Source organism: Candidatus Krumholzibacteriia bacterium, from assembly GCA_035649275.1.
GTDB lineage: Bacteria > Krumholzibacteriota > Krumholzibacteriia.
The window spans coordinates 1-115,343 of sequence record DASRJW010000131.1; the positions used below are offsets into that span (position 1 = coordinate 1).

Sequence of the window (115,343 nt, forward strand, 5' to 3'; positions counted from 1 at the left end):
GGGCGCTTCGAGGTCTATCTCATCCCGCACACCTGGGAACACACGACGTTGCAGGAACGCCGTCCTGGCGACGAAGTCAACCTCGAGGCCGACGTGCTCGCCCGTTACGTCCTGCACTTGGCGCGAGGCGGCGAGAGCGTGGGTCAGGACCTGAGCTGGGAGAGTGTGGTGCAGCTGCTCGGCGGGGCGACGAGTCGCGGCGGCAGCGGGCGAGCCGGAGCGGAGGAGGTGTAGCATGAGCGACTTCGACAGTGTCGAGAAGGCCATCGAGGAAATCCGCGCCGGGCGCTTCGTCCTGGTCGTCGACGACGAGGATCGGGAAAACGAAGGCGACATGGTGCTCGGGGCGCAGTCGGTGACGCCGGAGCACATCAACTTCCTGAGCAAGCACGCCCGCGGCCTCATCTGCGTGGCCTGCGTGGCTTCGCGCCTCGACGAGCTGCACCTCGGACCCATGGCACCGGAGAACACCTCGCTCCACAACACCTCCTTCACCGTCTCCGTCGACTACCGCCACGGCACCAGCACGGGGATCTCGGCGTACGACCGCGCCGAGACCATCCGCGCCTTCGCCCGCGCCGAGATACGCGCCGAAGACTTCGCCCGCCCGGGCCACGTCTTCCCGCTCCGCGCCGTGGAGGGGGGCGTGCTGCGCCGGGCCGGCCACACCGAGGCCGCCGTGGACCTGGCGCGCCTCGCCGGTCTCTACCCCGCCGGCATCGTCTGCGAGGTGATGGACGAGGACGGCAGCATGGCGCGCGTGCCGCGCCTGCGCGAGATCGCCGCGCAGTTCAAAATGACCATGATCTCGGTGAAGGACCTCATCGCCTACCGGCGCGGGCGGGAGAAGCTGGTGCAGCGCGTCGCTTCTGCGGCGCTGCCGACGCGCTATGGTGAGTTCACCATCCACATCTATCAGGCCGCTTACGAGGAGGCCATGCACGCCGCCGTGGTGCGCGGTCTGCCGCATCTCGACGCGGCACCGCTGGTGCGGGTGCACTCGCAGTGTCTCACCGGCGACATTCTGGGCTCGGAGCGCTGCGACTGCGGCCTGCAACGGGAGCACGCGCTGCAGCAGATCGCCGACTACGGCCATGGCGTCTTCCTCTACATGAGCCAGGAAGGCCGCGGCATCGGGCTCGCGAACAAGATTCGCGCCTATCACCTGCAGGACGTGCAGGGCCTGGACACGGTGGAGGCCAATCGCAAGCTCGGCTTGCCGGCGGACAAACGGGATTACGGCATCGGCGCGCAGATCCTCGTCGACTTAGGGTTACGGCGCATCCGCCTGCTCACCAACAATCCGAAGAAGCTGGTGGGCTTGGCGGCCTATGGGCTCGAGGTGATCGAGCGGGTGCCGATCCAGATGCCCGCCGGCCCGGCCAGCCGCGCCTACCTGCGGGCGAAGCGCGACAAGCTTGGGCACATTCTGGAAGACCTCTAAAGCGGAGAAAAGCGGAGGATGATCATGCCGCGGACGTACGAAGGCGCGCTGGACGCGCGCGGACTGCGGGTGGCGCTGGTGCTCGGGCGGTTCAACGAGATCATCGGCGAGCGCCTGCTCGCCGGCGCGTTGGATTGCCTGCGCCGCCACGGCGCCGCGGAGGACGACCTGCACGTCGTGCGTGTCCCCGGGGCCTTCGAGCTGCCACTTGCGGCCAAGACGCTCGCCTCGAGCGGCCAGTACGACGCCGTCGTCTGTCTCGGCGCCGTCATCCGCGGCCAGACGCCGCACTTCGACCTCGTGGCCGGCGAAGCCGCCCGGGGCGTGGCGCGGGCCGCTTTCGACACCGGTGTGCCGGTCAGCTTCGGCGTCCTCACCACGGACACGTTGGAGCAGGCGGTGGAGCGGGCCGGTGCCAAGTCGGGGAACAAGGGCTGGGACGCGGCGCTGGCGGCCATCGAAATGGTGCACGTGCTCCGGAGCTTGAAGCGCGAGAGGTGAAGCATGCGGGAGCGGCGGCTCGCCCGCGAGGTCGCGGTGCAAGCGCTCTACGAGATCGCCCAGAGCGGGATTCCCTGGGCCGAGGCGCTCCGTGCCAACGTGGAGCGGCGCGAAGCCGGCGCTGACGTGGCGGCCTACGCCGAGCGTTTGGTTCAGGCCGTCACCATGCACCGCGACGAGATCACGGCGCTGCTGCGCGGCGTTCTCCTGCACTGGGATCTGGAGCGCCTGGCACTGGTGGACCGCTGTGTCCTCGAGGTGGGCACGGCGGAGATCCTGCACTTCCCGGACGTTCCGGTGCGCGTCATCATCGACGAGGCCCTGGAAGTGGTGCGGAAGTTCAGCACCGACGAGAGCGCCCCCTTCGTGAACGGCATCCTCGACCGCATTGCCCGCGAGGCGGTGCGCCGCGCCGCGGGCACCGACCAGGCCGCCCGTGGCTAGGACTTCCGAGCCGGGTCACTGGGAGCGCTTCTGGGCCAGCGCGCCGGAGCTCGCCGACGTCTACGACACCGACGGGCGCGTCGTCGAAGCGTTGCTACGCCTCGTCGAGCCGCGTGGCGCCCACATCCTCGAAGTCGGTGCCGGCACCGGACGGGACAGCCTGGAATTGCTGCGCCGCGGCGCCCACGTCTGGGTGATCGACTACAGCCCCGGAGCCCTCGGCCTCATCGGCAAGCAGCCGGGGGCGGCGGCGCTGCATCGCGTGCGCGGCGACGCCTTCCGCTTGCCCTGCCGCGACGGCTCTTTCGACGTCGTCTTCCATCAGGGATTGCTGGAGCATTTCCGCAACCCCGAGGCGATCCTGCAGGAGAATGCTCGGGTGCTCCGACCTGGAGGCATCCTGGCGGTGGATGTGCCGCAGCGCTGGCACTACTACACGCCCCTCAAGCACGTGGCGATCGCTCTCGACCGCTGGTTCGCCGGCTGGGAAACGGAGTTCGGCATCAGCGAGCTACGGCAGTTGCTCCGCGACGCCGGCCTCGAGCCGGTGCACGTCTACGGCGCCTGGTGCGTGCCGAACCTCTTCTATCGCGTGCTGCGCCGCTCGGCGCTCCGGGCCGGTGTGCGGCTGCCACTGCAGCCGCCGCTGCCGTTGCTCGGGCCGCTGCTGCAGCGGGCGCGCCAGCGACTCGCGACCACGCAGCTGCCGCTGTACACCGGGATGAACATCGGCTGTCTGGCGCGGAAGGAGGCGGCCTGCGGGTCCTCGTCCTGAACTGGCGCGATCTCGAGAGCCCCTGGGCAGGGGGCGCCGAGGTGCAGCTGCACGCCGTCCTCGAGCGCCTCGTCGCCCGCGGCCACGAGGTGCAGCTGCTCGTCTCGCGCTTTCCGGGCTGCGCCACGGAGCAGCAGCTTCGCGGCGTTCCGGTGCGCCGGCAAGGCGCGTGGTGGAACGCCAACTTCGCCCTCCTGGCGGCGGCGAAGCGCGAGCTGCGCCGCCAGGCTTACGATGTGGTGCTGGAGGACGTGAACAAGATCCCCTTCTACACGCCCCTCGTCACCCGCTTGCCTTTGGTCGTCCTGGTGCCGCATCTCTTCGGCGCCACCATCTTCCGCGAGACGAACCCGCTCTTCGGCAGCTACCTCTGGCTCATGGAGCGACCTTTGCCATGGTTGTTCCGGCGCGCCTGGTGGATCGCCATTTCCGCCAGCACGCGAGCGGATCTGGAACGGCGTGGCGTCGACCCGCAGCGGCTGCAGGTGGTGCACTGCGGCCTCGACTTCGCGAGCTACGATCTCGCCGCGCCGCCGCCGCGCGACCCCCGGCCGACGCTGGTGCACGTCGGGCGCTTGATGCGCTACAAGCGCGCCGATGTGGCGGTGCGGGCCCTGGCCGCCGTGCGGCGCGAGCTTCCCGAGGCGCGACTCCTCATCCTGGGGGACGGGCCGGAGCGCTCCCGCCTGGAAAAACTCGTGCGCCGCCTCGACCTCGCAAGCGCCGTCGAGTTCCATGGGCACGTGCCGCATCGCGACAAGGTGCGTTTGCTCTGGACGAGCCACCTGCTCTTGAACCCCAGCCCGAAGGAGGGCTGGGGGCTCACCGTGGTGGAAGCGAACGCGTGCGGCGTACCCGTCGTCGCCAGCCGCCGGCCTGGTCTGGTGGACTCGGTGCGCCACGGCGAGACCGGACTTCTCGTGCCCTTCGGTGACGCCGACGCTTTCGCCGTCGCGGCTCTCTCCTTGCTGCGCGACCCGGAGCGCTGGCGGCGGATGGGAGAGAACGCCCGTGCCTGGGCGCGGCGCTTCACCTGGGAGGAGGCGGCTCTCCAGACAGAGGCGGTCCTCGAGCGGGCCATCGAGGCGCACACCGCAGCGTCCCCCGGTGCTGCCGTGAAGCGAGCGTAACCCTCGCTTCGGAGCGCACTTGCCAAAGACTTGGGGGGTTCCTAGAATGCCCCAATGCCAGCCGACGCAAGGACGCGCACCGCAACCGGTAGCCCTTCGCGGTGGCGCACCTGGAGTGCGGGGGCAGCCAAACTCACGATTTCCCTCCTCCTCCTCTGGCTCGTGCTGCAGCGGTTCTCCTACCAGGAGCTCGCGGCCCAAGTGGCCCGGACCCGGCTCGAAGCCCTCGTGCTGCCTCTCCTCATGATCTTGGCCAGCAACCTGCTCGGCGCGTTACAGTGGGGCACCCTGGTGCGGGCGTCGGGACTGACCGTCGCTCGCGGGAGGTTGCTCAGGCTCTACTTCGCCAGCCTTTTCTTCAGCAACCTCGGGGTGGGGAATCTCGGCGGTGACGCCTACAAGATCTTCAAACTCGGAAGGAGCGAGGGAGCATTGGGTCGCGTCGCGGGAGCGACGATCGTGGATCGTGTTGTGGGAGCCTCGGCGCTTTGCGCCCTGGCGCTGATCGTCGCCGCGGGCTCGCTCGGACGCGAGCACGTCCCCGGATTCCTTTCGCTCCTCGTCCTGGCATGCAGCTTCGTCATCTTGGGTCTGTCCGCCGTGGTGCTGCATCCGGCGAGCGCCGCTCGGTTCGAACGGCTGCTTCGCAGCTTGCCGTGGCCCTCCATCAACACGCGTTTGGCGCGGCTGCTCGGCTACTTGCGGGAGTACGGCGAGCGCGTGCCGGTGCTGCGCGCAGTGTTCCTGCTCTCGCTGGTCATCCAGTCGGCTCGAGTGGGGGCACATTACTGCGTGGGCTTGGCCATGGGCCTCGACTTGCACGCCTCCGACCTGAGCAAGTTCTTCCTGGTCATCCCCATCCTGGGTCTGCTCGTCGCCCTGCCGCTCTCCATCGGGGGCTGGGGCGTGCGCGAGTGGGCTGGGGCGGTGCTCTTCGTGCCCCTCGGACGCTCGGGGGAAGAAGCGGTGACGCTGCTGGCCCTGACGGCGACGCTCACCTTTCTCGTCAACTTGGTCGGGGGTCTCGTCGTTTGGCTCTGGAACCTGCCGCGGCCAGAGCGGTTAGTCTAAAGACGCGCTAGCGTGGGGAGTGCTTGGTGAGCGAACGCAAGCTGCGGCTCTGCATCGGCCTCGGGCTCTTCGTCGTGGTCCTCGCGGCCTACATCGAGACCATGGCGGGAAGCGCCAGCTTCTGGGACTGCGGCGAGTTCATCACCTGCGCCTACAGCCTCGGCATCCCACACCCGCCGGCGACGCCCCTGTACGTGGTGATGGGACGCGTGTTCACCCTGCTGCCCATTCCGGGACTGAGCATCGCTCAGAAGGTGAACTTCATCTCGGCGCTCTTCGGCGCCCTCGGCATCTTCATGCTCTACCTCATCGTCACCATGGTGTTGCGCCAACTGCGGGGGGAGCCGCGCACCTGGATGGACCGAGGCGTGGTCTACGGCGCCGCGCTGGTGGGGGCATTGTTCACGGCGTGGAGCAACACCTACTGGTCGAACGCCGTGGAGGCCGAGGTCTACGCCATCGCCTCCTTCGTCATGGGACTGACGACCTGGCTGGCCCTGCGCTGGTCCCGCGAGCCGGCGGTGCCGCAGAGCACCCGCAACATCTATCTCATCATTTATCTCTTGTCGTTGTGCGTGGGCTTTCACCTGGGCACCGTGCTCGTCTACCCAGCCATGGCGCTCTTCTTCCTGCTTTTCCGCAAGAAGAGCGTGGGCGATGCCGACGTCGTGATCTTTTCCTTCGGCTTCCTGCTTTTCCTGTTCTACGTGACTTCGATTCTCAAGGGCGGAGCGGCGGCAGCGGCATTCTTCCTCTTCGTGCTCCTGCTCATGCTCCGCCTGGCGAAGGGGCACCGCTTCGTCACCGTGGCGGCCCTGCTCTTCTTCCTGGGGATCACGATCCACATCTTCCTGCTCATTCGCTCCGCCCAGAATCCGTCCATCGACGAGGCCGATCCTCAAACCTTGGGCAACCTCATGGCGGTGCTGCGACGGGAGCAGTACCCACCGAGCAACCCCTTGATCCGCAAGGGGAGCTGGCATTTCCAGATCATCGATCATTTCTGGCGCTACTTCACCGAGCAGTACCAGCTGGTGCGGCCACCCCGCGGGACGAACCTGGCGCTCGTGCCCATCCTGATGGGGGCGATCGGCATGGCGGCGATGGCGATGCGTGGCTTCCGCAACTTCGTTCTCCTCGCCGGCACCTTCCTCATCACCAGTCTCGGGATGATCCTCTTCCTGAACTTCTCCGACGGCCACCACGGCGTGCTCGCGGAGGTGCGAGAGAGGGACTACTTCTACTCGCCAGCCTTCTATTTCTTCGGTGTCTTCATCGGTGTCGGCCTGGCGGCATTGCTCGACTGGTGCTTCGGGCCCCGCCAGGAGAAAGGACGAGCCAAGGGGTCAGGGCGCTGGGATCGCCTCGGCTACGCCGGCGGCCTCGGGCTTTTCCTGGCCTTCACCGTCATGCTCTATGGGCGCTACCACTTCGAGCACGACCGCACTCACGAACGCGTCCCCTGGGGCTACGGCTACAACCTGCTGGTGGGGCTCGAGCCGAACGCGCTCATCTTCACCAACGGGGACAACGACACCTTCCCGCTCTGGTACCAGCAGGAGGTGGAGAGCTTCCGCAAGGATGTGCGCGTCCTCAATCTGAGCCTGCTCAACACCACCTGGTATCCGAAGCAATTGCGAGACAACGAGCCCAAGGTGGCCCTCACGCTCAACGACGCGCAGATCGACAACCTGGTTTACGACGCCAGCTTGCTTTACCAGCAGACCGGGAAGGAGTACCAGCCCCGCGACTTGGCGGTGATCCAGTTGTTGAAGGACAACTTCAGCAAGCGCCCCATCTACTTCGCCGTCACCGTCCCGCAGGAGACCCTGGAACCCTTCGAGCCGAACCTGGTCCTGGAGGGACTGGCCTTCCGCTTCACCAACAGCAAGGGGCGCGACCGGGTGGATTACGCCCGGATGGAGAAGAACGTCGACCACGACTATCGTTTCGACGGGATTCTCGGGCCCGACGGCAAGCTCGACCGCAGCGTCTACCGCGACCGCAACCAGGAGATCCTGATCCAGAACTACGCCGGTTCCTTCATCCGACTGGGGCGGTATGCGGAGGAAGAGGCGGCGGCCGCCGCGGACGATTCGGCCCGCCGGTCCTGGCTCGGCGTGGCGCGCCGCCGCTACGAGACCGCCTACGAGATCGCGCCGCAGCACGAGGCCGCGGTGCTGCTCCTGGCGGGGCTAGCCATGCGTTCCGGCGATTCGTCCCGGGCGGTGTCGTTGCTCGAGTCCCTGGTGGCGAAGGACCCGACGAACGACAACGCTCTCTTCGAGCTGGCGCGGTTGCACCTGCTGGAAGGCCGCTTCACCGCGGCTCTCCCGGCGCTGCGCCGGCTCGACCAGCGCAACCCCAACGACGAGTTCCTGCAGCAGATGCTCCTCGAAGCCTACTGGGGCGCGGGCCAGCAGGGCGAGTCGGAGCGCCTGGTGGCGGACTGGGAAGCGCGGCATCCCGGCGAGCCCGGCCGGCGGTTGCGCCAGTACTTCGAGCGCATGCAGCGGGACACGCTGCCGGGAGCCGGGCGCGGTGCGCCTTCGGGCCGGGCGGAGAGCTTGCTCGCGCCGGAGCCGGAGCCGCGGCGCTAGGCCGCCGGCGGCGAGAAACGGGAGGGGGGCATGGCGAAAGACGTGTTGGTGGTGACCGGCGCGGCGGGTTTCATCGGCTCCAGCCTCTGCGACCGGCTGTTGCGCGACGGTCATCGCGTCCTGGGCATCGACGAGTTCACCGATTACTACGACCCGGCGCTCAAGCGGCGCAATCTGCGCTATGCCCTCGGCCAGCCGCGTTTCCAGCTCGTCGAGGCTGATCTCACCCGAACCGACCTGCAGGCCCTGCTCGCCGACGCCGCCTGCTGCTTCCACCTGGCAGCGCAAGCGGGGGTGCGCGCGAGCTGGGGCCAGGACTTCGACATCTACATCCGCTGCAACATCGAAGCGACGCAGAAGCTGCTGGAGGCGGCCCGGACGGTGCAGCTGCCTCGTCTGGTGTACTCGAGCTCGAGCTCGGTGTACGGCAATGCCCGGCAGCTGCCCATGAGCGAGGAGGCCAAACCGTCGCCGGTATCGCCGTACGGCGTCACCAAGCTCTCCTCCGAACAGCTCTGCGATCTCTATTTCTTCAACTACCGCCTTTCCAGCGTCAGCCTGCGCTATTTCACTGTCTACGGCCCGCGGCAGCGCCCGGACATGGCTTTCCACCGCTTCATCCGCGCCGGCATCGAAGGCAGGCCCATCGAGATCTACGGTGACGGCGAGCAGACCCGCGACTTCACCTACATCGACGATGCGGTGGAGGCGAACGTCGCCGCCTGGCGTTACGCCAAGCCGCACGGCGTGTTCAATGTCGGCGGCGGCGCCACGGTGACGCTCCGACACGTCATCGCCTTGATCGAGGCGGCCCTCGGCAAGAAGCTCGAGGCCCGCTTCCTGCCCAAGGCGCTGGGCGACGTCGACCATACCCACGCCGACACGCGGCGCGCCGCCGCCGAGCTCGGCTTCCGTGCCCGCACGCCCACGGAGACCGGCATCCCCCGCGAAGTCGCCTGGGCGCAGGAACTCTACGAGGGCCGCGGCTGATGCGGCTGTCCTTCGTCATCCCGCTCTACAACGAGGCCGAGAGCCTGCCGGAGCTCAAGGCGGATCTGGATGGGGCGCTCGCCCAGCTCGGCGACGCAGGGGAGATGATCTTCGTCGACGACGGCTCCAGCGACGGCAGCCTGGAGATCCTGCGGCGCTTCCACGCCGCGGCGCCGGAGCGGGTGAAGGTGCTGTCGTTCCGGCGCAATCAGGGGAAGTCGGCGGCGCTCGCCGCCGGTTTTCAAGTGGTGCGCGGCGATTTTGTCGTCACCCTCGACGCGGATTTGCAGGACGACCCGGCGGAGGTGCCCCAGCTCCTGGCCGCGCTCGAAGGGGGCGCCGACGTCGTCTGCGGCTGGAAGCGCGCACGGCGCGACCCATGGACGAAGCGCCTGCCCTCGCGGCTGTTCAATCGCGTCACCGCCGGACTCTCGGGCCTGCGCCTGCACGATTTCAACACCGGCCTCAAGGCCTACCGCGCCGAAGTGGTGCGCGCCATCGCCGTCTACGGCGAGCTGCACCGCTTCATCCCGGTGCTCGCCGCCTGGGAAGGGTTCCGCGTCGCCGAGGTCCCGGTGCGGCACCGGCCGCGCAAATACGGGAGCTCCAAGTTCGGGGCCCGGCGCTTCCTGCACGGTTTCTTCGACCTGATCACCGTCATGTTCCTGACCCGCCGCGGCAGGTCACCGCTCTATTTCTTCGGCGGTTTGGCCCTCCTCTTCCTGATTCTCGGGCTCACCATCGACATCTACTTCCTGGTGCGCTACCTGCAAGGCTTCGGTCTGCGCGTGCGACCCCTCATGCTCCTCGGGATCGGCTTCATCATCGTCGGCATCCAGATCGGCAGCATGGGCCTCCTGGCGGAGATGCTCTCGGCGGGGCGAGCGGAGCGGCAGACCTGGAGCTTCCGCGAGCGCCTGCTGTGAATGCCTCTCTCCCCCCGGCGGGCGCAGCCCACTGGCCGCTGGCGGTGCTCGGCCCTTTCCATCCGTATCGCGGCGGGATCGCGCACCACACCACCTTGCTCGCTCGCGCGCTGGCGAGCCAGCACCCGGTCTTGGGCATCAACTTCACCCGGCTGTATCCGGGATTCCTCTTTCCCGGCCAGACGCAGTTCGATGCCAGCGCCGAGCCGCTGGCGCCCGAGGGCTTTCGGGTGGAACGGCTCCTCGACAGCATCGGCCCGCACACCTGGCCGCGGGCGGCGCGGGCGGTGACGCATTCCGGTTGCAAACTGCTCCTCCTGCAGTGGTGGCATCCGTTCTTCGCTCCGGCCTACGCCAGCGTGGCGCGCCTGGTGCGGCGGCGGCACGTGCGCGTCGTCGCGCTCTGTCACAACGTGCTGCCGCACGAGGCCTCGCGCTTGGACACGGTGCTCGTCCGTCTCGGTCTCGGGGCCGCCGACGCCTTCATCCTGCAGAGCGAAACCGATCGAGAGCGGCTGGCGCGACTTTTCCCCGGCCGGCCGCACGCGGTGACGCCGCACCCGGCCTACACCTTCTTCGCCCGCGGCCGGGTCGGGCGCGACGAAGCCCGGCAGCGACTCGGGGTCCAGGGTCCGGTGGTGCTCTTCTTCGGCCTGGTGCGCCCGTACAAAGGTCTCGACGTCCTGCTGCACGCGGTGGCACGAGCGCGAGCGCAGGTGCCGCTCACGCTGCTCGTGGCAGGCGAGTTCTACGCGGAGAAGGAACCCTACGAGCGGCTGCGCGCGCAGCTGGGGCTGGAAGAGGCGGTACGGTTCGTCGATCGGTACGTGCCGAACGAAGAGGTGGAGGTCTATTTCCGCGCCGCTGATGTCGTCGTGCTGCCCTACAAGAGCGCGACGCAGAGCGGCATCGTGCAGATCGCGCTGGCCTTCGAGCGTCCCGCCATCGTGACGCGCGTCGGCGGCCTTCCCGAGGCGGTGCGTCCCGGAGAAACCGGGGAAGTGGTGCCGCCGGAGAATCCGGAAGCCCTCGGCGAAGCGCTGGTGCGCTTCTTCACCACCGGCGGGGCGCAGCGCATGGAACCGCACTTGCGAGACGCGGTGGCGGCCTTCTCCTGGGACGCCATGGCAGAAACGGTGCACAGCCTCGCCTCCCGGATCGGCTTGCCGACTTCCTGAGCCTCACGTTTCAACCAGCCGCGTCGCTGTGCTAGCATCCGCGCCGTCGGCCCGGGTGGTCGTCCACCGTGCTTCGGGGGGTCCTCGTTCGTGGGACGCAGCCGCTCGCGGGTCGCGGGTCGCCGCGCCACCTCCGCCGCCGTCACCGCCTCCGCCGGTCGCCGCTGGCCCGCCTGGGCCGAGCATGTCGCCGCCCTCGCGCTCCTCGCCCTCGTCCTCGGTTGCGTCTTTCCCGAAATCGCCTGGCAAAGGCTCGTCTTCCACGCCGCCGATTACGACACGCCCTCGTCCTTCGCCGCGGCGGGACGACGCGCTCTCGCCGCCGGCGAGTACCCGCTGTGGAATCCTTACTTGTTCCTGGGGATGCCGAGCTTCGCCAGCCTCTCGTTCACGCCATGGGTCTTCCCGCCGGCGGAGCTGCTCTCGCTCCTCGGGCGCCTGCCCTTCATGCCGCCGCTCGGCTGGTTGCTGGTGTACTTCGCTGCCGCCGGTTACGGCGTCTTCGTCCTGCTGCGGAGCCTGCACTGCAGCTTCTGGCCGGCGCTCGTGGGCGGCATTCTCTTCATGCTCACACCCCATGTCGTCTCCATGGGCGTGTTCGGTCACGGGAGCAAGCTGGCCTGCGTGGCCTTCTTGCCCTGGTTGCTCTGGGCCGCGCTGCAGCTCCGGCATGCCTCGCGCCGCCTGGGGTGGACGGCGCTCTCGGCGTTGCTTCTCGGTCTGCTCGTCTTGCGCGGCCACCCGCAGATCGCGTTCTACGCTTTGCTGCTGCTCGCTTTCTACGGCGCGGTGGAGATCCTGGGGAGCTGGCGACAGCGCACCGAACGCCCGGCGCTCCGCGCCTTCGCCGGCTGTCTCGCTCTCGCCATCGTCCTTGGGTTGGCCCTCGGTGCCGTCCTCCTCCTGCCGGTGCGCGGCTACGCCCCGGAGTCGATTCGCGGTCGTGCCGAAGGCGGGGGCGCCAGCTATGAATTCGCCACCGGCTGGTCCTTGTCGCTGGCGGAAACGACCACCTTCGTCCTGCCCTCGGCCATGGGTTACGGCGAGGGCACCTATGTCGGCGACATGCCCTTCACCAATTTCCCGAACTACCTGGGGCAAGCCGCGCTCCTCGGCACCATCGCTGCCTTCGTCTTCCTGCGTGGGCGCTTCCTTCTCTATCTCGCCGTGCTCCTCGTTTTCGCCCTCCTCACGAGCTTCGGCAAGAACATGCCGGTGCTCTTCGATCTGCTCTACGCGCACCTGCCGTATTTCAACAAGTTCCGGGTCCCGGTCATGATCCTGGTGCTCTTCCAGCTGGCGACGAGCATCGCCGCAGGCCTCGGCCTCGCGGCGCTCCTCGGGGAAACCCCGTGGCTCACGGCGCGACGCCGGCCCACGAGCGCGAAGACGCTGCGCACCTTGCTCCTCGCCGCGGGCGCAGGCGCCGCCTTTCTCCTCCTCGTCGCCCTCGTGCGGGGCGGAACGCTGGCGTCGCGGCTTGCCACCTCGCCCCGGCTCCCGGAGCCATTGCGGGCGGCCTACGCGCCCGTGGCCCGCGATCTCGTCCGCGGCGATGGCCTCCGGGTGGCGTTGTTCCTGTTTCTCGAGGCCGGCCTGGTCGCGGCGGCAGCGTCGCGACGCCTGCCACTGGCGGCGGCCGGTGCGGGGTTGGCGCTCGTGGCCAGCCTCGATCTTGCCTGGGTGGACCGGCGCATGGTGCGACCCGATCACACCTGGCCCGGGGTGGAGAGCCGCGTCGGACCGCGACGGGCGGTGACGCCGCTCGATGCTGGGCTCGTGCGCTTCCTGCTCGACCACAACCCCGACGCTCCGGCGCCACCGCGCATCCTGCCGCTCGGCGATCTCTTCCGGAGCAATGCCTGGATGGAGCAGGGCATCTCGAGTGTCGGCGGCTATCACCCGGCGAAGCCGACGCGGGTGCAGCTGCTTCTCGAAGCCGCAGATCACATCACGCGTTCTCCCGTGGTCGACATGCTGTCGGTGCAGCACATCGTGACGCCGGAGCCGCTGTCGGGCGGACCGGAAGCGTCGTACTCCGGCCCCGGAGGCGCGGTGTACACCAATCTGAAGGCTCTGCCCCGGGCCTGGGTGGTGGGGCGCTGGCGGCTCCCGGCGGGGGGGACTTGCGTGGCGGCGTTGCCGCAACTCGATCCACAGCATGAGGTCTTCCTGGAAACCGAGCCGGTTCCGGCACCGGAGGCGAACGCCACCGGCAGCGCGCGGGTGCTGGCCTTCGCGTCGAACCGCGTCGAGCTGGAAGTGCAAGCGAGCGCGCCGGCGCTCCTCGTCCTCGCCGAGGCCTATCACTCGCACTGGCGGGCACGGGTGAACGGCGAGGCGCGCCCGGTGCTGGCGGCGAACTGCGTGCTGCGCGCCGTGGCGGTGCCGGCGGGAACCTCGCGGGTGGAGTTCGTCTTCGTCGATCCAGCGCTGCGCGCCGGACTGACGATGACCGGCGCCGCTGCGCTGGGCATCGCCGGCCTGGCTCTCGGCGCCTGGCGCCGCCGGGTGGCGGCGCCACCGCCTGCAGCGGCCGGCCCGGAGGCACACGCATGAGCACCGATGCGGCCCGCAGCAGCGGAGCGCCCCAGGGTGCGGCGCGGCGCGGTGTCATCATCGTTCCCACCTACAACGAGAACGAGAACATCACGCCCCTCGTGGCGGAGATCCTGGCCGTCGATCCCGGCCTCGACGTGCTGGTGGTGGACGACAACTCGCCGGACGGCACCGCCCGCACGGTGCGCGGCTTGCCGGCCTTCTGCAGCCGCCTTTTCCTCCTGGAGCGCCCGCGCAAGATGGGCCTGGGCTCCGCTTACATCGCCGGCTTCCAGTGGGCTCTGGCCGCTGGTTACCCCCTGGTCTTCGAGATGGACGCGGACTTTTCCCACAGCCCGCGGAGCCTGGCCGAGTTCCTTCGCGCCATCGAAACAGCCGACCTCGTCCTCGGCTCGCGCTACCTGAAGGGCGTCACCGTGGTGAACTGGCCCTTGCGGCGTCTCATCCTCTCCATGACTGCCAACCTCTATGCCCGTGTCGTCACCGGATTGCCGGTGAAGGACTGCACCGGCGGCTTCAAGTGCTTCCGCCGCGAGGTGCTGGAGGCGCTGCCGCTCTCCCGCATCCGCAGCGACGGCTACTCCTTCCAGATCGAGGTCAACTGGTACTGCTGGCAGCTCGGCTTCCGCCTGCGGGAGATCCCCATCGTCTTCGAAGACCGGCGCATCGGCGTTTCCAAGATGAGCCGGCGCATCATCTGGGAGGCTGTCTGGCTGGTGTGGAAGCTGCGCTTCACTCGGGCGCCGCGCGCATGAGCACGCTCCCCGGCAGCCGGGAGGCGCTGCAGGCGCCGCGGGCCCCGGGCGGGGCGCCGCGCCTGGCTGTGGTGATCGTCAGCTACAACACGCGGCGGATGATCCGGCGCTGTCTGCAGTCGCTGCAGGCTTTCCCGCCGCACTGCAGCCACGCGTTCTGGGTGGTGGACAACGCCTCCCGGGACGGCACCGTGGCCATGCTGCGCCAGGAATTCCCCGCCGTGCGCTTGCACGCCAACCGTCGCAATCTCGGCTACGCCGCCGCGGTGAATCAAGGTCTCGAAGCGGCCGGCGCCGAGTACACCCTGGTGCTCAACCCCGACATCGTTGTGCGCGACGGGGCCGTGGATCAGCTGGTGGCGTTCATGGACGCCCATGCCGATGCGGGGCTGGCTGCGGCCAAGCTGCTCAACACCGACGGTAGCTTGCAGTACACCTGCCGCTCTTTCTACACGCCGCAGACACTGCTCTTCCGCCGCACCTTCCTGGGCAAGCTCTTCCCGCGCAGTCGCGTCATCCGCCGCCACCTCATGCTCGACTACGACCACGCCACGCCCCGGGCGGTGGACTGGGTGATCGGCGCCTGCATGCTGGTGCGGCGCAGCGCGGTGGAAGACGTGGGCGGCATGGACGAGCGCTTCTTCCTCTATTTCGAGGACGTGGACTGGTGCTTCCGCCTCGGGCGCCAGGGCTGGAAGGTGTACTACGTCCCGCAAGCCGAAATGGTGCACGAGCACCGGCGGGAGAGCGCGAAGCCGAAGCTGTCCCGCAGCTTCTGGGCGCACTTGGGATCGCTGCTGCGCTTCTACGAGAAGTGGAACCGCTATGCCTATGGACTCAAGCGCTACCGCGAGGTGAGCAAGCGCGTGCTGTTCGCTCTCTCCGACCTCGTGGCGGTGAACCTGGCTTTCTTGGGCGCCTACGGCCTGCGGGTTCTCTGGGCGGAGCGTTTCCACAATCCTCTGTACACCCTGGAGAACTACTTCAACTACTGGGTGTTCACCAACATCGTGGCGCTGCTCGCGCTCTACTTCTCCGGCCAGTACCGGATCAACCGCGGCCGCGCGGCGGCGGACGAGCTCTTCGGTTTGGCGCGGGCGCTGTTCGTGGCGGTCGTGGTCATGGCGGCAGCGACCTACATCGCCCGGGAACGCTTGATCTCCCGGGCGGTCGTCGTCTTTTTCTTCCTCCTGGCGCCGCTCGTCGTCTGGGCCTTCCGTCGCGTGCTCCGGGCGCTGCACCAGAAGGTGCTGGAGATGCGGCTCGACCTGCGCCGGCTCGCCATCGTGGGCAGCGAGGAAGAAGCGCGGGAGCTGCGTTCGCGCCTCGCCGCCCGGCCCGAGCTAGGGCTCGACGTGGTGGGCCACGTGGATGTGGAAGGCAGCAGCACCCACGCCCTCGGGTCGCTCGCGGCGCTGAGCGAAGTCGTGCGCGAGCATCGCATCCAGGAGGTCGTGGTGGCGCCCTCGGCGGCGCAGGTCGAGGCGGTGGCGCGCATGGTGCTCCGCCTGCGCCGGCACGCCGTGGACGTCACCGTGGTGTCCGGTTTCGCCGACATCCTGAGCCATCGGGCGCGGGTCGATCGCCTCGCCGACGTGCCGGTGCTGCACTTCGAGCGCGACACCCTGTACACGGTGAACGCCGGCGCCAAGCGGGCCGTCGACCTCCTGGCGGCGACCGTGTTCCTGGTGCTCGGAACGCCGCTCTGCGTGCTATACTGGCTCGCCGCCCGAGCGCGAGGCCGGCCGCTCTTCCAGAGCAGCACCCGCCTCGGGCGCGACGCCTGCCCTCTCGCCTTCCCGCGGGTCAACGATGCCCTGGGCTTGCCGCCTTCGGATTTCGTCAATCTGCCGGCATGGATCGCCGTCTGGCGTGGTCGTCTGGCGCTGGTGGGCACTTACCCTCTGGAACCGGAAGCCGCTGCGGGGCTCGACGAGTGGCAGCGCGTGCGCTTCGACGTCAGGCCCGGGCTGGTGGGTTTCTGGCGCGCCTTGCGTCCCGACGAAGTGGACCTGGAGAGTCTGTTGCGCCTCGATTTGCACTACGTCCAGAACTGGTCGATGGGACTGGACTTTCGGTTGATTCTCCAGTCCCTGGGCAGCATGCTGCGAGGTCGCGCCGTCCACTTGGACGTGCGTGGCGAGAACTAGAGTACGAGGAGAACCTGGTGCGCTGTTCCCGGTTCCTGCCGCCCGTCACGCTCGCTGCACTCGGCGCGCTCGCCGCGCTCGGGGTGCTCGAGGCGCCCGTGCGGGCCGATGTGCCCTTCGGCTGGAGGGTGGAAACCTTTGCCGGCCGCATCGTGGAGTTCGCCCCCGGAGGCGGCGTCCTCGCTGGTGCCACCGACGGTGGCTTGCTCCTCTTCGACCTGCAGACCCGGGAGTTCCAGCAGATCGCCGATGCGGGCTGCAAGGAAGGCCGCTGCTTGCGTTCCAACCTGCTCACCAGCGTGGCGCGGGACGATCGCGGCCGCTACTGGGTGGGAACGCGCGGCGCGGGGCTGTCGCTGCTGCGCCCCGAAACCGGAGGCTTCGGGTACGAGCACTTCTTCGGCGCCAACTTCCGTCCCGGCGGCGGCTTGCTCTCGGACTCGGTGACCGCCATCGCGCCCTGGGGCGAGGACGTGGTGTACGTCGGCACGCGGGCCGGTGTCGCCCAGATCGATGTGGCCGGCGAGGTCGGTGAGTACAACGAAGAATCCAGCCGGCGTCGCGGCGTCGATCTCCCCGATGGCGACATCCTCGACCTCGCGGTGGATTCGCTCTATGTCTGGGTGGCGCAGTCGAACGGCATCGTCCGCTACCGGCGGCTGCCGCCGCACGACCTGGAAGTGCTGGCCGACAGCCTGGCGGGGACGCGGGTGCAGACGGTGGTGCGCCAGCACGGACAGATCTGGGCGGGGACGAACCGGGGCGTCCAGCTCTGGGACGAAGCGGGCCGGTACTGGAAGCGACTGCGCAACGTGGCCGGATCGCCGCAGCCGACGCCGGACTTCGAGTCCTATGCCCTGGTGGTCCGACAACCCGATCCGCTGCACCCGCTCGTCGTCGTCGCTTCCAACTTGGATGTGTGGACCTACAACGGCTTCGCCTGGTCGCGCTGCAATCCACCGCCATTCTTCCTGCTCGAGGCGCGGCGATTCGAGGCGCTCACGGCCACGGGGGACACCCTCTGGACTTGCCAGATCAACGACAACGGCGAAGGGGCCTTCCTGGAGAGCTGGAACACCGCGCAGGGCTGCAGCTGGGCGCACCTCGAGCCGAGCTCGATCCCGTTCGGCCCGATCCACGGCATCGGCGTCGACCGCGGCAACCGCGACCTCTGGGTGGGGACGCAGATCTCCGGCGTGGCGCGTCGTACCTTGGCCGGCGTCTGGTGCACCTACAACGGCAACGACTCCTCGGTACTGGCCAACATGACGAACCCGTCCGGGAACGTCTCGGCTTTCTTGCGCGACCGCTCGGGCACGACCTGGTTCACCCATCTGGTCCAAGAAGGGCAGGCGCCGCTGGACGCGCTGCGGGGTGACCCGGGTTGCAACCATGCCGCCGACCAGTGGGATCACATCGCGCCGGGCGAGGGCGGTTTCGGCGGTCGTTACTGGAAGATCGCCGAAGATGGCGCCGGCAACCGTTTCTTCCTCTCCGATGGCCATCCGGTCACACCGGGCGGCCTGGACGTGCTCAAGGCCGATGGCAGCGACACCCTCAACCTGCGGTCGAACCTGCTCGGAGGCAGCGCCGTCGGCGCCATCGCCTTCGACCGCGACGACTCGATCTGGCAGTTCGCCTACGTTGGCGTCAACAACCTCGGCAATGATGGTCTCCGGGAGTGGATCAACTCCGACGACCTCTTCAATCCCAACGTGAACAACTTCTCCACACTGGAGCTCCGATTCCAGAACAGCGACTACAGCGTGGCGGAGTATCACGACATCGTCTACGACAGTTTCAACCGCGATCTCTGGGTGGGGACGGTGGCGGGGCTCTTCCGTTTCGACCTGGCCTCGCGCAGCATGGAGAGCGTCATCGGCGCCAAGTCCTTCACCGCCGATGGCCTGCTGAGCCTCAACGTCAGCGATCTGCTCCTCGATCCGAACGGTAATTTGTGGATCGGCACCGACAAGGGGCTGAACCGCATCGACACTCGTGAGAGCGCCCTCGTCATCGACGCCTTCACCACCCGCGAGACGATCGACGCTCTCAATCAGGAAGGGCAGGGGGCCATTCTCTACCTGCCCGAGCAGAGCCTGGCCCCGCTCCCGGACCCGCACGTCACCGCTCTCGCCTTCGATCCGGCGGCGCAGCTGCTGCACATCGGCACCGAGGCCGGCGTGGCCACGCTGGACGTGGCGGCGCTGGACGTCCGCCCGCTGCTTCCCATCGAGCAGGCCGTGGTGTACCCGAATCCGGTGCGGGCGGCATCGACCGAGGGCGCGGTCTACCTCGGCGACGTCACCCTGCCCGCCACGGTGACGATCTACAACCTGGAAGGCGAGGTCGTCTCGGAGAAGCTGATCACCACCCCGGGGGTCCCGGCGTGGGACCTCCGCATCGTGGTCAGCAGCAGCACGAGCGGCGTACAGTTCTTCGAGGCCACGAGCGGGGTCTACCTGGTGCGCGTGAGCAACGACGCGGGGACGAAGGTGACGCCGCTGGCCGTCATCCGCTGAGGTCGTGACCCAGGATCGCGAGGCGAACACGGCTTCGGGTGCGATGCTCTCAGTCACGGAGGAAAGATGGCGGCGAACCTGCCGGCACTCGAAGGCGGGCCTCCGGTACGGAGCGGCGCGCCCGTGCCCTTCTTCCGCGCCGCGCTCTCCGAAGCCGACATCGCCGCGGTCACCGAGGTGCTGCGCAGTGGCTGGCTGACGCTCGGGCCGCGCACCGCGGAGTTCGAGGCCGCCTGCGCCGCCTACCTCGGCGCTCCCCATGCGGTGGCGGCGAGCTCGTGCACGGCGGCGCTCTTCCTGGCGTTGCGCGCCGCCGGCATCGGCCCGGGCGACGAGGTCGTGGTGCCGGCGCTCACTTTCCCGGCGACGGTGCACGTGGTGCGTCACGTCGGCGCCGAGCCCGTGCTCGCGGACATCGAGCTCGACAGCTTCGGCCTCGATCCCGCCGAGGTGGAAGCCTTGCTCGGGCCGCGCAGCCGCGCCGTCATTCCGGTCGACTATGCCGGGCAGCCGTGCCAGCTGCCGGCACTCCTCGAGATCTCCCGCGCGCGCCGTTTGCTCTGCGTCGAGGACGCCGCCCACGCTTTCGGTGCCGCTCTCGACGGCCGCCCCGTGGGCAGCTGGAGCGAGGTCACCGCCTTCAGCTTCTACGCCACCAAGTGCATCACCACCGGCGAAGGCGGCCTGCTCGCCTGCAGCGACGGCGACTTCGCCGACCGCGTCCGTCTCCTCGGACACCACGGCATGCAACGCGATGCTTGGAAGCGCTACAGCGACCAGGGCAGCTGGTACTACGAGATCGCGCTACCGGGATACAAGTACAACATGACCGACGTCCAAGCAGCGCTGGGGTTGTCGCAGCTGCAGCGCGCCGAGGCGCTGCGCGCCGGTCGAGAGCGGGTGGCGGCGGCGTACACGACGGCGCTCGCTGGCGAGGAGGCCCTGATCCTGCCACAGCCACGCCCCGGCGTGACGCATGCATGGCATCTCTATGTCGTGCAGTTGCGGGCCGAACGCCTGCGGGTGGGGCGCGACGCATTCGCCCGGGCGCTGCGCGCCGAGGGCATCGTACCCAGCGTCCACTTCATCCCGTACCACAAGCAGCCGGCGGGGCGCGAGCTGCCGCTGCGCCGGCCGCTGCCGCGCACCGAGCTCTTCGCTTCCCGCTGCTTGTCGCTGCCGCTCTTTCCCTCCATGACGGAAAGGGAAATCGCCGACGTGGTCGAAGCCCTGGTCAAACTCCTGCGTCACTATGCGCGCTGATCCAGCTGCCGCCACCGCGGGCGTCGCCGTACAGGTGCACGAGGACGACTGGCCCGATGGCCTCGACGCGCTGGCGTCCCTAGCGCAGGCTTCCTTCTTCCAGGGCACGGCTTGGTGGCGCGCCTTGCAGCAGGCGCTCCGCTGCACGCCCTACGTTCTCGCCGCGCGCGAAGGAGGCAGCCTGCAGGGCGCTTGCGCCTTCGCCGCAGTGCGCCGCTTCGGCCTCCTCCGGCTCTATGCCGGACCTCTCGGGACCTACGGAGGCATCCTCGCTCGCAGCGAGAGCGTTGCGACAGCGCTCGGGCTTGCTTTGCGGTCTCTGAGCCAAGAGCGACGGGTCGCCCTCGTTCGCCTCCACGATTTCACCGGCAGGACACTGGCGGCGTTGCAGGGCGCACCCGGCTGGCATGCCAGCGGAGAGAGCTGCCAGGTGCTCGACCTCGCCGAGGAACCGCAGTCGCTCTTCGAGCACCGCTTCACCTCGCAGAATCGCAACAAGATCCGCAAGGCCGAGCGGGCCGGGCTCACGGTGCGGCGGGGCGCCGATGCGGCCTTCCTCGACGCCTACGTAGCGCTCTATCGCACCGCGCTGCCGCGCTGGCGCTTGCGCCGCCCGCTGCCCCCCGCTCTATTCGGTGCTCTCGTAGGTGCGCCGGGAGTCGACGTCTGGCTGGCCGAAAGAGACGGCACGCCCGTGGCGGCACTCCTCAACCTGCGCGGCGGCGGGCAGATCATGAACTGGGGCAATGTCTCGCGCCCCGAAGCGTGGCGCGACGCGCCGAACAACCTGTTGCACTGGCGCGCCCTCGAAGCCGCGTGTCTCGATCGGCAGGGACCGCGCCTCTACAACTTCGGCGCCAGCGCCGGGCTCCCTGGCGTCCACGCCTTCAAGGCCGCCTTCGGTGCCCGCGAGCACGCCATGGTGCGGCTCGAATACCGCGCCCCATGGCTCGCCTGGGTCGCGCCGTTCCGCCGCCGGGGACGAGCATGAAGCACCTGCTCCTCGTCTCGCATTTCTTTCCCCCCATGGGGGGCGGGGGCGTGCAACGGGTGACGAAGTTCGTCAAGTACCTGAGGCTGCACGGCTGGCGCACCACGGTGCTCTGTGGCCGTGCCGAGGACTACTGGATGCGCGACGAGTCGCTGCTCGCCGACGTGCCGCCGGAGACACGAGTGCTGCGCACTGCCGCCGCGAGCGGCCTCGGAGTCCTGCGGCGTCTGCGTGGGGACGACGCAGCAGGGAGGCGCTCGTCGCAGCTCTTCGCGCTCCTGCGTCGCGGTTCCGCTTGGTTCCTCGTCCCCGACTCTTATGTGGGCTGGTTGCCCTTCGCGCTCCGCGCCGCAGAGGCGGTACTTCGCGATGACCCGCCGGACGCACTCCTCTCCAGCGGCCCTCCCGACACCAATCATCTGGTGGCGCTCCGCCTTCGACAAGACTCGGCGAAGCCTTGGGTCGCCGACTTCCGCGATCCCTGGGTGGGATTGCATCTGCTGGAGCCGCCGACTCCTTGGCACCGCCGGCGACACGCGTCCCTGGAGCGCGAGGTACTCGCTGCGGCAGACGCCGTCGTCGCCACCACGACCTGGCTGCGGGATCTGTTGCGCGAGAGGAGCCCGCACAACGTGCGGCTCCAGGTGATCCGGAACGGCTACGACCCCGACGACTTCGCTGGCTCGCCGGCGTACACCCCCGCCAAGGAAGGACCGCTCCGCCTCGCCCACACCGGCATGCTGACGCTCACGCGCTCGGTCCGTGGGCTGCTGCAAGCGCTCGCCCAGGTGCACCAACGCCATCCCGAGCTCCGTGGCCAGATCCACCTCGAGCTCATCGGGGCGAGAGAATCGGACAACGATGCCGAGGTGGCGCGGCTCGGCCTGCAAGACAGCGTGGTGCTGCGCGGACCCGTGCCGCACGCCGAGGCCATCGCCGCCATGCTGCGGGCCGATGTCCTCGTCCTCCTCAAGCACACTTCGGAGCGTTACGTCGGTCTCGTCCCGGGGAAGTTCTACGAGTATCTCGGCTCCGGGCGGCCGTTACTGGCCCTGGTGCCCGAATCGGAGGCGGCCCACCTCGTCCGCGACCTTGGCTGTGGCGCCATCGCGCCACCGGACGATCCGGAAGCCATCGCCTCGGTTCTTCTGCAGCTGCTGGCCGCGAAGCGTGACGGCAGCTTGGCCGGGCTTTACCGAAGAGCAGCACTGCCGGTCTTCCAGCGACCCGAGCAGGCGAGCAACCTGGCCGCGCTTCTGGACCAGGTCGTAGCGGCGGCGGCGACGAAGGACGGGTCGGCACGCACCGAGGGTCCGCCTTCGGCGCCCCGCCCGAGCAAGAAGTCCTGGTCGGAGGGATCGAGGTGAACCGGCCCTCTTCAGGAGCTCTGTGGCTGCGCCTCGCGTTCCTCGTTTATGTGGTGGGGATCCTCTTCTACCGTGATTCGATCATGGATGACACCTTCATCCACCTGCAGTACGCCCGCCACCTGCGGGAGCAGGGAATGCTCGCCTTCAATGCTGGCGAGCCCTCGCTCGGCGCCACGAGCCCGCTCTGGCTCCTCCTCCTCGCCGGACTCGGCGCCACGGAAATCGCGGCGCGTCTCTTGAGCGTCGCCTGCGGCGCCTTTTCGATCTGGCTGTTCGCGCTGCAAGCACGGCGCTTCTGCGGCAGCTTGGCCGCTGCCGCCACCATCGCCTGGGCGGGGAACTTGTGGCTCCTCCGCCACGCGCCGAACGGCATGGAATCCACCTGCGCCGTCTTCCTCGTGCTCCTTGCCTTCGAGCTCCGCGCGCGAGCCCCAAGCCGCGGGCGCGACGCCATGCTCGGCCTCGTGCTCGCGGCGGTCTGTCTCGTGCGCCCCGAGCTTGCGCTCTTGCCACTTCTTTTCTTCACGGCGGATCTGGTACGGCCAGGGCGCTTCACCCGCCTGAGATTGTGGCTGCCGCTCTGCCTCCTGCCCTGTGTCGCTTGGGGACTCTACGCCTGGTCGCAGGTGGGGCATGTCGTTCCCGATACGGTGAGCGCGAAATCGGGCGGGCCGGCGGCTCTCGCCTGGATCGCGGTGCTCCGGCGCTCGCTCGCCATGGTCGGGATCGCCCATCCCGTCGAAGGGGTAGCCATCGTCGTTGCTCTCTTCGTTCAACTCCGCCGCCTGCGGTCGAGAGCGGTCCTCGGTGCATTCCGCCATCCCTTGGCGCCGCACGTCCTCCTCGCTCTGCTCCTCGTCCTGGCGTACGCGGGGCTCGACGTCCAGGTGCAGCCGCGCTATTTGCTCCCGGTGTTGCCCGCGGTGACGCTTCTCGGCTGCATTGCCTGGCGCGCTGTGTGGGGTGGGGGCAGCCGCGCCGCCGTCTCTTTCGTCGCTCTCTGCCTGGTCGCGACTTTCACCGCGAGCGCGCTCCGCGTCCTGCCAGCGACGCGGGCGTACTCGCAGGCGTTGCGCCCTGCTCTCGTTTCGCTGGTTCAGGAAGTCGAGGCACGCTCTCCAGGCCGCGCCTCGGTGGCCACACCGGATATCGGCATCGTCGGCTATTACGGCCACGTGCACGTGGTCGACTTGGGAGGCCTCGTCGACCCGCGGGCGCAGGAAATCCAGAATCGGCTCGGATACGACGAGATGCTGCGGAGTGGCGCCTTCCTCGATCTCGGGCCCGTGGACTTCGTCATCGACCGCGACCGCGAGCGCGAACGCTTTGCCGGCCATGTCTGCCGCGACCGGCGCTGGACGCCGCTCCGCACCACGTCCATCTCCAACCTCGGCCTGTCGCGCCCGGGCCCGTTCTTTTACACCCTCTACGCCCTCGAACGGACCAATGGCTCGTCACCCCCGTAACACGTGCTGCCGGATGCACGAACTGGGCAGGCGTTTCTCACTGCCCCCGCAGTTCTTGCAGCTTTCTGATGCCGGCGTCCAAGGGGTTTGGGCAGTGCCCCTGCCCGCCCGTTGAGGACGATAGTGGCACGTGCCATACAGAGGTTGTCGTGTTCCTGTCTGTAGGTGTATCTATCACGGAGGGGAGGCGTCCAAGGTTGCTTCTTTGGCATGATCCCAGTGTCTTGTAGTTGCACTAGGTGGTGTGGGATGCGGGTGACGGGACTCGTGCTTTCGCTCGCGATGAGCCTCGTAAAACCTGCGGCGTCTCAACCAACGGAACTCTACAAGTGCATCACCTGGGGAGAAGCCTCGTGGCCTGATTGTGGCATTCCTCAGCACGAGCTCTTCGACGACTGCGGCGGCATCTTTTCCGAAGTGCTCAATGTCGCCTGGTACCCACTTCGATACGTCGGTCCGATCACAGTTGAGCTGAAAACCAGGGGCGCCTTCGCTTTCAATCTACCATTATACGTGGAAGTCGTTCCCCTGTCTGACTCCACAACCGCTGAGTTTTGCAAGTTTGGGTACTATCCCAGCATCCCCGGCCACGTGGTGGGCGTTGCGAGTGGCATACAGGTGTGTGGAGGCGGCTGGGAGGTATTCGGCCCGGTCGACCTGAGGGAGATCCTCGCCATCGATGGAAGCTATGCGTTGCGACTGAAAGGTTTCTGGAGGTTCCCCACCTTGTCAAGCCCCAGCGTCGATTGCGTGCGCGTCACTCCCGTCACGAGCCAGACGCCGAACGCCGTTGGTTCCTGGAGCCGGGTGAAGAGTCTCTTCAGATAAAGCGTGATCCATGACATTCGTCGTCCGGCTCCTCTTCACGACCCTTCTCTGCACCGCTGGGATCGCTCAAAACACGGAACTTCATTCCTGCTTGCCGGACACCAGTGCGTGCGTCGAGAGCGAAGGCGTTCCGGTCTCGAGCTGTGGGGTCTTCTGGTTTCACCGCGGCTATGTCTCTTGGGCGCCGCTCCGGGCCGTAGGCCCCATCACTATCGCTCTGGAGACCTACGACGGTTCCAGTTTTGGTAACGTGCTTCCGCTGTACGTCGAGATCAAAGGCTACGCCGACTCGCTCGGTTGTACTCCCGAGGGTGCAGGTCAGGTCATTTTCATCACCCGCTCGTTGGATACATGTGGAGGGGTTTGGGAGAGCGTGGGCCCTGTCGAGATTACGAGGTTCACGCCTCTGGGCAGCTTCTATCGCATCCAGGTCGCATTCCTGCAGGCATATCCACCTCATTGGGATATCCGCAGCCCGGCGCTGCGCTGTATCCGCGTCACCGTGGCCCCCGATGCGATCGCCTCCACGTCCTGGAGCAATCTCAAGATTCTCTTTCGTTAAGGTTGGCCAGCGGTTATACCGCTTTCATCGGCAAAGAAAGAGCACCTCTGCATCAACAACTGGACGGGTGGGGCATCGGCCCCAACCTCGGCCTGTCGCGCCCGGGCCCGTTCTTCTATACGCTCTACGCCTTGCAGAGCACTGCTGGTCCCTCGTCCCCCTGAAGAGGGCAGCCCGCATTTCCGGGGCCCCCACCAATGCCGTATTCACTGACGGCTGCTCCCCTGGCGATGGAGTAGCATTGCGCGAGGCACCCTCGCCCTGGAGCGTGGTACGGTGCGACGTCTTCTCGCAACTCTGCTGATCGCGGCTGGTCCGGTGGCGCTGCGTGCGCAGCAACCCAGTGCCCGTCCTTCGAGCAACACTCTTCCAGCCGTCTCGCCGGATGGCTCCCGCATCGCCTTCGTCTCCGATCGTGACAGCGCGTCTGCCCTTTTCGTCATCGGTGTCGATGGGGCGGGCGAGCACCGGATCGCTGGGGGCGCGGTGCAGCGCGGTCGCTGGTCGGCAGACGGCAAGGAGATCCTCGTCACCGGCGCCGGCGCCGACAGCGCTTGCGTCGTCGCGGTCAACCCCGGAGGCGGCGGCCGTCGCCTCGTCGCGACGGTCCCAGGACGCAACGCGGTGCTCTCGCCCGACGCCAAGCGGGCGGCCTACCTCGTGGGCCCCTGGCGCCGGACGGCGCTCGCGGTCGCGAACGCGGATGGCTCTGGAGCGCGGTTCGTCGCCGGCGGACGGGACACGGCGTGGAACCCGGCCTGGTCGCCCGACGGCAAGCGCCTCGCCTACACCCACGGCGATTCCTCGCGGGTGCTGCAGGTGCACGTGGTGAACGCCGATGGCACCGGCGATCGAGCAGTGACGCACATGACCGCGGACGAGGGCTCGGCACAGGTGCCGGCCTGGTCACCCGACGGCCGGCGGTTGGCTTTCCAAGTGTCCAACAGCCGCAGTCACCGTGCGCACATCTGGATTGTCGACCTCGAGAGTGGTGCCGTGCACAAGCTCGCGGCCCACGAGGAAGCCACTCTCGACGAAGCCCCAGCCTGGTTCCCGGATGGCAAGCGTCTCGCCTTCCAAAGCAACCGCTCGGGCCGCATGGAGATCTGGGTGATGAAGGATGATGGCTCCGAGCCGCGGCAAGTCACCGGCGTGCGACCTCCCCGGCCGTGAAGAGTGAGCAGGTGGGGCAATGCCCGCATGGCTCCGCCGATCGTAGAGCACCTCTTGGGTGATTCCGCAGAGTGCAGCGACGGCAGTGCACCCTGCGGTGCCGGACGATCTCACCGTTTCCCACCCTGACTTCCAGGCGCGCCGCGGCGCCCGCGCCCGCGGCGCGAGACGCCGTGTTGGGTGCGTCCTCCCGCCTCGCACAGGATTTGCAGTTCAGCGAACACTCCGGGTCGGGTGAAGCAGCCGCGGCGGCACGCCCGGCGGCCGGGGAAGCCGTGGGGGGAAGCATGAGTCGAGGCCCGGCGCGCATGGAGACGTCCGCCGTGGGGCGGCGCTGGCATGTCTGGGGAACCCGGCTCCTCTGCGCAACCTTCGCCGGTTGCCTCGGGTGCGGCCCCTCGGAGCCGCAGGCGCCCGGGGGGGGACAGGAAGTCTCGCTGGACTATCCGGTCTTCGCCGCCAGCATCGAACCCATCCTGCAATCACGCGGCTGCTCGAACATGGCCTGCCACGGCGGCCAGGGTTCGGGAGAGTTGCTGCTTTCGGGCGGTGCTTTTCCCGAGGCGGACTTCCTCGCCGTGCGCGGCCTGGTGACACCCTGGGATCCGCCGCAGAGCCCGTTGCTCCAGAAGCCTCTCGCGGTCGCGGCCGGCGGCGTGGTGCACGGCGGTGGCGACATCTTCGTCGACACCAGCGACACGGACTACGTGACGATGCTCGAGTGGATCACACCGGAGGCGGTGCCATGAGATCTCGTTGGGTCGCGGCGGGCAGCGTGGTGCTCGGCTGCTGCTGGGCGTCGCTGGTGCAGGCGCAGGACGCCCCGACGGGCGCGGTCATTCCGGCGCCCGACGTCGCAGCGGGCGCAGTGTTCACACCGTCGCTCCATTTCTCCGTCACCGCGGGACAGCTCGGTGCGGAGCCGCTCTACAGCCTCCACCTCGGCTACCAGCCCTCACGCCGCCTCGGGTTCGAGGCGACCATCGCGCACAACCCGAGCAGCGGCACGCACGCGGCGCTGCACCACATCGGTGCGGTCGTTCCCGTTCTCGGCAACCGTCATCTCCGGCCGTTCCTGGTCGCCGGCCTGGGCACGATCCAGGTCTTCCCGGGCACCTCCATCAACGCCGAAACCGTGACCAAGCTCGTGCTGCACGCCGGCGGCGGCGCGCAGATCCACCTGCGCGACGACATCGCGCTGCGCCTCGAAGCCCGCACTCTCGGCGCCGTGGATCAGCAGGACGACCACAGCGGTCTCCTGGGATACACGCAGTGGAGCGCGGGACTGGCGTTCCATCGCCCTCTCGGCGCCTCCAGCGCCTCGGACAGGGGAGAAGAACCATGAAGCTGTGCAGAACATCCGCCACCATCGTCGCCGCCCTGGGCGCGGTGCTGGGTTGCCGCGGTTCGGCTCCGGACGACCTGCTCGGGGGCGAGCAGAGCACGGAGATGCTCGTGTTCGTGAAGGCGAGCGCCGAAGAGACGCTCAACCGCACCCGGGCCTCGTCGAACCTGTACATTCTGTCGCCCATCTCCGCCGACGGCGAGGTGCGGCCGCTGACGCAGTACGCCGATGCGGCGATCCAGGATCCCTGCGTCTCCTTCGACGGCAAGATGATCCTCTTCTCCATGGCGCCTGGACCGGGCGCGCCGCGCAACATCTGGGAGATCCGGACCGACGGCACGGGCCTGCGCCGGGTGACCGGCGTCGATGCCCAGGGCAGGGACGGCGACGACTTCGATCCCTTCTACCTGCCCGACGGCAGGATCGCCTTCACCTCCAATCGTCCGGGCTATCTGGACGAATACAACCGCAGCCTCACCGAGGTGCTGCACGTGGTGCAGGCCGACGGCAGCGGCATGGAGCAGATCTCGTTCAACATGAGCGACGACTTCGACCCGTTCCTGCTGCCCAGCGGTCGCATCGCCTACACGCGCTGGGACCACCATGGGACGCAGAACCGCTTCCCGCTCTTCGCCACCAGTCCGGATGGCAGCGGCACCTTCCATCTCTTCGGCCCCCACGACCTCAACTTCTTCCACCCCGAGGCCGTGCCCGACGGCCGGCTGGTGGCCATCCTCTCCAACGAGGTGAACGGCGATGCCGGCCGCATCGCGCTGCTGCGCCTGGAAGGCACGCATGACGACCCGCCGACGCCGGGGCTGATCGCGACCCTCACGCCCGACGTGGAGCTCGACGGTCCGCCCTTCCTGCGCGGCGCCTTCAAGTACCCGCGCTGGATCGGCAACAACCGCTTCGTCGTCTCCTACACCCTGCCGTTCGGCGAAGGCACACCGGCCGATGAAGAGGTCGACGAGGAGCTGGCGGACTACGGCCTCTACACCTTCGAGGTGCTTCCCGACGGTCAGGGGGGAGAAACAATCTCGAACCTGATCTTCCTCTACAACGATCCGAACACGCAGGAATACGACGCCCAGCTCGTGGCGCCGCGGGAACGCCCGCCGGCCGTCCCCTCGACGTTGGACCCGGGGGCGACGACCGGGGTGTTTCACGTGAGCAGCATCTTCAACCGCCAGACCGGCGACGGGCAGGAGAGACCGCAACCGGGTGACGTGGCGCAGGTCATGGTCATCGAGGCCATCCCCACCTTCCCCGGCGATGCGCGCGGCATCTCCACCACGGAGTTCGAACGCAAGCGCATCCTCGGCGTGGCACCGGTGGAGAGCGACGGCTCCTTCCACATCCGTGTGCCCGCCAACACGCCGCTTTCCTTCAACCTGCTCGATGCGCAAGGCCGCTCCATGGTGACCAAACGCAACTGGGTCTATGCGCGGCCGGGCGAGCAGTTCCTGGGCTGCGCCGGTTGCCACGGCCCGCGGGGCAGCAGCGCCAATCTCAACACACTGGCGCTGGCGCGGGCGGCCACGGATCTGGAAACACCGGTGGCGCAGCGCGAGGTGATCAACTTCGGCCAGACGCTGCAACCCCTCGTCGAGGCCAAGTGCACCGGCTGCCACCAGCCGACCTTCATTCCTCGCGTCGTCAACGGCGCCACCGTCGTCGACACCGTGGCGGCACCGGCGAATCTGGATCTGCGCATGGTGGCGGTGACGGACAGCATCACGCAGGAGACCTTCCCGCAGGCATATCTGAGCCTGGCGGGCGACATGGAGATGATGCAGAGCACCGTGGTCACGCCGGGATTCTCGCGCCGCAGCCGTCTCATCGACGTGCTCCGTGCCCTCGGCAGCGCTACGGGCCAGCCGCCGCATCCGCAGGGTGCCGAGGCGCTCACCGACGCGGAGAAGCGTCTCTTCACCGTCTGGGTGGACCTGGGAGCGCAGTACCGATGAGACGGTGCGCTGGCATCGCTTTGCTCTCCCTGCTGCTGCCGCTCCAGGCGGCAGCAACGCCGGCGCCGGGCTTCGAGGCGAAGACGCTCGCCGGGACGACCGTGCGCTTGCAGGACTACCGCGGCCAGTTCGTGCTCCTGGATTTCTGGTCCAGCTGGTGCGGCGCTTGCCGCGCCGAGCTGCCGCGGCTCGCGGTGCTGGAGCGAGAGGTCGACGGCCTGGTGGTGCTCACCGTGAATCTCGGAGAGGAGCCGGAACGCATCCGCGGTTTCGCCGGCAAGGTGACGCTGCCGCGCCACGTCCTCCTCGACCCGGAGGGCGCGATTGCCGAGCGCTTCGCGGTGCCGGCGCTGCCCTGGCAGGTCCTGGTCGATCGCAACGGGACGATCGTGCGGCAAGGCCGGCGCGTGCACGACGGGGCGGAGGCGTTGCGCCGGGAAATCGCAGCGACAGGAGGCAAGCGATGAAGCGGGACGAACGGACACCGCGAGAGCGGCGCGAGCTGCTTGGCCCTTCGGGGCGGCGCGTGGCGTTACGGCAGCGGGCCTGGCTGGGCGCCGGCGCTCTTCTCCTCCTCGCGCTCACCGGCTGCGCGCACGTCAAGCCATACCAGCGCCAGTACCTCTCGGATCGGATCATGGATCCCAGCGCCGCGCGCTGGGAAGCGGCGGCGGAGCGCAAGATGCTGTCCACCCGCGAGGGGGCGCAAGGCAGCGTCCTTGGCGCCGGTGGCGGCTGCGCTTGCAACTAGGAGAGGGAGCGATGCGGCGCCGCCTGGCGATCGTGTTCTTCGTCCTCGCGGCGCCCCTGGGCACCGCGGCGGAAGAGCGTGTCACCGCCGGCGTGCACACCTTCAGCGACAGCGAGGACAATCGCGTGGAAACCTACGCCCTCGAATGGCTGCAGGAGCTGCGGCACGACTGGAAGGTCATGCTGCGTGGAGCGCTGGACCGCGTGGTGTTGCCGCCCCTTCCGGGACTGCCGGGATCGCCGGAGAACGTGGACGCCATCACCACCGCCTCGCGGCCCGTGCAGAGCGTCGAACTCTCCAAACAGGGCTACGACAAGCTGCGCGAGGAAGCGACGGGCAACGTGGAGTGGACCCCCGCCTCGGGCCGGCTGCGCACCAACGGCTCGTTCTACTACAGCAAGGAGAGCGATTACGTGGGCCGGCAGATCGGCGTCGGCCTGGCTCACGACTTCCAGCAGGGGAACACCAACCTCTCCTTCGGCCTCTCCCACGGCTTCGACACCATCACGCCGGAGCCGCACGGCGGTACCACGCAGCCGGAGGAGCAGCGCACCACGGAGGACCTCACCTGCGTGTGGACACAGATGATCTCACCCAAGAGCCGGGGAACGGTCGGCTTCGAAGGCACCTGGGTGATGGGCTTCCAGAGCAACCCTTACCGGCACGTGTACGCCGGTGGCCTGGTGGTGCCGGAGCGCCACCCGGACCGGCGCTTCCGGCGCTCGCTCTTCGCCCAGTTCGACCGCTACCTGATGACACGGTCGTCCGTGTCCCTGGGCGGGCGCTGGTACAGCGACGACTGGGGCGTGCTCGCCGGGACGGTGGATGCGCAGCTCCACCAGTACGTGGGCAACCACCTTATCGTCCGCTATCGCTATCGCTATCACACGCAGACGGCGGCGTCCTTCCAACGCGACCTGTACACCAGTCCCGAAGGCGTGGACGGCTACTACACCGCCGACTACAAGCTCGACGATTTCGCCTCGAATCTCTTCGGCGTCAAGCTGAGCGTCCCCTTCGCGGGCTTCCAGATCGCCCCGTGGGCGCGCGGCGTGGTGCTCGATCTCAAGGTCGAACGCTACTTCGACTCCAAGAGCTTCGCGGCGACCGTGTTGGAATCGGGCTTCACCTGGCCCTTCTGAGGCCGACGAGGGAGGCAATATGCGCTGGCTATCCTGGATGCTCCTGCTGCTGGCGCCGGGCGCTGCGGCGGAGTCCTTCGTCCCCCGGGCCCTGGCGCCGGAACAGGGCGTGGACATCTTCACCCGCTCCGAGGCCGTACGGCTTCTCGGACGGGAACTCCTGGCCGAGCCGGCGGGAAGCGCCGTCTACGGCAGCATTCATGTCTACGATCGCTTCCCCTACGTCGAGTCGCGCTGGGTGGCGGTGACGAGCGACGCCCGTTGGCAGCGCTTGCTCTTCGGCGAGCTGGGCGCGGCGCCGCGCTCCTTCGGCAGCGGCGGCGCGGGGCCGGAGCAGTTCGGCGAGCCCCGCGGCCTCGCCTTCGCTCCGGATGGGCGGCTCTTCGTAGCCGATCGCGCCCTCGGGCGGCTGCACGTGCTCCGGCTCGATCTCAGCGGCGCCGACCCGGCGCTCCAATACGTCACGCACGTGGACGGTCTGGCGCAGCCCACGGACGTGGCGGTGCACGATGGCGGCACGCCGTCGGACCCGGCGGACGATCGTGTCCTGGTGGTGGAATCCGGGGCGCATCGCCTGTCGCTCTTCGCCGTCGACGACGACCAGCCGACCAAGCTGACCGAGTTCGGTCATTCCGGCCCCGGCACCGGCGAGTTCCTCTCGCCGCGGGCGGTGGCGGTCGGCCGGCGCGACGGTGTATCGACCGACGAGATCTTCGTCACCGATTCGGGCAATCATCGCCTGGTGCGCCTCGTTCTCGCCGGCGGCAGCTTGCGCTGGGACCGCGCTCTCGATCTGCCCATGGAGGCGACCTCGGTGGATGCGGACCATCACGGCAACCTGCTGTTGACGCTGCGCCGCCGGAACGACGTGTGGAAGGTGTCGCCGGCGCTCGAAGTGTTGGCCACGTTCAACGGCGGCGCGCGGTCGCTGCAAGCGCCGCGCGACATCGCCGTGCCCTTCGCCTGGGTGCACGACCATCGGGCCGGCGCCACCGCGCCTGCTTGGCGCGGCCAAGGTTCGGCGCTCGTCCTCGAAGCGTGGCGCGAGAACGGGGGCGTTCGCCTCGTCGATCTCGGGATCGAGATCAACGCGCTGCGCCGGGCCAGCAACGGTGGCGTCGAGATGCAGCTCACCGATGCGGCGCGGGTGACCGCGGCGGTCGTCGGCGCCGACGGGCGCAGCGTGCGGCGCGACCTCGGCACCTTGCCGGCAGGAACGCAGGTGCTCGACCTGCCTGAGCTGGACGGCGCCGCCCGGGTCGAGCTCGCAGCGGTGTCGCTCTACGACCAGAGCCGCCACGCGGAAAAGACGCTCGTCCTCGCGGACGCCGCGCCGCGCCGGCTCGTCGTGCAGCAGAACGTGCCGAATCCATTCAACCCGATGACGACCATTTCCTTGTCTCTGCCCGCGGCCGGGCAGGCGACGGTGGAGGTGTTCGACGTCAAAGGCCGGCGCCTGCGCCAGCTCTTCCAGGGAACGCTGCCGGCGGGGCCGCATTCCTTCACCTGGGACGGTCGTGACACGGCGGGCCGCCTGCAGTCGTCGGGGGTCTACTTCTATCGCGTGCAGGCGCTGGACGAGATGCAGGTGCGCAAGATGGTGATGGCGCGGTGAAGCGCCGGGTGCTGCACGCGGCGCTGGCGCTGGGACTCGCCGGTGGCAGCGCGGCGGCGGCGCCGCTCGAGCTCTGGCTGGAGCCGGTGCAGGCGAGCGCGCTCGTTCTCGGCCCGCTCTACACCAAAACGGCCGGTGTGGATGGCAGGAGCACGGCGCACCTCGGGCTCGGTGCCGCGGTGGGTTGGAAGTCATGGCAAGGCGCCGTCACCTTCGGTCGCGCGGCGCGCCACACCGACTTCGGCCTCTTGGAGGGGCCACGCGTCCGTCTCGAGCGCGCCGATGTACAGACCGAAGTGCGCTGGCGCGCCCCGCTCGAGCTCCAAGGCTTCGGCTTTCAGGCCGCCGCCGGTCTCGGGCGCTTGCTGCTGCGCTATCACCCGGATCGCGTCGTCTTCAGCGCCGGCGGCGAGACCTTCGAGGTCGCGCTGGGGGAGACCGCCGCGTGGACACGCCAGGTGGCGGCAGAGGTCTTGCATGACCTGCCTGGCAACGCCTGGATCGCGCTCAGGACGAGCTGGATCTTCTACGCCATGGACGTGGCGACCCCATCGGGCACGGAGCGACGTGACGTGCGCGACGTGCAAGCAGGCGTGGCGCTGCGCGTCCGTTTGCGCTGACGGCGAGCGGAGGACACACGGATGCGGCAGAAGAGCCTGTGCCTCGGCGTGGCTTTCGCGGCCTGTCTCGGGGCGAGCGCCGTCGGCGCCGAGGAGAGCGGCTCGAGCGCCGCGGACAGCAGCGCGGCTGCGGCCGGGGCGGCCGGGGACTCGCCGGCGGCGCAGGTGCAGCCGACGCCCGGCGTGGCGACGACCGACTCCATCCCGCGAGCGCGCATGCGCGTGCGTCACACCCAGGTGGCGGTACTGCGGTCCGGCCCGGGACTCGAGCATGCCCTGGTGACGACGGTGCTCGAAGACGACATCGTGATCGTCGATGCGCGGACGGGCGAATGGTTCCATGCCACCGGGCCCGATGGCACCAGCGGCTGGGTGCACGAGAGCCTGCTCACCAACGATGTCGATCGCGATCGTTTCCGCTTCACCCCGGATCCGGGGAAGCGCGAACGCCAGGGCACGATGCTGCTCGCGGTCTATGCCGGCAGCTACGCCGCGGATCGCGAGGACAACGCCTTTCTCTTCGGCGGCCGCTTCGGCTACGCCCTGAGCTCGCGTTTCACCTTCGAGGTCGGCGTGGGGAAGACGCGCGTTGTCCGCAGCACCTATGTCATCGAGCAACTCTACGGCTTGCGACTCGAGGAGGAGACCTTCGACGTCTTCTTCTACGAGACCGGCATGGCGATCGACGTGCTGCCGCGGCGGCGGGTGACGCCGTTCCTGGGCGGCGGTGTCGGCGCCACGATCCTCAACGCCCGCGTCGAGCCCACTTGGTACCTGGCGGTGGGCACACGCGCCTGGCTGACGCGTCAGCTCAGTTTGCGCTGGGAAGTGCGGGACCACCGCCTCGAAGTGGGGAATCAATTCACCCGCTTCAACGGGGACAACCTGGAGTTCAGTCTCGGCACGGAACTCCTGTTCTGAGGGGAACGGCAGCCCGTGCAAGGGCGCGCCGACGCCTGACGGGCCGCGGAGGTGATGACGATGCAGCATGCGCGCTCGGGTCACGACCCGCGGCCGACCCTGCCACGGGCGATGGCGACCTGCGTGTGCGCCGCGATCTTTCTCCTGGCTTGCGGAGCGGCCTCGAGCGCCCGGGCCGGGGAAGCGGTGACGGCGCGGCAAAATCTCCCCGTCGCGCTCCAGGCGGCCGATGTCTGGGCCGACGACGCCCAGCTCGTCTGGGTGGAGAACGACACGCCGTTGGATGGCGCCGGGCGAGCCCAGGCCTGGGGCTATCTCTTCTACTCCCCCGGCTTGCACGCCATGCGGAGCTATTCCGTCCGCGACGGCCAGCTCGTGCGCGCCGAAGATCAGTCGGTGAGCGTGGCGGCACCGGCACTGGAGACCTGGCTCGACAGCGGCGAAGTGCTGCAGCGCGCCTGCCGTCAAGCAGCCGCCGATGGCGAGCCCCAAGCGCTCCCCGAGAATCTCCTCCTCGTGCGCGGCGTCTTCGCGCCGCGCACCGCCTGGGTCGCTGTCTTCGCCCGCGCCGGGGGAACGCGGCTCTTCGTCGTCTGCGATGCCGCGAGCGGCGAGGTGCTCCGCTCTTGGAGGGGCTGATGCGCGGGAAGGCGAGCAGATTCCGCCGCCCTCTGTGGCTCCCGGCCGTCTTGCTGGTGCTCGCCGGCCTGGGGCGCGGGGCGGGCGCCGACGAGACCCAGGGGCACCTCGAGTTCTTCCGCCAGAACCGGGACTTCTTGCTCCGCGCCTTCGAGCGCGTGCCCGAACCGGGTAGCACGGCGCCGACCCAGCGGCACTGGGATTTCGATCCCTTCGCCGCCTGGGACGTGCGGGAGCAGCTGCGCGCCGCGCGGGCGGCGCACGACACCGCCGCGACCCCGGAGGATCTGCAGCAGTTCCATCTGGCCCTGGACCGGCTGCTCGAGGAAGCGCAAGCGGCCGCGGTGCGTTTGGACGATCTGGATCGCCGCTTCGCCGCCCACCTGCGCACCGCCGTCGAGGTCACCCTGGCAGCGGAGAAAAAGGTGCAAGTGGAGCGTCTCGAGGCAAGCCTGGATGGCGAGCCCGCCGTGGCCTGCACGCTCAGCGCCGCCGAACGCGAGGCCCTGGAAGCAGGAGGCATCGTGGAGGTGCTGCGCCGCGTCGTGGAGGTGCGGCCGCAGAATCTCGAGGTGCGCTGGTGGGTGCGCGGCGATCCGCAACCCCGCCAAGCGACGCACGTGCTCACCCCCGTGCCCGATGCGCTCGTCCGCGTGCACCTCGATGTCCCCGCAGCGGCCAGGCCGGTGACGCCGGTGCAGAGCACTCTCGGACCGGTGCCGAGCGCTCCGGTGCAGAGCCCACTCGGAGGCGGATGAGAGATGCCTCGGCCCAGCGTGCGCCGCACGCTCGCAGCGTGCGCGCTGCTCTTCGGCTGCCTCGGCCTGCAGGCGCACTGCGCCCAGGCCGCCTCGGAGCGTGAACGCGCTCTCGTTTTCGCCGCTCGCCGCGCCGCTCTCGAGCTCGCCGCCGGCAGACCTGTCGCCGCGGCGCAGGTACTCCGGGAACTTCACCTGCAGACCCGGGGGGATCGGCGCGAGGTGGAGACGGCCCTGCTCTGGGCCGAAGCGGAGCTCCTCGCCGGGGCGGAACCCGACTCCCTTCTCTTGCAACTCGTGCGGGCCGACGACGACTTCGTCCGCGCCCAAGCAGCAGCACATCTTCTCGGTCTCGCCGCGAGAGCGCCGGATTCCACCCGCGCCGGCGCCGCCCGGCTCTTCCTCCAGCAGGCCCGCGGTTACGACGGTCACGAGGACGAAGACGCCGCGGCGGGATTCCTGCTCGCCGCACTGCTGCTGCAGCGAAGCGGTGACAGGGCGGGGGCCGAAGCGGCGCTGCAGCGCGCTCGGGGTCCGGCAGGCACGGTGGCCAGGCTGCTGCGCGCCGAGGCTGCGCTCGCCGGCCAGGAGCCCGGCGAGGCGGCGGAACTCTACCTCCGCGTCGGAGCGGCGCGGGACACCGGTGTCGCTCTCTGGGCGAGCGAGGAAGCGCGGCTCGGCCGCGCCCGGGCGCTCTCCCAGAGCGGTGAGCGGCGACGCGCCCGCGAGACGTTGGAGACGCCCTTCCGTGTGCCGCGCTTGCAGCACTACGCCCTTCTCCTCGAGGGACAGATCGCCTACGCCGACAGCGACCTCGCTGGCGCCGCCCGCGCCCTGGAACGACCGGGCCTGGAAACGGTGGATGCGGTGCATGCGGCGGAAGCGGCGCTCTGGGCGGCGCAGGTGGAACTCGATCGCGGCCGCTTCGCCACGGCGGAGTCCCTGAGCACCGCGCTCGCGACGCGGCTGGCCGCTGGGCCCGACACCGCGCCGGAGTTGCCGGCAGAGCTCCGCTTCTCTCTCGCCGCCTGGCATGCCTCGCGCACCCGGGCGACTCTGGACGCCATGGCCCAGCGTGGTGTGCTGCGCCACCCCATCGAGGCGAGCAGCCTCGCGGCGCCGCCGGCGGTGCTCGTCTTCGCCACGCCGATCACGGCGGACACGCTCGCCGAGGGTCTGGCGCTCCAGCAGCCCTATCGGCACGGCGAAGAGGTCTGGGCCGCCGAGGCTCCTTGCTTGCAAGCAGCGCGGTCACTCCTCGACGCCCGTCTCTCCGAGCGCGAAGCCAGAGCGCAACTGGAAGAGGCCGAGCAGAACCTGGCGGTGCGCCTGCGTCTCTTGGCGCTCGCACAGCGGGAAATGGCAGCGCACCAGCAAGCCTTGGCAGCGCTCGAAGCCGCGGCGCGAGCGCTGCAAGCGGAGCTCGAGCACTACCGGGCGGCCCTGGCGGCGGAGGAAGCGGCGTGGCGCGCGGCGTTGCAGGGTCGCATGCAAGCGCTCCAAGCCGCGGTGCAAACACTGCAGCGCGAGAGCCTCCGGCTCGAAGCGCACTACCCCCGCGACCGCGGCGTGCGCCCTCACGAGGAAACCGAGCGTTCTCGGAGCGAGCAGGAGGCGGCTCGCGGCTGGATCGCCGCAGTGGACAGCTTGTGCAACGATCTCGCGCCGCGCCTGCAAGCCACGGTGCAAACCGTGTTGCGCCAGCGCGAGCCGGAGGCAGCAGCGCAAGCGCTCGCGGCGCTGCAGGCGGAGGTCGCGGCGCTCGTCGAAGGGACGCGGGGCCTGGCGCAGCGTCTGCAAGCGGCAGACGCGCTGGAGCGACGCGAGCTGGCCGCCGCCACGGCACGAGAGCGCGAGGCGCACCGCGTCTGGTTCGTGGCGGTCGAGCGCACGCGCGTGGCGCGCGCGGCGCTCGAAGCGGAGCTGGCGGCCAACGCCAAGGCGCGGCGGGCGGCCTATGCGCAAGCCGCCTGCGATCTGGAGGCCACGGCGGCCTTCGTGGGTGCTCTGGAAGACACCAGCGGAAACCAGCAGCCCCGGCTCGAGCATGCGGCAGCGAAGCTCGACACCTTCATCTCCCGCTATCCGCGCTCGCCGCGAGCGGACGAAGCACTCTATCGCTTGGGTGAAGTGCACCTGCGCCGGGCTGCGCTCGCCTACCTGCAGGAGCTCGGCGCGGTGACCGCCGCCGGTGGGGAAGCAAGGAGCGCCGCGCTCCCGCTCGAGCTCTACGCCGATGCCATCGCCGCTTTCACCCGGCTGCAGCAGACGTGCCCCGAGTCGCCCCGCTTGGTGGATGCGCACTTCCAGCTCGGCTTCCTCTTCGCCGAGATCGGCAGCCCGGAGATCGCCGTCACCCACCTGGACAGCTTCCTGCTCCATGCCCCCGTCGGCGATCGGCGCCGCGGCCGAGCGGCGCTGCGCCTCGGCGAAGCGCACGTGGTGATGGACGAACTCGAAGCGGCTTTCGACGCCTTCGGCGTTGCCGCCGCCACGGAGGAGCCGGACATCCGGCCGGTGGGACTCGTCAAGCGTGCCTGGTGCGCCTTCGAGCTCGATCGCTACGAGGAAGCGCGCCTCGCCCTCCGCGCTCTGCTCAGCAGCGACTCGAAGGGCGCGGTGGATCTGCAGGCGGAAGGCTTGGAGCTCTTGGCCCTCTGCTTCGCCGCCGACACGCGGGGACCGGAAGCGGCGGCGGAGCTGGAGCGCTGGGGAAATCCGCCGTTCCGTTTCGTCGTGCTGCGCCGCATGGGCCAGCTCTTCGCCGCCCGCGCTCAGTACGACGATGCCATCGCGACCTGCCGCACCCTGGAGGAAGAGTTCCCGCTGCACCCGCGCCTCGCTGCGGTGGCGGTGGAGGAGCTGCGTCTCGTGGCGCTGCACCAAGGCCAGGAAGCGGCGCATGCCCGCGCCGCGGTCCTGGCGCCGCTCTTCGCCCCCGAGGGTGCTTGGGCGCGCGCGGTCGGCGCTTCCGGCAGGTTGGCGGAAGCGGGGAAAGCAGGCGACAGGGCCAGCTTCACCGCGGGCGAGGACGACGCCGTGCAACCGGCATGGCAATCCCGTCTCGTCGAGGAAGATCGGGAAGCGGGGCGAGCCGATTCGCTGGCGCGGGCGTTCGCCGACCCGCGCGCCGCCGCGGCGCACATGGCAGCCCGCTTGCGCAGCGCCGCCGTCTTCGCGCATCAGCAAGGGCGCGCCGGCGGTGCTGGAGCACCGGAACATCTCGAACGTGCGGTGACGCTGTACCGGCAAACGTTGACTCTCTTCCCCGGCGCCGAGGGCGAACCGACGACTTCTCTCTACCTCGGTGAAGCGCTGTTCAGCCTCGAGCGCCCCTTGGAGGCTGCTGCCGCTTATGACGCCGCCGCCTCCCACGTGGCAGCGGACAGCACCACGCGGGAAAGCGCGCGAGCAGCGGAGCTCGCCGCGTTGGACCGGGCCGCGGCGAGCGACGTGACGGTGCTGGAGCGTTACGAGGAGGTCACGCGAAGGTACCTCGCCACGCGACCGGCGGATGCCCGTGGTCTCGACGCGCTGGAGCGCGTCGGCAGCCTCGCCTTCGCCGCTTCGCGTTACGAGACGGCGGAGAAGGCCTACACCGACCTCGCGGCACGCACGTCCGACCCGGTACGGGCGACCACCGCCCTCAAGATCGCCGGCGACACCTGGTACCGGCGCGAGAGCTTCGAGCGTGCGGCCGACGGGTACGCTGCGGCGCTGCAGCGCGCCCCGGCGACCGGGGCCGACTCCCTGGTGCAGGCGTTGCGGGTTCTCGTGCCCGGCGCGCTCTTCCGGGCCGGAGCGGCGGCGGAAGAGAAGGGCGAGGCGAAGCACGCCGCCACCTTGTTCGAAGGCGTGGCGACGGAGCACGCCGATTTCTCCGCTGCCGACGAGGCGCTCTACCGTGCAGCGCGGCTGCGCGCCAGCCATGGGGACACCTTGGCGGCGCTGGGGGACTACCAGAAGCTGGTGGCGGCCAAGCCGAGCTCACCGCTGCATCCCGATGCGTTGCTCGAGCTCTCGGCGCTCCGCGCTGCTCACGGCGAGAGCGGAGCCGCAGCGGCGAGCTACCGCAGCTTCGCCGTGACCTACGCCAAGCATCCGCAGGCGCGACCGGCGCGGCTGCGGGCCGCGGAGCTCTACACCGCGAGCGGCGACAGCACCGCCGCGGACAGCGAGTACGCCACGCTGCTCCAGGACCTCGTGGCCGCCTCGCCGGCGGACACACCGCTCGTGGCGCAGCTCTGGTTGCGCCGTGCTCGTCTGGCCCGCACGCCCGAAAGCGGTGCGCCGCATTGCGAACAGGCGCTCCACTGGCGCGCCGGTCTCACGCCGGCGGAGCGCGCCGAAGCCGCCTACCGGAGCGCCGAAGCCTTGCGGCCTGCATACCTGGCCCTTCCTCTCGAAGCCCCGCTCGACGCGGCTCTGGAACGGAAGAAGACGGCGCTGGAGGGCGTCCTCAACGGATATGCCCAAGTGTTGCGCGATCCCGTGCAGCCGTGGCATGCGGCAGCATGTCTGCGCGTGGGCGAATGCTTGGACCATTTCGGCGCCGCTCTCGCCGCGAGCCCGGCGCCGGCGGAGTTGGGCGCCGCCGACCTGGAAGCATTCCGCGCCGCCCTCGGGACGCAGGCCGAGGCGCTCGGCAGCCGCGCCATCGATGCCTGGTCGCAGGGCTTGCGCGGGGCGCAGGAGGACCGTGCAGCCTCTGCCTGGGAAGTCGCGCTGCAGTCCCGGTTGTATCCGGCGCTGTCTCGACGCGTCCCCACCCGTCCGACGCCGTTCTTCGTCTTTGTTCCCCCTTGACGGAATGCTCCTTGCGACGCTCCAGGCGATCCATCGATCGCCCTGGTCTCGTGACGCCGCACGCGTTCGTTCCGGCAGCGAGCTGGAGGGATTGCACCTCATGAGGAGCTGCGAGCCATCGACTGGACGGCGCCACTCGCGCCAGATTTGCATGCTCCTCCTCGGCGCCGTGGCCTTGGTGCTCCTCGGCGGCTGTGGTACGGCGCGGCGGACAGCGCTGCGCCCGCGTACGGACGATGGGGAAGAATTGCGTCGCGCCGCGGCGGCGGCACCGGCCGACCCCGCGCCCTGGGTGCAGTTGGGACTCTGGCACCGAGAGCGCGGCCAGCCCGACGCCGCGCTGGTCTCCTTGCGTCAGGCTCTCGCCCGGGATGCGGACCACGTGCCGGCGCTCACGCTCCTCGCCCTGCTCCTGCACGAGAACGGGCGGAGTGCCGAAGCGCTGCGCTACTTCGCGGCGCGGCCTCTCGGCGCCTGGCCGGAGCCCGTGCAGCTCGACATCGCCTTGCTCCTGGCCGAAGCGGGATACGTCGACCCGGCGCGGGAAGCGCTCGAAGCGCTGCAGCACGGGCCATGGCAAGCGGCGGCGATCGCGAATCTAGCCTGGCTCGATCTCCTGGAGGGGAATAGCACCGCCGCGGCGTCGCGGCTGCACGATCTGCCCGCCGACGCGGCGCCGGAAGTCCGCAACAACCTCGCGGTGGCGCTGCTCCGGAACGGTGACGTGGCCGCGAGCGAAGCGATGCTTCGCGCCCTGGTGGCAGCGGATCCCGCCTTCGCCCCGGCCTGGGAAAACTTGGGGCTCCTGCGCCGTCACTGGCGGCTCGACGATGCCGGTGCTGCCGAGGCCGAGCGTCGCGCGCCGCCTGCCTCCGTGCTCTCCGACGTGGCGGTGCAGGCCTTCCTCACCGGCACCTGGGAAGACGCAGCGCCTCCCGCCAAGGAGGGGAGCGATGGCAGCAACCCGTAGGGCGGTCCCGGCGCTCCTTCGCGCGCTGCGGCGCGCCAGCGGCTGCGCGCTCTTCCTGGCGTTCTCGAGCACCGCAGCCTTCACGACAGGTGAGAAAGCGAATCCTGTCGCGCCGCCAGCCACCCAGTCGCTGCGCGCCGAAGACGTGCGCATCGAAGGCAAGCTCTACTCGCCGCAGGCACTCTTCATCGTTTCCCGTCCTGAGGAGCGCTTCGGCCGCGATGTGCTCTCCCATTATTTGAACCTCGATGCTTCCGGCCGGGTGCTGCCGTATCGCCTGCGCCCCGAGTGCCTGCGAGCCCAGACTGCTGTCGTGCCCGCGCCCGCCCCCGCCCCCGCGGCGCCCGCCGACTCCAGCACCGCGAGGTCACCGTGAATCGTCCCGTGGCGGTCTCGGCGCGGAGTGTCCTCGCGGCACGACAGGAGCACCGGCGCATCTCGGTGCGGACGCGGCGCGCCCAAGGCGTCAGCTTCCTGGTCCACGTCCTCGTGCTCACCTGGCTGGCGCTCCGGCCCATCGCTTTCCCCGAGGCCCCGACGCTCACCGAGATCTCGCTGCTCGACCCGGAGAGCTTGCGGCCCGAGCCGCCACCACCCCCACCACCACCGCCGCCGCCTGAACCGGCTCCCGTCGAGCCACCCAAGCCGCCGCCACCGCCGGCACCCGAGCCGGTGGCGCCGAAACCGGTGACACCACCGCCGGCGCCGCCGCGTCCTGCTCCGGCTCCTACCAAGAGTGCTCCGGCACCACCGCGTGGTACGCCGCAGGGGCGCCCGCAAGGCGGTGGCGCCGAGCGCCCCGCAGGACAACCGGAGCCGGTGGCGGGCAACCGCGGGCGCGAAGCCGGCGCTCGCGTCGCTCAGAACCTGCAGTCCACCACGGCGAACGTCGACAAGCTGCTCTCCTCGTTGCAAGGAACGGTGCCCGTCGCCGCCGGTCCCGGAAATGGTGGCGGTCGGGGCAAGGAAGCGGTCGGCGCGCTCCGCGCCGGCTTGGAGGGCGGACGCGGCACCGAGGCCTTGGCCGGGATCGACAATCTCTTGCAAGGCACCGGCGCCGGCCGCGGCGGCGGCGCGGCGCGCGGCGTGCAGCGGGCCGGCGTGGACGTGGTGGATCAGGGTGTGCGCAGCGACGGCGATGGTGCCGCCGCTTCGGGCCGGGACAGCCGCAGCCTCATGGCCGTGGTGGAGCGCTACAAGTCGGGCATCAAGTTCTGCTACGACAATGCCCTCAAGAAGGCGCCGCAGCTCCAGGGCAAGATCACCCTGCAGATGGACATCGAAGCCGATGGCAGCGTGCGCGGTCTGGTGGTGCAGCAAGACGGTGTCGGCGATGGGGCGATGCAGCGCTGCATCTGCACCCAGATCGGTTCGTGGAGATTCCCCGCCATCGAGGCCGGCACGGTGCGCTTCACCCTGCCCCTGGTTTTCACGCCGCCCAACGCTTGAGTCAGCGCTGGGCAGGGGCGAAGACAGCAGCGATCCCCGCGCTCGGCTGCAGGGCGACCCCTCCTTCCTTCCCTTCGACGACGAAGACTGCCTGCAAATCCGGTCGAGCGGCCAGGAACGCCATCCCCCGTTCGGGTCCGAGGACGAAGAGCGCGGTGGCGTAACAGTCGGCGGCGATGGGATCGTCGCTGAAGACGCTGACGCTCGCCGTGCCGCGCGCCGGGTAGCCGGTGGCGGGATCGAAGATGTGGTGGTAGCGCACGCCGCCTTCGATGAAGAACTGCTCGTAGTCGCCCGAGGTGGTCACCGCCCGCCAGCGCATGGGCACGGTGGCGAGGAGCGAGTCGGGCTGCCGCGGGTTCTGCACGCCGATGCGCCAGGGACCGCCGCGGGGTCGTTCGCCGCCGACCACGATGTCGCCGCTGATGTCGATCAGGAAGTCGCGGAGCCCCCGGGCACGGAAGCTGTCGGCGACGCAACGGGCGACGAATCCCTGGGCGATGCCGCCGAGATCCAGCCGCGCTTCGGGATCGAGCCAGTGGAAGCTGCCGTCCGCTTCGAGGCGGTAGGTCTCGCAGCCCACGTGGAGGAGGAGATGCTGCAGTGCGGACGCCTCCGGGAGGTGCGGCGTCGTGTCGCCGCCGAAGCCCCAGAGTCGCTTTACCGGCCCGATGCTGACGTCGAAGGCGCCGCCGGTGTCGCGGCAGACCTGTTGGGCCCGTTGCAGCAGGAGCCGTGTTTCCGGGGCGAGCGTCACCGACTCGCGCTCGTTGAGCCGGCAGAGGTCGCTCGCCGGGCGAAAGTCGGAGAGGAGCGCCTCCAGGCGCTCGACCTCGGCGCGGGCGGCGCGCAGCGCCGCGTCGGCCTCCGCCTCGTTGCGGGCGAGAACGGTGATTTGCACCGGCGCTCCCATGGCGACGAAGGCGTCGGTGGCGCGGTGGGGGCCGCGGTCGCAGCCGGCCAGCAGGAGCAACAAGGAGGGAAGTGCCCGGGGCAGGCGGCGTTTCAGCGCGGTTTCTCCGGATCTTCCCCGAAGGGGTCGTAGCGCGGCGACTTGAACTTGCGCAGGTCCTCGTCGAGGTTCTGGAAACGCTGGCGCTGCCGGTCGCCGCGCTCGTCGGCATCGAAGAGGTTCTGCAGCTTCTTTTGCTTCGCTTCGAACTGCTGGTGGAAGGCGTCCACCTCGTCCTTGAAACCCGGGCCAGCTTCCTCGGCGGGCAGCGCTTCGATCTTGTGGTGATCGCGCACCTCGACGCGCTGATCGAAAGCGCTCTTGATGATCTGGACGATGCCGGCCGCGTCGAGGGCCCGCACCAGGTGGCCGGTGTACTCCTTGGAAAAGCGCAACAGGGAGGCGATCTCCTCCACCGTGGGAGGACGCTGTTCCTGGTGCTGCAGGACGCGGATGGCGGCGACTGCGAGATGCGCCTGGCTTTGCGCGGGTGGCTGCACGGGGACCTCCAGGCCGGCGGGGAGCATTTTACAAACGCCTCGTCGTGCTGCAAAGGGGGCGCAGGACGGCCCTGGGCGAGGGAGCCCGGCAGGGGGCCGGCCGCGGCGGGAGGGACGGCGCCACCTCGTCGGGGACGATAGGGCATGGGGCAGGTGGGGTCGTCCACGTCTCGGCGGGGGGAGGACCCTGGGTGGGCAGGTCGGAACGGCGACGCGTGACGCGCCGGTGGCCCCCCGCAGCGCGCCATTTGGCTCAGAATTGCAGCCCCGGCCTGGCTCCGACTGCCGCGGAGAGGAGCCGTTTGGAGCGGCGCTCCAGCCAGTTTATAATCGTACAGTCGCTCTCCACGGGCGACGCAACGCAAGGATGCATGCTTTCCAGCGGGACGTGATCAGGAGGATCCGTGCGCCATCTGTTGCTGCTCGTGGACGACGAGCCCGCCCTTTTGGACTCCCTCTACAGAATCCTCAAGCGCGATACCTACGACATCTTGACCGCCGCCAGCGCCGCCGAGGCCCTGCGTCTCCTGGACGAGGAACCGGTGTCGCTCTGTCTCGCCGACCTGCGCATGCCCGGCATGGACGGCCTGGAGCTCCTCCGGCGCCTCCGGGCCTCGCACCCCGACGTGGCCGGCGTGCTCATGAGCGGCCACGCCTCCATCGAGGTGGCGGTGGAGGCCATGCGCGAGGGCGCCTGCGACTTCCTCCTCAAGCCCTTCGGTCGCAGCCAGCTCGAAACCGTGGTGGAGCGGGCCCTGGCGTCACGGCGCCGGCGCGCTCTGGCACCCTCGGTCGCCGCCGACTCGGCGCTGCAACAGCTCATCGGGCCGAGCTCGGCCATGCGGCGCGTGCTGCAGCTCGTCGAACAGGTCGGCCCGAGTTCCGCCAACGTCCTCATCCAAGGCGAGAGCGGCACCGGCAAGGAGCTCATCGCCAGCGCGATCCAGCAGCTCTCGCGGCGGCGCGAGGAGCCCTACATCCGGGTCAACTGTGCCGCCATCCCGGACAGCCTGATGGAGTCGGAGCTCTTCGGGCACGAGAAGGGCGCTTTCACAGGAGCCCACAAGGCGAAAAAGGGGAAGTTCGAGCTCGCTGACGGCGGCACGATCTTCCTCGACGAGATCGGCGACATGAGCGCCAGCACCCAGACCAAGCTCCTGCGGGTACTGCAGGAAGGGGAGTTCGACCGTGTCGGCGGCACGCGCACCTTGAGCGTGGACGTGCGCATCATCGCGGCGACGAATGCGGACCTGGAACGTCTGGTGGCGGAGCGCCGCTTCCGTGAAGACCTCTACTACCGGTTGCGGGTGATCCAGGTGCAGCTGCCGCCACTCCGGGAGCGCAAGTCCGACATCCCCCTGCTGGTGGATCATTTCATTCGCCGTTACGCGGCGAAGGACGGCAAGCGCATCGCCGGCATCGAGCCGGTGGCGCTGGCGGCGCTCACCGACTACGCCTGGCCCGGAAACGTGCGCGAGCTGGAGAACGCCATCGAGCGCGCCGTCGTCCTGATGCAAGGGGAACGCCTGCGCCTCGAGGACCTGCCGCCGGAAGTGCTGCAGCGGGCGCCGGAGGACCGGATCTCCTTCCCCGTGGGCACCTCGCTGCGCGAGATCGAGCGTCGGATGATCGCCGAAACCCTGCGCTTCACCGACGGCGACAAGACCAAGGCGGCACGCTTGCTCGGCATCACCGCGCGTACCATCTATCGAAAGCTCGAGCGCCGGCGGCGCGAGCTCGCCAGTTCCTTGACGCGGGCCACCGCCGCGGCGCGGCGCCGCCCGGCCCCGCGGATTCTGCCGGCTCCTTTGGCTTCCGCAGCGGCATCGTGCCCTTCGCCCGGCGACGACGAGGGCCCCTGACCTCGCTCCCTTGCGCCCTGCTTCCACAGGCCCTACCATCGTCCCATTGACGACGTCTCAGGCTTCTGCCCTTAAGACAACGCTGGCCCCGTAGCCTCCCGGGGGATGCGACCCGAAGCATGATTCGAACCGTCCGTGCGCGCGGCGTGCGCCTCGCCGCACTCGCTCTCGCCTGCCTCCCGGCCGCCGGCCGCGCCGCTCTCGCTGCCCCGAGCGGTAGCCCGTCGCGGGAGAGCGTGACGCCGTCCGTCGCGGTAGCCCGGACCGACGCGCCGACCCCCGTGGTCCGGGCGCGGCTCGCCCCGCTCCGGCTCGCAGGCTCTCCGCTCGGGCCATTCCAGCCCACCGAGGCGCCGAGCCTGGAGGGCAGCCCGGTCGAGTACCTCATCGTCACCTCCCAGGCCATGGCCGGGGAGTTCGCCCGGCTCGCGGCTTGGAAGACCGCGAAGGGCGTGCCCGCGGTGGTGCGCACCGTGACGGAGGTGCGAGCCGCCGCCGTGCAGGGCTGTGACTTCGCCGAGACGCTGCGCAACTACCTGCGCGACGCCTACCAGCTCTGGGGCGTCCGCTTCGTCCTCCTCGCCGGCGATACCGACATCATTCCGGCCCGCTACGTGGCGATGCAGATGCTCAATTTCGACTTCCCCATCTCCGATCTCTACTACTCCTGTCTCGACGGTACCTGGAACGCCGACGGCGACGCCTTCTTCGGCGAGCCGCCGGCTGCACCCGGCGCAGCGAGCGACGAGGCGGACCTCGTCTCGGAGGTGTACTTGGGGCGCGCCCCGGTGAGCACCAGCGCCGAGGCGAAAGTGTTCGTCGACAAGACGCTCGGCTACGAGCTGCCGGTGCAGCAGGACTTTCAACACAAGATCCTCTTCCTGGCGGAAGTCTTGTTCCCGACCAACTACGACCCACAGGGGCCGCCGCCGTCGGCCGACGGAGCGGAGTACGCCGAGGAAGTGGCGCACCTCCTGCCGGCGGGGATGCAAGTTCGCAAGCTTTACGAAGCCACCCAGCTCTGGGAGGGGAGCGAGCCCTTGACGCGGCTCGGGGCGACGCAGGCCATCGACGCCGGCAACGGCACCGTGGTCCATGTCGGTCACGGCTTTCGCTACACCCTCTCTCTCGGCGACGCCAGCCTCACGGTGAGGGAGGCGGCGGAGTTGGTCAACGGCCCCCGGGCCGGACTCTTCTACATGCTCAACTGTACCGCCACGGCTTTCGACTTCGAATCCATGGCGGAGACACTGCTGCACAACCCCGACGGCGGCGCCACCGTGGTCATCGGCGCCACGCGCGAAGCCTTCCCGGCCACGGCACGCACCTATCAGCTCGCTTTCTTCGACAAACTCTTCGTGCAGGGCGAGCGCCGCGTGGGTGTGGCGATGACCGAGTCGCGCCACCAACTTTTGTTGCCCTTCCTGCCCGCGGTGGAGCTCTGGACGCAGCTCGTCTACACCCTCCTCGGGGATCCGGAGCTCGGCATCGCCACCCGGGTCGAAGCGTTGCAGGTGGAGGGCGTCCCGGCGTCGCTTCATGTGGGACCGCAGCAGGTATCGCTCACGGTGCACGATGCGCAAGGACCGCTCGACCGGGCCTTGGTCTGCTTTTCCAAGCCCGGTGACGAGTACCGCGTGGCGCGCACCGGCGCGAACGGTGTCGTGGTGCTCGACGTCGAGCCGGGGACAGCGGGAACGCTGGATCTCACCGTGACCGGCTACGATCACTTGCCGTATCGGGCGACGCTACCGGTGACGCTGGCCGGCGCTGGACTCACGCTCGCTTCGACGCAGGTGAGCGACGACGGCGGCGGCAGCGGCACGGGCAACCAGGACGGACGCTTGGACGCGGGCGAGACGGCGACGCTCCGGCTCATACTGCACAATTCCGGCAACACGACGCGGACCGGCATCGCCGCCACCCTCACCACGACGGATCCAGCCGTCACCATTCTCCAGGGCACGAGCGCCTATCCCAATCTCGCCGCGAGCCAGGAAGCCGCCGGTGTGTCGCCCTTCGTGGTGCGCCTCGCTCCCAGCGTCTCGGACGGCAGCGTCGTCACCATGAGCCTCGCGGTCCAGTACGCCAGCGGCAGCGCGAGCCATCGTGTCGAGCTGCTGGTACGCGCCGCATCCCCGCTTCTCGCCAATCTGCGTCTCGACGACTCCCGAGCCGGCAATGGCAACGGCGTGCAGGAAGCCGGCGAAGCCGTGGATCTTTTCTATCGTCTCGAGAACCGCGGCGGTGGCACGGCGCTGCAGGTGTCCCTCGCCCTCGTGGCGGTGGATCCCACCCTGGAGACGTTGGTGGATTCGGTGACGGTCGCCGACATTCCGCCCGGAGCGACGGTGGAGATCGCGACACCCCTCGTGGTGCGCGAGCCGGACACCGAGCTCAGCCGGCCGGCGGAGCTGTGGCTGCGGCATCTGCAGAATGCGGAGGGCAGCTTCATCGCCTTCGATCTACGCCGGCCGGAGGTGCCGACGGGGTTGTCCTTCGCCAGCTCCGACGCCAGCGACGTCATCCAGATCCGCTGGAATCCGGTGAACGATTTCGATCGCCTGGGATACCACGTGCATCGCGCCGACGCGCCGGCCGGGCCGTTCGTTCGTGTCGATACCGACCTCCCCCTGCACGGCACCTACCGCGATGTCGGCCTCGCCCCCAGCCATCGCTACTATTACCGGGTGACGGCGCTCGACCGCACCTTCCTCGAAGGCGACCCGAGCCTCACCGTTTCGGTGAGCACGAATCCGCCCCTCGTTTCCGGCTGGCCCAACGATGCCAACGATTTCTCCGCTTCGACTCCCGGTGTGGCCGACGTCGACGGGGACGGCGGGCTGGACGTGGTGGTGGCGGCGAAGCAAGTCCTCGCCTGGGATGCCCACGGCATCGAGCTGCGCGACGCCGACCAGAACGCCGCCACTTGGGGAGTTCTCTACGGCCACGGCGAGGTCTTCGGTCCCGTGGCGATCGCCGATCTCGATCGCGCTCCGGGACGAGAGATCGTCGTCGCCACCTGGGATCCGATCTCGCGCTTCGTGACCGTGGTCAACGGTGAGGGTGCTGACCTCCCGGGCTGGCCTCGTCCTCTGGCGCCTGCGGCGGAGTCGCATCGGGGTTCTCAGGTGCCGCCGGTGGTGGCGAACCTGGACGACAGGGGAGCGCCGGAGATCCTGCTCGCCGCCCGCGATGGCCGCCTGTACGGCTGGCACGCCGACGGCAGCGAGATCGCCGACGGTGACGCCTCGGCGGCCACCCAAGGGGTGCTGTTCGATACCGGGAGCCCCTTCCTGCGCTGCGCCCCCGCGGTCGCGCCTCTCGATCCGTCCTCTCCGGGTCAGGAGATCGTCTTCGGCGGCACCAACGGCAAGCTCTACGTCCTCGACGCGCAAGGACGGCCGCTTCCCGGCTGGCCGCGCACCGCGCCGCTCGGTGGTGACCCCTTCGGTACCGTCTTCGCCAGCGGCATCTGCATCGCCGACCTCGAGCGCGACGGCCAGCGCGAGATGGTGTTCTTGGAAAGCTCGGGGCGCTTGCACGCCATGCATACGGACGGCAGCGAACTGCCGGGCTTCCCGGTCGGCGGCATCCAGGCGCTGAGCGGCTCCGTGGTGCCCTCGCCGGCACTGGGAAATCTGCAAGGAGATGGGGCGCTGGAGATCGTCGTCGGTGGCAGCGACGGCCGCATCCACGTCTTCGACGCCCACGGCATCGCGCTCTTGCCGCAGCCGTTCTTCTCCGGTGCGGTGAGCGAGAGTTCGCCGCTCCTCGGTGACGTGGACGGGGACGGGGAGATCGAGATCCTCTTTGGCAACGAGAACGCCGTCCTGCACGCCTGGAATCTGGACGGTTCGGAGGTGGACGGTTTTCCCATCGCCCTCGGCGCCGAGCTGCGGGCGACGCCGACCCTGGAAGATGTGAACGGCGACGGCAACGCCGACCTGCTGGCGCAGAGCTGGGAGGGCAGGATCACGCTGTGGGATCTGGGGGTGCCCTGGGTCCCGTCTCGCTTCCCCTGGCCGACGCACCGCGGCAGCATCCACCGCACCGGCGAGTACGGCTTCGCCGTGCCGACGCCGCTTGCTCTCACCGATCTGCACGCCGTCTTCGAGGCCGGGCGCGGCGTGTGGCTGTCGTGGCGGGGTGGCACCGAGGTGGGCGAACGCCAGTGGCGCGTGCGCCGGGCCGGTCCGTTCGCTGCCGAGCCGGAGCGCGGGGAGGCGGAGTGGACGCAAGGCGCGGTGGTGGTGGCGACGCTGCGCGGCCACGGCGAGCTCCAGTGCCTCGACGCGAGCGCTGCTCCCGCGAGCTGGTACGGCTATTTGATCGAGGTGGAGGGGGAGGAGGGCTTCCGGATCGCGGCGGTGCTCACGCTCTTCACCGCCCCCGCTTCCGAGCTGCGACTGCACGCGGCCGTGCCGAACCCCTTCAATCCGAACACGCGCCTCGCCTTCGATGTACCCGCCCTCGCTGGCGCCACCGTCGCCGTGGCGGTACGACTGGACCTCATCGATGCCCGCGGCCGGGTGGTGGCGACGCCGGTGCGGGGCATGCTGCGTCCCGGGCCGCACGCGATCCAGTGGGATGGGCGGGATGCCTCCGGGCGCGAGGCTCCGAGCGGTGTTTACGTGGCGCGTCTCAGCGCCGCGGACCGCGTGGTGACGCGAAAGCTCACGCTGCTACGCTGAGCCGCTCGCTCCGCGCCGATCTTGCTCCTCGAGACGTTCGCCACCGTGCTCGCAGCCCTCACGGGTCTGCAAAAGCCAGGGTGCGTGCGTCATTTCTCGAACAGGGCGCTGATTTCCCGATAGGGTACGGCAGCTTCGGCAAAGGTGAAGGTGCCGCGTTCGCGCATTTCCCGGGCGGCGCGAAGAAAGGCCCCGAGAGCCGCGCGGGAGAGCGCGCTCCCCACGCTGACGCGTTTCACACCCAGCGCCGCCAGCTCCGCCAGGCTCAGCTGCACCCCTTGCAATCCCATCACCACGTTCACCGGGCGACCGACCGCACCGACGACGGCGGCGATGTCTTCCTTGCTCCGCAAGCCCGGCGCATAGAGGACATCCGCCCCTGCCTCCTGATAGGCCTGTAGTCGCCGGATGGTGTCGTCGAGGTCCGGTCGGCCGACGAGGTAGTTCTCCGCTCGGGCGGTCAGCGTGAAAGGGGAGGGAAGGGCGCGCACCGCTTCCGCCGCTGCACGGATGCGCTCCACGGCAAGACCGTACTCATAGATCGGAGCGCTGGGGCGCTGGGTCGAATCCTCGATCGAGCCGCCGGCGAGACCGGTTGCCGCGGCGAGCCGCAGCGTTTCCGCCACCGTCTCTGGAGGGTCACCAAAGCCGTTCTCGAGGTCGGCGCTCACCGGCAAATCGGTGGCGGCGACGATCGCCGCCACGTGCGCCAGCATGCGTTCGCGACCGATGCTGTTGTCCCGCTGGCCGACGGAGAATGCGAAGCCTGCGCTCGTGGTCGCGAGCGCCTCGAAGCCGAGCCCGGCGAGGAGGCGCGCCGTGCCTGCGTCCCAAGGATTGGGGATGATGAAGGCTCCGTCGCGCTCGTGGAGAGCGCGAAAGGCTTTGCCCTTCTCCGCTTGCGTCCGCATGCGAGCCTCGCCCGGGGAGTCTACGCCTCGCGCCCGAGTGAGGGAAGGTGAGGCGCGCTGCCACACACTGGGGGGGAGAAAGCTCGTCAGCGTACACCGGCCTCGGCTACAATGGCTCCGGCGCGGCGTCACGTCGCGCCGGGCAATGCCTGAAGGTGGTGTTTGCGTGCGCTGGGCCTCGGCGGTGTCGACGCACAAAGATCTGGATGCAGCCCTCGCCGCTGTGGCGGCGTCGGTGCGTTCCGAGCTCGAGGAGCAGAGCCCCGATTTCGCCCTCGTTTTCGTTTCGCCCCACTTCGCCTCGGTGTACGAAGCGCTCCCGGCACGGCTCGCCGCACACCTGCCAGCGCGAACGCGGCTCGGCTGCTCCGCCGGCGGCGTCATCGGCGGCGGGCGGGAGCTGGAGCAGCAGCCGGCGCTGGCGCTCATCGCGGCCTCGCTCCCTGGGGTGACGCTGCACCCCGTCGCCCTCGAGGCGGAGGCGTTGCCCGACGCGGACGCTCCACCGCGGGCGTGGCACCAGGCGCTCGGCGTGGCGCCCCAGCCGGCCGCTCACTTCATTCTCCTCGCCGATCCGTTCACTTTCCCGGTCGAGCGTTTGCTCGCAGGTCTCGACTACGCCTACGCCGACGGCGCCAAGATCGGCGGACTCGCGAGCGGCGCTGACGGCCCGGGCGGCAACGTTCTCCTCCTCGGGGCGGAAGCGCGGCGCAGCGGCGCCGTGGGTGTCGCCCTCGCCGGCGACATCGCCGTGGACACCGTGGTGGCGCAAGGATGTCGACCGATCGGCCGCACCCTGCAGATCACCCGTTGCAACGAGCACATTCTCTTCGAGCTCGATGGCGTACCGGCGTTGCAGGTGTTGCAGGAAATCGCCGCCGTCGCGCCGGAGCGGGATCGCGAGCTCATGGGTCAAGCGCTCTTCCTCGGTCTCGCCATGGACGAGCTGGCGCCGACGCTCGGTGCGGGCGATTTCCTCATTCGCAACGTTCTCGGCATCGACCCGCGCCATGGTGCGCTCGCCATCGGCGCGCACCTGCGCCAAGGACAGAGCGTCCAATTCCATGTGCGGGACGCTCGCACCTCCGAGGACGACCTGCAACTGGTGCTGGAGCGCTTCGCTGGACGTCCCGAGGCGCAGGATGCGGTCGGGGCGTTGCTCTTCTCCTGTCTCGGACGGGGCATCCACCTCTACGGCGAGCCCGATCACGACAGCGCCGTCTTCCGCCGCCTCCTCGGCGGCTTGCCCCTCGGCGGTTTCTTCTGCAACGGTGAGATCGGCCCCGTGGGGGGCCGGACGCACGTCCACGGCTTCACCAGCTCCTTCGGCATCTTCCGTCCTGCCACGGGCAAAAGTGGGAGCAATAGGTAGCCCGCACACAGCGAGCCTCTCGCTGCGTCAGGAATCTCATCTCGCCTCCTGACGAATACTTAAATCGACACGTCGCAAACACTTGACGCTCACTGTCGGGAGCGCCGCGAATTCCCTTGACCCTCCCTCAGGTGTCTCCCTATAGTCCGCCGCGGGGATGAAAGAGGTGGAAATAGGGTTGGATCGGATCAAAGTGAGTGACCCTGGAGCATGGCCGAAACCGAGCGTCAGAGGTTCATCGGGACGCAGGTCCAAAGCATCGATCCCAAGGGGAGGCTCGTCCTCCCGGCTCGATTCGTCCGACTTCTGCCCGAGGGGCAGACCTCCATGGTCCTCACCGTCGGCACCGACCCCTGCCTTCTCCTCTACCCCCTAGACGAATGGAACCGGATGGCGGACGGGCTGCGGGCCCTGGCGAGAAACGAGGCCACGCGCAACGCCATCCGCTATCTCAGCGATTTCAGCACCGAGTTGGAGCTGGATGCTCATGGCCGGCTCACGGTGCCGCGGGAGTTCCTGAAGCTGGCCGGCATCCAACGCGAGATCTCGGTAGTCGGCCTGCTGGATCACATCGAGCTCTGGCCGCGTGAAGTTTACGAGCGGCGCGCCGAGGAACGGCGGCTGGTGGCGCGGCCGATTCTGGATGGTCTGCAGTGAGCGCGGGGGTGCCCGCGCTGTGGGGTGGAGGATGGCGGGTTCAGAGCGTGCGGGTCAACGGCTGCGCGTGTTGATCAGCATCCAGGGCCCTGTGGCGGTGGCGCATTGCGCGGGCACCCTCGATCGTCGCAGCGTGGACGAGTTGGCGACGCGACTGCGCCCCCTGCTCTTCGCCGGGGTGCGCGGGGTGGTGTGTGCGTTGGAGCGGGTGGAGCATGTGCACTTTCAGGCGCTGGAGCTCTTCGTGGAGCTGCACCGCCTGGTGCGTAGCGCCGGTGGTCACTTCGTACTCGCTGGTGCCACGCCCTACGTGCGGCAGATTCTGGATTTCGGCGGCGTCCCGGCGCAGGTGACGGTGAGCGCGAGCCGGGGCGAGGCAGTCGAGGCCCTGCAGGCGGAGTTGCCCCCCGCTGCGGCAGCGGCGAGGTCGAGCGTGCAGCCGTCGTTGCTCTGATGGCCGGTGAGCGGGGGCGGCCGGCGGAGTCCGGCGCCCGCGGCTCCACGGCGCACGTGCCGGTGCTGTGCGACGACGTGGTGGCCTTCGTCGCCCAGGGGCCAGGGGAGCAAGTTCTCGACGGGACCGTGGGCTACGGGGGTCACGCCGAGGCGATTCTGGCGGCGCTGCCGCAAGCGCGGCTCGTCGGCTTGGACGTGGATCCGGAGGCGTTGCAGGCGGCAGCGCAGCGTCTCCAGCGCTTCGGCGACCGGGTGCAGCTGCTGCACGGCAACTACGCAGGGATGGATGCATGTCTTGCAGAGCTCGGCATCGACACGGTGAGCGCCATCGTCCTGGACCTGGGCGTGTCGTCGGCGCAGATCGACACCGCGTCGCGGGGCTTCAGCTACCGGCAGCCGGGACCGCTCGACATGCGCATGGATCCGACCGCGGCGCGCACCGCGGCGGAGTTGCTGCACACGGCACCGATGGAGGAAATCGCCCGCGTCCTGCGGGAGTATGGAGAAGAGAGGTCGGCCCGGAGGATCGCCCGCGCCGTCGTGGAGGCCCGGCTCCGCGCGCCGCTCGTGACGACCACCGATCTGGCCGCCCTCGTTCGCTCGGGTTCCGGGCGCAAGCCAGTCTCGACTCTTGCGCGGGTTTTCCAGGGTGTGCGGGTGTGGGTGAATGGGGAACTGGAAAACTTACGTCAAGGTTTGGGGCGATCGCTCGGCGTGCTTGCGCCCGGTTCCATTCTCGCGGTCCTCAGCTATCACTCGCTGGAGGATCGCCTGGTGAAGCAGTTCTTCCGCCGGCAGGAGGAAGGCTGCATCTGTCCGCCCGACCTGCCGCGTTGCGGCTGTGGTTTCGTGCCGGGCTTCCGGGTGCTGACCCGACGGGCGGTGCGTCCCGGAACGGCTGAGGTGGCGAGGAATGTGCGGGCGCGCAGCGCGCGCTTGCGGGTGCTGCAACGCTTGCCCTGAAGGGGCGGCAACGATCGAGGCGAACGGGCCGCGTCACTGACGCGGCCCGTCGTGTCCGGGGGGATGCTCTCCATACGCGCGCGTCCATCACGGGGAAGGAGCCGCGCCCGTACGGTGCGGCAGCGGCTGCGGCGCTGGTTCGAGGACTTCGATCCGTGGACGCCGCGGCCGGGGGACTACATCCTCGGGGCGGCGGTCTTCCTGGGGCTGGCGCTCAGCTACGTCGGGGAGCGCGGTCACGCCGTGCAGCTCAACAAGCGCATCTACGCCCTGGAGGAACGCTCCAGCACCTTGCGCACCGAGGTCGAGGTCCTGGAGGCCGAAGTGACCCGGCTCGCCGACCGGCATCGCATCGTCACCTTGGCCCGCAAGATGGGGATGGCGGCGCCGGAGCCGGAGGCGCTGGAGTACATCTATTTCGTGGCTGACGGGACGCCGCCGCAAGAAGCTCGCTTCAGTGTGGAGAGCCCGGCGCGTTGACGGCGCGACGGTGAGCTCGCAGGTCCGGTGGTGGGGAGGGGAGAAGCGATGCCGCGCCGTCTGTGCCTGCTACGCATCGAGCAGATCGCCGCGGTCGTCCTCGGTCTCTTTCTCCTTCTCGGCCTCCGGCTGCTGGATCTGCAGGTGATCCGGCACGCTCACTTCCGCGCCCAACAGCTCCGCCAGGTCGACACGCGTCTCGAAGTGCCAGCGCGGCGGGGTCGCCTCCTGGACCGCCAGGGCCGGGTGCTCGCCTTCGACGTCGTGGCCTTCGACATCTCCGTGCTCTCCCGCCGGGTGCGGAGCCAGGATCTCGGGCTCATCGCCGAGGCCGCCGGCATGTCGAAGCGCGAACTGCGCGCCGTGTTGCGCCGCCCAGGCACCTTCCACACCGTGGGCCGCCAGGTGACGCTCTCCGCCGGCATGGCGCGCCAGCTCGCCAGCTTGCCCGGCGTTTGCCTCGAGCGCCGCACCTATCGCCAGTATCCCTTCGGCACCTTGGGGGCTCAGGTCCTCGGCTTCACCGACCAGGGCGGTCATGGCGCCGAAGGGGTCGAGAAGGCCTACGACGCCGTGCTTCGCGGCGTCCCTGGCGAGGTCGTCCAGCTGCGTGACGAAGAGGGCGAGACCATCGGCACCTTGTCGGCCCGGGATCCCGTCGACGGCGACGACCTCGTGCTCGCTCTCGACGTGGACTTGCAGCGCATCGCCGACGACGAGCTGCAGCGCGCCCTCGGCGAAACCGGCGCCCGCGGCGGCGCAGTGCTCCTGCTCGACCCCCACAGCGCCGACATCCTGGCTTGCGCCAGCGCCCCGATGCCGGCGCAGCGCGACGGCGTCTACACTCCGGCCACGTGGCGCAATCGCGCCGTCTACGATCTCTTCGAACCGGGCTCGACCCTCAAGCCGGTCACCGCCGTCGCCGGCTTGCGTCGCGGCCTGGTGCGACCCACCACGTACCTGTACGCCGAGCGCGGCGTGCACAGCTTCGGTCGCGCTGGACTCATCCGCGATTCCCATCCGGAGCAAGGCGACGGCTGGCTCACCTTCGCCCAAGCTTTCGCCCGTTCCAGCAACATCTGTTTCGCCAAGCTGGCGCGAGAGCTGCCAGGGCCGGAGCTCTACGATGAGCTGCGCGGCTTCGGTTTCGGCAGTCGCTCCGGAGTCGACCTGCCGGGAGAGCCGAATGGCTGGTTGTCGCTGCCGCGCGACTGGTCGGGACGCACGCGTCTGTGTCTCGGCTACGGACAGGAGATCTCGGTGACCGCGCTGCAGCTGGCGAACCTCTATGCTACGATCGCCAACGGCGGACGACTGCTCCGACCCCGCATGGCGCTGCGTGTCGTCCATGCCGCCGGTGGCGACGAGGCCTTCCCACCCCGGGAAGTACGGCGCGCTCTCGATCCGGAACTCGCCGCCACGCTGCGCGACCTGTGCACCCTCGTCGTCGCCGAGGGCACGGGTAAACGCGCCGGCCTGGAAGGCGTGGTGGTGGCGGGCAAGACCGGCACGGCGCAGAAGGCCGAAGCGGGACGTTACGTGGGGCGCTACGTGGCCAGCTTCGCCGGTTTCCTGCCGGCGGAAGCGCCGCGGCTCGTCGGTCTCGTCGTTCTCGACGAGCCCCGCGGCCAGAACCACTGGGGCGGCATCTCGGCGGCGGCGACTTTCCGTCGCATCATGGAGGGCGTGACGCGCAGCACGCGCTACCTCGAGCCACCGGCGGCGCGCATCACCGTCGTGCGCGCCGACGATCTGCACGCCGAGTCGTCGCGCCTCGCCACAGCGAGCGCGGTGCGACTGCCGGCGCGAGCGAAGGTGCGGCGCTGAGCGACCGCCCGCCGCAGCACGGGGACGGAAGCATGAAGCTGGCAGAGCTGCTGCGCGACCTCGTGGTGCAGCGCAGCTGGGGCGATCTGCAGGTGCGGATCGATTCGCTCGCCTCCGATTCGCGGGCGGTGCAGCCGGGCAGCTTGTTCGTCGCCGTGGCGGGAGGCAGCGCCGACGGTTTCGCCTACATCGGCGAGGCCGTGCGCCGCGGCGCCGTGGCGGTGGTGAGCGAACGAGATGCCTCGGCGCTGGCGCCCCGGGGAGCGCAGGTGGCGGACAGCCGCGGCGCGCTGGCGCAGCTGGCGGCGGCGTTCCATCGCCATCCCTCGCGGGCCCTCACCCTCGTCGGCGTCACTGGCACCAACGGCAAGACCAGCGTGGCGCACATGCTGCAGCACGTGCTGCAGCAACTCGACCCGCCGTGCGGTCTCGTCGGCACCGTCGGCTGGCGGCTCGGCGACGAACCCTACCGGCCGCTACGGCACACGACGCCGGATAGCCTGGAGTTGCAGGGGTTGCTGCGGGCGCTCTGCGAGCGCGGTGCCCGCGCGGCGGCGATCGAGGTGAGCTCCCACGCCATCGCGCAGCGGCGGGTCGAAGCGCTACATTTCCGTCTCGGCATCATGACCAACGTCACCCGCGACCATCAGGACTACCACGGCAGTCTCGAAGCGTATGCGGCGACGAAGACTTCCTGGATGCACGGGTTGCTGGCGGAGGCCGGCGCGCCCCGGGCGATCTACAACCTGGACGATGGGCTGACCGCAGCGGCGGCGGCGAGCCACCCGGGGGCGCACTTCAGCTTCGGGAGCCGCGCGCCGGCGGATCTGCGTCTCCTGCGCTCCACCTCCACCCTCGAGGGCAACCGCGTCGTCCTCGACTGGGGGAGCGGGCCGCGCGAGCTCTGGCTGCCGCTGCCCGGGGGATTCCAGGTGCAGAACGTGGCCGCTGCCTGCGCTGCTTGCCTCCTCCTCGGTCTCGACATGGAGCGCGTTCTGCCGGCGCTCGCCGCCATGCCTGCCGTGCCCGGACGTTTCGAGGTGCTGGCGCACCCGGGCGGACCGACGGTGGTGGTGGACTTCGCCCATACTCCCGAGGCTTTGGAACGCTTGCTCACCACCTGCCGCCCTCTGACACCAGGCCGGCTCGTCGTCGTCTTCGGCTGCGGCGGCGACCGCGATGCGGGCAAGCGCCCGCTCATGGCGGCGGTGGTGTCGCGATGGGCCGATTCCATGCTCCTCACCGCCGACAACCCGCGGCACGAAGACCCGGAGGCGATTCTGGACGCCATGCAAGCCGGCATCCCTGCCGGCTTCACCGCGTGGCAGCGTGTCACCGATCGGCGCGACGCCATCCGCCGCGCCATTGCCGGCGCCCGGCCGGGGGATCTGGTGGTGATCGCGGGCAAGGGACACGAGCGCGTGCAGATCATCGGCGAGCGGACCCAGCCCTTCGACGACCGAGCCGAGGCGAGAGTGGCTCTGGAAGAAAGCCGCGGAGGTGCGGCGTGCAACTGAAAGCTGCAGAAGTGCAGCAGGACCTGGCTAGCGCCCGCCAGCGCGGCGCGTCGCCGGATCTCGTCTTCACCGGCGTTGCCACCGACACGCGGCAGGCGATCGCAGGCACGCTCTTCTTCGCGCTGCGCGGCGAGCATTTCGACGGCCACGATTTCGTGCCGCAAGCGCTGGAGGGCGGCGCCCGGGGCGTGGTGGTGGGGCTCGACACCTGGGAGCGCTGGCAAGAATTGCCTGAGGCATGCTTTGGCGTCGACGACCCGCTCCGCGCCCTGCAAGCGCTCGCCCGCGCCTCGCTGCGGCGCTGGCCGCTCCGCGTCGTCGCCATCACTGGCTCGAACGGCAAGACGACGACGAAGGATCTGACTGCGGCGGCGCTCGGCAGCGCCGGCTCGGTGTACGCCACCCGGGGCAACCTGAACAACCACATCGGCGTGCCCCTCACGGTGCTGGCCCGCCGGGGGGACGAGAAGTTCCTCGTCGCCGAGATCGGCGCCAGCGACTTCGGAGAAATCGAAATTCTGTCGCGACTCCTGAAGCCTGATGCCGCGGTGGTCACCAACATCGGCCACGCTCATCTGGAGCGCTTCGGCTCCTTGCAGGGAGTGTTGCGCGCCAAGTCGGAGATCTTCGCCGGCCTCCGTCCGGGCGGCTTGGCGGTGCTCCATGCCGATGATCCCTTCCTGCCGGAGCTGCGCCGCGCCGCCGCGGGCGCGCGCCAGGTGACCTTCGGGTTCGCCGCCGACGCCGATTACCGCGTCGAGGCCGCGCGCCCCGACGGCCCGGGGTACCAGCAGCTGCTCCTCTGCGGCACCGCGCTCCGGCTGGCGCGCCCGGGTCGCGGCAACGCCGGCAATGCCGCGGCCGCCTTGGCCGTGGCGTGCGAGCTCGGCGCCGTTCCCAGCGCCGCAGCGGCAGCGATGGAGGCTTGCGTCTTCACCAAGCAACGGTCGAGCTGGACGCGTCTGGGGGAAGTCTGGGTCCTGGACGATTCGTACAACGCCAATCCGGATTCCATGGCGCAGGCGCTGGAGGTTCTTTCCGGCCACGACGGTCGGCGCATCGTCTGCCTCGGCGACATGCGCGAGCTCGGGAGCGCCAGCGCGGCGCTGCACGCAGCCCTCGGACGCAGCGTGGCCCGGGCCGGCGTCGACCTCTTCCTCGCCACCGGCGAGGAGATGCGGCATGCGGTGGAGGCGGCGGTGCAGGAAGGTCTCGGCGCCGCGGCGCGCCATCACGCCCGCTTCGAGGCGCTGCTGGAGGATCTGCGCCAGAACCTGCGGGCCGGCGACGCGGTCCTGGTCAAGGGTTCGCGCGCCGCCGGCATGGAACGGGTGGTCGAGGCTCTCCGGGTGGGGGTGGCGTAGTGCTCTATTGGTTGCTCTATCCGTTCCACGATCAGTTCGTGCCTTTCAACGTGCTCCGCTACATCACCTTCCGTTCGGCCTACGCGATGGTGACGGCGCTGGTGATCAGCTTCCTCCTCGGCCCCTGGGTGATGCGCAAGCTGCGGGCGCTGCAGGGCCGGGCGAAGGTGCGCGAGGACACCCCGGTGACCCATCAGATGAAGGTCGGGACGCCGAGCATGGGCGGGCTGCTCATCCTGGGCAGCATCATGGTGCCCGTCCTCTTGTGGGGGGATCTGGGCAACCGCTACGTGCTCCTCGTCCTCTTCACCACCCTCGGCATGGGGCTCATCGGTTTTCTCGACGACTATTTGAAGCTCGTGCGCAAGCGCGGTCTGATGGCGCGTACCAAGTTCGCCTGCCAGTTGCTCGTGGGGCTCGTGGTCGGTGCGGCCCTCTACTTCCAGCCCCTGCAACCCGAGGTGGCCGGCCTCACCTCGCTGCCCTTCCTCAAGAACGTGAACCCCAATCTCGGCGTCTTCTATGTCGTCTTCGTCGCCTTCGTGATCGCCGGGGCCTCGAACGCCGTGAACCTGGCCGACGGCCTCGACGGTCTGGCCATCGGCTTGTGCGCTCTCGCTTTCCTCGCCTTCGCTGCCCTGGCCTACGTGAGCGGCCACCGCACCTTCGCCGATTACCTGAACATCCTGTACCTGCGCGGCAGCGGCGAGATCACCGTGTTCTGCATGGCCGCCGTCGGGGCGGCGCTCGGCTTCCTCTGGTACAACACCCACCCGGCGGAGATGTTCATGGGGGACACGGGCTCTCTCGCCCTCGGCGGCGCCCTCGGCGCCGTGGCGGTGCTGGTGAAGAAGGAATTCCTCCTCATCGTGATCGGCGGCGTCCTGGTTGCCGAAGCACTTTCCGTCATGATCCAGGTTTCGAGCTATCGCTGGCGGCGCAAACGCGTCTTCCGCATGGCCCCGCTGCACCATCACTTCGAGCTGCTGGGCTGGCCGGAAACCAAGATCGTCGTGCGCTTCTGGATCATCGCCGCACTCCTGGTCATGCTCTCCCTTTCCACCATCAAGCTGCAGTAGGGGGGTCCATGCAGGCGGCGGCACCGAAGCCGGCTCCCCTCGAGCTGCAGGGACGCCGCGTTGTGGTCCTCGGTCTGGCGCGCAGCGGCCAGGCCGCCGCCGAACTGCTGCACGCCCACGGCGCACGCGTCGTGGGTGTCGACGAAGGCGGCGAAGCGCCGGCTCTCTTTCGCGGACCCTGGGCGGCAAAGTTCCTGGCCGAGGGACATGCCGCCGCCCGCACCGCCGTCCTCGATGCTGCTTCTCTCCTGGTGCTCTCTCCCGGCATACCCACGACGCACGCTCTGGTGCGCGCCGCGCGCGAACGTCGGCTGCCGATCCTGGCCGAGATCGAGCTGGCGTACCGGTTCTGCGCCGCACCCGTGATTGCAGTGACCGGCAGCAAGGGCAAGTCCACCACGACGGCTCTGGTCGGGAGTCTGCTCGACGCCGCGGGAGTGGAGCACGTCGTGGCCGGCAACATCGGCTTGCCCTTCAGCGCCGTGGTCGGCTCGTTGCCCTCGCGCGCCTGGGCGGTGCTGGAGATCTCCAGCTTCCAGCTCGAAACCGTCGACCTCTTCCATGCGCGGGCGGCGGTGCTCCTCGCCATCACTCCGGATCACCTGGACCGTTACGCGAGCATGGAGGAGTACGCCGCCGCCAAGGCGCGCATCACCCGGCACCAGACCGCGGCGGACCTCCTGGTGGTAGATCCCGAAGATCCCTGGAGCGCCGGCGTCGGGCGGAGCGCCGCGGCGCGCGTGGTCGGTTTCGGCCGGCTCTGGGAAGGGCGCGGGGTGGAGAGGGACGGCGACGCTCTCGTCTGGCGGCAAGGGGCGGAGCGGGAAGAGCTGGCAGCGGTGGCCGACGTGCCGCTCCTCGGTGAGCACAACGTGCGCAACGCCATGGCGGCGCTGGCGGTGGTGCGCGGTCTTGGGCTGTGGAATGCCGCGGCCCGCCAGGGCCTGCGCCAGTTCGCCGGGCTCGAGTACCGGATGCAACCCTGCGGCGAGATCGGCGGCATCCGCATCGTCAACGATGCCAAATCCACCACGGTGGAATCGGTGCGCGCCGCAGTGCGCGGCGTACGCGGTCCAGTGCTCCTGGCGCTCGGGGGGCGCAACAAGGGGCTCGACTTCACCGCCCTGCGCGCCGACCTGCAGGCGGCGCGGGTCGTCCTCGTCTTCGGCGAGGCCGCACCCGACCTGGAGCGCGAGCTGGCGGGAGCGGCACCGCTGCAGCGCGTAGGCACACTGGACGAACTCCTGCGCCGCGCCCTCGAGCTCGGCCGGCCCGGCGACACGCTGCTCTTTTCCCCCGGGTGCACGAGCTTCGACATGTTCCGGAACGCCGAGGAGAGAGGTCACCGCTTCGCTGCCGCGGTGGAGCGGCTGCGTCTCGAGCGCAGCCGGGAGGGGAGCCGGTCATGAGACTGCGTCACCACCAAGCCATCCTGCTGCTCACCCTGGCTCTCGTGGTGGTGGGGCTCGTGGTTCTCTACTCGGCGAGCCAGGAGATGGCGCGCGCCGCCACCGGCGACAGCCTGCGCTTCCTGAAGAAACAGCTGCTCAACGCTGCCGTCGGCATGGCGGCGATGCTCGTGCTCTCCCGCCTCGACTACCGGCTCTGGCGCCGCGCCTCGCGCCTCCTCTTGCTGCTCTCCTGTGTGGGCCTGTTCGTCGTCTTCCTCTTCGATGCCGTGCGCGGCTCGCGCTCCTGGGTGCCCTTTCTCGGGCGCACGGTGCAGCCGGTGGAATTCGTCCGGGTCGCCCTGGTGTTCTTCCTCGCCGCCGAGATCAGTCGCCGCGGCCCGGAGCTCGCCTCGCTGCGCCGAGGCTTCCTCCCCCTCGCCGGCGTCCTCGGTGCCATTCTCCTGGTGGTGGTGAAGCAGAACGATTTCGGCAGCGGCATGGCGCTCGGCGCCATCGGCTTCACCTTGCTCTATGCCGGCGGCGCCCGGCGGCTGCATCTGGCCGGCACCGTGGCGCTCTGCCTGCTGGGCGCGGTCGCCGTGGCGGTGCACAAGCCGCACGTGCGCGAGCGCATCGCCGGCTTCGTGCACCCCAACGCCCATGCCATGGACGTGGCGTACCAGAGCACGCAGGCGGTGCTTTCCATCGGCAGCGGTGGGCCCTTCGGCAAGGGTCTCGGCCGGGGACTGTCGAAGTTCGGCTACATTCCCGACCCGCACACGGACTTCGTCTTCGCGGTGATGGGCGAAGAGCTCGGCTTCGTCGGCTGCAGCGTGGTGCTCTTGCTCTTCCTGCTGCTCGTCGCCCGCGCCATCCGCGTCGCCCGGGCGCACGAAGATCCCTTCGCCCAGCTGGTGGCCGTCGGCACCGGACTGTCGGTCTTCTGGTATGTCGCCATCAATCTGCTGGTGGCGTTGCGCTTGTTCCCGGTGACCGGCCTGCCTCTGCCCTTCATGAGCTACGGGGGCTCGTCGATGGTCTCGCACCTTCTCGCCCTCGGCGTCCTCTGCAGCATCGCGCGCGCGGCGGAGCGCCGGCCCGATCTCGCCGGGCGCTGGCCGGGGCGACGGGCGAGCCTGCTGGAGGGCGGACTGTGAAGGTCCTCTTCGCCGGCGGCGGGACGGGCGGACACCTGTATCCGGCTATCGCGGTGGCGCGGCAGCTCCAACGCGCCCGTCCCGCGACGGAATGCCTTTTCCTCGGCAGTCGCGGCGGCTTGGAAGCGCGCATCGTGCCGCAGGAAGGTTTCGCGCTGCGCACCATCCCGAGCACCGGCTTCCGCCGGCTCGGCCCGTTGGGGAAACTCCGCTTCTTCTGGAGCCTGCTGCGCGGTCTCGCCGCCGCCCTCGTGCTCGTGCGCCGTTTTCGACCCGATCTCGTCGTCGCCACCGGCGGTCATGCAAGTCTCGCCGGTGGTTTGGCGGCGGCGCTGCTGCGCCGGCCTCTGGTGGTGCAGGAACAGAACCGTATCCCCGGACACGCGGCCCGCCTCCTGGCGCGCGCGGCGCGCCGGGTTTACGTCGGTTTCCCCGGCACCGAACGGGCCTTCGCCCATCCGGAACGCGTGCGCTGTCTGGGGAATCCGGTGCGCGAGGATCTTTTACACCCATCGGCCGCTCCCGCCGATCTGCCTGCCGGAATTCCGGTCGTCCTCGTCCTCGGCGGCAGTCGGGGCGCTCGCTCTCTCAATCGCGCCGTCGGCGAGGCGATCCCGCTGCTCGCGGCGGAGCGCCGGCTGCTGTGGATCTGGCAGACCGGAACCCTGGAGCACGAAAGCATCGCCCCTGCCTGGGCCGGCCACGCCGACGTGCGCGTCCAGGCCTACCTGGCCAACGTGGGGGCCGCCTATGTCGCCGCCACCCTCGTCCTCTGTCGCGCCGGCGCCATGACGCTGGCGGAGCTCACCGCGCTCGGCAAGGCCGCCATTCTCGTTCCCTTCCCGGGGGCGGTGGACGATCATCAGACGGCGAACGCGCGCACCCTGGTGGAAGTTGGCGCGGCCGTGCTCCTTCCCGATGCGGAGCTCTCGGGGGCGCGCCTGCGCCAGGAGATCAGCGCCCTCTTGGCCGCGCCGGCACGTCTCGAAGCGATGGCGGCGGCGAGCCGGAAGCTCGGGAAGCCCGAGGCGACGCGGACGCTGGTGGAGGATTTCCTCGCCGTGGCTGCAGCAGGTTCCTGAGTGCGACGAGCGGCGTGAAAGGAGTCGGAATGTTCGGACGGGTGAAGCGGGTCCACTTCGTCGGCGTCGGCGGCATCGGCATGAGCGGCATCGCCGAGGTGCTGCTCAACCTCGACTTCTCCGTCAGCGGCTCCGACGTGAAGGAATCTGCCGTCACCCGCAGGCTGCAGGCGCGGGGCGCTCGCGTCGCCATCGGGCATCGGGCCGAGAACCTGGGGGATGCCCAGGTGGTGGTCTATTCCTCCGCCGTACGGCCCGAGAACCCGGAGCTGGTGGCGGCGCGGTCCCTCAAGATCCCGGTCATCCCCAGGGCTGAAATGCTCGGCGAGCTCATGCGCCTCAAGTTCGCCATCGCCGTGGCCGGCGCCCATGGCAAGACCACGACCACCTCTCTCGTCTCGACACTGCTGGCGCAGGCTGGTCTGGATCCGACCATCGTGGTGGGGGGACGGGTCCTCGCCATGGGGACCCACGCGAAGCTCGGGACGGGCCAGTATCTAGTGGCCGAAGCCGACGAGAGCGATGGCAGCTTCCTTCGCCTCCCGCCCACAATTGCAATCATCACAAATATCGACGCCGAGCACCTCGACCATTACAAGAACTTGGCCGAGATTGCCGATGCCTTCGTGCAATTTGCCAACAAGGTCCCGTTCTACGGCAGCACCATCGTCTGCCTTGACGACCCGCAGGTGCAGGCGATCATGCCGCGCTTGGAGAAGCGCACCGTGACCTATGGCCTGGTGACGCAGGCCGACGTCACGGGGCGCGTGCTCAGCACCACCGCGGAGGGCAGCCGCTTCGAGGTCTCGAGCCATGGCACCCGCCTGGGGGAGGTGTGGCTCCGCATGCCGGGGGAGCACAACGTGCTCAACGCCTTGGCCACGGTGGCGGTGGCCCAGGAGCTCGGGATCCCCTTCCCGGTGGTGGCCGCGGCGCTGGCCGAGTTCCTCGGCGTGGCCCGGCGCTTCGAAATCAAGGCGGTGGAGAACGACGTGGTCTTCGTCGACGACTACGGGCACCACCCGACGGAAATCGCCGCCACCCTGCGCGCCGCCAAGCGCAGCCACGGTCGCCGGCTCGTCGTCGTCTTCCAGCCCCACCGCTACTCCCGCACCCAGTTCCTCCTCGACGACTTCGGCCGGGCCTTTTTCGATGCCGATCTCGTCTACGTCATGGACATCTACGCCGCTTCCGAGGACCCCATCCCAGGGGTGGATGGAGCGCTGCTGGCGCGCTCCATCCGCGAGCACGGGCACAAGCGCGTGGCCCATGTGGGGGACAAAGAGCAATTGACCGACCTGGTGGCATCGTCTATAGAGAAAGGCGACTTGGTCTTGACCCTTGGCGCTGGGGATGTGACGGCCCTGAACGAGGTTCTGGTCGAGAAGTGGCGCCGCCGGGTCGAGATGGGGAAGTCCTAGGTCCTGGGTGTCGTGGATGTGCGGGGGCGGTGCGGGCGGTGGGCCACCAGACCGGTGTACGATCATTCCCTCGGGCTCGCGGCGCCCGAGCCTTCCTCTCGCCGCCACTGCGCGCCGCGGCAGGCATGGCCCTCGCCGCTCTGGGTTGTCTCGTCGCCCTTCTCTCGCCTGCCTTCTCGGTGCGCCACGTGGTCTGGAGCGGCCACCTGCGTCCCGCTGCCGCGCGTTGCCAGGCTCTCGAGGCTGCCAGTCACGGCCGCCCGCTCTACCTGCTGCCGGAGAGGGAACTGCGCGGGCTCCTGCGGCTCGATGCCGACAAGATGAGGATCCGCTTCGCGCGCCATGCGCCGGGAACGCTGGAAGTGCGGGTCACGCCCCGGCGCGCCGCCATGCAAATGGAGAACGGCGTCGTCCTCGACGGGCGGGGGCGTGTCCTCGCCAAGGAGCACGCCCTACCCGGTCTGCTGCGGGTCGGTGGCTTCGGTCTGGCCGAGGACGGGAAGTGCCTGGAACCGGAGGCGAGCCGATGCCTCGAACGGGTGCAGGAAGCGCTGCAGGAGACTGGCCTCGCCCTCTCCCGTCTCGAACGCCGCAACGACGACCTCGTTCTGCTCCTGGCACAACCGGAGACCAGGGTTTTACTTTCGGTGCAGCACCTGGAAGCAGGGCTCGACAAGCTCTCCTTGGTGTTGCCGATGCTGGCGCAGGCGCCGGCCCGGCTGGATTTGCGCTTTCGCGACCAGATCGTGGTGGAGCAGCCGCCCCGAGGAGCGCGACATGGTCGGGGCTAGGAACATGGAGCGCGAGGGGCTGTTGCTCGTCGATCTCGGCTCCTCCGCGGTGCGGGTGCTGGCGGCAGTGCGCGACGCCGCTGGCTTGCAGCTCTGCGCTGCCGCGGAGCAGCCGTGCAGCGCCGGACGCGATGGTGTTTTGGTGCATCGCGAGTTGGCGCGGGAGCAACTCGGCGCCGCGGTGCAGGAAGCGGTCCGTCAGGCCGGCATTCCCTTGCGCCGGGCGATCGCTGCGCTCGGCGGCACCCATCTCGGCATGCTGCGCACGAGCGGCAGCTTGCAGCTCAAGCTGCCGGTGTCGCTGCGGCAAACGCACTTGGAGCAGGCCCTGGAGAAGGCGGCATGCATCGGTTTGCCACCGGACCAGGAAGTGCTGCACGTCCTCCCGACCAGCCATCGCGTCGACGGCGCCACGGTGGCGCGCTCGCCTGTCGGTGTGCGGGCCCGGCTTCTCGTCGTCGAATGCGCCCTGGTCACGGCGTCGCGCCTGGCACTGGACAATCTAGAGCGGGTCTTCGCCGACCTCGATTTGGAGCTCCTCGATGTGGCAGCGGAACCGCTGGTGACAGCAGGGGCGCTGCTCGGTGCGGAGGACCGCCGGCGTGGCGCGGTGTTGGTGGACATCGGAGCGGAGAGGATCGGCGCGGTGGTGTATCGCGAACACGTCCTGCAAGGTCTCGCCTGCCTGGGAGTGGGTTCGGCGCACGTGAGCCGGGATCTGGCCTATGCGCTGCAGCTCGAGTTCGCCGCCGCGGAGGAATTGAAGCAACGTTTCGGCGTCGCCGCCGTCACGGCCGCGGCGCCCGGGGCGGAGACCGAGATCCGCCGCGCCGGAGGCAGCGCTCGGCTCGGCCAGGAAGCTCTGGCTGGCGTTATCGAGCCGCGCTGGCGCGAACTGCTCGGTCTGGTGCGCGACGCTCTGCGCCGCAGCCAAGCACTGGCGCCAGGAGACCGCGTCGTCCTCGGCGGTCAGGGCGCTCGGCTGCCCGGCTCGGTGGCGGTCGCGGAAGCAGTGTTCGGCCTGCCGGCGCGGCTGGCGGAGGAGTGCAGCAGCATCCCCGCCGCGGCGGCGCCAGCGGCACTCCGGCAGCGGACGAGCGCCACCGCGCTCGGTCTGCTCGACTACGCCTCGCGTTGCGCTGCCCACGGGGCGCGCCGCGGGCCGGCCTGGCGCGACGCGGTGCAGCGTTTGCGTCACGTTTTCGCCGCCGCGGCGGCGCGCCGGACCACTGGTGCCGCGGTCCGGCGGGCCACCAGCATCGAAGCCGCCGCCCGGCAGGGCGGCCACGAGCCCCTGGAGGGTGGGGTGGACCTGGAGGTTGACGATGTTCGAGTTCGAACGTGAGTGCGAGAACCTGGCCCGTATCACCGTGATCGGCGTCGGGGGTGCCGGCGGCAACGCCATCAATCGCATGATCGCCCATGGGCTCTCCGGGGTGGACTTCTTGGCGATCAACACCGACGCGCAGGCTCTCAAGCTCTCCCGCGCGACCCAGCGGCTCCAGGTGGGCTCCAAGCTGACCAAGGGCCTCGGCTCCGGCGGCAATCCCGATGTGGGGCGGCAGGCGGTGGAGGAAGACGAAGGTCTCATCGTCGACGCCCTCAAGGGCTCCGACATGGTCTTCGTCACCGCCGGCATGGGCGGGGGCACCGGCACCGGTGGCGCGCCGCTGGTGGCGCGCCTCGCCCGCGAGCTGGGGGCGCTCACCGTGGCCATCGTCAGTCGTCCCTTCAACTTCGAAGGCAAGCGGCGCAACTCCTCGGCGAACGATGGTATCAAGTGCCTCAAGGAAGCGGTGGACACCCTCATCGTCATCCCCAACGAGAAGCTGCTGCAGATCGTGGGCACCGAGACGCCCCTGGTCACGGCGTTTTCCATGGCCGACGACGTGTTGCTGTGTGCGACGCGCGGCATCAGCGATCTCATCACCATTCCGGGGCTGGTCAATCTCGACTTCGCCGACGTGAAAACGATCATGGCCAACATGGGCGATGCTCTCATGGGGTCCGGCGTCGCCGAAGGCCCCGATCGCGCCGCCCTGGCGACGCGGCAGGCCATCTCCAGCCCGCTCCTCGACGACGTGGACATCCACGGCGCCCGCGGCGTCCTGGTCAACATCACCGGGGGCCCGAGCATGACACTGCACGAGGTGAGCGAGGCCACCTCGCTGGTGCAGGAAGCGGTCGGCGACGAGGCGAACATCATCTTCGGCGCCGTCGTGGACGAGGCCAACGATTCCGAGTTCCGGGTCACGGTCATCGCCACGGGCTTCGGTAGCGAGCGGGCGACGGCGGCGTTGCCGCGCGAGTTCAGCCAGCGGGGCGAGGGACCCAAGTCCCGCCCGGTGGCGCCCTGGGAGCGCCCGGCGGCGCGGGTGACGCGCTTGATTCCGGGAACGGCGCGGGAGGAGAGCGAGGCAGCTCGCGCCGCGGCGGCGCCGGCACCAGCAGCGCGGAGCGCGGCGCAAGCCGGCCCGGCGGCGCGTTTGGCGCCCGCATCGCTGCACGCCGAAGCGGCACCGCACCTCGAGCCGCGCGGCCAAGGTGGAGCGAGTGCTCTCGATCTCGGCCCGGGGCTTGCATTGCAGGTGGAAGAGACGGCGGCGCCGCCCGAGACGCTGCCGCGCGGCGGCCCTCTGGTGGCCGGCGAGCGCGCGGTGGAGTGGCCGCACCTGGTGCTGCCACGGGCCGGGTGGAGCAGCTGGAACGCTGACGATCTGGACGTGCCGGCCTTCTTACGCCGGCAGATGGACTGAGTCGGCCGGGCTGGAGCATGGCGCGCGACTTTCACCCTCTTGCTTTCGCAGCAGCCAAGCGACGAGCCTGGTAGGGGACGAGCAGCCGGAGGAGGCGATGTCCTTCTTCAGGCGCTGGCTCGGTGGCGCGGCGAGCGCACACTATCGTGATGGCATGCGCGCCTTCGACGCCGGTGACTACGAGCGAGCTCTCGTGGGTTTCGAGCGCGCCCTCGCGGCGGGAGCGCCGCGGGGGGATCCGCTCACCCACCTCGCCCACTTCTACGCTGCCGAAGCGGCGGTGCACCTAGGGCGCACGGCATTGCGGCGCGGTGCGCCCGCCGAGGCGCTGCGCTGGTTCGAGCCGGCACTGCGCGGCCAGGCTGTGTCCCCGGCGCTGCTCGAGCTGGCCGCGGTCGCGTACATCGAGACCGGTGGCCACGACGCCGGTCTCGCCTGCCTGCAGTCCCTTCTCGCTGTGGATCCCGGCCGTTGCCCGGCGCACCTGCTCGCGGCGGTGGCTTGCCATGGCAGCGGCGCTGCGGCAGCGGCGCTCGAACATCTGCGCGCGGCCCGCCAAAGCGCCGGGAGCCAGAGTCTCCCGGACGTGGTGTACCGTTGCCTCGAAGCGCGCGCTCTCCGCTTCCCCGACCTCGCTGCATTGCTGCGCGATTTCGTTCCGAGCCCGCAGTCGTCCGGCGTCTAACCGGACCACGGTGGTCGCCACGGCGGCGGGCAGCGCGGTGCGCGAGGCGCGGCGAGCCTGCGGCTGCATGCCGCCGCCGACACCTCTGCTACGATGTTCGGCGATGGCCGCGCGACTCGACGAACCCTGCCGCTATCTCAAGGGCGTCGGCCCCCGCAAGGCGGAAGCCCTGGAGAAGCTCGGCATCCGCAGCGTGGAGGATCTGCTCCTGCACGCGCCGCGGCAGTACTACGATCGCAGCCACCTGCACCGCATCCGCGAGCTACAGCCCGACCAGGAAGCCTGCGTCCGCGTGCAAGTGGAGAGCCTGCACGCCCGCCCGGGCTGGGGGGGTAGGCCGGGGCGCGTCGTCGCCACCGTGGCCGACGAGAGCGGCCGCCTGCGCATCGTCTGGTACACCTCCTGGGTGCGCGACATCCTGCAGCCGGGACAGCGCCTCGTCCTGGCCGGCCGCGTGGTGTCGAGCCGTGGCCGGCTCGAGATGCGCCAGCCCGAGTTCGAGCGCGCCGACGACGAGGGGCAGGAGCTGTTGCACGCGGCGCGCATCGTGCCGTTCTACCCTCTGGTGCGCGGCGTGTCGCAGAAGTGGCTGCGCACCCTGATGCGCCACACCCTGGACTCGCATCTGCACGAGGTGCACGAGATCCTGCCGCCGGCGGTGCTCCAGGACCTGCCCGAGCGCCGCGCTGCCCTCGCTGCCTTGCATTTCCCCGCCAGTGCCGAGGAAGCGGAGCAGGCGCGGCGGCGCTTCAAGTTCGAGGAGCTCTTCCTGGTGGAAGCCGTGTTGGGGCGAAGGCGGCAGCGCGCCCGCGCCGGCGAGCGCGGCCCGCTGCTGCAACGGCAGCGCTCGCAGCACCAGCGTTACCTGGAAGGCCTGCCCTTCGCGCTCACGGCGGCGCAGCAGCGGGTGCTGGACGAGATCCTCGCCGACCTGACCGCAGGGCGTTGCATGCAGCGTCTCCTGCAAGGCGACGTCGGCTCGGGGAAGACGGTCGTCGCGGTGGCGGCGCTCCTCTGCGCCACCGGCAACGGTTTCCAGGGCGCTCTCATGGCGCCGACGGAAGCCTTGGCGCTGCAACATGCCGAACGCCTGCTGCAGCCCGCCGCCACCCTCGGAGTCCGCCTGGACGTTCTCGTCGGTTCGCGCAGCGAGACGGAGAAGGAACGCCTGCGCGCCCGCATCCAGAGCGGCGACCTGGATCTGGTCGTGGGTACCCACGCGCTCATCCAGGACGAGGTGCGCTGGGCCCGCCTCGGCCTCGCCGTGGTCGACGAACAGCATCGCTTCGGCGTCATGCAGCGCTTGCGGCTGCAGCAAGGCGGTGCTGCCGGCAGGCCGCACGTGCTGGTGCTTTCGGCGACGCCGATTCCCCGCAGCCTGGCGCTCACGCTCTTCGGTGATCTGGACGTCTCGGTGCTGGACGAGAAGCCGCCCGGACGCCGGCCCGTGGAGACGCGCCTGGTGCCGCTGCAACGTCGCGCCGACATGCTGCGGTTCGTGCGCACGCAAGTGGAAGAAGGTCGTCAGGCCTACATGGTGTACCCGCTCATCGAGACAAGCGACAAGATCGACCTCCGCGCCGCCACGGAGGAGTTCGAAGGCCTGCGGAGCGGGCCCCTGGCCGGCGTGCCGATGGGATTGCTCCACGGCAGGTTGCGGCCGGCGGAAAAGGAAGCGCTGCTGCAAGCTTTCCGCCGCGGCTCCCTGCGCCTCTTGGTGAGCACCACGGTCATCGAGGTGGGGATCGACGTGGCCGCCGCGGACATCATGATCATCCACCACCCGGAGCGCTTCGGTCTGTCCCAGCTGCACCAGCTGCGCGGCCGCGTCGGTCGGGCCGGCGGAGCCGCCTGGTGCTTCCTCCTCGCCGAGCGCAGCAGCAGCGAAGAGAGTCTGGAAAGGTTGCGAGCCTTCGCGCAGACTCAGGATGGCTTCGCCATCGCCGAGCTCGACCTGCGGCTGCGCGGGCCCGGCGACTTCCTGGGCACGCGCCAGCATGGCTTGCCGGCGCTCCGCTTCGCCGATCTGAGCCAGGACCTGGAGTTGCTGGAGAACGCACGGAGCGCCGCCTTCGCCGTGCTGGAGCAGGATCCGGAGCTGGTGCAGGAGGAGCACCGGGGCGTGCGCGAACACCTGGCGACGCACTATCAGATGCAGGAAACGCTGGCGGCGATCGGCTAGCGACTCCGCGCGCCTCTGTGGCCTGATAGTTGCGTTCCCGGCAGCACCCGGAGATGGCAGGCGGTGGCGCGGAGCGCGACGCCTGGAGGAAGACTCGCGATGTTCGTGCGCTGCCCGAGCTGTCGGAACACGTACCGGCTGGAGACAGAAACCATTCCGGCCGCGGGTCTGCGCGTTCGCTGTCCCGGCTGCGGCAACCTGTTCCGCGTCCGCGGTCCAGGCTCGACGCCGCAGTCCCTGTCGCCGCTCACGCCGGCGCCTCGACCGGCGCCGCATCCCACGCCGCAGGTGATGGCGCGGCCGACGCCGGCCTCGACGCCGCCGCTTCCCACGCCGTTCAAGCCCGCAGCCGAAGCACCGACGCCAGCGCCCGCGTCTGCACTGACGCCAGCGCCGGCGCCACTCCTCGGTCTGGAGCGCGACGAGCGCTTGCCCCCGCGGCCGAAAGCGCCGCCGCTCAAACCGACGGCGCCCAAGGCTCCCGCGGCCCCGCCGCCGGCGCTCGGGAAGAAGCCGGTGTGGCAAGCGGAGCGCACCCTCGATTTCGGTGCCCCCGCCCCGGCCCCGCCGTCACAGCTGGAGACGGCGCCGTTCCAACCGGGCAAGGCGCCTGCATCCCCGCCGGCAACCGTGGCGCCGGCCGGTGAGGCGCCCCGGGCCGCGCACGAGCGCGCCCGCCGCCTGGCGCGGGCGCTCGTCTCCGACATCCTCGTCTACAACCAGGACGAACGCGATCGGGCGCTGCACGAGGGCAATCTCGCCAGCGCGCTGGGCGCGGAGGTGAACCGGGCCTGGGATCTCTACAAGGCGAAGGTGGATCGGCAGGTGCTGCAGGGCACCAGTTACTTCAAGGACGCGTTGAACGAGATTCTCGCCGACGGACAGAAGGTTTTCTGAGACGGCTTGGCGCCGCTCCTCCACCCCGACTCAATCGTCCACCCATTTCTGGCTGGCGATCTCGCCCAGGATGGAATCGATCTGCCCGCGGATGCGCGCGTTCTGGTCGGGCTCGAAGAGCACCTTCTTCACCCGGCCGTACGAGTCCTTCTTCAGGTAGCGCAGCGACTTCAGGTGGTCCATCGGCACCAGGATGTCCTTGCAGACCTTGACCTCGATGGGCTTGGCCTCCTGGTCCATCGTGGGATTGTTGTCCGGATGCATGCCGAGACCCCAGCCGTGCACCACCATGCTGCAGATGAGGGCGCGCAGCGTGTTCTGTCCTTGCACCGTGTCCAGATCGAGGCTCCCGTGCACCTTGTCGATGACTCCGTCGATGACGGGGGTGAGTTTGTCCGTGACTTGCGGGCCGACCTGGATGCCGAGCAAGCGGCCGAACATCTCGTTGAGGATCTTGGGGGTCGTGGACATGGTGCCTCCGGCAAGCGCTGTTCCGCGTCGTCCGCGCCATGCAAGCGGTTCTCGACTTCGAGGTGCAGAACGGGAGTCTAGTCCCGCCGCCCTCGGGGGGTCAATGCACCGCCCCGACCACGCCACACGGCGTGCACCGGGCGCGGCGGCACGAGCCCGTCGCGAGCCACGCGGGGGAGCGGAACAAGAGCGGTGCCACCCCGCTCGCCCCCAACGCGGCGGCGCCGCATGCGGCCTCGGGAGATCCGGGAGCAGCGCATCGGGGCCCGCACCGACCGGGATTCCAGAGGTTCCAGAGGCTCTGCCCTCGCGACTCGCAGGGGACAAGCGCAAAGAGACCACGGAAAGTCTGGCGAGCGGCGAAGAATGCACCACTCTCCGGACAGCCGCGCCGTGCGAGGCCTGGGTGTTGCCCTTCGTTTCCAGGAGGATCGCCAGGGTTCTCCCGGTGGCGGGCGAGGGCGGACGGCGACTCCGGAACGGCGCTTGCTGACGCGGGGACGTCAGGTCCTGGGATCGCTTCTCTTCGACCGGAGCCGCCCATGGTGCTCATCAATCACGCCGGACGCGAGATCAACGCCAAGATCGTTTACTACGGTCCTGGCCTGTCCGGAAAGACCACCAACCTCGAATGCATCTACGCCAGCGTTCCAGGCGACTCCCGCGGCAAGATGGTCTCCATGAAGACGCGTCAGGACCGGACGCTGTTCTTCGATTTCCTCCCCCTCGAGCTCGGCGAGATCCACGGTTTCCGCACCCGCTTCCTCCTCTACACCGTGCCGGGGCAGGTCTTCTACAACGCCACCCGCAAGCTCGTGCTCAAGGGTGCCGATGCCGTGGTCTTCGTGGCCGACTCGGGGCTCGGCAAGCTCGAGGACAACATGCAGTCCCTGGCCAACCTGGAAGAGAACCTGCGGGAAAACAACCTGAGCCTCGAGGGGATGCCCTGGGTCCTGCAGTACAACAAACGCGATCTGCCGCAGGTGCACAGCATCGAGGAGATGCAACGCGCCCTCAACCCGCGCGGGGTGCCGTACTTCGAGGCCGCCGCCGCCACCGGCCGCGGCGTCTACGAGACGCTGCACGCCGTGTCACGGCTGCTCTTCCTACGCTTGCGCAGCGAGTTCGGCCGCCACTCCGGGGCCGGTCGCGACAGCGGCGTGGGCGAACCCGGGGGCGCGCTCGCCGCGGCCCCGGTGTCGCGCCCCGTCCAGCGTCCGGCATCGCAGAGTGCGACCTGGCCGATGCCGGCGAATCCGCAAGCGGCATCGCCGAGCGCGGCCTGGCCGATGCCAGCGAGCGCGCCACCCGTGCAGGCACCGAGCGGACCGCCCACCACTTCGTTCCCGCGCCCACCGCAAAATCTCGGCGGGCCGACGCTCCTCGCGGACCAGGAGGCGGAAGAAGCGAGCGAGCCCGTGGACTACGGCCGCACGATCGAGCTGCCCAGCGAGCCGGCGCGGCCGGCGCGCCGCGGCGGTCAGGGTTTCATCCGGGATCCCTTGCGCCGGACGCCCGCGGAAGCGAAACGCGGCCCGGCGCCGCCGAAGCAGCCCGAAGCGCGGGAGCTGCGCATTCCCGTGCTCATCCGGCGCGGCGAGCTCGAGCCCGGTGTGCCGCTTCACATCGTGCTCGAGCTGCAGTGGGAGCCCTGAGAACGCCTCCCGAGGCGGCGGCGCATGCTGTCGCCGGAGCGGCGCGTGGCAAGGGTGCCCGCGTCGTTGACACCCTCCGAGAGGCGCACTAAGGTCGGCAACAGCGAAGGAGCCGCCATGCCCAAGATCCTTGTGGTGGACGACGAGGTCAATGTTCGCAAGCTCTACAAGAAAGAGCTGGAGGACGAGGGGCACGAGGTGGTCACGGCGGCGAACGGTGCGGAGGCCCTGCAGGTCATCGCCGGAACCACGCCGGACCTGGTCATCCTGGACATCAAGTTGGAGACCGAGAACGGCCTCGACCTGTTGCGTCGGATGAAAGAGGTCCAGCCGGCCCTCGCGGTGATCCTGAACTCGGGTTACTCGACCTACCGGGACGATTTCTCTTCCTGGCTGGCCGACGCCTATCTCGTCAAGTCCTCGAACACCACCGAGTTGACCTCCGTGGTGCGCGAGGTCCTGGTGGCCCGAGAAGTCCGCTAGCCGCTTTGGCTCCCGTGTGGTTCGGGTGGTGGGGACAGGGTGGGCGTCGCCAGCGCCACACCCAGGGTGGGGGAGTTGCGTGGCCGGCACCTTCTCGAATCACTTGCAGCGATTGAATCAACTCATTGATTCCGAGCCCAATCTGAGCTTGCTGCGGTTGCGGCGACAGGCCCGGCGTACGCCTGCCGACCTGCAGGCGCTGCGGGCCTTGTGCCTCGCCTTGCAGGCCCGGGGACACCGGGTCGAAGCACTGGAGCGCTGGCAGGAATTTCTGCGCCAGCAGTCCGAGCCGCCGCTCGAGGCCCTCGGGACCCTCGCCCTCGACCTCGGCGCCCTCGATCTGGCGGAGGAGTGCTTCCGCCGCTGGGCGGCGCAAAAGCCTGGCGCCGCCGCGCCCCTCGGCTGGCTTGGGATCGTCTACGCCCAGCGCGGCGACGAGGAACAAGCGCGGCGCGAGCTGGTGCATGCCACCGAGCTGGAACCGCAGCGAGCAGAAGCCTGGTATCGACTCGGGAGCTTCCTGCTGCGCCAGCGCGATCTCGAGGCGGCGGAGAAACACCTGCGCCACGCCCTCGAGCTCGATCCGACTCTCGCCCGGGCCCACACCAATCTCGGCTACCTGCTCGACTTGCGCGGCGAGCGCCAGGCGGCGCTGCGGGAGTTTCACAAAGCCGTGCAGCTCTCGCCAGGCGATGCGGAAGGTCACTTCAACCTCGGCGCTCTGCACGCGGAAGCGCACAGCTTCGACCTCGCCATCGAGCAATTCCGCGAGGGCCTGGCGCTGGCGCCGCACAGCATCGAAGGCCATTACAACCTCGGCGCCGCCTACTTCGAGCTGCGGCGCTACGACGATGCCATCCGCTGCTTCCGGCGCGCGCTCCGCGCCCAGCCCGGGCACCAGGAGGCGCGCTACTACCTCGGGCTCTGCCACGTGCGCAAGGGGACGTACGATCGGGCCCTGCAACAGTTCGAGGAGGCCGAGAGCGAGGAACGCCCGCCCTCGGCGCGCCTGCTCTACGCCATGGCGGTGTGCCACAACGGCCTGGAGATGCCGCGCCAGGCGGTGCGACTCCTGCAGCAGGTGGTGGATCTCGTCCCCGACCACGCCAAGGCGTACCATCTGCTCGGCGTCTGCTTCGACAAGCTCGGCGAGCGCGACCGAGCCAGCGATGCCTACCGCCGCGCCGATCTCTTCCTCACCTTGGCGCGGGCGCGGCGGAGCGCGGCGCGTCTCGAACGCCATGTCGCGGGCGCCAGGGTGGAGTGATCCGTGCCACTGGTTCTCGGCGCGCGCATGCGGGCTTTGCAAGCCTCCGGGCGTAAGGCGTTCATCCCCTATCTCACCGCGGGCTATCCGGATCTCGAAACTTTCGCCACCCTCCTCGGCCACACCCAGGTGGCGGACTGCGTCGAGATCGGCCTTCCCTACAGCGACCCGGTCGCGGATGGACCGAGCATCTGTCACGCCAGCGACGTGGCGTTGGCGGCGGGGATGCACGCGGACGCGCTCTTCGACCTCCTCGCCGGGCAGCGTGACCTGCCGCCTCTCGTGCTCATGACCTATCTCAACCCGGTGCTCGCCTATGGGGTGGAGGCGTTCATGGTGCGTGCGGCGGCGGCGGGTGTGCACGGTCTCTTGGTCACGGACCTGCCGCCGGAAGAAGGAGAGCCGGTCTTCGCCGCGGCTGCTGCGCAGGGGATCGCCTCGGTGCTGTTGGTGTCGCCGACCACGAAGGAGGCGCGGCTGCGTGCGGTGGCGGCGCAGGCCACCGGCTTCCTGTATGCCGTGGCGGTCACCGGCACGACGGGGGCGCGGGACGTGCTCGGCAGTCAGGCGGAGCCTCTCGTGCGCCGCGTGCGCGCGGCGACGGATCTCCCGGTCGTGGTCGGCTTCGGGCTCTCCACTCCCGAGCAGGTGCAGCAGGTTTGCCGCTTCGCCGACGGCGCCGTGGTCGGCAGCGCCCTCGTCGACGTGGTGCGCTCCCAGCGGGACCGCGGCGCGGCGAGCCGCGCCTTCGCCGCTCGCCTCGAGTCGCTCGCCGCGGCGGCCCACGCCGCCGCCCCCTGAGCGCCAGGATTTCCTGGCCCACCCCATGCACTCTCCCCGGCGCCGCCGCCCGGCGGCGAACCAGGCGCGGGATGGTGTGCATGGACGCACGGCGCAGAGTGCTCTTCCAGGCGTTGCTCCTCCTCGTGGCGGTGGCGCCGGCCAGGGCGCAGGTCGAAGCCCTGCCGCCGGGACACTGGGCTTATGCGGAGCTCGAGCACTTCGAGAGCCGCGGCTTCCTCCACCTGCACGGAATGCGGCCCTATGCACGGCGCGATGTCGGCGCCTGGGTGCAGAGCCTGGCGCACGAGCGCGAGGCGGGACGCTTGAGTCGTGTCGAGGTGGCGCGACTGGCGCGCTTGGAGGACGAGTTCGTTCGCGGCGAGAGCTTGGCCGTGGCGGAACGCCGGTTCGATCCGCCGCTCTTCCGCCTGCGCGAAGAGAACTGGGGCTTCGCCTTCGATCTCGAAGCCGCCACCGGCGGCCAGAGCAACTTCGGCACCGCCGCCGGCCCCGACTCCGACGGCACCGCCTGGGGTCGCACGCGCTTCGATGCGGTACTGCGGTACGGCGACTGGGCGGCGTACGACACGCGTTACGACGTGTTCCTCGGCGAGGAAGAAGGGCGGAGAACCGGCGAGAACGACGTCACTTCGCGGGAGCGCAACTGGCGCGGCCTCACCTCCAACGACGAGCGCGCCTACCTGGCGCTGGCGGGGCGCCATCTGCGCTTCGTCGCCGGGCGCGAGTACGCCGCCTGGGGAACCGGCCCCGATGGCGATCAGCTCCTCGTCTCCGCCGCTGGACGTTCTCTCGACGGCGTGCAGGTGCAGCTCCAGCTGCGACGCTTGCGGCTGGCGAGTACGGCGGGCTGGCTCTCCGTGTCGAGCGGGCGCAACTACGCCGCCCATCGCCTCGAGGTCGACCTGGGTCCGGTGCGATTCGGGGTGCAGGAGGCCGCCGTCTACGTGAGCCCGCACCTCGAACCCGCGTATCTCTTCCCCCTCTCTTTTTACTACGGCAACCAATTCAACGAACGGGCCGACGACAACGCGCTCTTGGGGCTCGACGCCCAATGGGCCTCGCCGCTCGGCATCTTCGACACCGAGCTGCTGCTGGACGATTTCATCTACGACGGCGACCCGGCTCCCAACCGACTGGGGTTGCGGGCAGGCTGGCGCCGCGGCGTGGTGCTGGGTGGCGCCGATCTCGATCTGCGCCTCGGCTACGTGGCGCTCGGTCGCTGGGTGTACGTGCACCGGGACAGCCTCAACAATTATGTCGCCGGTTCGGGAGATCCGGGGCTCGACCCCTGGCTCGGACATCCCCTCGGCCCCGATGCCGACCGCTGGCAGCTCGGGCTGCGTTGCGCTCCCACCTCGCGCTGGCTGCTGGACCTGGAGCTGGCGCACACGCGCCGCGGCGCCGGCAACCGGGACCTGAGCGCCTGGATCCCCGGGACCCCCTACGACCTCCCCTTTCCCAGCGCCCCGGTATGGAAGGAGGAGCGCCTGACGTTGGGGGCGCGCGTCTTCCTCCACCGCCGCTTGGCGATCACGGCGCGGGGCGAGGCGGCCACCGGTACGCAAGGGCGCGATGGGCGCTTGGCGGCGGAGATCCGCCTGGATCCCTGAAGCGGGTTTCGATGGGACCTGCTGCAGGACTCTGATACGATCGGGACTCATGACGCGCCGCGCCTTGCACTTCCTCTGGAATCGCGTCGAGATCACCCGGCCCCACAACCTCGCCGTCGCAGCTCTCGTCATCCTCGCCGGCTGGGCGGCGGCGGGAGGCGGGCCGCCGGACGCGACGCTCGCCTGGGCGCTCGTCGCCGGCGTGCTGGTCGCCGCCGCCGGCAACGTGGTGAACGACACCTTCGACGCCGACATCGATCGCATCAACAAGCCCCGGCGCCCGATCCCGTCGGGACGCCTGAGCCGCGCCGAGTGCCGGCGCTACTACGGCGGGCTCGCGGCGGCATCGCTGGTGGCGGCGGCGCTGGCAGGTCCCCCCATGCTGGTGGTGGCGGTGCTCTGGCACCTGCTCCTCTACGCCTACAGCGCGGTCCTGAAAGGCAGCTTCCTGCTCGGCAATGTCGCCGTCGCCGTGGTGTGCAGCAGCGGTTTCGTCGCCGGCGCCTGGCTCGCTGGCCGGCCGGGCGTCGCCTGGTTGCCCATGCTCCTCGCTTTTTTCCTGCTCATGGGGAGGGAGATTGTCAAGGACGTGGAGGATTTGCCCGGCGACGGCGCCTGCGGCGCCACCACCCTCGCCCGGCGCCTCGGCGCGCGTCGCGCCCTCGGCGTGGCGCTGATCTTCTTCCTCCTCTTCACCGCGCTCGGACCCTCGCCGTACTGGTTGCGTCTCGTCGGTCCGAGCTATCTGCTGGTGTTCTTCGGCGCCGTGCTCCCGCTCCTCTTCCTCGCCACGCTCCTCATGTTCCGCGACACCAGCCCGGGCAACCTGGTGCGCGTGAGCTGGATCCTCAAGCTCGACATGTTCGTCGGCGTGCTGGGTTTCTACTTGGGCCAAGCACGCTGAAGCGGCGCGCGACGATCCCGTGCATTGACCGGGGCCGCCAGCCGTGTGTACCCTCGCGGGTCCGACCGCCCCACACCGCCGTCCGCCTTCCCGTTGGAAAGGTTTCATGAGCGACGCGAGCTTCGAAGGCGCCTACGAACCTGCCCGGGTCGAACCGACCTGGACCCAGCGCTGGCTGGAAGCGCAAGCGTTCGCGCCGCGCGCGGCGGCCGACGGGCGGCCCCCTTTCGTGGTGCTCCTGCCGCCGCCCAACGTCACCGGCGCGCTGCACATGGGGCACGTGCTGTCCAGCACCATTCAAGATGTCATCGTCCGCTACCAGCGCCTCCGCCGCCGCGAAACCCTGTGGTGGCCCGGCACCGACCACGCCGGCATCGCCACGCAGAAAGTCGTGGAACGTGGCCTGCGCGAGCAGGGCCTGGACCCCCGCGCCCTCGGCCGCGAGGCTTTCGTCGCCCGCTGCTGGGAATGGAAGGAACTCTCGCACCAGCGCATCGTGCAACAGATGCAGCGTCTGGGTTGGTCGCTGGACTGGCAGCGCGAGTACTTCACCATGGATGCGCACCGGAGCCACGCGGTGCGCGAGGTCTTCATCCGTCTCTACGACAAGGGCCTCGTCTACCGCGGTCGCTATGTCACCCATTGGTGTCCCCAATGCCAGACCGCGATCAGCGACGAGGAAGTCGTCCACGAGGAGCTGCAGGGCACACTGTGGACCGTGCGTTATCCCCGCCTCGACGGCGGCCACGTCGAGGTGGCGACGACGCGCCCCGAGACCATCTTGGGCGACGTGGCGGTGGCCATCCATCCCCGCGATCCCCGCGCCGCCGCTCTGGTGGGGAAGAAGCTGCGCCTGCCCGTGCTCGGGCGGGAGATCCCGATTCTCGCCGACGAAAGCGTGGATCCCGAGTTCGGGACCGGCATGGTGAAGATCACCCCGGCGCACGACGCCAACGACTTCCAGGTCGGACGCCGGCACGGCCTGGAGATGCCGGTGGTGATCGACAAGGAAGGGAAGATGAACGCCCTCGCGGGCCCGCTCGCCGGACTCGACCGCTTCGAGGCGCGCGCCGAGATCCTGCGGCGTCTCGAGGCCGAGGGACTCCTCGTCGGCAGCAAGCCCCACGCCATGAGCCGCGGCACTCATGATCGTTGCGGCACGGTGATCGAACCGTACCTCTCGGAGCAATGGTTCGTCCGCATGCAACCCCTGGCGGCGCCCGCTCTCCGCGCCGTGGAAGAAGAGCGCGTCCGCTTCTACCCGGAGCGCTGGCGCAACGTCTACCTGCACTGGATGCGGAACATCCAGGACTGGTGCATCTCGCGGCAGCTCTGGTGGGGGCACCGTATCCCGGTCTTCACCTGCAGCGTCTGCGGCACCGTCCTCGCCGCCCACGCCGCGCCGGACTCTTGCAGCCGTTGTGGCGGCACCGCCTTCACCCAGGACGAGGACGTGCTGGACACCTGGTTCTCCTCCTGGCTCTGTCCTTTCTCTCCCATGGGCTGGCCGGAGGCCACTCTGGACCTGCAGCGTTATCACCCGACGACGCTGCTCGTCACCGGTCCGGACATCATCTTCTTCTGGGTGGCGCGCATGATCATGGCGAGCCAGGAGTTCATGGGCACGGTGCCCTTCGCGCAGGTGTTGCTCCACGGCATCCTGCGCGACGGCCAGGGGAGGAAGATGTCGAAGTCGCTGGGCAACTCGCCGGACCCCATCGAGCTCATGGACCGCCACGGCGCCGATGCGGTGCGCTTCGCCATGGTCATGCTCTCGCCGCCGGGGCAAGACATCTATTTCGAGGAGAAGAGCCTGGAGACCGGGCGCCACTTCGCCAACAAGATCTGGAACGCCGCGCGCTTGGTGCTCACCAGCGCTCACCGCGACGGCTGGGACGTGGAGTTGGGCTTGCACGAGCCGCCGGCGAGCCCGGCAGCGAGCCCCGTCGGCACGCCTTTCGAAGCGGCTGGCGCGCGCTTGTGGCAGGACGCCTTCGGGCGGCCGCTGCCGGCGGCGGCGCTCCGCGGCCTCAAGCTCGAGGACCGCTGGATCCTGCACGCCTTCGCCCAGACCGAGGCGGCGGTGGCAGCGCAGATGGAGGCGCTGCGGACGAACGAGGCCGCCAGTCGTCTGTACCACTACTTCTGGGACGAGTACTGCGCCTGGTATCTGGAATCGATCAAGCCGCGCATCTACGGCGAGGAGCGGGATTCCAAGCGCACCGCCCACGCCGTGGCCCTCGTCTTGCTCGCGCAATCCTGCAAGCTCTTGAGTCCGTTCATGCCGTTCCTGGCCGAGGAGCTCTGGAGTCGACTCCCGGGCACCACCGGACTCGTCTTGACCGCGGCGTTCCCAGCGGAGTGCAGCGCCCTGCAGGACGCTGCTGCGGCCGCGAGCTTCGCCCTGGTCATGGAAGCGACGGGCGCGCTCCGCACGCTCCGGTCGGAGCTAGGGGTGCCGCCGGGGAAAAAAGCGCCGGCGCTCGTGCGCTCGGCGACGGGTGATCTCGGGCCCTGGGCCGGCGAGACGGGCGCGCTGCTGCAGCTCCACGCCAAGCTCGCTAGCCTGACGCCGGCGACGGGGCGGCCGCCGCAGTCTGCGGCGGTGGTGGTGCGCGATCAGGCGCTCTACGTGCCGCTCGGCGCCCTGGTGGACCTCGAGGCGGAACAGCGGCGTCTGGCGCAAGAGCTCGAAAAGGTGGACGGCGACCTGCAACGCTTGGAGGCGAAGCTCGCCAACCGGGGCTTCGTCGACAAGGCGCCGGCAACCGTGGTGGAGGGGGAGCGGACACGGCGGGAGGAGCTGCTGGGCCGCCGCGCCCGGCTGCAGTCCAGCCTGTCCGAGTTGTCCGGGAAGGGTTGATGGGGCGGAAAAAGAAACGCCGCGGTCGCGATCGGCTGCCCCTCGGGGTCGAGACGCAGACCGGGGTGGAGACCGCAGACTTCGAGCTGGACGAGACGCCCGCGGCGCCCCGTCCGCGCCCGCCCGCAGGGGCAGGCGGCGCTGCGCCCGAATCGCCCTCTGCATCCGCCGCGGATCTCGGCCGCAATGTGCAGACCCTCGGCGAGCTCCTGCAGCAGGCACGCGAAGCGCGCGGACTGTCGATCGACGAGGCCAGCGCCCGTACTCGCATCAATTCCGGCATGCTGCGACACCTGGAGAGCGATCGCTTCGGCGAGTTCTCCGCCGACGCCTACGTGAAGGGCTTCCTGCGCAACTACGGCAACTTCCTCGGCCTCGACGTGGGGTTGCTGCTCCGGCGCTACGAAGCCATCTCGGGTCGACTCGTGGAGCGCGAGCCCGATCTCCTGGAAGTGGAGACGACGCCGCGGCGCCCGCCGCGTCGCGCCTCCAACCGCTCCTGGACCATCATTGCCGCGGTCGCGGCGGTGGGCGTGCTGCTCTGGTTGTTCTGGAGTCATGGCGCCGCCCGGGTGGGACTGCGTCCCACTCCGGGTCTGGAGCAGATCGAAAACGAGTTGAGCCAGCCGCGCCAGCCGCAGCAGCCGAGCCCCCAGCCCGCACCGCCGGAGGCGAAGAGCACCGTCGATCTGCCTGGGGTGGAGTCGTTGCCACTCTCCCCTACACCCGTGCCGCCACCGGCTCCCGAGAGCCTGGCGCCCGCGCCACCCGCGCCGCCTGCGGCCACCACGGCCAAGCCGTCCCGTCGTCCAGCGAAGAAGGTCGAGAAGAAAAAGAAGACCCAGATCGAGGATCTGGTGCCACCAGGCCCGTGGTGAGCCTGCGCCTCCAAGGACTCTGACCCCGACGCTCGAGGACGCCGACCTGCCGCGCTCCAGAGTCCTTCCGCCTCTAGTAGAATCCGCGCATGCCGCGCTTCGAACTCGCCGCTCCGTACACGCCCACCGGGGATCAGCCGCAGGCCATCGCCGCGCTCGTCGACGGCCTACGCGCCGGCGAGCGCTATCAGACCCTCCTCGGGGTCACCGGTTCGGGCAAGACCTTCACCATGGCCAACGTGATCGCCCAGCTCGAGCTGCCGACCCTGGTGATTTCCCACAACAAGACCCTGGCGGCACAGCTGTACGGCGAGTTCCGCGGCTTCTTCCCGCGCCACGCGGTGGAGTACTTCATCAGCTACTACGACTACTACCAGCCCGAGGCCTTCGTCCCGGCGACGAACACCTACATCGAGAAAGATGCCTCCATCAACGACGACATCGAGCGCCTGCGCCTGCACGCCACGGGCTCGCTCTTGTCCCGGCCCGACGTGGTCGTCGTGGCCAGCGTCTCTTGCATCTACGGCCTCGGCTCGCCCACCGACTTCCAGGAGCTGTCGGTGCGCCTCGCCGTGGGCCAGGAGATCCAGCGCGAGGACTTGCTGCGCCGCCTGGTGCGCATCCAGTACTCGCGCAACGATTACGAGCTCGCCCGGGGCAACTTCCGGGTGCGGGGCGACGTGGTGGAGATCGTGCCGGCCTACGAAGAGCAAGTGCTGCGCATCGAGCTCTTCGGCGACACCATCGAGGCCATCCGCCAGGTGGAGTTGCTCACCGGGCGGAACCTGGCTTCGGTGCCGGATGCGATCATCTACCCGGCGCGGCATTACGTCACCCCGGAGCAGAAGCTGGCGCTGGCGCGCACCGAGATCGAGCGCGACCTGGAGGGCCGCCTGCAGGAGTTCGAGCGCGCCGGCAAGCTCCTGGAGGCGCAGCGGCTGGAGTCGCGCACACGCTTCGACTTGGAGATGATGCAGGAGATGGGCACCACCTCGGGGATCGAGAACTACTCGCGCTACCTCGCCGGCCGCCGGTCGGGGGAGCGCCCAGCTTGTCTGCTGGACTACTTTCCCGAGGATTACCTCGTCATCGTGGACGAATCGCACGTCACCCTGCCGCAGGTCGAGGGCATGTACAACGCCGACCGCTCGCGTAAGCTCACCTTGGTGGAGCACGGCTTCCGCCTCCCCAGCGCGCTGGACAACCGGCCGCTGCGCTTCGACGAGTTCGAACGCCTGTGCCCGCGGATGCTGTACGTGTCGGCGACGCCGGGGGAGTACGAGCTGCGCCGCTCCGGCGGGGTTATCGTCGAGCAGATCATCCGCCCCACCGGGCTCATGGATCCGGAGATCCTGCTGCGGCCGGCGCAGGGACAGGTGGACGATCTCTTGGAGGAATGCCGCAAGACCGTGGCCGCCGGACAGCGCGTCCTGGTGACGACCCTCACCAAGCGCATGGCGGAAGATCTCACCGCCTACATGCTCGACCTCGGCCTGCGGGTGCGTTATCTGCACTCCGACATCGAGGCGCTGGAGCGGGTGGAGATCCTGCGCGATCTGCGCCTCGGGCGCTTCGACGTGCTCGTGGGGATCAATCTGCTGCGCGAAGGGTTGGATCTGCCGGAGGTGGCTCTGGTCGCCATCCTCGACGCTGACAAGGAAGGCTTCCTGCGCTCCGAGACGACGTTGATCCAGACCGTGGGGAGGGCGGCACGCAACGTGGACGGCCGGGTCATCATGTACGCGGAAACGGTGACGGGCTCCATGCAGCGGGCGATGGACGAGACCCAGAGGCGGCGGCAGCTGCAGGAGGAATACAACCGCGTCCACGGCATCACCCCGCGCTCCATCGTCAAATCCGTCGACGACATCCTGGGAGCGACCCAGGCCGCCGATGCCCGTGGCGCCGCCGAAGAGCCGGAGCCCGAACCGGAGAAAGATCTGGAGCTGGTACACGCCTCCCCGGAGGAGCTCGTGGCCCGGCTCGAGGCGGAGATGCGGCGCGAGGCCCGGGCGCTGCGCTTCGAGAATGCCGCCAGCCTGCGCGATCGCATCCGCGAAATCCGCACGCGCCGCTAGCGCCAGGGGGTGGAGGGCCGTGATGCTCGATGCCGAAGCGCTGCGCCGGCTGGTGCGCGCTGCTCTCGAGGAGGACGTGGGCCGCGGCGACGCCACCACCCTCGCCACCGTCCCGGCCACGGCCCGCGCCCAGGCGCGGGTGGTGGCGAAGGAATCCGGCATGCTCGCCGGGCGCGCGGTGTTCGCGGCGGTGTTCGAGAGCCTCGCCGCCGATTGCACCCTGCGGGGCAAGGAAGACGGCAGCACCGTCGCTGCCGGCGACCTGGTCTGGGAGCTGCAAGGACCGGCGCGGGCCCTGCTCACCGGCGAGCGCGTGGCGCTCAACTTCGTGCAGCGCCTCTCCGGCATCGCCACCTTGACGGCCCGCTTCGTCCACGCCGTCGCCGGTACCGGGGTCGCGGTGACGGACACGCGCAAGACGACACCGGGCCTCCGCGCCCTGGAAAAGTACGCGGTGCGCTGCGGCGGCGCGGTCAATCACCGCAGCAGTCTCGATGCCATGCTGCTGGTGAAGGAGAATCACATCGCCGCCGCGGGGTCGCTGCGGCAAGCGGTGCGGCAGGTGTTGCATGCCGCGGCAGGCCGGCCGGTCGAGGTGGAGGTGCGCCAGCTGGACGAGTTCCGCGCTTGCATGGAGCTCGGCGTCGAACGGGTGCTGCTCGATCACTGGACACCGGCGCAGGTGCAGGAGGCGTTGCGGGCTCGCGGCGGCCCCCCGCCTCCGGAGATCGAAGTCTCCGGCAACCTCGGCCTCGACAACATTCGCGACTACGCCCTGCCGGGGGTGCAGTACCTCTCGGTCGGCGCACTCACCCACAGCGCCCCGGCGCTGGATCTCTCGCTCCTCGTCGAGCCCGCCGGAGCGGGAGCATGAACCTGGCGGCACCGGAGACGCTGCTGGCCGCGCTCGTCGCCGCACCTGCCGGTCTCGTCACCACGGCGGTGCAGGGAGAAGCGTTGCGGCTGCTCGCGGCGCGCGAGCATCGGCTGGTGACGGCTGGCGCCGGGAGGCAGCGCCTCGAGTGCGCCGCCCAGCACTTCGATCCGGCCCGTTTCGCCGCTTTGCAGCGCGGCGACTTCGGCCATGCCCTCGAGGTCTGGGAGCGTCTCGGCTCGACCAACGAGCGCGCCTGGGAGAGGGTGGCAGCAGGCGCTGCGGCCGGCAGCCTGGTCCTCGCCGAGGAGCAAGGCACGGGGCGCGGCCGGCAGGGCCGCACCTGGGACTGTCCGGCGCACGCGGGCCTGCTGTTTTCCCTCCTCCTGCACGCGCCGCTACGCGACAGCCCGCGCCCGCAGCTCTTGCCACTGGCTCTCGCCCTCGGCGTCGCTGAAGGGCTGCGGCAAGCGAGCGGTGTGGAGGTGCGTCTCTCCTGGCCGAACGACCTCGTGCTCGCCCGCAGTGACCCTGCGTCCGCGGTCGCGCTGGCCAAAGTCGGCGGCCTCCTGCTCGAAACGCGGGCGGAGTTCACCTCGACGGTGGTGGTGGGGTGCGGTCTCAACGTGCGCGTCGGCGTGGATTTCTTCACGGCTCGCGGTCTGCTGGGGGCGGCATCACTGCAGCCCGACCGCGTGTCCGCGGGAGTGCTCGAGCCCCACGGTGGGGCGGCGGAGGGACGCGACTCGCTCCGCCGGGCCGTGGTCGCGCGCGAAGAGCTGTTGGCGGCCGTGCTCGCCGGCATGGAGCGGCGTTGCGGCGATTGGCAAGCGGGCAGCTGGACGGCGCTGTTGCAGGCTTGGGAAACCCTCGACGCCTTGCAAGGACTCGAGGTGGAAGTGCAACGCGGCGCCGAAAGCTGCCGCGGCCGGGCCCGCGGCATCACCCCCGCGGGCCTTCTGGAAGTGGAGTTGCCCGATGGGGACCGGCGCGCCTTTGCCGCCGGTGAGGTGCACGTCCAGTGAAGCGCCGCCGTACTTCCCGCCGCTTGGCGACGGATCTCCTCGCCGTCGACGTGGGGAACAGCAAGGTGGAGGCGCTTCTGGTGTGCGATGGCGAAGAACGTTGCCGCTGGCGGGTGGACTACGACGGCACGCCATCGGGCTGGAAGCGCCAGTTCGCTCTTGCCGCCACGGCGGCGCGGCGCGAGGCCCATGCTGCCGTGCCCATCGTGGTGGCCAGTGTCGCTCCGTCGCGGGCTGCCGCGGTCGAAGCGATCTTGCGGCGCACCTGGCGGCGCCGCCCGCATCGCGCCAGCTGGCGGGATCCGTGGCCCTTCCGCCTCGGCATCCGTACGCCCCAGACTCTCGGTGTCGATCGGCTGGCCAACGTGGCGGGACTGATGGCCCTCGGCCTGCGCGATGGCATCGCCGTCGACGCCGGCACCGCGGTCACCATCGACATCCTCGAGCGCGGCCGCTTCGTCGGCGGTCTGATCCTGCCGGGGAGTGCCTTGATGGCGCGAGCCCTGCACCACCACACCGCTCAGCTGCCCTTGGTGCACGTCGGCGCGCCGGTGCCGCTCTTCGGCGTCGATACCGTCTCGGCGCTGCAAGCAGGCGTGCAGCACGGGCTCGCTCAGGCTCTGCGCGGTCTCACGGCGACGCTGGCGGCGCGTCGCCGGTCTCAGACCGTGCTCACCGGCGGCGCCGCAGAAGTCTTCGCGCCGTGGCTTTCGAAAGCGCTGCATGTTCCCGACCTCCTTTTCCTCGGCTTGCGTCTCCTGCAGGCGCGACGCTCGGCCTGAGAACGGCTGCCCTCTCCGCCGGCAGGCTCCTGTTTGCTGGCAAACCCGGCACGAGAGTGCCAGAGGGGGAGTGGACACCGGACTCTGATAGAACAGTAAGCTATTCTCTTTTAATAAGTTACTATGATAGACGGGATGCAGCCGGGAGACCTGGTGCCCCCTTGCCAAGGCGACTGCCAGGCGGCTATATTGAGCTCGATTTAGCAGTCGTACAGTTCGAGTGCTAAGCAGTCTTCGTCCGTAGTCTGCCCTCAAGCTGGGGCGGCGAAAAGGAGGTCACCATGAACATCCGGCCGTTGGCGGACCGGGTCCTGGTTCGGGCTCTCGAGGAGCAGGAAGTCAAGCGTGGCGGGATCATCATCCCCGACACAGCGAAGGAAAAACCGCAGGAGGGCGAGGTCATCGCCGTGGGCCCTGGGCGCCTGAGCGACAAGGGTGATCGAGTGCCGGTGGAAGTGAAGCAGGGCGATCGCATTCTCTTCGGCAAGTACTCGGGCACGGAAGTCAACGTGGGCAGCGAAGCCTACCTGATCATGCGCGAGAGCGACATCCTCGCGGTCCTCTAGCAGCGGCGGGCGCGCCGCGCGGACCCCGAGCATTCGGGAAGTCAAGGAAAGGAAGGCACATCGATGCCGAAGCTGATTGCGTTCGACGTCGCCGCCCGCGAAGAACTGCGGCGGGGCGTCGACATCCTGGCCAACGTCGTCAAGGTCACCCTCGGCCCCCGGGGCCGCAATGTGATCCTGGACAAGAAATTCGGCGCTCCCACGATCACCAACGACGGCGTCACCATCGCCAAGGAGATCGAGCTGGAGAACCACTTCCAGAACATGGGCGCGCAGATGGTGAAGGAAGTGGCCACGAAGACGAGCGACGTCGCCGGCGACGGCACCACGACCGCGACGATCCTGGCCCAGGCCATCATCCACGAGGGCCTGAAGAACGTCACCGCTGGCGCCAACCCCATGTACCTCAAGCGTGGCATCCAGAAGGCCGTGGACGCCGTGGTCGAGGAGCTCAAGCGCCGCAGCAAGGAAGTCAACGACCGGGAAGGCATCGCCAATGTGGCCACCATCTCGTCGAACAACGACCGCGAGATCGGCAAACTCATCGCCGATGCCATGGAGAAGGTCGGTCGCGACGGTGTCATCACCGTCGAGGAAGCCAAAGGCACGGAGACCAGCCTCGAGGTGGTCGAGGGCATGCAGTTCGACCGGGGCTACCTGTCGCCGTACTTCGTCACCGATTCGGAGCGCATGGAGGGAGTCCTGGAGGACTGCCGCGTCCTGATCCACGACAAGAAGATCGGCTCCATGAAGGATCTCCTGCCGGTGCTGGAGAAAGCACTGCAGACCGGCAAGCCCTTGCTCATCATCGCCGAGGACCTCGAGGGCGAGGCGCTGGCGACGTTGGTGGTCAACAAGCTGCGCGGCACCCTGAGCGCCTGCGCGGTCAAGGCCCCGGGCTTCGGCGACCGACGCAAGGCCATGCTCGAGGACATCGCCATCCTCACCGGGGGCCGGGTCATCTCCGAGGAAGCGGGCTTCAAGCTGGAGAACACCGTGCTGAGCGACCTCGGAATGGCGAAGCGCGTCGTCGTGGACAAGGACAACACCACGATCATCGAGGGCGCGGGCAAGCACGCAGACATCCAGGGACGGGTGCAGCAGATCCGCAAGCAGATCGAGGACACGACCTCGGACTACGACAAGGAGAAGCTGCAGGAGCGGCTGGCGAAGCTGGCCGGCGGCGTCGCGGTCATCCAGGTCGGTGCGGCGACCGAGGTGGAGATGAAGGAAAAGAAGGCCCGGGTCGAAGATGCTCTGCACGCCACCCGTGCGGCCGTTGAGGAAGGCATCGTGCCCGGGGGCGGCGTGACCTTGCTGCGTGCGGGCGAGGTGATCCACAAGCTCGAGCTCACCGGCGAGGAGAAGCTGGGCGCCGAGATCATCTACAAGGCCCTGGCCGAGCCGGCGCGCTGGATCGCCAACAACGCCGGCGTTGAAGGCTCCATCGTCATCGAGCGCTTGCGCAAGGAGAAGGATCCGATCGGCTTCGATGCCGGCGTCCTGGAGTACCGCGACCTGCTCAAGGCCGGCGTCGTCGACCCGACCAAGGTGACGCGCTCGGCGCTGCAGAACGCGGCGAGCATCGCCGCGCTCCTCCTCACCACCGAAGCGGTGGTCTCCGAAAAGCCGGAGGAGAAGGAGAGCGGCGGCGGTGCGCCGCCCCACGGCCACGGCGGTTTCTGAAGCCGCAGGCAGCGCACGCGGCATGGCGGGGCCAGGCCCCGCCGTGCCCGCCCGCTGCAGCGCCGAAATCCCTGCACCGGCGGAACCGATGTGCCCAGGCGGGGTTGACGCCCCCCAGGGCAGTCGCTATTTTACGGCATGCTCGGAGCTCCAAGGCCCCCCAGAGTCCTCACGTGCCTTTTCCTCTGCCTCCCGTTCCTCACCGGCACGGTGGCAGTACGGGCGGCCTCGCGCCTTCCCGAGGCGCTCCCGGCGCCGCGCCATCCCGAGGCGCTGCCGGGGTCGCGGGGCGGGCCGGAGATCCTGCAGGGCTGCCCCGAGCTCGGCACGGCGCACGAATGCTTTCAAGCCCTCACGGGCCCCTTCCTGAACGTGGCTTCCTTCTTCGACTCGCAGGAGAGCAGCGTCCAAACGCACTACTTCCTCAAGCTCTTCCAGAACACGGGCAATGACAGCTTGCGTCTACGCGGCATGGGCTTCCATGCCCGGCCGGCCGGCGCGTCCTTCCAGGCCGCCGGGGCCATGATCTTGGGGCCCGACATCGTCTTCCCCCGCGTCGATGCACTGATCAACCTGCGTACGGTCGGTATCGTCACCGCGCCCGACGAAAACGTCATGACCTGCGTGAGCTTCGACGACGCCATCGACAGCAAGGGCCGTCTCGTCCCGGCCGTCCTCGGCCCCGGGGACTACGCCTGGGTGGTGTTGCGCTTCCCGGAGCTGGCGGAAGGCGTTTTCCTCGGCATCCGCATGGATGACGACAGCGTCGACCAGGATTGCGACTTCATGACCAAGGATGCCGGCGAGCACTGGTATCGGCCTGATCCGCGGCTCGGACCCCACTACGATTTCGGCATCGCCGTGTTCACCACCGGGCCGGTCGGGAGCACCGAACCCGAACCGCCGACCTGGACCCTGGTGAAGTCCCTGTACCGCTGAGGCCATCGCCCCAGGAATTGGCCCAAGGAGCGAAAGCGTGAGACGAGGAAAGCATGCCGCCGTCCTGTTCGCCGGCGCGCTCCTGCTCCTGGCAGGTTGCGGCGAGGACACCGTCGCTCCCCCGGACGGGGGGAATGGCGGCAACGGCGGCGGTGGCGGCGGACCTCTCGAGGTCTTCGATATCTTCCTCCGCCCCTACGTCATCGCCCGCGGCTCCTCGCTCGCTGGCGGCCTGCCGAACCCGCAAGAGTCGCTCTACTACCTGACGGCTTTCTACAGCGGCGGCGAGCCCGTGGCTTCCTTCTCCTGGCAGTTCGATCCACGGCTGGGGTCGATCCTGCCCAAAACGGTGGAACTCACCCCGACGAGCGCCACGGTCTCGGTCCTCAACGACGGGCTGACTCCCCTCGGCTTCTACGACATCTCGGTGGAGGGAACGAGCGGCGGCCTGCACAGCTCCTATCACAAGCGCTTCGCCGTGGTCGAGATCAACTGGATGAAGCACGATCGCGCCATCATCACCAACCCCAGCGACCCACCCTTGGATCTCGAGCTCGACCCGGTGTTCGTCCCCACCGGAGCGAGCGACCAGATCTACTTCGTCGGCTCGCCGAGCAAGCAAGCCGTGAGCCTGTGGTCCATCTTTGCGAACGCCAGCCTGGAGCAGCCGCCGGCGACGCCGGAGATGTCGCTCTTCGTGGTCCCCAACTGCAACAGCAATCCCTGCCCTTGGGGCACGGTGGACGGGTTGCAAGCGCTCTCCGCCGAGGAGCGCGAGCCCGATCCCTCGCCGGCCGGGATGGGGCGGGACGAACTGCTGTTCTCCTCGCAGATGGATCCACAGTTCCTCGAGCGGCTGGAGGTGACCAACGACGAGAAGATCGGTTTCAACCTCTGGGTGGTGAAACGACCGACGTCGCTCGGCATTCCCTTCCGTGCTCGGGTGCTCACTTCGGATGTCAAGTTCGACAGCCTGGGGAGCCAGTGGTTCCGCGTCTACCAGCACCGGCAGCCGCGCTGGGATCCCACCGCCGTGGCGCCCGTCGGGCAACCGGCTCGCATCGCCTTCACCGCCAACCGCGGCCCCGACCCGCTGGTGGCCTACGGGACCAACCTCTGGTTGGGAGACCTGCACGATCTCGACAGTGACGGGGTGAGCGACTCCTTGATGAACCTGCGTCAGCTCACCAACGAGGGCGGCATCACCAGCTTCGACTGGACGCCGGATGGTCAGTTCATCTACTTCCTCGCCGCCGGCAAGGATGAGATCTTCAAGCTCCCGGTGGCCAACCCCCAAGCGGTCGAATCCATCAGCCTCGCGGCCCTCGACTCGGAGCTGGGGGACCTGCGTTTCATCAGCGTCTGTCGCGCCGACGGCAATCTCCTCGCCTTCCAGGGCAGTTCGGAGAACCGCGTCTACCTTTTCGTCTACGATGTCGCCGCCGCGAGCCTGATCCGGGCAACGCCGTACGAGTTTCCCCCGGGTCGCAACCTCTTCCCGCGCTGGCATCCGACCCGCCGGGAGATCGTCTTCGTGGGTGACTACACGGTGGCGCGCTGGCTCGACAACGGCGACGTCTATCCCCTCGGCAATCCGGTGTACGCCGGCGTCAAGCGCACCCTCTATCCTTCCGTCTGGAGCGTTCAGCTCGAAGAGCGCTGAGTCCTTGACACTGCCTCCTGCGGGCCCCAAGCTGGAATGCGGGCGGTCGCGGGAACTCCTGCAATCTCGGTCACTTGGAGCTGGTATGCGGGCCCCTGGGGTGGTCGTCTACCTGGGTCTGGGAGCGAACCTGGGGGATCGCGCTGGGCAGCTGCAGCGCGGCGTCGAACAGCTGCAGGAGGGTGGGGTGGCGGTCCGGCGCGCTTCGCACCTGTATGCCGGAGCTTACGTCGGGCCCGGGACACCCCAGCCGGAATACTGGAACGCCGTGGTGGAGGCGGAGACCGCGCTCGCGCCGCTCATGCTCTTGGACTTCGTGCAGCGGCTCGAGGCTGCAGCGGGCCGGCGCGCGGGCACGCACGGTTTGCCGCGCCCCCTCGACGTGGACGTGCTCTTCTACGGCGGCTGGAGCATCCGGCACCCGCGTCTCGTCGTGCCCCATCCGCGTCTCGCGGCGCGGCGCTTCGTCCTGGAACCTCTGGCCGAGCTCGGCGTTCTCGAGCTTCTGCCCCTGCCGGAGCTGCCGGCCTGCCTCGCCGCCGCACGCCAGAGCCAACCGCTCGAGGTCTTGCCGCACCGCCTTCTGCCTGGAGCAGCCCGTGCCGCCCTTCCCGCCTGAGCTCCGCTATGTCGCCATCGAGGGCGTCATCGGCGCGGGCAAGACCAGTCTGGCCCGACTGCTGGCTCGCGACTGCGGCGGGCGCCTGCATCTCGAGGTGGTGGACGACAACCCCTTCTTGCCGCGCTTCTACAGCGAGCCGAAGCGCTACGCCTTCCCGACCCAGATCTTTTTTCTCCTCTCGCGCTTCCGGCAGCAGCAGGAACTCTTCCAGCAGGATCTCTTCGGCGCCGCCGTGATCAGCGACTACATCTTCGCCAAGGACCGCATCTTCGCCAACGTCAACTTGGACGACGAGGAACTGCGGTTGTACGAGCGCTTGGCGGCCGAGCTGGAGCCCCGCGTGCCGGTCCCGGACATGGTCGTCTACTTGCAGGCGTCGGTGGAGGTGTTGCTAGCGCGCATAGCCCGGCGCGGACGGGAATACGAGCGCGGCATCGCGCCCTCCTACATCGAGGAGCTGAACGATGCCTACAACCACTTCTTCTTCCACTACGACGATTCGCCGCTCCTCGTGGTGAACACGAACGAGATGGATTTCGTCCACCATCCGGAGCACTACGAGATCCTGCGCCGCCGGATCGGTGAACCTTTCCAGGGCGTCCGGTACTACACTCCTGCCTGGGAGAAGTGACGCATGCCAGCCAAGACCCCACCGCTGCAGCCGGTCCAGCCGGCGCCCAGCGCCGGCACGGCCACGCCGGGCGGCAGCGGCACACCGGCGCGGCCCAAAGTCACCAGGGCGGCGTTGCAGGAGATGAAGAAGCGCGCCGAGCGCATCGTCATGGTGACCGCCTATGACTATCCCTTCGCCAAGCTCGCCGACGCCGCCGGTGTGGACATGCTCCTCGTCGGCGACAGTCTCGGCATGGTGGTGCTGGGTTTCGAGAACACCCTGCCGGTGACCATGGAGCACATGCTGCATCACACCCAGGCCGTGGCGCGGGCGCGGCCGGCGGCCATGCTCGTCGCCGACATGCCCTTCATGTCGTACCAGGTGAGCCCGGAAGAGGCGCTGCGCAATGCCGGGCGCTTGGTGCAGAGCGGCGGCGCCGAAGCGGTGAAGCTGGAAGGCGGCGAGCGCTGCCGGCGCGCCATCGAGGCCATTGCCGGCGCCGGCATTCCGGTGATGGGGCACATCGGACTCACGCCGCAATCGGTGCATCAACTGGGCGGTTACCGCGTGCAGGGTCGCGAAGCCGGGGCGGCGGAGCAGCTGTTGCACGAGGCGCAGGGCTTGCAGGATTCGGGCTGCTTCTCCCTGGTTCTCGAAGCCATCCCGCTGGCGGTGGCGGCGCAGATCACCGCGGCGCTCCGCATCCCCACCATTGGCATCGGCGCCGGGCCGCACTGCGATGGTCAGGTCCTGGTGCTCCACGACCTGCTCGGATTACCCGGCGGGATGGTGCCCAAGTTCGTGCGCCGCTACGCCGACCTGGCGGGGATGGCGCGGGAAGCACTGGAACGCTTCGTCTCCGAGGTACGCCTCGGCCGCTTCCCGGACCGCGAGCACAGTTACGGGGGCTGAGGGGACGTGGAGCTCATCCGGGAGAAGCGGCGCATGCAGGAAGCGGCGTCGCGCTGGCGGGCCGAGGGCCTCCGGCTCGGTTTCGTGCCCACCATGGGGGCGTTGCACGCCGGCCACCTGTCGCTGCTCGGGGAGGCCCGGCGCGGTTGCGACCGGGTCGTGGTCTCGATCTTCGTCAACCCGCTCCAATTCGGCCCGCAGGAAGACCTGCAGCGCTATCCCCGCGATCTGGACGGCGACCTGGCGAAGCTGAGGGCCGCCGGCTGCGATGTTGTCTTCGCCCCGGAACCGAGCGAGATGTACGCCTCCGACAGCAGCACCACCGTGCGGGTCGAGGCGCTCGAGAGCGGGCTCTGCGGCGCCTTCCGGCCCGGACACTTCCGCGGCGTCGCCACCGTGGTCGCCAAGTTGTTCCACATCGTGCAGCCCCATGTCGCGGTCTTCGGCCAGAAGGATGCGCAGCAGGCCGTCTTGCTGCGGCGTCTGGTGCGGGATCTGGATTTCGATGTGGAGCTCCGCATCGCCCCGATCGTGCGCGATGCGGACGGGTTGGCGCTGTCGTCACGCAACGCCTACCTCGAGGCGGAGGAACGCCGGCAGGCACTGCTCCTGCCGGCAGCGCTGCGGGCGGCGCTGGAGCTGGCCCGCGCCGGCGAACGCGGGCGCGAGCCGCTGCTGCAGCAGGTGCGCGCGGTGCTGCAGCGGGGGGCGCAGCTTCGACTCGAGTATGTGGATCTGGTGGACGCGGCGACCTTGCAGCCCCTACCGCGGCTTCAAGGTCGGGCGCTGCTGGCGCTCGCCGTCTTCGCCGGCGCCACCCGTTTGCTCGACAATCTGGTGCTGGAGGTGCGTGACGGCATGGTGCGCGAAGCAGGGCTCGACGAGGTCGTGCGGTCGGCGGGGAAGAACGAATGCGCTGCCATCGTGCTCGCCGCGGGGTTGGGGAAGCGCATGCACTCCGATCTGCCCAAGGTGCTGCATGCGGCGCTGGGAAGGCCGCTCCTCGCCTACGTCCTGGAAGCGGTGGCCGGTGCCGGGGTCCGTCGCGTGGTCGTTGTGGTCGGGCACCAGGCGGAGCGGGTGCAGCAGGCCTTCGCCTCGCGCGAGGTACTCTGGGCGCTGCAGATGCCGCAGCTCGGCACGGGGCACGCGGTGCTGCAAGCGGAGCCGCACTTCCAGGGCTACGGCGGCGACGTGCTCGTCCTCTGCGGCGACACCCCGCTCCTCACCGCAGCGACGCTGCGAGAGCTGGCGCGCGCCCATCACAAAAGCGGCGCCGCGGCCACGGTGCTCACTGCCGAGGTGGATGATCCACAGGGCTATGGACGCATCCTGCGCGGCCCGGACGGCGACCTCTGCGGCATCGTGGAGGAGAAGGACGCCACAGCCGCGGAAAGAGCGGTACGGGAGATCAACTCCGGTCTGTACATCTTCGCCTCCCAGGCGCTGTTCGAGGCACTGCACAAAGTGGGTGCCGACAACAGCCAGCGGGAATACTATCTCACCGACACGCTGGCGATCCTCCGCGGCGCCGGCCAACGCATCGGCGCCTATCGGTGCCGCGACCCCCGCGAGGTCCTGGGCGTCAACGATCCGTCCCAGTTGCGCGATGCCGAGAGGATCCTGGCGCAGAGGACCGAGGATGCGTAGGTTGTGGGCGCCGTGGCGGGCGCAGTACGTGCAGGGAACCGGTGGCGGCGAGGAGCAAGCCTGCTTCCTCTGCGCCTATGGCGCTGGCGGCTCCAGGGACGAGGCCAACGTGCTGGCGCGCTGGCGCACCTGGTATGCGGTGCTGAACGCTTATCCTTACATCAACGGGCACCTGATGCTGGCGCTGGTGCGGCATCACGAGGGCTTCGCCGGCCTCCTGCCCGAGGAAGCGGCCGAGCTCCCCGGTGCCTTGGCGGCGTGCGAGGCGGCCTTGCGCCACGCCTACCAGCCGCACGGCCTGAATGTCGGGGTCAACCTGGGGCGCGCGGCGGGCGCCGGTGTGGTCGGGCACCTGCACGTGCACCTCATGCCGCGCTGGAGCGGCGACACGAACTTCATGACCACGGTGGCGGAGATGCGGGTGCTTCCGGAGAGCCTCGAGGCGAGCCGGACGCGCTTGCGCACCGCTTTCGCCCGGGAGGAGACGCGGTGAAGAAGTGGGGCAAGCGGGCGCGCCCGCCCTGGTACCATCGGGTGAGCCCGCTCACCTGGGGCACGCTCGTCCTTCTGCTGGCGGTGAGTGCCTCGGTGGCGTTGCGCACCGCCCGCGGGCTGCGCCAGCTGCCGCGGCCGGCCCAGGTGCAGGTGCTGAACGGCAGCGGCGCCCCCGACCTGGCGCGGGTGGTGACCGACCGGCTGCGGGATCGCGGCCTCGATGTGGTGGCGGTGGGCAACGCTGACGCCTCGGACTATCCGCAGACGCTCGTGCTTCTCCGCCGCGGGAACTTGGACGTGGCCCGCATGGTAGCTCAACGACTAGGGACGGGAGTGCCGCTCCTGCAGCGTGACCCGACGCTCCTGGTGGACGTCACCGTCATCCTCGGCCGCGACCTGCTGGAGCGCACGCAGTCCCTGGCGGAGAGCGGGTCCGAGGGGCGGAGCCTGGAATGAACAACATCGGTGGCACCGAGCTTCTCCTCATCCTGGTGGTGGCTCTCATCGTCCTCGGGCCGCGCCGGCTGCCGGAGATCGGCGAATCCGTGGGCCGCGCGCTGCGCCGCTTCCGTCGTGCCTCGCGGGACATCCGCGAGGAGATCGACATCATGAGCGACATCGACGACGATCGCCCGCGCCGCTCAGCTGCAGACCTCCCAGGCCGCGCCCACCAGCACCAGCCCCAGCACCGGCGCGAACAGACCGGAAGCGAAGGCCAACAAGACTCCACCGAGACCTAAGACCAAGAGAAAACAAGAAGCGAACTCGTGCACGGACTTACCCGGGCTGCCTGTGAACGCCGCGGGTCCAGTGACGGTGGGCGCCGTCATCGCAGCCGCGCTCGTGCGAGCCGCTGCTGCCGGCACTCTCCACGCCGGCAGGAGCGCCAGAGTCAAGAGGGCGACGCGAGCGAGCCGCCTCGGGTCACAACCCATTCGTATTTCGCTGTGCATGGCCATTCCTCGCGGGAGGCGCGAAACCGGGGCACTGGAGGAGAACCGGAGGGGTGGGAGGGGGAGGAACGGGGCGGCACGAAGCGACAGTCCACGCGTCACAAACAGACCAGCACGCCGACGGTGGCGATGGCCAAGCTGATCGCCCCTCCGGCTCCGGAGAAACCGGCGAGCAGCAGGTAGGTCACGTTGGCCGACGAAAGGGCGCACAAGGCGAGCTCTTGGAAGCGCTTCTTCCGCTCTTGCCACCAGCCGCTGCCGGTGGCGTCGGTCGCCGGCGAGGTGTGGTCGTGGTCCCAGGCGGCGAGCGCAGCCGTTGCAGGCTCGACGCCGGCGTCTCCGGGTTCGAGAACGGCCGGGCCGACCGCCGCGGAGCGGAACCCGCTCGCGAGGACGAGGAAAAGCAAACCGAGGCTGCAGCACAGGCGCAGCACGAGCAATCACCTCCAGGGAAGAAAACACGAGGGTAGCGGAGACGACGGACGGTGACGGCGAGAGAACGGCCAGCAGGCGTCGCCGCCGTCGCCGGCTCACTCGCAGAACGTGAGCCAGACGATGCCTGCGGTCATCACCCCGATGGCGGCGGCGCCGAGCACCGGATTGGCGATGAGGCCGAGAATACCGCCTGCGATCATGCCGACGGCGAGAGCGCAGTGTTCCATCTTGCCACCCACGGCCTCGGCGAGAGCGCTAGGAGAAGACGCACCGAGCAGCGCGAGCTGCGCCAGAATCACGCCGGCCGTGGCGAGGCTGGCGAGAGCGAGACGCGGACGCACGACGAACCTCCAAGGGGAGAGGGGATCATCGGGGGTGAAGGAAGAGACGGAGCGCCACGCTGATCGCCCACAGCGGTGTCACCAGGGCCAGCGAGAGACGCAAGGGCAACGCGGCCAGACGCGCCAAGCCGCAGGCCAACAGCGCGCCCCACCACAAGGTGAAGACGTTCACCGTGGCCGCTGCCGCCGCCAGGGCGGCGGAATGGGGTTGCCAGAAGAGATCCAGGCCAGCGCGCAGGTGCACGGCACGGACCTCCTCCCAGTTCGACGGGCGATCCAGCCCGAGAACGAGGACGGTACAGGCCGATTCGAGGAGGAAGATCGCTTCCAGGTGCAGCACGAGGGATAGGCACTGCCGCCAGTGCAGTCGGCCGCCGGCCACGGTGGCGACGGCATGCAACACCGAGCCGAGGGCGACGCCGCGCAGGAGGATGCCGAGGGGGGCGAGCAGCGCCATGACGAGACCCAACACCCAGGACGACGGCGCTGCGTTCGCCGGCAGGTCGGCGAACAGAGGATCGAGACGCAACGCCGGCGCCAGGAGGGAGGCTTGCAGGACGAGCAGTGCCGCGGCGCTGCCGCCCCAGACGAGGAGCGGAACGCCGAGAGAGGGACGGGCCTCCACGGCGGCAAACGCCGCCGGCGGCGCCACGACCACGTCGAGGAGCGGGCGTACTCGGCTAGGCAGGGTCGGCATCACCGGCCTCCCCGCCCGCCGCGCGCGACCCCTGTCTCCGGCTCCGGTCGCGCACAGGTGATGATGATCCCCGACATCTGCCGTTCGAGCACTGCGGAGCGCACCAGCACACCCCCGCAAGCCGGATCGAAGAGGCGCGCGGTCCCGCCGCGAACCTGCTCCAGGACGACGAAGTGCCCCCGCCGCAGGTGCACGATGGCGGGCAGCAGCGCCGGTGCCGGCGCCGACGCGAGTCGCTGCACGCGGCAAGCGAGGCCGAAGCGCGTGCCGATCCGCGCCAGGCGGCGGGCCGAGGTCCCGCCTTGGGGCAAACGGGTGAGACTCCACAGGAGGTTCTGAGGCACGTCGCGATCGTGAGCACCGAGGAGCCATTGCAATGCCGCGGCGCCGCAGCCATCGGCCTTCTCTTGCTTCACACCGCGCATCCCGTCGAGGCCACGGCTCCGCGAACCCCAGGCGAAGAGCGCGGGCCAGACGCGCGGACCGGCAACGACGGCGGCCGCGATGTCTCGGAGCCAAGGCACGGCGCCGGGGATCGTCACGGCGCGCGCTCCTTCCGCGACGATCCAGAGAACGAGGGCGACGGGCAAGGGCGCACAGCGAGTCACGGCGCCCCTCCAGCCGCGAAGGCGAGCGCCCGTTGCCAGCTCGTCTCGTCCCGCGCCCCGAGCCAGGCGCGGACGATGCTGCTGTCCGCGCCGACCCACCAAGTGAGCGGCGTGGCGGTGATGTCGAGGCGGTGCAGCCACGCCGCCGCATGGCGGTGCACCGGTGTCGCGAGGGGAAGGTCGCCGACCAGATGCAAGCGCGCCGCGACCGTTTCACGCGCCGCCGGTGCCAACGCCTCGAGCGCCCGTTGCAGGGCATCGACGTGGCGGCGGCAGGGTCGGCACCCGGCGCGGACGAACACCCACAGGGCCGGTACGTCCCCCGGCGACAAGGAGGCGGGGAAGCGGCTCGGAGCGCGCAGCCGAGGCGGTGTTTGCCGGGCGATGGCGGCGACGAGGATGGCAGCCGTGGCGGCGGCGAGGAAGAGGATGCCGAGCGCGACGCGGGTGGGCATGGGTGCGAGAGGCTGCGGGCGACGTTCTAGCTGCTGCAAGCCGGACAGCAAGACGAGTTCCAGGCGCACAGGAGCGCGACGGCTCCTTCGGGGCGCTACGGTGTCCTCGGCGTCGACATGCAGCGCCTACAGTGTCGTCGAAGCCGCGGCGGTCGCCTTGACGTCCCTGCGACGGGCTTCCTAGAATGCCGGCTCCGCGCCGCACCGGTTCTCCGAGGATGGCATGGAACCCACGCCCGTTTTCGACGACATGGCCGGAAACTCCCCGCCGATGCGCGCACTGTTCGCGCAGATCGAAAAGGTGGCGCCCACGGATCTCACCGTTCTCGTTCTCGGCGAGAGCGGCACGGGCAAGGAACTCGTGGCCCGTAGCCTGCACCGGCGGAGCACTCGCACCCGCGGCCCCTTCGTCCCCCTCAACTGCGGCGCCATCCCCTTGACGCTGCTCGAATCCGAGCTCTTCGGCCACGAGCGCGGTGTCTTCACCGGTGCGGACCGGGCGCGGATGGGCTACATCGAGAGCGCCGCGGGCGGCACGCTCTTCCTCGACGAGATCGCGGAAATGCCGCCGGGAGCGCAAGCGAAGCTCCTGCGTGTCCTGCAGGACCACTGCGTGCACCGCTTGGGGGCGACGCGGGAGCACAAGGTGGACGTGCGTGTCATCGCCGCCACGCACCAGAACCTGCCGTCCCTGGTGGCGGCGGGCGCTTTTCGCGCCGACCTGTACTATCGTCTCAACGAGGTGAAGCTGGAGCTGCCGCCGCTCCGCGCCCGAGGCGACGACGTGACCCACATCGCTCGCTTCGTTCTCGCCGAGCTCTCGCGGCAGTACGGGCGGCCGCTCGCCTGCACCGAGGCGGCGTACGCCCTGCTGCGCCGGCACGACTGGCCTGGCAACGTGCGCGAGCTGGAGAACTGCCTGCGCCGTGCCGCAGCTCCGGGGGAGCGCACCACGCTCGATGCCGCGGACCTCGAGCTCCACGCGTCGGGGCGGCCACCGCACCTGGCGGAGATCCTGGAGCAAGCCACCGAAGCGGCAGTCCGCGCCGCGCTGCGCCGGCACGGCGGCGCACTCGCCGCCGCGGCGGCGGAGCTCGACATTCCGGTGAAGGAGCTGCAGCGCTTGGCGGAGCGCTTTGACGTGCAGCCACCGTCCTCGTGAGCGGCAAGCCGAGGGGAGCCTGCATGGCGATCAGGATGGGGCTGTGGCGCTGCCACCGGCCGAGGCGACACCGCTGTCTGCTCCTCGTCCTCCTGTTCGGCGCCTGCCAGCGCGGCGAGTCGCCGGCGCCGGGAGGTGCGGGCGCGCCGGTGCGCGGCGGCACGGTGGTGGTGGCGCTGGCGCAGGAACCGGAATCGCTCCTGCCCTACACCACGCACAGCTCCGTCGCCGCCGACGTGCAATCCTTTCTCTACTGCATGCTGGCAACGACGAACGCCGACTTCGGCACCTTCAGTCCCAGCATCGCCCGCTCCTGGGAGTGGAGCGCCGATCACCACGAGCTCCTCATGCACCTGCGCGACGACGTCGTCTGGTCCGACGGCGTGCCGCTCACCGCCGCCGACGTGGCCTTCACCCACGAGGTGGCGCGGGATTCCGTGGTCGGCTGGCCGACGCGGGCGTGGAAGCGGCATGTCACCGCCTGCGAGGTCGTCGATCCGCACACCGTGCGCTTCCGTTTCGATGCGGTCTTCTACGATCAGTTTCGCTTCGCCAAGGAGGGCTGGCTGCTGCCGCAACACCTCCTCGGCCAAGTGCCCCGCGCCGAGTTGGGACGGCACCCCTTCGCCCGCCAGCCGGTGGGCTGCGGCCCCTTCGTGCTGGAGAGTTGGGAGCCGGGGCAGCGGATCATCCTGGCGCGCAACGAACGCTACTTCGGTGCCCCCCGGCCGTGGCTGGATCGAGTGGTATTCGAGATCGTGCCGGAGGCGTCGCTCCGCTCCGAGCGCCTCCGCGCCGGCAGCATCGACATGACCGGTCTCGAGCCGCGCCAGGCGGCGGAACTGCAGCGCGCTGCGACGCAAGGGGAAACCGGGGTGCGCGTCCTCGCTGTGCGCGGCCGCTCCTACGATTTCATCGGCTACAACCCGGCGGATCCCCTGTTCCAGAGCCGCGCCGTGCGCGAGGCTCTCACCCGCGCTATCGATCGCCGGCAGATCATCGAGGCTCTCTGCTTCGGTTACGCCGAGATCTTCGAAGGTCCCTTCCCGCCCATGCTCTGGGCTTATGATCCGGCGCTCCCGGCCACGCCTTACGACCCGGAAGGCGCCCGGCGTCTCCTCGCCGCCGAAGGTTGGAAGGACGCCGACGGCGACGGCTGGCTCGAGCGCGATGGCCGCAAGTTCGAATTCACCTTGACCACGAACAGCGACAACGCGCTCCGCATGCAGGCGGCGGTGCCGGTGCAGGCCTACTGGAAGGCCATCGGTGTGCAGGCGCGGGTCGAGGGACTGGAAATGCAGACGGCGCTCAAGAAACGCGCCGACCGCCAGTACCAGGCCTATTTCGGCGGTTGGAACGCCGGCCTGTCGCCGAGCGGCACGGTGGAGAACTTGTGGAGCTGCGGCAGCCGCGGCAGCAAGGGCAACTTCACCGATTACTGCAACCACGAAGTCGACAGCCTCAATGCCTTGGTGGCGACGGCGCCGGCGCCCGAGGTGGTGGCGCCGCTCACCCATCGCATCCAGGCGCTCATCGTCGCCGATCATCCCTACACCTGGATGTACTACGAGCACAACCTGGTGGGGGTCGGGCCGCGCCTGCAGGGCTTCGCCATCGATCCCCGCGGTGCCTTCGTCAACATGGAAGACTGGTACGTCCCGGCGGCAAGTCCTTGAGCCACCCGATCGGCGGTCGCCCGGCGCGAGTGGTCTGGCGACGGGGCGGCGCGGTTCGAGGCGCGCCTCGGGATCGTCGGGTCACCGGTACAGCGCCTTGAGGTTCGTCCAGGTCGTCGGAGCAAATGAGCTGGGGTGCGAAAAGAAGCGGGTCGCCGCTCGCAGGGCGACGTTCATCTCACCGCACCTGGTCGGTTAGGAGAAACCGATGCGACTCGTGGTGCGCCGCGGTTCGTGACGGTTGTCAGTGCGGCTGTGACGCGCCAGCGAGCACCGCGCTGCCCCGCGGCGATGCCAGCTCCCAGGCGGCGGCGAAGAGGAGGCGCGCCACCCGCGTCACCTTCATCGCGTCCACACCCTCCCAGTCGTCTTCCGGCTGGCCGTACAGGTTCGGATCGACGCCGTCGTTGAAGAGCAGGCTGGGGATGCCCGCACGTTGCAACAATTCTCCCGTGGCGGCATGAGGCCAGGAGGCGGCGAAGCGCTCCGGTAGGCGCGAGCGCGGCCGCGGTTCGAGGAGCAGCGCCGGGGCGAGCAAGGTGGCGCGGCGATTGTGGCGTTCGAGCAAGCGCAGGAGATCGGCGTACTCGTCGGCACCCTGCACCGCCAGGTAATCCGGGTCGTTGCCCCCCACCGCATCCAGCACGAAGCAGGCTCGCACCTGCACGTGCCCGAGGAGGAGCGGCAGATCCTGCAGCAAGGCTTCCAATCCTTGGCCGCCCTGCATCTCGGCGGAGACGAAGGCGAGGAGCACGCTGCGATTCAAGGTGTCGTGCACCTGGGCGAAGGCACGGGCGACTTCGAGCAGCGCGGCGACGCCGCTGGCGTTGTCGTCCCCGCCGTTCAGGATCTCACCGGCGCTGTTGACGCCGCTGTGGTCGTAGTGCGCCACGAGGAGGATGCACTCCTCGCCGACACCGGCGCCGCCGAAACCGACGAGCAGGTTCTGCCCCAGGGACACCTCGGCACGGAACTGCACCTGCACCCGGGTCTCCGCGCCCTCGGGCGGCAGCGGCAAGGCGCCCGGTCGGACCACGAGGGCGGGGATGGTGCGTTCCGGGGCCACCCGCCAGGCTGCCGCTTGCAACGCCGCGCCCAAGCGGCTCGCGGTGAGGTTGAGACGGATGCCCCGAGGAGAGCGGACGCCAGAAGCCATCTCCGGCGGCAGTTCGGATGGATACGAGGCGACAGGCAGGCGCTCCCAGTCGGGGGCATCGGTGAAGACGGCGGCCGCGGCGCCGCACTGGGAGAGCCGCTGGGAGGCCCGATAGTACGCCGCATCCGCCGGTTCGCCGGCGTGCCGTGCCAGGGCAGCGGGGGGCACGAAGACCACGCGACCGCGCACCGCCGCCGCCACCGGTCCGGCGAGATCCTCAGCTCGCGTTTCGAGATGCAGCGAGCGGGCGAGAACATCGGCCTCGTTGGAGAAGAGCAGCGGCCGGAAGTCCGGGCCGGGCCAAACCTCGTGGCTTGCCTGCCCATCGAACACGGCGAGTCGCGTCGCCGGCCCGATGCGGTGCAGGAAGACCGAGAATGCATGCACGAAGCTCACGGCCTGCGGGCCGCGCAGCGCCTGGGCGCGCACCGCGCCGCTGATCCCCATCTCCTCCAGCCGGTCCAGCAGGTAGCTCACCACCGAGTCGGCTTCCGGGGAAGCGTGCTGGCGCCCGGCGCGCGCATCCGCCGAGAGGTAGCGGCCGTAGGCCATGATGTTCTGACGCTGGATGGCACGCGCTCCCTCGCTCAACGGGTCCGCGGGCGGGCGGACGCAGCCGGCGAGCGCCAGGAGGGCGACGGGGAGGGCAGCCAGTCGGCGGTGCCACGAAACTGTGGAAACGGAGCCCATCACCTCAGTATAACCGGCCGCATACCGGCCGCTCCGGCCGGCCGTCTCGAAGGTCGCGAGGAAGGTGCGAGGGGATGACTGCAAGCCGCTGGTCCATCGCTGCAGTGGCTGTCTACGGCGGGCTGCTGCTCCTCGCCGGCGCGCTCTTCGCTCTCCTCACCGTCGTCCGCTGGCTCGAGCCGGGCCAGTCGGGCGCCGCTATCTACTGGCTCATCGCGGTACCGGTGATCGTGGCCTGCGGCACCTGGTTGCTGCTGGTCGTCTGGTGTGCCGTCGATGCCGGGCGGCGCGGCATGAGCGGGCCACTCTGGGGGCTCCTCGTCTTCCTCCTCGGCTTTCCCGTCGGCCCGGTGCTCTACCTCGTCCTACGCCGGAGCCCATCCGCGCCGGAAAACAACGCCTGAGATGCCGTGGACGCGAAGGTGTCCATGGAGTAGGCCTTGGCGGCCCCCTCCTCAGGAACGCATCCACGCCAGCGCCCAATGCCTCCCCGTGCGCGGCCCGAGCTTCCGGTGCGAGAAGAAGTGCTCCGGGTCGCAGCCGGTGCAGGGGGGAGCGGCGAAGATTTGGGCCGCCGGCACGCCGAGGGCGAGGGCACGCCGACGATTCGCTTGCCGCAGGTCGAGGTGCGGTGGCGCCCCCGGCCGTTCGACGAGCGCCTCCGGGAGACGCGCGGTCACTTCGGGACCGACGGCATAGCAACAAGGGCCGATGCTTGGCCCCAACGCGACGTGCAGATCGGCGGCGTTTCCTCCGGCCTGGAGCAGCGTCTCGATGCCGCGCACGACGATGTCCGCCGCCGTACCGCGCCAGCCGGCGTGGACCAGGGCGAGCCGGCGATGGCGCGCATCCCAGAGGAAGACGGGAACGCAATCCGCCACCCCCACCACCAGCACTTCTCCCGGCACCTCCGTCCACAGCCCATCGGCCTGGGGCGGGGTATCGGCACCGGCACGCAGCACGAGGTCGCCATGCACCTGCCGCAGCCGATAGGAGGGGAGTCCTTCCAACCGCAGGGCCTGCCGCAGCAGGTCCCGGTTGGTTTCGACGTGGGTTGCCGCATCGCCGGTGGATGCTTCCAGGTTGAGCGTCGCGTAGGGAGCCGGACTCGTGCCGCCGATGCGGGTGGTCACCCAGGTCTCGAGCCAAGGCCAGCGCTCCGACCCCGGAGGACGCCAGAGGGTGAGGGAGGCTTTGCTCTCGAAGTGACCGGACACCGCGTTGGGATCCTCTGCCGCCGGCAACGTTCACCCACCGATCACGAAGGTGAACGTCGCTTTCTCTTCCTCCCCGGGAGCGAGTGCTGGCTCCAGGGTGACCCGGGCCGTGCAGGTGTCGCCGCTGGCGAAGTAGTTGCGGTTCGGGTTGACGTCGGTGATGCGCCAGGTGAAGAGGATCCGGTCCTGGGAGGGGAACTCTGTCGTGTACAGCGGCGGGTCGGCCTCGCCGTGCCAGCGCGGATCGTTCGGGTCGGCGGGCCGGGCCTCGATTCGGAACTTCCAGCGCGCCCGCAGGTTGGCGCGGGCGTGGAAGACGCCGCGATAGTCGAAGGGGACGCCGGAATCTTCGCCGAGCCAGTCCAGGTTGAGGGGTTCGGAGAGCACGAGCCCGGACGCGGGGGTGGAAGGCGTGTCCTCGCAAGCCAGCACCGCCGTTCCCAAGGCGGCCATGCACGCCAAGACGGCGCGTCCCTGCCGCAGCCGCAGGCGTCGGGACGCACCGAGTCCCGGTGCCGCGCCGAGAAGTCCGAGGATGGGAGCACGCAGTCCGCGCATGACAGCATCATGCACGGGCTTCGATGCCGGCGCAACATGCCCCGCACCGTTGGGGTTTCTGGCCCAGCGACGCGCGCGACGCCGCTCCCGTTGGCGCTCCGTCGGTGCCCGTGCTATCCTTTGCATCGCCCACTCGAGAGCGCCCGAGCAGTCCGCGAGGTTCTGCGGTGAGAGTTGCCGTCGCGTCGATGGAAGGGGCCTACATCAACCACGGACTGCAGGCGGCGGAGCAGTTCTTCGTCTTCGACGTCTTCCTCTCCGGCATCTCCTACGTCGAGAAACGGGAAAATCAATTCCGCGAGCACACGAGCAGCCGCAAGGCGCTGCAGGGCGTCGCCGAGTTGCTCCGGGATTGCAAGGTCATCTGCTGCACCCAGGCAGGGACCGAGGCGGTGGAGTTCTTCGCCCGCCGCGGCATCGAGCTCGACATGTCCGACGGACCCATCGACGAGAAACTCAAGGGCTTCATCGAATCGGTCTTCTAAAGTCGCCTCTCTGGAGCTGCATCCCACGGGGACCGGCAGCGCAGGGGCGGTGGCCCGCCCCTGCGGCAGGTTTGAGGCTCACCGCTCGAACATCTGCTGCACCGGCACGACGCGGATGGCGTCGGCGGTAATGCCGAGCGGCAGGCTGGCGATCTCCTTGTCCTCTGCCATCACCGTCTCGGGCTTGGGCATCTTGTAGCTGAGCGGCGTCGCTCCGGCACTGGCGAGCTGCTCCTGCAGGATCTCGGGCTGACCGGTGACGATGGCGATCTTGAGTCGCTCGAGCTGCAAATGCTTGGCGATGGCGGCATTCACCTCCGCCACCGTGAGCTCTCCGAGGCTGCGGCGGAAGGTCTCCAGGTGACTGGCCGGGAGAGCGTAGAAACGGTCGTCCACGGCGTAGCCCAGCCGCTGCTGCGTCGTTTCCGCGTAGTGCAGGATGTACTTGTTCAGGAACGAGCGGGTGAGCTCGAACTCCTCCGGCGTCATCCCGTGGGCGATGAGAGCCTCGATCTCCCGCAGCGCTGCCCGCAGGGCGAAGACCGCCTGGTCGTTGGGGAGCGTGCGGATCCACACCTCGAAGCACTGCTGCCGGCGCCCGACGTTGGTCGGCGGCTTCTGCCGCTGCCCGCCTTCGGGATAAGCCTCGATGTAGGAGTAGTCGCCGTAGTTGAGACCCCGGTCGGTGCGGATCACCTGATACAGGTGGCTGGAGCTGTTGCGATGCTCGCCAAGCCAGGAGTTCGCCACCCACAAGGCATAGAACTCCCGCGAGCCCCGGTGCACGTCGACGGGGAAGCCGAAGCTGAGGGAGGCGTCGGCGCCGGGCTTGGCGACGATCGTGACCTGGCGCCCGGCGAATGCCGGCGCCGGCGCTGCCGCGAGCGCCGCCGGCGCGCCGGCCGCCAGGCTGCCGAGGTCCTTCTGCAGTCGCTCCGGGAGCGCCGCCGGATAGCCACCGCCGAGGCCGACGACGACGTTGCCGGCGGTGAAGTACTGGGCGTAGAAGCCCTTCACGTCCTCCAGGGTGATCGACTTCAGAGCCTGCACCGTCCCCAGCATCGGGTGCGCATACGAAGTGCCCTGGAAGACGAAGTCGTAGAACGCCGCCTTGCCGAGTTCCTCGTCGGAAGCGTAGCGCAAGGTGTTCTCGATCTCGTTGAGCGCGTTGCTGCGCAGCCGCTCGAAGTCGTCGGCCCCGAAGGCCGGGCGCAGCACGGCATCGGTGAACAGGGCGTAGAACTTCTCCAGGTTGTCCTTGTGGGTACGGCCGGTGACCGTCGTCATCTCCCGATCCACGCGCACCTGGTACGAAGACGCCAGCGGATAGAGCTTGGCGAGGATCGCCTCGTAGGTGTTCTGCGTCGTCGCGCCCTCGGCGAGCAGCTGGCCGGTGAGTGCGGCCAGGCCCTCCTTACCGGTCGGGTCGTTCTGCGACCCCACCTTGAACCAGAGGTTGAAGCTCACCGTCGGATCGTCGGGCACCGGGAGGAGGACCGGGCCCGAGCCCGCGCTGTCTGGGCCGGCGCCCTTGTCGCCGCATGCCGGAAGGAGAAGGAAGAGGAGGGCGGCGGCGGCCCGTGGCCACCGAGCCCTGCGGCTCTGCTGGCGAGAGTCTCGCATCAGCTCTGACCTCCCCGCAGGACGGCGACGGTTCGCCGTGTGGGTACCAAGTACTTCTGCGCCGCCGCCTGGACGTCCGCCGCGCTGACGCGTCCGTAGGCGTCGTACAGGGTCTCCACGGCGTCGATGCCGCCGCTCACGGCGATGACGCGAACGAGCGCCCGCGCCACGTTCATCGGCGTGTCCAGGCCCATGAGGAACTCGTACTTGAGGCGCGATTTCAGATCCGCCAGGCGCTGGGCGTCCGGCGCCGTGTCGCGGTACTGGGCGATGGTGGCGTCGATTTCGCCGAGCACGTAGTCGACCTTGGCCGGATCCTTGATGCGGGCGATGATGTCCAGCAGCCCGGGGTCGCGGTTCATGTTGACCTCGGCCTCGATGAATTCGAGCACCTGCTCGTCGAGGACGAGCTTCTTGTGGATGGCGCTGGTCTCACCGAAGGCGAGCGCCGAAAGCAGCTGCGCCGCCACCAGGTTGGTGTTCTTCGGATCGAAGGCATCGACCTTGTACGCCACCCAGGCGATGGGCAGCGACTGGCCCTCGTAGGGGACGTCGAGGCGCTTCTCCCGCGACTGCTCGGGCTCGGCCGGTACCTGCGGCGCCACGTAACCGGGCTTCCAATCGCCGTAGTATTTCTTCAGCAGCGCCATGGTCTCCGGCACCTTCACGTCCCCGGTGACCAGGATCACCACGTTCTCCGGCCGGTAGTAGCGCTGGAAGAAGGAACGGGAATACTCGTACATCGTGGGCATGGCCTGGATGTCCTCGACGACGCCCATGGCGGTGTGGCCGTAGGTGTGCACGTCGTAGGCGGCCTGGTGGATGGCCTCGTAGAGGGTGAAGAAGGGGCTGCTACGGTTCTTGCGGTACTCGCCGTACACCGCCCCCGACTCGGTTTTGAACTCTTCCTCGGGGTACTGCAAGTTCTTGAAGCGGTCGCTTTCGAGATCGACGACCTTCTCCAGGTCCTCGGCGGCGATGTTGAAGTAGTAGGCGGTGAGATCGTCGCTGGTGAAGGCGTTGGTGTCCGCACCCATGGCGGTGACGATCTTCTCCCGCGCCTCCCGCGGGTACTTTTCGGAGCCGCGGAACATCATGTGCTCGAAGAAATGGGCGAAGCCCGTGTGCCCGGGCTCGTACTCGTCCCGGGCGCCGGTGCGCACGATGCTCCAGTAGGCGACGAGGCCGCCGGATTGCATGGGGATGACGATGGCCTGCAGGCCGTTGTCGAGTTTTTCCACGTGCGCCGGGTAGGGGAAGATCCCCGCCCCGAGCGCCGGGCCGGCCACGACGAGCAGGCACGGCACGAGCACGCACCAGCGGGCGGCGCGGCCGGGGCTTCGCGAGGTCGGGAACACCACGTGCGTCTCCTTTGTCCAGGATGGGGGAACGGCGAGCTCGAGGGGCCGACTATAGCGGAAGCACGGTTGGAAGCAGAGCGACAAGTGACGCCGCGCGCTCCCGCACCGGAAGCGGGCCTCAGGGCGGGAGCAGGGCAGCCGGCGCATGGAGAGAGCGCCGTGGCCAGCCGCAGGCGCGCTGTCGCCGCGTCCGCGTGAGGCGCCGCGCTGGTAACCGGGGCCGCCGGCGCGCCGGACGGAAGAGGTCCTTCACCGCACTCCAGGCCGGCTGCTGCACCGGTGTCGGCCGGTAGCTCCAGTGCATCACCTGGCCATCGTCGCCGAAGTCGGTGATGAAGACGTCCCCGGACGGATCCAGCACGATGTCGTGGGGGTCGATGAGCTCCCCGGGAGCAGTGCCACGCCGTCCCCAGGCGGCGAGGAAGGCGCCGTCGCGGGTGAACTTCTGCAGGCGGAAGTTGTGATGGTCGATGACGATGACATTCCCCACCGAGTCGGTCGCCACCCCGAGCGGGGTGATGAATTCGCCGGCAGCCTCGCCCTTCCGTCCCCAGCGGCGGACGAAGTCGCCGTCGGTGGTGAACTGGTAGACGCACTCGCAGCAGTCCTCGTTCTGGTAGCCGATCTCGGTGACGTAAACATGGGAGGCGGTGGCGGTGAGACCGAGGGCGCCGTGGAAGCGGCCGTCACTGTTGAAGGCCGAGCCCCAGGCGGCGAGGGGAGCGCCGTCGGCGCTCAACTTCTGCACATCGCCGCGGGCGGTGTCCGAGACGTAAACGTGACCGGCAGGATCCACCGCCACGGCGTAGGGCGCGAGGAATTCACCGGGTGCTTCTCCCGCCTGGTCCCAGGCGGCGAGGAAGTCGCCGTCCTGGCTGAACTTCTGGATGCGCCCGTTGCGTGAATCGGCGACGTAGACGAAGCCGCGGGCATCGACGGCGAGACGGGTGGGGGTATCGAACTGTCCCGGGCCGGTGCCGAGCTCGCCCCAGCCGGCGAGGAAGCGCCCGTCCGCGGTGAACTTCTGGATGCGGTGGTTGCGCGTGTCGGCCACATAGAGGACGCCCGCCGCGTCGGCGCCGATGCCCTGGGGGTACTCGAGCAGCCCCGGGTCGCTGCCTTGCAGGCCCCAGCGGCCGATGTAGCGCGGCGGCTCCCCGGCGCCGGTCACGGCGCTGAAGAAACAGGGAACGGCGAGCCCCACCGCCAGCCCCAAGCCTCGGAGACGGTGTCGGCCGGTGCGGGCCAGCAGACCATGCTGCCACCGTCTTGCGGTCACGGGGTCGCTCCTCGAGGAGGACAGGTAGGGGACCAGGCGCACCGAGCGCAGCGAGTCTCGACAAGCTAGAAAGGGGCGGGAAGGAAGTCAAACCGCAGGGGCGCAGCGAGGACGGCTCGTCGAGTTGGAAGTAGGGGCGCGAGCGCCGCCGCGTCCCCTCCGAGGCGAGTGTGCCATGCGACAGAGGCTCAGGGCTGCACCAGGCCCATGCGGATGGCGTAACGCACCAAGCTCGCGGTTTCGTGGATGTCCAGCTTCGCCATGAGGTGCGTCCGGTGGGCGTCGGCGGTCTTGAGGCTGACCCCGAGAATCGCAGCGACCTGCTTCGTCGTGTTGCCTTCGGCGACCAGCTGCAGGACCTGGCGTTCCCGCGGGCTCAGCGGGCTCGACGGCAGCTCGGATTTCGAGCGGTAGGCGTCGGCTAGCGTCCGCGAGACTCTCGGGCTCAAGTAGAGGGAGCCGCGCATGACCTCCCGAATAGCCTGCACGAGATCGTCGGTCGCCTGGGTCTTGAGGACGTAGCCGCTCACCCCGGCACGCAACGCCTCGAGGACGTAGGGCTCCTCGGTGTGCATGGTGAGAAGGATCGTCTTCAGCCGGGGTGAGGTGCGCAGCATCTCGCGCGCCGCATCCACGCCGTTCAAGTTGGGCATCGCCAGGTCGAGGACCGCCACGTCCGGGCAAAGCTTCGACGCGGCGAGACGCACCGCCTCGCGGCCGTCGGCGGCTTCCGCGACCACCTGGAATCCGGCCCGCTCGAGCAAACCCCGCAGCCCCTCGCGCAAGATCTGATGATCATCGGCGATCAGTACTTGCACTCCCATCCTCCGGCTCCTTGGCTCGCGTCGCCCCTGGTTTCCCGAGCTCTCTCCGCTCAGCCCTTCCATTTTATCGCGGTCACGATCGTTCCCTTCTTCCTCTTGGAAACGATCTCGAAATCGTCCATGAGTCGTTTCACTCCCGGGAGGCCGAGCCCGAGGCTGCGGGAGGTCGAGAATCCCACCTGCAGCGCCTGTTCGATGTCGCGGATTCCCGGCCCCCGATCCTTCGCCACGATCACGAGGCCGCGACGGCCATTGAGCCGCTCCGTCTCCAGGCTGAGCATGCCGGTCTGGGCGTAGAGCAGG

The 115,343-nt window shown here is 69.4% G+C and carries 100 protein-coding genes and 2 pseudogenes (1 of these 102 running past the window's edge); 85 read left to right on the forward strand and 17 right to left on the reverse strand.

Features of this window, described 5'->3' with window-relative positions; all coding sequences use genetic code 11:
* From VFE28_13760 to VFE28_13940, 37 genes are all read left to right on the forward strand, one after another.
* The coding region (locus VFE28_13760) for a hypothetical protein (protein HZM17063.1) at positions 1-234 on the forward strand (234 nt) is incomplete at its 5' end.
* 1 nt (position 235) lies between these two features.
* Positions 236-1,444, forward strand: coding sequence for a bifunctional 3,4-dihydroxy-2-butanone-4-phosphate synthase/GTP cyclohydrolase II (locus VFE28_13765; GenBank protein HZM17064.1), 1,209 nt, complete (start codon positions 236-238; stop codon positions 1,442-1,444).
* A gap of 24 nt (positions 1,445-1,468) precedes the next feature.
* On the forward strand, positions 1,469-1,945 hold the full coding sequence (gene ribE / locus VFE28_13770; GenBank protein ID HZM17065.1) for a 6,7-dimethyl-8-ribityllumazine synthase: 477 nt from the start codon (positions 1,469-1,471) through the stop codon (positions 1,943-1,945).
* A 3-nt stretch (positions 1,946-1,948) separates the two neighbouring features.
* Complete coding sequence (nusB, locus tag VFE28_13775) at positions 1,949-2,389, forward strand: transcription antitermination factor NusB (GenBank protein HZM17066.1); 441 nt, start codon at positions 1,949-1,951, stop codon at positions 2,387-2,389.
* Positions 2,382-3,164: a class I SAM-dependent methyltransferase gene (locus VFE28_13780; GenBank protein HZM17067.1), complete on the forward strand. Its 783-nt coding sequence runs from the start codon at positions 2,382-2,384 to the stop codon at positions 3,162-3,164. The genes nusB and VFE28_13780 overlap by 8 nt, the downstream gene beginning before the upstream one ends.
* A gap of 41 nt (positions 3,165-3,205) precedes the next feature.
* Positions 3,206-4,294, forward strand: coding sequence for a glycosyltransferase family 4 protein (locus VFE28_13785; protein HZM17068.1), 1,089 nt, complete (start codon positions 3,206-3,208; stop codon positions 4,292-4,294).
* 54 nt (positions 4,295-4,348) lie between these two features.
* Complete coding sequence (locus VFE28_13790; GenBank protein HZM17069.1) at positions 4,349-5,365, forward strand: lysylphosphatidylglycerol synthase transmembrane domain-containing protein; 1,017 nt, start codon at positions 4,349-4,351, stop codon at positions 5,363-5,365.
* 26 nt (positions 5,366-5,391) lie between these two features.
* Positions 5,392-7,965, forward strand: a complete 2,574-nt coding sequence (locus tag VFE28_13795) for a DUF2723 domain-containing protein (GenBank protein ID HZM17070.1) — start codon at positions 5,392-5,394, stop codon at positions 7,963-7,965.
* A 30-nt stretch (positions 7,966-7,995) separates the two neighbouring features.
* The gene (locus tag VFE28_13800) at positions 7,996-8,955 is read left to right on the forward strand and encodes an NAD-dependent epimerase/dehydratase family protein (GenBank protein HZM17071.1); all 960 of its coding nucleotides are present in this window, start codon (positions 7,996-7,998) and stop codon (positions 8,953-8,955) included.
* Entirely contained in the window at positions 8,955-9,881 is a 927-nt protein-coding gene (locus VFE28_13805; GenBank protein ID HZM17072.1) for a glycosyltransferase family 2 protein, read from the forward strand. The genes VFE28_13800 and VFE28_13805 overlap by 1 nt, the downstream gene beginning before the upstream one ends.
* Positions 9,878-11,059 (forward strand): glycosyltransferase, encoded by a 1,182-nt coding sequence (locus VFE28_13810; GenBank protein ID HZM17073.1) that lies wholly within the window; start codon positions 9,878-9,880, stop codon positions 11,057-11,059. The genes VFE28_13805 and VFE28_13810 overlap by 4 nt, the downstream gene beginning before the upstream one ends.
* Positions 11,060-11,149: 90 nt before the next feature.
* Positions 11,150-13,618 carry a hypothetical protein gene (locus tag VFE28_13815; protein ID HZM17074.1) on the forward strand — a complete coding sequence of 823 codons (2,469 nt, stop codon included), beginning with the start codon at positions 11,150-11,152 and terminating at the stop codon, positions 13,616-13,618.
* The gene (locus tag VFE28_13820; protein ID HZM17075.1) at positions 13,615-14,373 is read left to right on the forward strand and encodes a polyprenol monophosphomannose synthase; all 759 of its coding nucleotides are present in this window, start codon (positions 13,615-13,617) and stop codon (positions 14,371-14,373) included. The genes VFE28_13815 and VFE28_13820 overlap by 4 nt, the downstream gene beginning before the upstream one ends.
* Positions 14,370-16,523, forward strand: a complete 2,154-nt coding sequence (locus VFE28_13825) for a glycosyltransferase (GenBank protein HZM17076.1) — start codon at positions 14,370-14,372, stop codon at positions 16,521-16,523. The genes VFE28_13820 and VFE28_13825 overlap by 4 nt, the downstream gene beginning before the upstream one ends.
* A 17-nt stretch (positions 16,524-16,540) precedes the next feature.
* Complete coding sequence (locus VFE28_13830) at positions 16,541-19,045, forward strand: two-component regulator propeller domain-containing protein (protein ID HZM17077.1); 2,505 nt, start codon at positions 16,541-16,543, stop codon at positions 19,043-19,045.
* A 66-nt stretch (positions 19,046-19,111) separates the two neighbouring features.
* Positions 19,112-20,308 carry a DegT/DnrJ/EryC1/StrS family aminotransferase gene (locus VFE28_13835; GenBank protein HZM17078.1) on the forward strand — a complete coding sequence of 399 codons (1,197 nt, stop codon included), beginning with the start codon at positions 19,112-19,114 and terminating at the stop codon, positions 20,306-20,308.
* Positions 20,298-21,299: a GNAT family N-acetyltransferase gene (locus VFE28_13840; protein ID HZM17079.1), complete on the forward strand. Its 1,002-nt coding sequence runs from the start codon at positions 20,298-20,300 to the stop codon at positions 21,297-21,299. The genes VFE28_13835 and VFE28_13840 overlap by 11 nt, the downstream gene beginning before the upstream one ends.
* Positions 21,296-22,666, forward strand: coding sequence for a glycosyltransferase (locus VFE28_13845; protein ID HZM17080.1), 1,371 nt, complete (start codon positions 21,296-21,298; stop codon positions 22,664-22,666). The genes VFE28_13840 and VFE28_13845 overlap by 4 nt, the downstream gene beginning before the upstream one ends.
* Positions 22,663-24,135 carry a hypothetical protein gene (locus VFE28_13850; protein ID HZM17081.1) on the forward strand — a complete coding sequence of 491 codons (1,473 nt, stop codon included), beginning with the start codon at positions 22,663-22,665 and terminating at the stop codon, positions 24,133-24,135. Before VFE28_13845 ends, VFE28_13850 begins: the two co-directional genes overlap by 4 nt.
* Before the next feature lie 249 nt (positions 24,136-24,384).
* Positions 24,385-24,963 carry a hypothetical protein gene (locus tag VFE28_13855; protein HZM17082.1) on the forward strand — a complete coding sequence of 193 codons (579 nt, stop codon included), beginning with the start codon at positions 24,385-24,387 and terminating at the stop codon, positions 24,961-24,963.
* A 10-nt stretch (positions 24,964-24,973) separates the two neighbouring features.
* Complete coding sequence (locus tag VFE28_13860; protein HZM17083.1) at positions 24,974-25,525, forward strand: hypothetical protein; 552 nt, start codon at positions 24,974-24,976, stop codon at positions 25,523-25,525.
* 276 nt (positions 25,526-25,801) lie between these two features.
* Positions 25,802-26,698, forward strand: a complete 897-nt coding sequence (locus VFE28_13865; GenBank protein HZM17084.1) for an LpqB family beta-propeller domain-containing protein — start codon at positions 25,802-25,804, stop codon at positions 26,696-26,698.
* A 287-nt stretch (positions 26,699-26,985) separates the two neighbouring features.
* Positions 26,986-27,447: a hypothetical protein gene (locus VFE28_13870; protein ID HZM17085.1), complete on the forward strand. Its 462-nt coding sequence runs from the start codon at positions 26,986-26,988 to the stop codon at positions 27,445-27,447.
* On the forward strand, positions 27,444-28,043 hold the full coding sequence (locus VFE28_13875) for a hypothetical protein (protein HZM17086.1): 600 nt from the start codon (positions 27,444-27,446) through the stop codon (positions 28,041-28,043). Before VFE28_13870 ends, VFE28_13875 begins: the two co-directional genes overlap by 4 nt.
* The gene (locus VFE28_13880) at positions 28,040-30,013 is read left to right on the forward strand and encodes a hypothetical protein (protein ID HZM17087.1); all 1,974 of its coding nucleotides are present in this window, start codon (positions 28,040-28,042) and stop codon (positions 30,011-30,013) included. The genes VFE28_13875 and VFE28_13880 overlap by 4 nt, the downstream gene beginning before the upstream one ends.
* Positions 30,010-30,480, forward strand: a complete 471-nt coding sequence (locus VFE28_13885; GenBank protein HZM17088.1) for a TlpA disulfide reductase family protein — start codon at positions 30,010-30,012, stop codon at positions 30,478-30,480. The genes VFE28_13880 and VFE28_13885 overlap by 4 nt, the downstream gene beginning before the upstream one ends.
* On the forward strand, positions 30,477-30,764 hold the full coding sequence (locus VFE28_13890; GenBank protein ID HZM17089.1) for a DUF4266 domain-containing protein: 288 nt from the start codon (positions 30,477-30,479) through the stop codon (positions 30,762-30,764). The genes VFE28_13885 and VFE28_13890 overlap by 4 nt, the downstream gene beginning before the upstream one ends.
* A gap of 11 nt (positions 30,765-30,775) precedes the next feature.
* The gene (locus tag VFE28_13895) at positions 30,776-31,906 is read left to right on the forward strand and encodes a DUF3570 domain-containing protein (GenBank protein ID HZM17090.1); all 1,131 of its coding nucleotides are present in this window, start codon (positions 30,776-30,778) and stop codon (positions 31,904-31,906) included.
* Positions 31,907-31,925: 19 nt separating this feature from the next.
* Entirely contained in the window at positions 31,926-33,521 is a 1,596-nt protein-coding gene (locus tag VFE28_13900; GenBank protein HZM17091.1) for a FlgD immunoglobulin-like domain containing protein, read from the forward strand.
* The gene (locus VFE28_13905) at positions 33,518-34,141 is read left to right on the forward strand and encodes a hypothetical protein (protein ID HZM17092.1); all 624 of its coding nucleotides are present in this window, start codon (positions 33,518-33,520) and stop codon (positions 34,139-34,141) included. The genes VFE28_13900 and VFE28_13905 overlap by 4 nt, the downstream gene beginning before the upstream one ends.
* Before the next feature lie 21 nt (positions 34,142-34,162).
* A complete protein-coding gene (locus VFE28_13910) occupies positions 34,163-35,062 on the forward strand; it encodes an SH3 domain-containing protein (GenBank protein ID HZM17093.1) in 900 nt (299 codons plus the stop codon).
* Positions 35,063-35,122: 60 nt separating this feature from the next.
* Positions 35,123-35,701, forward strand: coding sequence for a hypothetical protein (locus tag VFE28_13915; GenBank protein ID HZM17094.1), 579 nt, complete (start codon positions 35,123-35,125; stop codon positions 35,699-35,701).
* Complete coding sequence (locus VFE28_13920) at positions 35,701-36,459, forward strand: hypothetical protein (protein ID HZM17095.1); 759 nt, start codon at positions 35,701-35,703, stop codon at positions 36,457-36,459. The genes VFE28_13915 and VFE28_13920 overlap by 1 nt, the downstream gene beginning before the upstream one ends.
* A gap of 3 nt (positions 36,460-36,462) precedes the next feature.
* Positions 36,463-41,265 carry a hypothetical protein gene (locus tag VFE28_13925; protein HZM17096.1) on the forward strand — a complete coding sequence of 1,601 codons (4,803 nt, stop codon included), beginning with the start codon at positions 36,463-36,465 and terminating at the stop codon, positions 41,263-41,265.
* A gap of 100 nt (positions 41,266-41,365) precedes the next feature.
* Positions 41,366-42,235, forward strand: coding sequence for a tetratricopeptide repeat protein (locus VFE28_13930; GenBank protein HZM17097.1), 870 nt, complete (start codon positions 41,366-41,368; stop codon positions 42,233-42,235).
* Positions 42,219-42,611, forward strand: a complete 393-nt coding sequence (locus tag VFE28_13935) for a hypothetical protein (GenBank protein ID HZM17098.1) — start codon at positions 42,219-42,221, stop codon at positions 42,609-42,611. Before VFE28_13930 ends, VFE28_13935 begins: the two co-directional genes overlap by 17 nt.
* Positions 42,608-43,684 (forward strand): AgmX/PglI C-terminal domain-containing protein, encoded by a 1,077-nt coding sequence (locus VFE28_13940; protein HZM17099.1) that lies wholly within the window; start codon positions 42,608-42,610, stop codon positions 43,682-43,684. The genes VFE28_13935 and VFE28_13940 overlap by 4 nt, the downstream gene beginning before the upstream one ends.
* A gap of 1 nt (position 43,685) precedes the next feature.
* On the opposite strand, the gene VFE28_13945 is transcribed toward VFE28_13940, so the two are convergent.
* Both VFE28_13945 and VFE28_13950 read right to left on the reverse strand, forming a co-directional pair.
* A complete protein-coding gene (locus tag VFE28_13945; protein ID HZM17100.1) occupies positions 43,686-44,660 on the reverse strand; it encodes an FAD:protein FMN transferase in 975 nt (324 codons plus the stop codon).
* 29 nt (positions 44,661-44,689) lie between these two features.
* Positions 44,690-45,136, reverse strand: coding sequence for a hypothetical protein (locus tag VFE28_13950; protein ID HZM17101.1), 447 nt, complete (start codon positions 45,134-45,136; stop codon positions 44,690-44,692).
* A 404-nt stretch (positions 45,137-45,540) separates the two neighbouring features.
* Between VFE28_13950 and VFE28_13955 the strand changes: the two genes are divergently transcribed.
* Positions 45,541-46,998 carry a sigma-54 dependent transcriptional regulator gene (locus tag VFE28_13955; GenBank protein ID HZM17102.1) on the forward strand — a complete coding sequence of 486 codons (1,458 nt, stop codon included), beginning with the start codon at positions 45,541-45,543 and terminating at the stop codon, positions 46,996-46,998.
* Between the two features lie 119 nt (positions 46,999-47,117).
* Positions 47,118-51,692, forward strand: a complete 4,575-nt coding sequence (locus VFE28_13960; protein ID HZM17103.1) for a C25 family cysteine peptidase — start codon at positions 47,118-47,120, stop codon at positions 51,690-51,692.
* Between the two features lie 89 nt (positions 51,693-51,781).
* On the opposite strand, the gene VFE28_13965 is transcribed toward VFE28_13960, so the two are convergent.
* Entirely contained in the window at positions 51,782-52,603 is an 822-nt protein-coding gene (locus VFE28_13965) for an isocitrate lyase/phosphoenolpyruvate mutase family protein (GenBank protein HZM17104.1), read from the reverse strand.
* Between the two features lie 166 nt (positions 52,604-52,769).
* Between VFE28_13965 and VFE28_13970 the strand changes: the two genes are divergently transcribed.
* From VFE28_13970 to VFE28_14060, 19 genes and pseudogenes are all read left to right on the forward strand, one after another.
* Positions 52,770-53,975: an FIST N-terminal domain-containing protein gene (locus VFE28_13970; protein ID HZM17105.1), complete on the forward strand. Its 1,206-nt coding sequence runs from the start codon at positions 52,770-52,772 to the stop codon at positions 53,973-53,975.
* A 210-nt stretch (positions 53,976-54,185) separates the two neighbouring features.
* Entirely contained in the window at positions 54,186-54,632 is a 447-nt protein-coding gene (locus VFE28_13975) for a division/cell wall cluster transcriptional repressor MraZ (protein ID HZM17106.1), read from the forward strand.
* Positions 54,633-54,663: 31 nt separating this feature from the next.
* Entirely contained in the window at positions 54,664-55,086 is a 423-nt protein-coding gene (locus tag VFE28_13980) for an STAS domain-containing protein (GenBank protein HZM17107.1), read from the forward strand.
* The gene (gene rsmH, locus VFE28_13985) at positions 55,086-56,051 is read left to right on the forward strand and encodes a 16S rRNA (cytosine(1402)-N(4))-methyltransferase RsmH (GenBank protein ID HZM17108.1); all 966 of its coding nucleotides are present in this window, start codon (positions 55,086-55,088) and stop codon (positions 56,049-56,051) included. Before VFE28_13980 ends, rsmH begins: the two co-directional genes overlap by 1 nt.
* Before the next feature lie 114 nt (positions 56,052-56,165).
* The gene (locus VFE28_13990; protein HZM17109.1) at positions 56,166-56,531 is read left to right on the forward strand and encodes a hypothetical protein; all 366 of its coding nucleotides are present in this window, start codon (positions 56,166-56,168) and stop codon (positions 56,529-56,531) included.
* 48 nt (positions 56,532-56,579) lie between these two features.
* Positions 56,580-58,358: a penicillin-binding protein 2 gene (locus tag VFE28_13995; protein HZM17110.1), complete on the forward strand. Its 1,779-nt coding sequence runs from the start codon at positions 56,580-56,582 to the stop codon at positions 58,356-58,358.
* 32 nt (positions 58,359-58,390) lie between these two features.
* Positions 58,391-59,875: a UDP-N-acetylmuramoyl-L-alanyl-D-glutamate--2,6-diaminopimelate ligase gene (locus VFE28_14000; GenBank protein HZM17111.1), complete on the forward strand. Its 1,485-nt coding sequence runs from the start codon at positions 58,391-58,393 to the stop codon at positions 59,873-59,875.
* Positions 59,866-61,239 carry a UDP-N-acetylmuramoyl-tripeptide--D-alanyl-D-alanine ligase gene (gene murF / locus VFE28_14005; protein ID HZM17112.1) on the forward strand — a complete coding sequence of 458 codons (1,374 nt, stop codon included), beginning with the start codon at positions 59,866-59,868 and terminating at the stop codon, positions 61,237-61,239. The genes VFE28_14000 and murF overlap by 10 nt, the downstream gene beginning before the upstream one ends.
* Positions 61,239-62,318 (forward strand): phospho-N-acetylmuramoyl-pentapeptide-transferase, encoded by a 1,080-nt coding sequence (gene mraY / locus VFE28_14010; GenBank protein ID HZM17113.1) that lies wholly within the window; start codon positions 61,239-61,241, stop codon positions 62,316-62,318. The genes murF and mraY overlap by 1 nt, the downstream gene beginning before the upstream one ends.
* Positions 62,319-62,326: 8 nt before the next feature.
* Positions 62,327-63,727: a UDP-N-acetylmuramoyl-L-alanine--D-glutamate ligase gene (gene murD / locus VFE28_14015; protein ID HZM17114.1), complete on the forward strand. Its 1,401-nt coding sequence runs from the start codon at positions 62,327-62,329 to the stop codon at positions 63,725-63,727.
* The gene (locus VFE28_14020; GenBank protein HZM17115.1) at positions 63,724-64,866 is read left to right on the forward strand and encodes a putative peptidoglycan glycosyltransferase FtsW; all 1,143 of its coding nucleotides are present in this window, start codon (positions 63,724-63,726) and stop codon (positions 64,864-64,866) included. The genes murD and VFE28_14020 overlap by 4 nt, the downstream gene beginning before the upstream one ends.
* A complete protein-coding gene (gene murG / locus VFE28_14025) occupies positions 64,863-65,948 on the forward strand; it encodes an undecaprenyldiphospho-muramoylpentapeptide beta-N-acetylglucosaminyltransferase (protein HZM17116.1) in 1,086 nt (361 codons plus the stop codon). Before VFE28_14020 ends, murG begins: the two co-directional genes overlap by 4 nt.
* Positions 65,949-65,977: 29 nt before the next feature.
* Entirely contained in the window at positions 65,978-67,369 is a 1,392-nt protein-coding gene (gene murC, locus VFE28_14030; GenBank protein ID HZM17117.1) for a UDP-N-acetylmuramate--L-alanine ligase, read from the forward strand.
* Positions 67,370-67,494: 125 nt separating this feature from the next.
* A complete protein-coding gene (locus tag VFE28_14035; GenBank protein HZM17118.1) occupies positions 67,495-68,160 on the forward strand; it encodes a hypothetical protein in 666 nt (221 codons plus the stop codon).
* On the forward strand, positions 68,147-69,505 hold the full coding sequence (locus VFE28_14040) for a cell division FtsA domain-containing protein (GenBank protein ID HZM17119.1): 1,359 nt from the start codon (positions 68,147-68,149) through the stop codon (positions 69,503-69,505). The genes VFE28_14035 and VFE28_14040 overlap by 14 nt, the downstream gene beginning before the upstream one ends.
* Positions 69,486-70,454 (forward strand): annotated as a pseudogene (gene ftsZ / locus VFE28_14045) (cell division protein FtsZ). Before VFE28_14040 ends, ftsZ begins: the two are co-directional and overlap by 20 nt.
* A 559-nt stretch (positions 70,455-71,013) precedes the next feature.
* Entirely contained in the window at positions 71,014-71,601 is a 588-nt protein-coding gene (locus VFE28_14050; GenBank protein HZM17120.1) for a hypothetical protein, read from the forward strand.
* A gap of 103 nt (positions 71,602-71,704) precedes the next feature.
* A complete protein-coding gene (gene recG, locus VFE28_14055) occupies positions 71,705-73,783 on the forward strand; it encodes an ATP-dependent DNA helicase RecG (protein HZM17121.1) in 2,079 nt (692 codons plus the stop codon).
* A gap of 99 nt (positions 73,784-73,882) precedes the next feature.
* Positions 73,883-74,680, forward strand: coding sequence for a zinc-ribbon domain-containing protein (locus tag VFE28_14060; GenBank protein HZM17122.1), 798 nt, complete (start codon positions 73,883-73,885; stop codon positions 74,678-74,680).
* Positions 74,681-74,710: 30 nt separating this feature from the next.
* Here the strand turns inward: VFE28_14060 and VFE28_14065 are convergent, their stop codons facing one another.
* On the reverse strand, positions 74,711-75,151 hold the full coding sequence (locus tag VFE28_14065) for a hypothetical protein (GenBank protein ID HZM17123.1): 441 nt from the start codon (positions 75,149-75,151) through the stop codon (positions 74,711-74,713).
* A gap of 542 nt (positions 75,152-75,693) precedes the next feature.
* Between VFE28_14065 and VFE28_14070 the strand changes: the two are divergent.
* From VFE28_14070 to tatB, 23 genes and pseudogenes are all read left to right on the forward strand, one after another.
* Positions 75,694-76,254, forward strand: a pseudogene (locus VFE28_14070) (GTPase domain-containing protein).
* A 669-nt stretch (positions 76,255-76,923) separates the two neighbouring features.
* Entirely contained in the window at positions 76,924-77,289 is a 366-nt protein-coding gene (locus VFE28_14075) for a response regulator (GenBank protein HZM17124.1), read from the forward strand.
* Positions 77,290-77,368: 79 nt separating this feature from the next.
* Positions 77,369-78,556, forward strand: coding sequence for a tetratricopeptide repeat protein (locus tag VFE28_14080; GenBank protein ID HZM17125.1), 1,188 nt, complete (start codon positions 77,369-77,371; stop codon positions 78,554-78,556).
* Between the two features lie 3 nt (positions 78,557-78,559).
* Positions 78,560-79,357: a tryptophan synthase subunit alpha gene (gene trpA / locus VFE28_14085; GenBank protein HZM17126.1), complete on the forward strand. Its 798-nt coding sequence runs from the start codon at positions 78,560-78,562 to the stop codon at positions 79,355-79,357.
* A gap of 80 nt (positions 79,358-79,437) precedes the next feature.
* Complete coding sequence (locus tag VFE28_14090; GenBank protein HZM17127.1) at positions 79,438-80,970, forward strand: hypothetical protein; 1,533 nt, start codon at positions 79,438-79,440, stop codon at positions 80,968-80,970.
* Positions 80,971-81,019: 49 nt separating this feature from the next.
* Positions 81,020-81,874 carry a geranylgeranylglycerol-phosphate geranylgeranyltransferase gene (locus tag VFE28_14095; GenBank protein HZM17128.1) on the forward strand — a complete coding sequence of 285 codons (855 nt, stop codon included), beginning with the start codon at positions 81,020-81,022 and terminating at the stop codon, positions 81,872-81,874.
* A 106-nt stretch (positions 81,875-81,980) separates the two neighbouring features.
* On the forward strand, positions 81,981-84,737 hold the full coding sequence (locus tag VFE28_14100; GenBank protein ID HZM17129.1) for a valine--tRNA ligase: 2,757 nt from the start codon (positions 81,981-81,983) through the stop codon (positions 84,735-84,737).
* On the forward strand, positions 84,737-85,615 hold the full coding sequence (locus tag VFE28_14105; GenBank protein ID HZM17130.1) for a helix-turn-helix domain-containing protein: 879 nt from the start codon (positions 84,737-84,739) through the stop codon (positions 85,613-85,615). Before VFE28_14100 ends, VFE28_14105 begins: the two co-directional genes overlap by 1 nt.
* A gap of 89 nt (positions 85,616-85,704) precedes the next feature.
* On the forward strand, positions 85,705-87,693 hold the full coding sequence (uvrB, locus tag VFE28_14110; GenBank protein ID HZM17131.1) for an excinuclease ABC subunit UvrB: 1,989 nt from the start codon (positions 85,705-85,707) through the stop codon (positions 87,691-87,693).
* Positions 87,694-87,715: 22 nt separating this feature from the next.
* Positions 87,716-88,567 (forward strand): carboxylating nicotinate-nucleotide diphosphorylase, encoded by an 852-nt coding sequence (gene nadC, locus VFE28_14115; GenBank protein HZM17132.1) that lies wholly within the window; start codon positions 87,716-87,718, stop codon positions 88,565-88,567.
* Complete coding sequence (locus VFE28_14120; protein HZM17133.1) at positions 88,564-89,592, forward strand: biotin--[acetyl-CoA-carboxylase] ligase; 1,029 nt, start codon at positions 88,564-88,566, stop codon at positions 89,590-89,592. The genes nadC and VFE28_14120 overlap by 4 nt, the downstream gene beginning before the upstream one ends.
* Positions 89,589-90,374, forward strand: a complete 786-nt coding sequence (locus VFE28_14125; protein ID HZM17134.1) for a type III pantothenate kinase — start codon at positions 89,589-89,591, stop codon at positions 90,372-90,374. Before VFE28_14120 ends, VFE28_14125 begins: the two co-directional genes overlap by 4 nt.
* 281 nt (positions 90,375-90,655) lie before the next feature.
* Positions 90,656-90,940, forward strand: a complete 285-nt coding sequence (gene groES / locus VFE28_14130) for a co-chaperone GroES (GenBank protein ID HZM17135.1) — start codon at positions 90,656-90,658, stop codon at positions 90,938-90,940.
* A 63-nt stretch (positions 90,941-91,003) separates the two neighbouring features.
* The gene (gene groL / locus VFE28_14135; protein HZM17136.1) at positions 91,004-92,626 is read left to right on the forward strand and encodes a chaperonin GroEL; all 1,623 of its coding nucleotides are present in this window, start codon (positions 91,004-91,006) and stop codon (positions 92,624-92,626) included.
* A gap of 210 nt (positions 92,627-92,836) precedes the next feature.
* Positions 92,837-93,565, forward strand: a complete 729-nt coding sequence (locus VFE28_14140; GenBank protein ID HZM17137.1) for a hypothetical protein — start codon at positions 92,837-92,839, stop codon at positions 93,563-93,565.
* 37 nt (positions 93,566-93,602) lie between these two features.
* Positions 93,603-95,228: a hypothetical protein gene (locus VFE28_14145; GenBank protein ID HZM17138.1), complete on the forward strand. Its 1,626-nt coding sequence runs from the start codon at positions 93,603-93,605 to the stop codon at positions 95,226-95,228.
* A gap of 85 nt (positions 95,229-95,313) precedes the next feature.
* Positions 95,314-95,847 (forward strand): 2-amino-4-hydroxy-6-hydroxymethyldihydropteridine diphosphokinase, encoded by a 534-nt coding sequence (gene folK, locus VFE28_14150; protein HZM17139.1) that lies wholly within the window; start codon positions 95,314-95,316, stop codon positions 95,845-95,847.
* Positions 95,828-96,481 carry a deoxynucleoside kinase gene (locus VFE28_14155; GenBank protein HZM17140.1) on the forward strand — a complete coding sequence of 218 codons (654 nt, stop codon included), beginning with the start codon at positions 95,828-95,830 and terminating at the stop codon, positions 96,479-96,481. The genes folK and VFE28_14155 overlap by 20 nt, the downstream gene beginning before the upstream one ends.
* Before the next feature lie 3 nt (positions 96,482-96,484).
* Positions 96,485-97,375 carry a 3-methyl-2-oxobutanoate hydroxymethyltransferase gene (gene panB, locus VFE28_14160; protein HZM17141.1) on the forward strand — a complete coding sequence of 297 codons (891 nt, stop codon included), beginning with the start codon at positions 96,485-96,487 and terminating at the stop codon, positions 97,373-97,375.
* A gap of 6 nt (positions 97,376-97,381) precedes the next feature.
* Positions 97,382-99,025, forward strand: a complete 1,644-nt coding sequence (gene panC / locus VFE28_14165; GenBank protein ID HZM17142.1) for a pantoate--beta-alanine ligase — start codon at positions 97,382-97,384, stop codon at positions 99,023-99,025.
* Positions 99,018-99,518 carry an HIT domain-containing protein gene (locus tag VFE28_14170; GenBank protein ID HZM17143.1) on the forward strand — a complete coding sequence of 167 codons (501 nt, stop codon included), beginning with the start codon at positions 99,018-99,020 and terminating at the stop codon, positions 99,516-99,518. Before panC ends, VFE28_14170 begins: the two co-directional genes overlap by 8 nt.
* Entirely contained in the window at positions 99,515-99,976 is a 462-nt protein-coding gene (locus VFE28_14175; protein ID HZM17144.1) for a LytR C-terminal domain-containing protein, read from the forward strand. The genes VFE28_14170 and VFE28_14175 overlap by 4 nt, the downstream gene beginning before the upstream one ends.
* Positions 99,973-100,260 (forward strand): Sec-independent protein translocase protein TatB, encoded by a 288-nt coding sequence (gene tatB, locus VFE28_14180; GenBank protein HZM17145.1) that lies wholly within the window; start codon positions 99,973-99,975, stop codon positions 100,258-100,260. Before VFE28_14175 ends, tatB begins: the two co-directional genes overlap by 4 nt.
* A 311-nt stretch (positions 100,261-100,571) precedes the next feature.
* Here tatB and VFE28_14185 read toward each other — a convergent pair whose 3' ends face one another.
* The 5 genes from VFE28_14185 to VFE28_14205 form a co-directional block, all read right to left on the reverse strand.
* The gene (locus VFE28_14185; protein ID HZM17146.1) at positions 100,572-100,907 is read right to left on the reverse strand and encodes a hypothetical protein; all 336 of its coding nucleotides are present in this window, start codon (positions 100,905-100,907) and stop codon (positions 100,572-100,574) included.
* A 96-nt stretch (positions 100,908-101,003) separates the two neighbouring features.
* Positions 101,004-101,249 carry a hypothetical protein gene (locus tag VFE28_14190; GenBank protein HZM17147.1) on the reverse strand — a complete coding sequence of 82 codons (246 nt, stop codon included), beginning with the start codon at positions 101,247-101,249 and terminating at the stop codon, positions 101,004-101,006.
* Positions 101,250-101,274: 25 nt separating this feature from the next.
* Positions 101,275-101,946, reverse strand: coding sequence for a hypothetical protein (locus tag VFE28_14195; protein HZM17148.1), 672 nt, complete (start codon positions 101,944-101,946; stop codon positions 101,275-101,277).
* A complete protein-coding gene (locus tag VFE28_14200) occupies positions 101,946-102,554 on the reverse strand; it encodes a cysteine peptidase family C39 domain-containing protein (protein ID HZM17149.1) in 609 nt (202 codons plus the stop codon). The genes VFE28_14195 and VFE28_14200 overlap by 1 nt, the downstream gene beginning before the upstream one ends.
* A complete protein-coding gene (locus tag VFE28_14205) occupies positions 102,551-103,078 on the reverse strand; it encodes a hypothetical protein (protein HZM17150.1) in 528 nt (175 codons plus the stop codon). Before VFE28_14205 ends, VFE28_14200 begins: the two co-directional genes overlap by 4 nt.
* 154 nt (positions 103,079-103,232) lie before the next feature.
* Here VFE28_14205 and VFE28_14210 point away from each other — a divergent pair, with 154 nt between their 5' ends.
* Positions 103,233-104,171: a sigma-54 dependent transcriptional regulator gene (locus VFE28_14210; protein HZM17151.1), complete on the forward strand. Its 939-nt coding sequence runs from the start codon at positions 103,233-103,235 to the stop codon at positions 104,169-104,171.
* 23 nt (positions 104,172-104,194) lie between these two features.
* Positions 104,195-105,847 carry an ABC transporter substrate-binding protein gene (locus VFE28_14215; GenBank protein HZM17152.1) on the forward strand — a complete coding sequence of 551 codons (1,653 nt, stop codon included), beginning with the start codon at positions 104,195-104,197 and terminating at the stop codon, positions 105,845-105,847.
* 244 nt (positions 105,848-106,091) lie between these two features.
* On the opposite strand, the gene VFE28_14220 is transcribed toward VFE28_14215, so the two are convergent.
* Positions 106,092-107,594: a M28 family peptidase gene (locus VFE28_14220; protein ID HZM17153.1), complete on the reverse strand. Its 1,503-nt coding sequence runs from the start codon at positions 107,592-107,594 to the stop codon at positions 106,092-106,094.
* A 173-nt stretch (positions 107,595-107,767) separates the two neighbouring features.
* Here VFE28_14220 and VFE28_14225 point away from each other — a divergent pair, with 173 nt between their 5' ends.
* A complete protein-coding gene (locus tag VFE28_14225; protein ID HZM17154.1) occupies positions 107,768-108,097 on the forward strand; it encodes a hypothetical protein in 330 nt (109 codons plus the stop codon).
* A 51-nt stretch (positions 108,098-108,148) separates the two neighbouring features.
* Here the strand turns inward: VFE28_14225 and pgeF are convergent, their stop codons facing one another.
* Together pgeF and VFE28_14235 are read right to left on the reverse strand one after the other, a co-directional pair.
* Positions 108,149-108,937 (reverse strand): peptidoglycan editing factor PgeF, encoded by a 789-nt coding sequence (gene pgeF, locus VFE28_14230; protein HZM17155.1) that lies wholly within the window; start codon positions 108,935-108,937, stop codon positions 108,149-108,151.
* A gap of 3 nt (positions 108,938-108,940) precedes the next feature.
* The gene (locus VFE28_14235) at positions 108,941-109,468 is read right to left on the reverse strand and encodes a hypothetical protein (protein ID HZM17156.1); all 528 of its coding nucleotides are present in this window, start codon (positions 109,466-109,468) and stop codon (positions 108,941-108,943) included.
* A 167-nt stretch (positions 109,469-109,635) separates the two neighbouring features.
* Between VFE28_14235 and VFE28_14240 the strand changes: the two genes are divergently transcribed.
* On the forward strand, positions 109,636-109,953 hold the full coding sequence (locus tag VFE28_14240) for a NifB/NifX family molybdenum-iron cluster-binding protein (GenBank protein HZM17157.1): 318 nt from the start codon (positions 109,636-109,638) through the stop codon (positions 109,951-109,953).
* Between the two features lie 78 nt (positions 109,954-110,031).
* Here the strand turns inward: VFE28_14240 and VFE28_14245 are convergent, their stop codons facing one another.
* The 5 genes from VFE28_14245 to VFE28_14265 all read right to left on the reverse strand — a co-directional run.
* Entirely contained in the window at positions 110,032-111,576 is a 1,545-nt protein-coding gene (locus VFE28_14245) for a pitrilysin family protein (protein HZM17158.1), read from the reverse strand.
* Positions 111,576-112,937 (reverse strand): pitrilysin family protein, encoded by a 1,362-nt coding sequence (locus tag VFE28_14250; GenBank protein HZM17159.1) that lies wholly within the window; start codon positions 112,935-112,937, stop codon positions 111,576-111,578. The genes VFE28_14245 and VFE28_14250 overlap by 1 nt, the downstream gene beginning before the upstream one ends.
* A gap of 118 nt (positions 112,938-113,055) precedes the next feature.
* Positions 113,056-114,216 (reverse strand): 6-bladed beta-propeller, encoded by a 1,161-nt coding sequence (locus VFE28_14255; GenBank protein ID HZM17160.1) that lies wholly within the window; start codon positions 114,214-114,216, stop codon positions 113,056-113,058.
* Positions 114,217-114,404: 188 nt separating this feature from the next.
* Entirely contained in the window at positions 114,405-115,040 is a 636-nt protein-coding gene (locus tag VFE28_14260; GenBank protein ID HZM17161.1) for a response regulator transcription factor, read from the reverse strand.
* 50 nt (positions 115,041-115,090) lie between these two features.
* Positions 115,091-115,343: the 3' portion of an anti-sigma regulatory factor gene (locus VFE28_14265; GenBank protein ID HZM17162.1), read on the reverse strand. The gene runs 167 nt beyond the window's last position; the window shows 253 of its 420 coding nt (coding positions 168-420); its start codon lies off the right edge, out of view; it ends in the stop codon at positions 115,091-115,093.

Excerpts from the sequence above, each read along its gene's own strand:
- VFE28_13790 (HZM17069.1), top strand. The coding sequence starts at position 4,349 with ATGCCAGCCGACGCAAGGACGCGCACCGCAACCGGTAGCCCTTCGCGG.
- VFE28_13930 (HZM17097.1), top strand. The coding sequence starts at position 41,366 with ATGAGGAGCTGCGAGCCATCGACTGGACGGCGCCACTCGCGCCAGATT.
- VFE28_13920 (HZM17095.1), top strand. The coding sequence starts at position 35,701 with ATGCGCGGGAAGGCGAGCAGATTCCGCCGCCCTCTGTGGCTCCCGGCC.
- VFE28_13960 (HZM17103.1), top strand. The coding sequence starts at position 47,118 with ATGATTCGAACCGTCCGTGCGCGCGGCGTGCGCCTCGCCGCACTCGCT.
- VFE28_13900 (HZM17091.1), top strand. The coding sequence starts at position 31,926 with ATGCGCTGGCTATCCTGGATGCTCCTGCTGCTGGCGCCGGGCGCTGCG.
- VFE28_13845 (HZM17080.1), top strand. The coding sequence starts at position 21,296 with ATGAAGCACCTGCTCCTCGTCTCGCATTTCTTTCCCCCCATGGGGGGC.
- panB (HZM17141.1), top strand. The coding sequence starts at position 96,485 with ATGCCAGCCAAGACCCCACCGCTGCAGCCGGTCCAGCCGGCGCCCAGC.
- VFE28_14060 (HZM17122.1), top strand. The coding sequence starts at position 73,883 with ATGTTCGTGCGCTGCCCGAGCTGTCGGAACACGTACCGGCTGGAGACA.
- VFE28_13800 (HZM17071.1), top strand. The coding sequence starts at position 7,996 with ATGGCGAAAGACGTGTTGGTGGTGACCGGCGCGGCGGGTTTCATCGGC.
- VFE28_13885 (HZM17088.1), top strand. The coding sequence starts at position 30,010 with ATGAGACGGTGCGCTGGCATCGCTTTGCTCTCCCTGCTGCTGCCGCTC.
- VFE28_14100 (HZM17129.1), top strand. The coding sequence starts at position 81,981 with ATGAGCGACGCGAGCTTCGAAGGCGCCTACGAACCTGCCCGGGTCGAA.
- VFE28_13840 (HZM17079.1), top strand. The coding sequence starts at position 20,298 with ATGCGCGCTGATCCAGCTGCCGCCACCGCGGGCGTCGCCGTACAGGTG.
- VFE28_13875 (HZM17086.1), top strand. The coding sequence starts at position 27,444 with ATGAGATCTCGTTGGGTCGCGGCGGGCAGCGTGGTGCTCGGCTGCTGC.
- VFE28_13925 (HZM17096.1), top strand. The coding sequence starts at position 36,463 with ATGCCTCGGCCCAGCGTGCGCCGCACGCTCGCAGCGTGCGCGCTGCTC.
- VFE28_14245 (HZM17158.1), bottom strand. The coding sequence starts at position 111,576 with ATGCGAGACTCTCGCCAGCAGAGCCGCAGGGCTCGGTGGCCACGGGCC.
- nusB (HZM17066.1), top strand. The coding sequence starts at position 1,949 with ATGCGGGAGCGGCGGCTCGCCCGCGAGGTCGCGGTGCAAGCGCTCTAC.
- VFE28_13890 (HZM17089.1), top strand. The coding sequence starts at position 30,477 with ATGAAGCGGGACGAACGGACACCGCGAGAGCGGCGCGAGCTGCTTGGC.
- VFE28_13835 (HZM17078.1), top strand. The coding sequence starts at position 19,112 with ATGGCGGCGAACCTGCCGGCACTCGAAGGCGGGCCTCCGGTACGGAGC.
- VFE28_14215 (HZM17152.1), top strand. The coding sequence starts at position 104,195 with ATGGCGATCAGGATGGGGCTGTGGCGCTGCCACCGGCCGAGGCGACAC.
- VFE28_14095 (HZM17128.1), top strand. The coding sequence starts at position 81,020 with ATGACGCGCCGCGCCTTGCACTTCCTCTGGAATCGCGTCGAGATCACC.
- tatB (HZM17145.1), top strand. The coding sequence starts at position 99,973 with ATGAACAACATCGGTGGCACCGAGCTTCTCCTCATCCTGGTGGTGGCT.
- groES (HZM17135.1), top strand. The coding sequence starts at position 90,656 with ATGAACATCCGGCCGTTGGCGGACCGGGTCCTGGTTCGGGCTCTCGAG.
- VFE28_14210 (HZM17151.1), top strand. The coding sequence starts at position 103,233 with ATGGAACCCACGCCCGTTTTCGACGACATGGCCGGAAACTCCCCGCCG.
- VFE28_14195 (HZM17148.1), bottom strand. The coding sequence starts at position 101,946 with ATGCCGACCCTGCCTAGCCGAGTACGCCCGCTCCTCGACGTGGTCGTG.
- VFE28_14035 (HZM17118.1), top strand. The coding sequence starts at position 67,495 with ATGGCCCTCGCCGCTCTGGGTTGTCTCGTCGCCCTTCTCTCGCCTGCC.
- VFE28_14090 (HZM17127.1), top strand. The coding sequence starts at position 79,438 with ATGGACGCACGGCGCAGAGTGCTCTTCCAGGCGTTGCTCCTCCTCGTG.
- murC (HZM17117.1), top strand. The coding sequence starts at position 65,978 with ATGTTCGGACGGGTGAAGCGGGTCCACTTCGTCGGCGTCGGCGGCATC.
- VFE28_13995 (HZM17110.1), top strand. The coding sequence starts at position 56,580 with ATGCCGCGCCGTCTGTGCCTGCTACGCATCGAGCAGATCGCCGCGGTC.
- VFE28_14000 (HZM17111.1), top strand. The coding sequence starts at position 58,391 with ATGAAGCTGGCAGAGCTGCTGCGCGACCTCGTGGTGCAGCGCAGCTGG.
- VFE28_14120 (HZM17133.1), top strand. The coding sequence starts at position 88,564 with ATGAACCTGGCGGCACCGGAGACGCTGCTGGCCGCGCTCGTCGCCGCA.
- VFE28_14050 (HZM17120.1), top strand. The coding sequence starts at position 71,014 with ATGTCCTTCTTCAGGCGCTGGCTCGGTGGCGCGGCGAGCGCACACTAT.
- VFE28_13880 (HZM17087.1), top strand. The coding sequence starts at position 28,040 with ATGAAGCTGTGCAGAACATCCGCCACCATCGTCGCCGCCCTGGGCGCG.
- VFE28_14260 (HZM17161.1), bottom strand. The coding sequence starts at position 115,040 with ATGGGAGTGCAAGTACTGATCGCCGATGATCATCAGATCTTGCGCGAG.
- VFE28_14075 (HZM17124.1), top strand. The coding sequence starts at position 76,924 with ATGCCCAAGATCCTTGTGGTGGACGACGAGGTCAATGTTCGCAAGCTC.
- ribE (HZM17065.1), top strand. The coding sequence starts at position 1,469 with ATGCCGCGGACGTACGAAGGCGCGCTGGACGCGCGCGGACTGCGGGTG.
- VFE28_14225 (HZM17154.1), top strand. The coding sequence starts at position 107,768 with ATGACTGCAAGCCGCTGGTCCATCGCTGCAGTGGCTGTCTACGGCGGG.
- recG (HZM17121.1), top strand. The coding sequence starts at position 71,705 with ATGGCCGCGCGACTCGACGAACCCTGCCGCTATCTCAAGGGCGTCGGC.
- VFE28_13965 (HZM17104.1), bottom strand. The coding sequence starts at position 52,603 with ATGCGGACGCAAGCGGAGAAGGGCAAAGCCTTTCGCGCTCTCCACGAG.
- VFE28_13860 (HZM17083.1), top strand. The coding sequence starts at position 24,974 with ATGACATTCGTCGTCCGGCTCCTCTTCACGACCCTTCTCTGCACCGCT.
- VFE28_13915 (HZM17094.1), top strand. The coding sequence starts at position 35,123 with ATGCAGCATGCGCGCTCGGGTCACGACCCGCGGCCGACCCTGCCACGG.
- VFE28_13910 (HZM17093.1), top strand. The coding sequence starts at position 34,163 with ATGCGGCAGAAGAGCCTGTGCCTCGGCGTGGCTTTCGCGGCCTGTCTC.
- VFE28_14170 (HZM17143.1), top strand. The coding sequence starts at position 99,018 with ATGCGTAGGTTGTGGGCGCCGTGGCGGGCGCAGTACGTGCAGGGAACC.
- murD (HZM17114.1), top strand. The coding sequence starts at position 62,327 with ATGCAGGCGGCGGCACCGAAGCCGGCTCCCCTCGAGCTGCAGGGACGC.
- VFE28_13980 (HZM17107.1), top strand. The coding sequence starts at position 54,664 with ATGGCGGGTTCAGAGCGTGCGGGTCAACGGCTGCGCGTGTTGATCAGC.
- VFE28_13805 (HZM17072.1), top strand. The coding sequence starts at position 8,955 with ATGCGGCTGTCCTTCGTCATCCCGCTCTACAACGAGGCCGAGAGCCTG.
- VFE28_14065 (HZM17123.1), bottom strand. The coding sequence starts at position 75,151 with ATGTCCACGACCCCCAAGATCCTCAACGAGATGTTCGGCCGCTTGCTC.
- VFE28_13975 (HZM17106.1), top strand. The coding sequence starts at position 54,186 with ATGGCCGAAACCGAGCGTCAGAGGTTCATCGGGACGCAGGTCCAAAGC.
- uvrB (HZM17131.1), top strand. The coding sequence starts at position 85,705 with ATGCCGCGCTTCGAACTCGCCGCTCCGTACACGCCCACCGGGGATCAG.
- VFE28_14020 (HZM17115.1), top strand. The coding sequence starts at position 63,724 with ATGAGACTGCGTCACCACCAAGCCATCCTGCTGCTCACCCTGGCTCTC.
- VFE28_14040 (HZM17119.1), top strand. The coding sequence starts at position 68,147 with ATGGTCGGGGCTAGGAACATGGAGCGCGAGGGGCTGTTGCTCGTCGAT.
- VFE28_13935 (HZM17098.1), top strand. The coding sequence starts at position 42,219 with ATGGCAGCAACCCGTAGGGCGGTCCCGGCGCTCCTTCGCGCGCTGCGG.
- rsmH (HZM17108.1), top strand. The coding sequence starts at position 55,086 with ATGGCCGGTGAGCGGGGGCGGCCGGCGGAGTCCGGCGCCCGCGGCTCC.
- VFE28_14235 (HZM17156.1), bottom strand. The coding sequence starts at position 109,468 with ATGCGCGGACTGCGTGCTCCCATCCTCGGACTTCTCGGCGCGGCACCG.
- VFE28_13765 (HZM17064.1), top strand. The coding sequence starts at position 236 with ATGAGCGACTTCGACAGTGTCGAGAAGGCCATCGAGGAAATCCGCGCC.
- VFE28_13820 (HZM17075.1), top strand. The coding sequence starts at position 13,615 with ATGAGCACCGATGCGGCCCGCAGCAGCGGAGCGCCCCAGGGTGCGGCG.
- VFE28_14105 (HZM17130.1), top strand. The coding sequence starts at position 84,737 with ATGGGGCGGAAAAAGAAACGCCGCGGTCGCGATCGGCTGCCCCTCGGG.
- VFE28_13825 (HZM17076.1), top strand. The coding sequence starts at position 14,370 with ATGAGCACGCTCCCCGGCAGCCGGGAGGCGCTGCAGGCGCCGCGGGCC.
- nadC (HZM17132.1), top strand. The coding sequence starts at position 87,716 with ATGCTCGATGCCGAAGCGCTGCGCCGGCTGGTGCGCGCTGCTCTCGAG.
- folK (HZM17139.1), top strand. The coding sequence starts at position 95,314 with ATGCGGGCCCCTGGGGTGGTCGTCTACCTGGGTCTGGGAGCGAACCTG.
- VFE28_13895 (HZM17090.1), top strand. The coding sequence starts at position 30,776 with ATGCGGCGCCGCCTGGCGATCGTGTTCTTCGTCCTCGCGGCGCCCCTG.
- VFE28_13870 (HZM17085.1), top strand. The coding sequence starts at position 26,986 with ATGAGTCGAGGCCCGGCGCGCATGGAGACGTCCGCCGTGGGGCGGCGC.
- groL (HZM17136.1), top strand. The coding sequence starts at position 91,004 with ATGCCGAAGCTGATTGCGTTCGACGTCGCCGCCCGCGAAGAACTGCGG.
- VFE28_13855 (HZM17082.1), top strand. The coding sequence starts at position 24,385 with ATGCGGGTGACGGGACTCGTGCTTTCGCTCGCGATGAGCCTCGTAAAA.